We start from the raw sequence: 115,343 nt of genomic DNA on the forward strand, positions 1-115,343 counted from the left end.
TTTCGCACAACCGGTGCCGGAGGATGCGTACTTCATGCCGTCGGCGTTGCGGCAGCGTGGGACGCGGTAAGTGATTGCGCTGGCTGTTCTTGGGTGGATGGATGTTAGTCTCGATCAATGATTTTTGCTTGATAGCAGGAGGCATCATGGCCAGCATCACAATTCGAAATGTTGATGGTCCGCTCATGGATCAGTTACGGATTAACGCGGCACAGAATGGAAACTCCATCGAGGAAGAAGCTCGCATGATTCTGGGGCGAGCATTGATTAGAAGGGATAGCGCTGGAGGCTTGGGTAGCCGGATTCGCCAGCGCTTTTCCTCGGTCGGAGGGATCGACCTTGGTTTGCCTTCACGGCAGGAAAAAGCCAGGGTTATGGATTTTCCAGATTGCTGATGCTCGAAATGCGCACGCGCTGAAGAATACCTTTATGTAGGAGCTGCCGAAGGCTGCGATCTTTTGATCTGGCTTCTGATTTGTTCAAAAGCGAAGATCAAAAGATCGCAGCCTGCGGCAGCTCCTACATTAGGCGGAGTTTTTTCCGGGACATCGGGGTGATGGGGCGGACGCAATCGCGAGCAGGCGAAGGCCTACAGGGGATTGGCGTCGTTCACATAATCTGTGATCAACACCATTTTTTGTAGGCCTTCGCCTGCTCGCGATGCGGTTGTAGCTTCAGCGCGAAATCAAGATCAAACGCGGAAGTGGCTGACCATCTGCTGCAACTGACCACCCAGACGCGCCAGTTCAACACTCGATGCAGCTGTTTCATCACTCGCGGCAGCGGTCTGTTCCGACACATCGCGCACGTTGATGATGCTGCGGCTGATCTCTTCAGCCACTGCACTTTGCTGTTCAGCCGCTGCAGCGATCTGCTGGTTCATCGACTGAATGTTCGACACCGTGCGGGTGATGTTTTCCAGCGATGCGCCGGCCTTGCGCGTCAGAGCCACGCTGCTGTCAGTCAGGGCGCGGCTGTTGCTCATCACCGCCGAGACTTGCTGGGTGCCGTTCTGCAGACCGGCGACCAGGCCTTCGATTTCTTCGGTGGATTTCTGTGTGCGCTGAGCCAGGCCACGAACTTCATCGGCGACCACGGCAAAACCACGACCGGCTTCACCGGCACGCGCGGCTTCGATCGCAGCGTTGAGGGCCAGCAGGTTGGTCTGTTCAGCAACAGCCTTGATCACGTCCATGACGCTGCCGATCTTGTCGCTTTCCTGTTGCAGCACGCTCATGGCTTCGGTGGAGCGCACCACTTCGCTGGCCAGACGCTCGATCTGCGCGATGGCTTCGTTTACGACTTTGTCGCCTTCACGGGCTTCGCCGTCAGCGGCGGCAGCGGCTTGCGAAGCTTCTTCGGCGTTGCGCGCGACTTCCTGCACGGTGGCGGTCATCTCGTGCATCGCGGTGGCGACCTGATCGGTCTCGACCTTCTGGCTATTCACACCGGCGCTGGTCTGCTCGGTCACGGCGGACAGTTCTTCAGCGGCGCTGGCGATCTGGGTGACGCCGTCGCGGATGCCGCTGATCAAGTCACGCAGGGTCACGCCCATGCGCGCGATGCCTTGTTGCAGCACGCCGAGTTCGTCGCGGCGGGTGACCGTGACGTTCTGGGTCAGGTCGCCGCTGGCGATGCGCTCGACCACAGCCAGGGTTTCTTGCAGCGGACGGGTGATCTGACGGGTGATGATCACCGCAGCAATCACGCCGACCAACAGCGCCAGCAGGGTGCTGATCAACTGGAAGGTGCGCGCCTGGGCACTTTCGATGTCGCGACGGTCGAGCTGGATCTGATACAGCTGCTCGCTGGTGGTGACGATGGCGGCGCCTTGATCAGTCATTTCCTTACGCGCCTGCACCGCATCGGTGTTGGCATTTTTATACGCCATCAATGCGCTGCGATAGTTGACCAGTGCGGTTTCCAACTGACGCAGGGCATCTTGCTGAGAATCAGCGAAATGCACGTTCAGTTGCTTGAGGCTGGCGATCGCGACATCCACCTGGCCGACGGCTTTCTGCTCGGTGTCGGCGTTGGTGGTGGCGGTGTAACCGCGAACTTCGTAGCGCGCGAGGATGAACGCTTCCTTGGCGGCGGTGATCGCCTGGAACTGTTCGAAACGCTGCTCGCTCATGTCCATCTGCTGTACGCGCTTGCTGATCGATTCGATCTGGTTGTACGCGGTCTCGGCACTCACGCTCATGCTGTCGCGGGCGCTGTTGCCGGTGCGATAGGCGTTGCGCATTTTGTTCAGCGACGTCTGGTATTCAGCGATGGTCGCGGCCTGCTCCTTGAGCAGTTTGACGTTTTCCGGGCTCTTGAAGCTGTTGATCAGCTTCTGTTGCTGCGCGGCGAAGCTTTCCAGGGTGGTCTGCACATTCTGCGCGGCGGTTTCATCGCCATTGGTCAGCATGTATTGCAGGCGCACCACACGCAGTTTGGTCAGGCCGGCGTTGAGCTGGGTGATGTCGCTCATCCAGTTGCTGCGGTCGATCAGGCCACCGAGGCTGGTCCAGCCTGTCAGGGCCAGCACGCAGGTCAGGGCCAGCACCAGGCCGAAGCCCAGGCCCAATTTCATGTTCACGCTGATGTTGCCGAACCAGCTATTCATCAAAAATCCTCCAGAAACGTTGGGTTTCTTGTCGTCGGTTAGGCTGGAAGATTGTTGTTTTTTTGAGCCAGCAAGGGTGTTAGCAGGTCTGTATCGGCCGCATTTCCCAGAGCTGAAAGGATTTTGTCCTACGGAATTTGTAACGGCCCCGCTGAGGCTCTTTTTCATCGCGGGTTCAGGGGCGTGCGTGCACGAGATGATCGTGTAGCGGCTACCTCAATAACTGACGAAGTAATAAGCCTGCCGACCGACTCTCAGGGTCTTGAGCACTTTCAACGGTGCGACAGGTTCGCGGTCTGCCGCCATGACGGCGACGTGGGATGGCGAGGCTGCGAGGAAGTCTCGCAGTTGCGCGTCGGTATCCAGGCCTTTCAGCACCTGCCGGGTGTAAAAAACGCTGGCGCCGCCGACGCGTTCATTGGCTTGAAACAACGCAACTTGTCGACCTTCGGCTTGCAGCATTTGAATGTGTTCGCTCAACGGCAGGAACGATAGCTTTTTGTCGGCGTGGGGCAGCGCCCATTGCGCGGCCGCGAGATAACTGCCGATCACCAGCGTGAGTACGCCGACTGCCAGTTTCTGACGCTGCCGGGCGATTCGGCCTACGAATCCATTGCCTGATTCGTACTGTTTCAAGCGCTCGAACAGCACGCCCGCATACTCCGCTGCGATCACCGCAGCGGCCGGTGTCATCGACATCAGATACACCGTGCGCTTGCTCGACGCCAATGTCAGCATGATGAACTGCGCAATGATCCACAGGCTGAAAAACAACAGGTAACGGTTGGCCTTCAGTTGTTTGCGGAAATGCCAGAGTCCCAGGTACACCAGAATGTTCCAGGGCAGAAAGGCTTCCGGCAGTTTGGCGAGGTAGTAATAGAACGGTTCGTAGTGTCCGGCTTCGACGAACGATCCGTTGAAGCGCCCGACGCTGTTGGTCAACAGCACTTCTCTGACGGCTTGTGCGCCGCCGTGCTGAAAGAGGATGACGAGCCAGATCAGCAGCGGAATCAAACCGACCAGGGTCAGTAAGCCCGGTCGCAGCCAGTCAACGATTTTCAGGCGCTTGTCCATCAGGTTGTCGGCCAGAAGGTAAGCAAAAATCACCACCCCCGGCATGGCCAGCCCCAGCACACCTTTGCTCAACGTGGCGATGGCAATCCCGACAATAAACAACAGCGAACTGCCGACACTCGGTGCCCGTTGCGCTTGATAAAAGGCGAGCAGGGCCGTGGTCACGCCGAGAGCGAGCAACGCATCCTCACCGACGCCGCGCACATTGCTCCAGTAACTGGCCATGGTCGCGAGCAGAATGCCTGCCGTCCAGGCGACCATTTTCGGTCGTCCAAACCGGCGCAACATGCCGTACAGCAGCATCACACTGATTAAACCGGCCACCGCCGACGCCAGCCGCACCGCCCACGGTGAAACGCCAAACACGCGCATGGCGCCGGCATCCAGCCACAGGCTCAGTGGTGGTTTTTCCAGAAACGGCTCGCCAAACAGCCGAGGCGTCACCCAGTCGTTATCAAGGTGCATCTCCATGGCGATGCCGGCGACGCGAGCCTCGGTGGAGCCTTGCAATTGATGGCCGTCCAAGGCGAAGAAAAACAGCAGGGCAGCAAGCAGAAACAGCGAAGTGACGGCACGCGACATAGGTTTCAGGCAACCGGAAGGGGCGGGAGGCCTGAGCATACGACGGCAATCCTTAACGAATTGTGAAACTCACGCCAAAGGTTTCGACCAGCGCTTTTCTGGTGTTTCGAATCTCGAATTGACCAGCGCCGTCAGCACGTGGTCCTGCCAGCGCCCGGCAATGTTCAGATACGCCTTGGCGTAACCCTCGCGTTCGAAGCCCAACCGCTCAAGCAAGCGCTCACTGCGCTCGTTGCCGGGAATGTAGTTGGCCATGATCCGGTGCAGGTTCTGGATATCGAACATGTAGTCGATGCCAGCCTTCAGCGCTTCGTGCATCAAACCCTGTCCCTGTTGGGCTTCATCAATGTGATAACCCAGATAACACGCCTGAAAGGCCCCGCGAATAATGCCGCTGAAGTTGCAGGCGCCGATCATTTGCTGGCCATCCGGGGTCAACAGCGCGAAGTGCATGGCCAGCCCGGCCTCGAAGGCGCTGGCCTGTATTTCAAGGCGCCGGCGAATCTGCTCGGTGGAAAAATATTCAGTGGTGCGGATGGGCGACCATGGTGCGAGGTGGCGCTGGTTGCGTCGGTAGAACTCGCTTTCAAGTTCGGACTGGTCCGGAGCCAGTATCGCGAGCGTCAGGCGTTGGCAGGGCAGGGTCAACAGCGGCATCGGATGCTCCGGAGTGGGGGATCTTCCGGCAGGTTGGCGCACTCGCCAGTGGGAGAGCAAGCCCTCGCAGGTTGGCGCGATAAATCCGAGGCAAAAAAAAGCCCGCAGGAGCGCGGGCGAACCGTAGTTTCTTGAATGAGCGAGCGGACTGTACAAGGCTTGGCCGCGTAGCTGCAGTGAAGAAAAATTCATCTCGATGGGCGGCTCGGCGTTGTCCGATGCTCACCCGAGCGACGGGGCGACTCTTACAGGTTTCACCCGTCAATGGCGGGTTTCAGGCCCGCAGGTTTGCGGTCCCTGCGGGTCAAGATTGTCCCGCGCCCGGCAGACCAGGATCTCGGCCAGTGCGCTCAGTTGCTTCATTGCCACCGCCACATGGCGTTTCGAGCCGTCGAACTCATCGGCAAAGGTTGCGCTGATGGCCGCGAGGGAATCGAGGATCTCGCTGGCGTGGGTGAGCAGGGTCAGGGTGTCGACATCGTCGCGCACCCTGATGAGTTGATTGAGAGGGACGCTACGCCGCCGACGGGTCGCCTCGGCGCGTGCGGTGGTGTTCGACTGAGGTTGGGTGCTGGAAGCGGGCGCGTCGGAAGGTGCCGAGCCAACCAGCGAAAGCTGTGGGGTTTTTTTCATGACGTAGCTCCGTGGAGTGAACATTCACTGCAGTTGCGGCTGCCAAATCGTCCGTTGGATGGCAGTGGTCGTGGAGGGTAACGTCCTGAGGAACTGTCCACCAGTTCATCAAAGTCGACGCGTGTTGCGGGAATTTTCCTAGGACGTTCGGTGTGGGAAGGAGGGCATGGCGACAAAACCAGACGGCAGTCGCGGTGATCACGGAAAGCCATCTCAAGCATGTAGTCAGCGGGCGGAACGGTTCACACAATTCTCACCTGAGTTTTGCGATGATTGTTGCCGGTATTTCATCGGCCCGAGCGAGTGATTCCTTCATGAATGTGAGCATCCTCTACGCTTTGGTTGCGGCAGCGTTGTTTGGTGCCAGTACGCCACTCGCCAAGCTCCTAGGCGTACAGACTTCACCGATTCTATTGGCCGGGTTGCTCTATCTGGGCAGCGGTCTGGGTTTGACCGTCCTGCGTTTCGCCCGCGATCGAGGCTGGCAACGTTCCGGACTCGGCACCGGCGAATGGCCGTGGCTGGTCGGAGCCATCGGCTTCGGCGGCGTGCTGGCACCGGTGGCGTTGATGTTCGGTTTGACCCGAACGTCCGGCGCGAGCGCGTCACTGATGCTCAATCTGGAATCAGTGCTCACGGCGCTGCTGGCGTGGATAGTGTTCAAGGAAAACGCCGATCGGCGAATCGTGATCGGCATGCTCGCCATCGTGGCTGGCGGTGTCGTGTTGTCCTGGCCGCAAGAAGCCGTGTCGGCGCAAGACTGGACAGGGCCGCTGGCCGTCGCGTTCGCCTGCTTTTGCTGGGCCATCGATAACAACCTGACGCGTAAGGTCTCTGCCTCGGATGCACTGTTTATCGCGGGCAGCAAAGGTCTTGTGGCGGGAGTGGTCAACTGCGGCCTGGCCTTGTTAATCGGCAAACAACTGCCCGCAACCGCCTCGCTGGTGCCCATCCTGCTGGTCGGGTTTCTCGGTTACGGGGTCAGCCTGGTGATGTTCGTCCTCGCCCTGCGTGGGCTGGGCAGTGCACGCACCGGCGCGTACTTTTCCACCGCGCCGTTTCTGGGCGCAGCTATCTCGATTCTGCTGCTGGGCGAGTCGGTGTCGCTGATGTTCCTGCTCGCTGCGGCGTTAATGGCCGTGGGGGTATGGATTCACTTGATGGAGAACCATATTCATGAGCATCAGCACGAACGGCTCGAGCATGATCATCGCCACACACACGACGAGCATCACCAGCATACGCACGGGTTTGACTGGGATGGAACGGAGCCGCACAGCCATCCGCATGTGCATACGCCGATGCGTCACCGGCATGCACATTTTCCGGATATTCATCACCGGCATGAGCACTGATTGAATGTCGAAAGTCTGTCAATTGATATCACTGTGATATCATTTTTTGCCAGTTTCTTCAGTCTTTCATTCGAGTCATTCCATGAAACCCTTTTTCCTGCTGCCCCTTGTGACCCTCTTTTCGACTGTCAGCGTTGCCGCTGCACCCTCACCAGTGGCGTCATTTGCCGCTTGTGACGATCACTCACTGGCCGTTGTGCAATCACCATTGATCAAGGATCTGGTGCCGAACTCTGTCGAAAATGGCCAGATCAAATTGTCCGGCGGTACCAAGAGCGACATGGGGCAGCGCTGGATGTTCGCCAAGCCGGTCGAGATCGATGGCATGTCGTTGACCGGCTTCTACGCCGAAGATATGGACCTGATGGGCACGCGCATCATCAGTTGGGGCTTCTACGCCAAACAGACGCCGAATGAACTCCACACTCAGCTGGAAAAAGCGGGCGGACCACGCATGGAGATGTCGCAGGGACTCTACGCTCGTGCGGAAATCTGGTCTCATGGCAAATCCAGCTGGCAGCCGGAAGATCCTGCCGCTACTGCCGGTAAGCTGGTGGTCGACAGTGCTGAGCGGGTGTTCTTGATCGAACCGGCTCCGGAAGAGCTGAGTGCTGGGAGTAAGGGGATGTTTACTTGCTCGATTCAAGGCAAAGTTAATGAAGCGATGCTCAAATCCAGCCGTCCGGATTTGGTTAGTGTTGCTCATTGATGGGGCATGAGTGCAGGTAGGAAAAAGGACGACATTGTGTCGTCCTTTTTTGTAGGTTGGCGGAGCATCGCCGGGGTTATCGAGCCTGAACGATTGCAGGCTGCGGTCGTGGATCCCCGGTTTGGCTGATGTCCAGATGCAACAAAGCCCGCACTTGGCGGGCCTTGTTGTTGAGAGTTGGTGGGCCGGGGTAATCTGAACTTGGTCTTTAACATATTGATTTATAGCGATTATTTTCGGTTAATATTTTCTTTGGAATACCATTTGGAATACCGTCCGCGGATATACTTAGATTCCCGCCTTACGTCGATCAGAGCTGAATACCATAGCTGTATTTCGGATCTCGCTTTTGAGCTCAACCAATGGCTTCTGAGAGCCAACACTGGCGCTCGTTCATACCTTCACTCGCTCTGGCGAGTCAGCACATGCCTGATTGCCGTCGCGTACGGCAAATGCGCAGTGTCGCGCACTTCCCGTTCCAACTCCTCTACCCAACTATCGTCATCGGGATAAGCCTCGGCGTAATCAGCAAAGGTCTCCATGGTCTGGATATAGCCGCAGAGCTGAGCGCGACGAATTTGATTTAAGGCACCGTCCAACACAAGAATGCGGATGGTTTCAGTGGCACGAAGACGGTTGTTTGCCGTAAGACCCGCGCGTGGCCGCACGGTGCCGCCGGGCGTGAAGAGCAAGAATACGTCGGGATCTTCGATATCAGGCTTGATCAGCGTCTCTGGGGGATAGGCTCCGCATTGGTCCTTGGCCTTTCCGCAAGTCCCGGAACGGTTGCAGGAGCCAAATAGATTGCTCCAGTCAAACGTACCTTGGGGGTACCTCCCGCGTTGGCGGAAATGTTCTATATGACGATTTCCCTCACCCATTGGCCCCTCACAGTATGCACATCGAGGCCCTTGCATTAAGTCAAGCGACAGCCAGAGATCCAGGCGCTCTTGGGGCGTCATGGCACTCCAGGCGTCCCGACCATGGCGGTAACGTCTCAGGCCCGCCGGTGGTTCGTCTTGCCTATCCAGACGCCGCACCTCAACGCTCCCTTTTGACAAGTTCGCGCGGCAGGCGCTGCTTGATTCTCTGCAAACGAACCAATCGATCAAATTCGTGCATAACTGGATGTTCAGCCCCAAAATGGGCTTCCAGCTTATCTCTCAATACACGCCCTTCAGGCTGCTCATGAAGGTTCTGCTGAATTAGCGCCTGGTAATCAGAAACCCAGATGGCCTCAGGCACATGAGGTACCGGATCGACGCCCATGATACGGGCCAGCAGATCGGAACTGGCGACGCCGCGGGTTTGCCATTGTGGCTCGCTGACGGTGGTGACCCGGCTGGTGGTCTCGGGATCGATTTCGCAGCGCAGGATTCGAACACAGTCCGAGGAGACCGTACTCAACACCTGAGGACTATGAGTTGTCACGATAAGCTGCATGGCCGGGAACGCCTGGGCCAAGTTGAGCAGCACCACTTGCTGCCATTCCGGATGCAGATGCATGTCGACTTCGTCGATCAGCAGCAGGCCTGGTGTCTCTTGCGCCGCCTGCGCACCAAGGTGGCCGTTGAGTTTGGTTGCGCGAAATGCGATATCGGCAACCATGCCGATCATGTTGCGAATACCGTCGCTGAGCCACTCGACTGGCAGTTCACCTAATTGCTCATGGCGGGCAACAAGCGTGTCGCGGGTGAAGGAGTACTCTATACCGCTCCAGCCTGCCGGTTGAATGCAAACGTTCACGGCGCGACTCACTGACTGGATGTAGGTGTCGAATTCAGTTTTGGCGATGCTGACCCCTGCTTCAAGCGCCTTGAGTTGGGCTTCTTTGGCATTCAGGCTCCAGTAGCGAAACCATTGCACGAACGATTTATAGCTGGAGGCCGGATCGAGGCAGTCGGTGTAGCCGACGGTTCTTGAGGTGCGTTGGATGTTCTTCGCATCTGTCAGTTTTTTTTGCTGCCAAAGACGTCCAGTGCCGTAGTACGCGATCAGTGGCAATACGACCTCCATGTTCGTTGTCCGCGATCAGTGGCAATACGACCTCCATGTTCGTTGTCCGCGAGGCTTCTTGCATGCGCTTGCCGTAGCTCACCAATTCCTTCGCGTCTTTGACCGAGGTCTTTGTCTTTGTCGTGCTGGCAAGATGACGACGCCAAATGGTAGGCAACTTATCATCGGACAGCTGATCGAGCAGGCTGCCGGGAATAAAGCCAGTAGCTTCGAGCCTAGCCCCCTGGGGGGCGTATTCCATTTCGTTTGTAGCGGTTTGCCTGGCTCGAAACTGGCGAATATCACTCGGCTCAAAATGCTTGCCCACAGCCTCGTCAAACGCACCTACATACGGACCGAAGGCGATGGCAATGGCGTCGAGAATGGACGTTTTACCCGTACCATTGGCCGCAACCAGCACTGTCAACTGCGGGTGGAAGTCGATATCGATCGATTCAAAGCAGCGGAAATCACGCAGCCGCAACCGGGAAAGCCGTAGCGAATTTCTTCCGGCACTCAACATGTTTTCCTGCGTGCCCATGGGAAACTCCAGCCGACGCTTAAAACGCTAGTCTACCTGTTGACCTGCTCTCAGCGCAGCATCTTGGAGGGGTTGAAAAAGCCGTCCTAATCTTGACAGAGTGGCTCCTGTTCTCCCCTTCAAGTTTCGTGTCTAGTGAGAAGGGGGGGGGCCGGGAATTACATATGGCCTTAATCTAGTAATCATGGAGCGATCACTGTTGAATAGTTCTACCTGCTCTCAATCAGAAGAAGCTCGTCATGATCTATATATACTTAGACCGCTTCCGCAAAGCTAGATCAAAAAAGTTGTTGTCGCTAGTAATGCGTCTTACTACATTTTTCTGAAAAATTACTAAGTGGTAAATCGAAAAGCTCTATCTAAACTACCGCTTCTAAGGTGGAGCCTCCCCAGTCGATGGCGAGTTTGATTGGCTTTGGCGCTATTTTGATTTATGGGGTTTTAAGCAATTGTAATGTTCTAATTTTTTCAGGTATGTGGTCATTCTTTTCTGCTTCCATTTCTATCAATATCTCTAAGAGCCTTGCTCGGCTAATTTCATATTGAGTTGCCAGTTTTTCGAGGCTTGCAATTGCCTTGTCTGAAAGGACGAAGTTGTACTGAGCCTTTCCTTGTAGATTTTCTCTGTATTTTCTTTGAGTCCATCCTTTTTTGATTTTTCCTATATAAAGCTCTTTTTGTTCTTGTGAGTAGTTTGCTTTGTCAAAAAAAATCAAAAGGTCTTCGAATTTTTCGAATGGTGTGGATCCAAGTGTGGTGACGAAGAAGTTTTTTGTTAGCCAGTCCCAAGCGAATTGGCTTTTCTGGTCGTCACCTTTAAACCAGGCATACATTTTGTCGTTTGTTTTGTGGCTTTTCCATCTTTGTTCAAGATGTCTTAGTAATGTTGTTTTCTGAGTTATATCTTTTTGCCATACATCGAGGATCGCTATAGGGAGGTCTTTCCCAGAGAGATCAAAGTAGTAATTGAGTTGGCTGTGTTCGGTTGAGATTTGAATTTCTCTTGTCGCCCACTCTGTTGCGCGACGGTCTTCTGTTATCCATTCAATATCTTTTTTGTGGACGAGTTGCTTGCGTCTTTCTTTCAGTAATTCGTCGACTCTCCATGGTCTGGTCTTTAAATATCTGGCCATTTTGTCTCTCATGCCAGTATCGAAGTAGTCATTTGGATTAAATGTGGTTTCGTAGAATGAAAGTGTGTACCACAGCCATATGTCGTGGCGTTCGTTGTATTCCGTCTCGCCAAGAATCTGGGAAAAATCGTCTCCGATTTGTAGTGCCACTGTAGGGTCCTTTTATCGAAATTTAAGTAAAAAACTAGATGTATTCTATCATTATCCATGTGTCATTCAAGATAAACTCTAGTAGATGTATTCTCTGCTTTCCTCAGTGTTTACTCGAGAGATAGTACGGTTGAGGCAGCGATATGGCGAGATGAGTTCGCCTCGTTTTACAGGAAAATTTTGCGTTTGCTTTGTGCGCTGGACTGCCGCGGTACGTCGCCAGGCTCCTCTTGGATGAGCGGTAGAGTCGTTAACACGTTAATTTTTACCGGGCTTGCCAATCCTCTGGACGAATACAGGAGCTACGTTCATGAGGATAATTCGGTTGAAAGAGGTCATGGATCTCACTGGTCTTGCTAGATCTACGATATACAAATTTGTTTCGGTGGACTTGTTCCCAAAGCCTATTTCCTTGGGAGACCGTTGCGTAGGTTGGCTGGAAAGTGAAGTTCACGATTGGATACTAATTAAAATTAAAGAGCGGGATCAGTTGGTGAAGAAGGGTGCTTGAGGTACTGCTGCGTTTGGTTTTGAAATTTTGATTGGTTCGGCTCTAGTTACACCATGAAGGAGAAGTTCCTTCATGGTGTTTTTCCAGAGTTGTTGTGGTCTCTGTAATGTTGTGTTTAAACAGGGTTTGTGGGTGTTTTATCTCGGGTTGTGTCGTCAGAGTGTTTCGGTATTGGTACTATGCTTATACAGCATCTCAGTTATGAATGTGGCTTGTCTTTAGTGTTAGGTATGAGGGGTGTGTTGGACGGAAGGTAATCTCTCTCAGCGGAGCACTACATTGCTCCGCATTCTCATGTGTGAGGTAAAAATGTACTCGGGGTTCTGACTATATGAAACTCAATACTCGGAGCTCCATCATGGTTAGACATCCAGGCAACACGAACTTAACCCTTCATTGTGAAGATACTTATCAAGGCTGGGCCGTACAAGTTGATAAGGGGCCGTTCATTCAAGAGTATCTAAACCGTCTTCATCAGACGGTGTCTCGAGCGCTTAATCAGTACTCTCGTGTATTTGCATTCAGGTTTGACCTACGGCTACCAGCTGACATTCAATTGCCCGATTACGCTTTTACGAACGAAGTTGTTGACCGTTTCATCGAATCCTTTAAAGCCAAGATCAAGCACAATCGCCAAATGGCGAAACTTGTGAATAAGTACGCACACGACACCAAGGTGCGTTACGTCTGGGCTAGGGAGCAAGGGCAGCACGGTCGACCACATCATCACTTTGCGATATTTCTGAACTACGATGCCTTCAATGCGTTGGGTAAGCTCGAATCAGGCAGAGACAACATGTTTAATCGCTTGGAAGGAGCGTGGGCAAGTGCTTTAGGGTTGTCAGTAGAGGCTGTCAGGGGGTTGGTCGAGATTCCACAAAATCCTTACTATCACTTGTATCGCGACGAGATAGCCGGACAGGCAACCTTTTTCCATCGTGCGAGCTATCTCTGTAAGTCGAGCACGAAGGTTTTTGGGGATGGTTCCCATGGTTTCGGATGCAGTAGAAGCTGAGCACAACGCTGAATCACGACAAAAAAATAAAAGGGCACCGTGCCGATGACCACCCTGGCAACGCCAAGGGCGGTCCATCGGATGGTGTGAACATTGGAGTTAAAGGTAACCTCGTTCAGCCAGCGATACGCAGCCTTCATGACCTACAACGATGTGATCCAACGTTTGGGTACCAATCATGCTGAGGGCATTCTTGATCTCCACCGAGCAGTAGTAGCGCAAAGACGTGGTGTCTCAGCCGCTGACGGGGGTCATGCGTTCGAAGACGCTTTCACAGCCTTGGGTAAGTTCGAGACTGGCAGGGACAACATGTTCAATCGGCTGAGGGGGCATGGGCCAGCACCTTGGGATTACCTGTAGAGGCAGTCAAAGGCTTGGTCGAGATTCCCCAGAACCCGTCCTATTTCCTGATTGCTGGTGAGCTGGAAGGACAGGGTACGTTCTTTCAGTCTATGCAAGGCTCAACCAAAGTCTATGGGGATGACAGTCATGGATTTGGGTTCAGTAGGCTGTAAAGCCTAGCTTAAGAGCTAGATATTCTTAGTTGGCTGCCCCCCCAATTTTCCCCTATTCTCTCACTCTTCAAGACTGGGGTACATGAGATGCCTGAAGAGATGATGACCCTTAAGGAAGTGGCCGAGTACCTCAAGCTCGCGGAAAAGACGGCCTACCGCCTTGCTGCTGAAGGAAAAATTCCTGGCTTCAAGGTTGGGGGCAGTTGGCGGTTCCGAAAGGTCGCCATCGAAGATTGGATCGACCAGCAAACAACCAAAAATCGCACTTGAGTTGGGGTGGACAAGCTTTGTTATTGGACAACAGAAATAACGGCCATGTAGGGAACACGCTGCGGGAACACCTGGCCGCAGGATCGAAGCTATCCGTACTTTCAGGCCTGTTCACCATCTATGGCTTCTCAGCACTCAGGAAGGAGCTTTCCCGCATCGACGGCGCAAGGCTGCTGCTGTCCGCCTGGGAGAACTCACCTCTCCAGGCGCTCATCGGGTCGGATGCCGACCTGCGACTCGTGAACCAGCTCGACCAGAAGCGCATCGCCAGGGAATGCGCCAAATGGCTCGCCAGCAAGGCCGAGGTACGGTCAGCCAACGCGGCCCAGAATATGTTCCTTGTTGAAGACGGCAGCCAGGGCAGTTTTGCCGTTCACGGCAGCTCTGCTTTCACCCCCGCCGGGCTGGGAGAGGTGCAGTCCGATACCCCGCTGATGAATACCGGTATCAACGAGCCAGAAACGACCAAGCAGCTACTGTCCTGGTTTAACTCTGTCTGGGCAGATGCCCCTGAAGCCCGAGACATCAAGGACGAGCTCCTTGAGAAACTGGAGTTCATTGCCGCCGACCAGCCGGGCGACTTCATTTATTTCCTGACGCTCTACAACATTTTTAAAGACTTCCTCGATGACATCGACGAAGACAGCATCATTAAGACAAAGACAGGGTTCAAGGACACCCTTGTCTGGAACAAGCTTTACAAGTTCCAGAAGGACGGTGTACTGGGCGCTATCGACAAGCTCGAAAAGCACAACGGCTGCATCATCGCCGACAGCGTCGGTCTGGGTAAGACCTTTGAAGCGTTGGCCGTCATCAAATACTACGAGCTGCGCAATGATCGCGTGCTGGTGCTCTGCCCGAAGAAGCTCCGGGATAACTGGACGATCTACACCGTCAACGACAAGCGTAACCTACTTGCGCAAGACCGCTTCAACTATGACGTCCTGAACCATACTGACCTGTCACGCACGAAAGGCAGTTCGGGCGAGATCAATCTCGAAACCCTGAACTGGGGAAATTACGACCTTATCGTCATCGATGAGTCGCACAATTTTCGCAACAACAATCCCACGAAAGGCACCAAAAACCGTTATCGCCGCCTGATGGAGGACATCATCCAGTCGGGCGTGAAAACGAAGGTGCTGATGCTCTCCGCAACGCCGGTGAACAACCGCATGAACGACCTGAAAAATCAGGTCGCCTTCATCACTGAGGGGAGCGACGACGCCTTTAGCGATGTTGGCATCAAGAATGTGGAAACCACGCTGCGCCTGGCCCAGAAGCAGTTCAATCAATGGGTCAAGCAACCGCCTGAAAACCGTAGTGTGGCTTCCTTGCTAGATATGATGAGCTTCGACTATTTCAAGCTGCTCGACATCGTCACCATCGCGCGCTCTCGCAAGCATATTCAGAAATACTACGGCACGGCAGATATCGGCGAGTTTCCTGTGCGACTGCCACCACAGAACATCTATTCCGATCTCGATTCTACCCACAAATTTCCGCCGCTGAAGGAAGTGAATAAGACGATCCGCAGGCTCTCACTGGCGGGATACTCGCCCATGAAATTCGTCCGGACGGATAAGAAGGATGAGTATGCCCGGCGCTATGACAACGCCGTTGGCGACGGCAAGAGCGTCTTCAAACAGGTTGACCGAGAAGAGAGCCTGATCCACCTGATGCGGGTGAATCTGCTCAAGCGCATGGAAAGCTCGATCAACTCCTTCACGCTGACCTCGCAGAAGCTCCTGTCGCAGGTCGAAGTGTTGCTAGAGAAGATTGACGCCCACGAAAGCGGCGACATCGAAGCCCTGAATATCGAGGATATTCAGGACTTTGAAATGGACTCGCCCGAGCTTGAGCCTTTTATGATTGGCAACAAAACCCGCGTCCTGCTCCAGGACATGGATCTCATCCGGTTCAGGCAAGAGTTGGAGGCGGATAGGGTCTTCCTGACCTCTATCGTCGAATCCGCGCAAACCGTGGACGTACAGCGCGATGCCAAGCTCGAAAAGCTAAAAGAGGTCATCGCCAAAAAAGTCCGGGAGCCACTCAACCCCGGAAACAAGAAGGTCATCGTCTTCACGGCCTTCGCCGATACCGCGAAGTATCTCTATGCCCATCTTGTCGATTGGGCTCGGGACGAGCTTGGAATCCACAGCGCACTCATTACCGGCGGTGGCACCAACAAAACGACCTTGGCCGGTGCAGGCTCGGATCTGAACAATCTTCTGACGGCTTTCTCTCCTGTGTCGAAGGAGCGCGGAAAGATCGACCCCGACGCGAAGGCTGAGATCGACCTGCTGATTGCCACCGACTGCATCAGCGAGGGACAGAACCTTCAAGACTGCGACACTCTCGTCAACTATGACATTCACTGGAACCCCGTACGGATCATTCAACGCTTTGGCCGTGTTGACCGTCTGGGCTCGAAAAACACGAAAATCCAGCTCATAAACTTCTGGCCGAATATGGAGCTGGACGAGTACATCAACCTTGAAGCCAGGGTGGCGGGTCGCATGATGCTTCTGGACGTATCGGCCACAGGCGAGGAAAACGTCATCGACGCCAATGCCCAGGAAATGAACGATCTCGAATATCGACGCACACAGCTTCAGCAGCTCAAAGATGCTGTGGTCGATCTTGAAGACATGGCTGGTGGTGTCTCTATCACGGACTTAACCCTGAACGACTTCCGGATGGATCTTTCAGGCTACATGAAGAAAGGTTTGCACCTGCTGGCGCAGGCTCCAAACGGCCTTTATGCCGCTGTCACCATTGATGCTGACCTCAAGGCCGATGGCCTCAAGCCCGGCGTCATCTTCTGCTTGAAGAGCATTAGGAATGATCATCGTTCTGTCCAGGTGGATGAGAACTATCCCCTCGCGCCGTATTTCCTGGTTTACGTCACGGATGAAGCGGTCGTCGAACTCAACTTCACCCAAAGCAAGAAGGTGCTCGACCTTCTGAAAAAACATGGCCTCTCGGCAACATCCATTGATAGAGAGGCTGCCGGGCAGGTAAACGACCGCACAAGGAATGGTTCCGACATGGAACAGTTCCAGCAGCTGCTGGCCGTCGCGGTGGACAGCATTGCAGGCAAGAGCGAAGAGAAAGGCGTACAGAGCCTCTTCACCAGAGGAGGCACAGTGCTGACTGCGACCAGCAGTCAGGGCATTGAGGATTTCGCCGTTGTAACCTACCTCATCATCACGGACGCTCCGTAGGGCAGGGAAATGCTATGACGCCAGGTACACTGGAAGCCTTCATTGACCATCTTTCAATTCCCAGATCCTGTGAATTGAACAAGCCCGTTTTCAAGAAGCACTTTCTTGAAAACGGGGTGCTGGACATCGCCGATAAAACGGCCCTGAAAGACGATGTTGATAAGATACGCTGGCTGTATACCCTGAAGCCTTCCACGATCAACGTCGCTGCCTATGTTGATAGCGAGCGCGACTTCTCTGAAATCGCGGTTCTCCAGGTAGAGCTCACATCCGCCAAGCGGCTGAAGCGCATCGCGACTTTTATGCAACGGTCAATTCCGTACCCGCTGATCCTGCTGTTTTCCCAGGAAAACCAGGTCTGCCTCAGCGTCTCTGACAAGCGCATCAATCAGGCGGATAAGGAAAAATGGGTCGTAGAGGATATTCTCTTCACAGATTGGATAGACCTGACCGCACCAACGCTTGCGCAGGCTGCTTTTCTGGAAGACTGCAATATCAACAGCTTTTCCTTCGCCAATTTCTTTAGTTTCTATAAAAGCCTGACTGAACGTGTCATAGCTATTAGTTGCGCTGCTCATAGCGGACGTTATGAGCGGGAGGCAGCAGAAGGCGAAGGCACGAAACCACGCGAGGGCCGATTAGATCGGCTCCGTGAACTTGAAAAGCTCACCCTGCAAAAGACAGAGATCGCCAATAAGCTGAAGAAAGAAAAGCAGATGGGGCGGCAGGTTGAACTGAATACCAAGATTAAACAGATCAATGACGTAATTGAAAAAATTAGAGAGAGCATTTAATGAACAAGCCCGCTATTAATTTAGTTACGCTACAGGACGGTGGAACTGCGAACATCGTCAATGAGAATGTTGAGCAGCTCAAAAGCATATTTCCTGAGGCGTTCGGGGAAGGTGGGATCAACTTTGAAACGCTGCGTCAACTTCTGGGTGATGCCGGAGTTATCGACGAAGGCGAAGAAAAATACGGTCTGAACTGGCATGGAAAAAAGAAGGCGCGCCAGATCGCATTGACCCCCTCGACTGGGACCCTACTGCCTTGTGTGGAAGAAAGTGTCGATTGGGATGCAACTCAAAATCTGTTTATCGAAGGCGATAATCTTGAAGTTTTGAAGCTTCTCCAGAAAAGCTATGCAGGTAAAGTAAAACTTATTTACATTGATCCTCCTTATAATACCGGTAAAGAATTTGTTTATCCTGATAATTATCAGGACAACCTTGATACATACCTTAAATACAGCGGTCAGGTGAATGAAGAGGGGGTGAAGTTCTCCAGTAACACAGAAAGCTCAGGAAGGTTTCACACTAACTGGCTAAGCATGATGTATCCACGGATTCATCTCGCAAGAAACTTGCTTTCCAAGGATGGTGTGATTCTCGTAAGCATTGACGAGCACGAGATTGTAAATCTACGACGGTTAATGGACGAAATTTTTGGGGAAGAGAATTTCCTTTCATGTTTGATATGGGAGAAGGGTCGCAAAAATGATGCGAAATTCTTTTCTAATGGCCATGAGTATGTAGTGGTTTACGCAAAGTCCCAATCGCATTTGCGTGAAAATAAAACGATGTGGCGGGAGGAAAAACCGGGAGCTCGTGATATTTGGGAACAGTACTTGTCTTTGCGTAAAACTCATGGGAAAAATGACTCTTCAATAGAAATTGATTTGCAGGCTTGGTATTCTTCACTGCCCAAAAGCCATCCTGCTAAAAAGTGGAGTCGTTACAAACGAATTGATGCTAATGGCCCTTGGCGCGACCGTGATATTTCGTGGCCAGGCGGCGGCGGTCCTCGTTACGATGTCCCTCATCCGCAGACACATCTGCCTTGTAAGGTACCTGAGCGTGGCTGGATCTACTCTACTCCTGAAGAGATGCAGCGCCATATTAGCTTAGGTCTCGTTGAGTTTCGTGCAGACCATACAGAGCCACCATTCCGAAAAGCGCACATCCGCCCAATCCAACAAGAACTTGATACGCTGGAAGACAGCGAAGTTGACGATGGTAGCGATTCCGAAGACGACGAAGAGTTTGCTACGCAAGTACGCAGCAGTTACTTCTACAAGCAGTCGCAAGTTTCTGTTAAATACTTAAGGAATCTTTTCGGGAAAAAAGTATTTAATAACCCAAAAGACGTCGATGAGATTGCCCGGCTGGTGCGCTACACTACGTCCGACGACCCGAACGCTATAATCATGGACTTTTTTGCTGGCAGCGGTACAACCGGTGAAGCAGTAATGCGCCTTAACTCTGAAGACGAAGGTGCAAGACGATTCATTCTTGTTCAACTTCCAGAGCCTCTTGATTCTTCAAATAAAGAGCAAAAGGTATCTGCAAAATTCTGTGAGGAGAATAATATTCCTCGCAATATTGCTGCGTTATCTCGCGAGCGATTGAGAAGAGCTGCTAAGCAAATTAAGAGTCAAAGCGACGGCAAACAATTCGACGCCGGGTTTAAGTTTTTTAGCTTGGCTTCATCAAACATTAAGGTTTGGAACCCAGATAAGCGCGATCTTGAGCAGACATTGCTATCTCATCAAGAGCATTTGGTCGAAGATCGCTCCGAACAGGATGTTCTCTATGAACTTCTAATCAAGCGGGGCATCGACCTCGCTGTGCCTATCGAAAGCAGGAATATATCTGGGAAAAATATTTACAGCATTGGTTTCGGTGTATTGTTTGCGTGCCTGGATGATTCTATCGTCCACGCAGATGTTGAATCTATCGCCCAAGGGGTTCTTAGCTGGTATCACGAGCTTAGCCCTTCCTCAGATACGCATGTCTTTTTCCGTGACAGTGCATTCAGTGATGACATAGCAAAGACCAACATGGCAGCCATTCTGGAACAGAACGGCATCACCCATGTTCGCAGCTTGTAAGGAGTGTCACTGATGAAGCTGCATTTTGAGGACAATCTTGACTTTCAGAGGGCTGCGATTGAGTCTGTCGTCAGCCTTTTTAAAGGGCAGGAAATCTCGCGCTCCGAGTTCACCGTAACCTATCGTCCTAAAGTCGGGCCGCAGGCTTCACTTGATCTGGCGGAAAATGAACTTGGTATTGGTAACCGCCTGCAACTGGTTGATGAGGAAATTCTCGACAACTTGCATGCTATCCAGCTCGACAATGGTCTACGACCTGCTGGAAACCTCGCTAGCGGCGACTTTACGGTGGAAATGGAAACGGGTACAGGTAAAACCTATGTCTATCTGCGCACGATATTTGAGCTGAATAAGAATTACGGATTTACAAAATTCGTAATTGTCGTGCCTTCTGTTGCCATTAAAGAAGGCACGAAGAAGACGCTTGAAATTACCCGTGACCATTTCGAGAACCTGTACCCTAAAGCGAAAGGCTACGAGTACTTTCTCTACGACTCAGCCAATCCTGGACAAGTGCGCAGTTTTGCCACCAGCTCCAATATTCAGATCATGGTGACGACTGTTGGCGCTATCAACAAAAAAGACGTCAACAATCTTTATAAGGAGAATGAAAAGACGGGCGGCGAAAAACCTATCGACCTGATAAAGGCTACCAGCCCGATCATTATCGTGGACGAGCCACAAAGCGTGGATGGCGGTCTGCAAGGACAGGGCAAAAAGGCTCTGGATGCCATGAACCCGCTCTGTACCCTGCGTTATTCAGCGACACACGTCGATAGGCACCACATGGTTTATCGACTTAATGCAGTTGACGCCTATGACCAAGGCTTGGTCAAACAGATCGAGGTTGCTTCCCTCCAGATCGAGGGCGGTAACAACAAGCCTTATATAAAGCTTGAATCCACTCACAACCGTAAAGGCTCGATCACCGCAAAAATCGAGATCGATGTGCAGCGTGGAAAGAACATCAAGCGCGAGACACTGACGGTTGAAGATGGCGACGATCTGGAGCAAATCGCTAATCGTGCCATTTACGAAAACATGCAGATCGGCACAATCACTTGCGGCAAGAACAACGAATCCATTCAGATCAAGGGGCCGGGAATCGACGAGACGTTGCGCCCCGGCGAGGCCATTGGCGGCGTTAGCCCTGATGAAATCAAGCGCTTGATGATCCGCCGGACGATCAAAGAGCATCTCGATAAAGAGAAAACCTTTGCTGCCAACAAGCAGCCTATCAAGGTCTTAAGCCTTTTCTTTATCGATAGTGTTGAGCATTATCGCCAGTACGACGCAGGTGGCAATGCGGTCAAAGGCAAATATGCCACGATGTTTGAAGAGGAATATACCAAACTCGCCAAGTCCAGCGACTACCAAAGCCTCTTCAATGAAATTGACCTGGAAACAAACGCCTCCGAAGTTCATAACGGCTATTTTTCCATTGATAAGACGGAAAGACTCGTCGATACAGCGGAAACTAACCAGGCTGGCCGCGACAACTCCGAGCGCGCTTATAACCTGATTATGCGGGAAAAGGAGAAATTGCTGAGCTTTGATACAAAGCTCAAATTCATTTTCTCCCACTCTGCACTGAAAGAAGGCTGGGATAATCCGAACGTCTTCCAGATTTGCGCATTGCGCGATATGGGATCAGAGCGAGAGCGTCGCCAGACCATCGGGCGTGGCTTGCGTCTTTGCGTCAATCAAGAGGGGCAGCGCTTACGCGGGTCTGACATCAACACGCTGACGGTCATTGCCACCGAGAGCTATGAAGAGTTTGCCGAAAATCTTCAAAAAGAAATTGAGGAAGATACCGGCATTCGTTTCGGCATCGTTGAGTCTCACCAGTTCGCGACGGTGTTAATCGTCAATGAACAGGGCGAGGCCGCGCCGCTTGGCGTAGAGCAATCCGATAAAATCTGGAAATTCCTGAAATCCGAAGGTTTTGTGGACGCCAAGGGCAAAGTCCAGGACAGCCTTCGTACTGCTCTGAAAGATGGCAGTTTCAAGCTGCCGGAAGAGATCAAAACTGAGCTGGGCAGCAAAGCTGATGTAGCCGAAGTGGACATCCAGGGCATTCTCAAAAAGCTTGCTGGCAAGCTCGATATCAAGAATGCGGATGACCGGCGGATCATCCGCACCCGCGAGGCCGTTCTTCAGAGCGAAGAATTCAAAGCCCTCTGGGAGCGTATCAAGTACAAGACAACCTACCGGGTTGATTTCGACAACGACAAGCTCATTGCCAATTGTGCCAAAGCTATTCTGGATTGCCCGCCAATCACGAAAACCAGAGCGCAATTTCGGAAAGCCGACATTGCTATCGGTAAAGGTGGCGTGACGGCGGAAAAAACTTCTGAGTCCCTTTTTACAACGATCCATGAGGATGACATCGAGCTCCCTGACATCATCACGGATTTGCAGGACAAGACGCAGCTGACCCGTAGCAGCATCGTTAAAATCCTCACCGAGAGCCGTCGTCTCCAAGATTTTGCCCGCAATCCGCAGCAGTTTATCGACTTAGCGGCTGAAGCTATCAACCGCACCAAGCGGTTGGCTTTGGTCGATGGTATTAAGTACAGCAGAATCGGTGACGAGCACTTCTACGCGCAGGAGCTCTTCCAGCAGGAAGAACTGAAGGGCTATTTGAAAAACACCCTCGAAACGCAGAAATCAGTCTATACGCATGTCGTCTATGACTCGGCGGGCGTGGAGCAAAATTTTGCTAAAGATCTGGAAACTAACGAAGCCGTAAAGGTGTACGCGAAGCTGCCGTCCTGGTTCAAAGTCCCAACACCCCTGGGCACCTATAACCCGGACTGGGCGGTGGTCGTAGATGATGAAGGCAAGGAAAAACTGTACTTCGTGGTGGAAACAAAAGGAAGCACTTGGTGGGGCGATTTGCGACACGTTGAAGGTGCAAAAATCCTCTGTGGTGAAAAACACTTTGAGGAAGTCGCTAATGACGACAATCCGGCACGGTACATACGTGCGGTCGATGTCAATGGCATGATGTCGCACATCAATCAGGACTAATCTTCAGAAAAGCCTACTGAAATTGCTCATGCAAACACCTCAATCGAAGCATTTCGATTGAGGTGTTTTTCTGAACCACTTGCGGTTGACTGATCTACCTGCGAAAAGTCCCCATTGGAGGTTTGCCCCTGATTCACCCGAGGCAAACCATTTCATGCGGATGAGGCAGGCTACAGGTAACCCAACTCTGCCAGTGATACACAGCCCTCACAGGCCACGACGATATGATCCAGCGTCCGTGTGCCAACCATATTGAGGGCATCTTTTAACTTGATGGTCAGCTCGCGGTCTGCCCGGCTGGGTTCTGGATTTCCTGAGGGATGGTTGTGGATCAATATTACGGCTGCTGCGTTGTGCTCTAAGGCCGTCTTGACAACCTCTCTTGGGTACACGCTGGCGCTGTCCAGGGTGCCTCGAAAAAGCTCCCTAAAGGCAATTACTCGGTGCTGGGTATCGAGCAGTAGCAAAGCAAAGACTTCGTAGTCATGGTATTGCAGTAGTGTTTGAAGATGACCAAATACGTGTCTGGGTTCAGTCAACGCTCGGCCTTTAGAAAGACGACTCATAGCGAGTTGTTGAGCCATCTGCAGAATATCAGCTTCGGTAACTGGTGAATCCATGACGTAAGTACCGGATTTTTCTCCGGCCCTGAGTTTATGGTATTTCATTAATAAGCTCCTGGTTGCAGGTGCATGGAGTGAATCAGCACGTATAAAAAACTTGTAGTAATGAAGGTGCGGATTCATCCGGAAGTTGGTCTGTTTCTAGTTGCGAAAACTGAATGTGTATCCGCAATGTAAGCACTGGTGGTTATCTAGAAATTTCTCATCAATTTGTTCTCCGATCGCTGCTCCAGCAATACCTCCTGCCGCGCCTCCAAACAGTCCGCCGAGAATTGCTCCAGCAATGCTGCCGACAGCAATACCTACAGGACCTCCGACGACCCCGATTGCAGCACCTACTTCTGCTCCAGATAAGGCGCCAGCAGCACCACTGGCTGCACCGCCTACAGAGCCGATAACACCACCAGTTTTTCTTCCAGCGTTTATTGTTGCTACTCGATTGGATTTACAATTTGGACATTGGGTATACATTCAAAAATCCTCACTATTACACGCGTTAGGGGTTAATGGAGCGCTCTCGTTGAGCGTTCATTTACGTGATATAGGTTTGAAATTTTTTTGAATGAGGTTCAGAGCGGATTTGCTGGGTGTTTTTATATAAAAAAAGATCGAGGAGCTGCTTACTTAGCTATTTCATAGGGCGAATGTCGTTGTTGATGGTCGCGTTGAGCATCAGGCCGTGACCTGTCTATAAACAGCACAGGTTTTTACGTGTTTTGCTACTTTTTAGCTGCTTTATCAGTACAAATGGCTAGGTATGTGCCTGAGAAGTTGTCCTGTGCAAACAACCAGCATTTTCTAGCAATATTGAGCAGCCTATCCTCCGCTCCCATGGATGGTGGTGCAGACCTTCGTAGAGGTGGTGACGCATAGCCATATCGGATTAAAGTGATGGCCTTTTGCTGCTCTATATCGCAGAGCTGAGCGTTCAGACCTGAGGGAATCGTTTATGCAGGATGCGGACTCGTTGAAGCCCGGCTTCATGATTATTCACGGCAATCGCTTGGACGATTTGCGTGAGCTAGCGGTAAGCTGGATGCAGCGCTACCCGTTGGCCCCGTTGGAAAATGAAGTCGTGCTGGTGCACAGCAACGGCATTGCTCAATGGTTGAAGCTGGCGCTGGCTGAAGATCCTAATAATGGTGGCTGCGGTATCGCCGCAGCGTTGGATGTGCAACTTCCTGCGCGTTTCCTTTGGCAAGCCTACAGGTCTGTATTGGGGGCTGAGACGACTCCAGAGTCCTCCCCGCTGGACAAGGCGGCACTGAGTTGGCGACTCATGCGCTTGCTGCCTCAATTACTAAGTAAAACCAATTTCAGCAGTTTGCGGCGATTCCTTCAGGAGGATGACGATCAGCGCAAACTCTACCAACTCTCCGAGCGGCTGGCGGACCTGTTTGATCAGTATCAGGTCTATCGTGCCGATTGGCTGGAGGATTGGGCGGCCGGGCGTGATCAGCTAAAGCACATCAAAGGCGGTGTGAAACCGCTGGATCCCGATAACCTGTGGCAAGCGGAGCTGTGGCGGGAAGTATTGGCGGATGTTGGCGAGGGCGCTCTTGAGCAGAGCCGCGCCGGTGTTCACAAGCGCTTTGTCACACACCTGCGTGAAGCAGGGCAGGCCCCGACTGGGTTGCCTCGGCGTGTGGTGGTGTTCGGTATTTCGTCTATGCCGGCACAGGTTCTCGAAGCTCTGGCCATACTCTCGCGCTACAGCCAGGTGTTGCTGTGTGTGCACAACCCTTGTCGCCACCATTGGGGCGATATCGTCGCTGACAAAGACTTGCTGGGCCATGCCTATCGCCGCCAGCCAAACAGAAGCACATCTATAGCGGCGAGCCAACATGGCCAGCCATTGCTCGCCGCTTGGGGTAAGCAAGGTCGCGACTACATCAATTTGCTCGACCACTATGACGAGCCGACTAGTTATCGACACCTGTTCGAGGGCCTGAACGGCGGACGTATCGACCTGTTCAATGACGAGCCACCTTCAAGCCTCCTAGGTCAATTGCAAAGCGACATTCTTGAATTGCGTCCTTTGGCTGAAACCCGCGAAGTATGGGGCCCTGTCGATGTTGCACAGGATCGTTCGGTACGCTTTCACGTGGTCCACAGTGCGCAACGTGAAGTGGAAGTGCTGCACGATCAGTTGCTTGCTCGCTTCAGTGCCAATTCTGAGCTAAGCCCGCGTGATGTGATTGTGATGGTGCCGGACATCAATGCGTATGCACCGCATATCGAGGCCGTGTTCGGTCAGGTGCCGCGTCATGACCCTCGTTATCTGCCCTTTACCCTGGCCGACCAGGGGCAGCGTGGCCGCCAGCCATTGCTGATCGCCCTCGAACACTTGCTCAAACTGCCCCATAGCCGCTTCGCCGTCAGCGATATTCTCGACCTGCTGGATGTGCCGGCGCTGCGGGCGCGCTTCGGCATCAAGGAAGCGGATGTGCCGATCCTGCAGCGCTGGATCGATGGTGCCGGTGTGCGCTGGGGACTCAATGCGCAACAGCGCGAGAGCCTGGACATGCCCGCAGGCCTTGAGCAAAACACCTGGCGTTTCGGGATGCGCCGCATGCTGCTGGGCTACGCAGCCGGCCAAGGGCCCGAGCTGAATGGCATCGAGCCTTACGATGAAGTGTCCGGGCTGGAGGCGGCATTGGCAGGGCCTTTGTTGACCCTGCTCGATCACCTGGAAGTCGCCCGCGAAGACCTGCAGCAGCCAGCGACACCGGTGCTCTGGGTCGAGCGCCTGCAATCGCTGTTGAAGGTGTTCTTCCGTCCGGTGGGGGATGGCGAAGAATTACTGGTCAACCAGTTGCTCAAACTGCTCGATGACTGGCTGCGCACCTGTGAGTCCGCGCAATTCAACGAGCCTTTGCCGCTGAGCGTGATGCATGAAACCTGGCTATCCGGCATCGAGGATGGCGGCTTGTCGCAACGTTTTCTCGCCGGTGCGGTGAACTTCTGCACGTTGATGCCGATGCGTGCGATCCCTTTCAAAGTGGTGTGCCTGCTGGGCATGAACGATGGCGATTATCCGCGCCAACAGTCGCCAGTCGATTTCGATCTGATGCGCAACGATTACCGTCCCGGCGATCGCTCGCGCCGCGAGGATGATCGCTACCTGTTACTGGAGGCCTTGTTGTCGGCCCGGGAACAGCTGTATGTCAGTTGGGTTGGCCGCAACATCCGCGACAACAGTGAGCGCGTACCTTCGGTACTGATCGGGCAACTGCGTGATCACCTGTCCAGCGGCTGGCGCTTGGCGCAGCCTGGCAAATTGCTGCATGCCTTGACCCAGGAACACCCGCTACAGCCTTTCAGCGCCGCCTACTTTGCCGACAAGCCGGGGCCGGACGGGCTGTTCACTTACTCTCACGAATGGCGTGAGGTGCATGATTCGCCAGATCAGCAGCCATCGGAAAACCTGTTGCCAGCACTCGCCCAAGACACGCCTTTAACCCTGCGCCAACTGGCCGGGTTTGTGCGCGATCCCGTCGGGGCGTTCTTCCAGCAACGGCTCAAGGTCAACTTCGACAATGACGAATTGACCAGCCGCGACGACGAAACCTTTCAGCTCGACGGCCTTGAGAACTGGCAGCACCAGGACCGGCTCAGCCAGGCGCTCAAGCGTTGGGTTGAAGAGGATTATCAGCCTGAAGGCGCCGGGGCTGAGCTTGATCTGCAGCTTCAGCGTTTGCAGCGCGAAGGCAAGTTGCCGTTGGGTGGCTTCGGCACGTTGAGCGCATCGGCCCTGGCCGAGCCGCTGCCGGATATGCTCGAGCGTTACCACGTGCAGTTGCAGGCGTGGCCGGAGGTCGAGGAGGGCCAAACCGCCGCAACGATCGCCGCTCATGAATCGGCCCCGGGATTGAGTGACTGGCTGGGCGGTATTCGCCGCAATGCCCAAGGTGAGCGTGCCTACTTGCAGCTGGACAGCAAGAAGCTGTGCAACGACGACAGTTGGCGCTGGCACAACCTGGTTCGTCCCTGGGTGCGCCATCTGGCGTTGCAGCTGAGTGAGCCGGGCTGCACCTCGATTCTGGTCAGTTTGAATGGGGACGTGGTGTTCCGGCCAATGGCCCCGCAAGAGGCGCAGACGCAGTTGAAATCGCTGCTCGAGGCCTGGGTGGCGGGCATGCGTGAACCGCTGCCGATCGCCTGTAAAAGCGCATTCGCCTGGCTCGAAGAAGCGAAGGAGGGCGGGGAAGACAGCGACTCGGCGTCCGAAAAGGCCCGCGAGACGTTCGAGGGCGGGTACATGCGCTCTGGCGAGGCAGACAGCTCCTTCGCCTTGCGCCGTGCGTACGCGGATTTCGACCAACTGTGCGCCTCCGGTCATTTCACCTCATGGGCCAAGCGCCTGTATGGCGGCCTGTTCAATCATCTTTCTTCGAGCCGCGCAGGGAGCGACCAATGAATCCGCTGAATCTGAACCCCCTCGACTTTCCTTTGCATGGCAGCCGACTGATCGAAGCGAGTGCCGGTACCGGCAAAACCTTCACCATCGCCTTGTTGTACGTGCGCCTTGTGCTGGGTCATGGAGGCGAGGCCGCCTTCAAGGATCAGCTGACACCTCCGCAGATTCTGGTCGTAACCTTTACTGATGCCGCGACCCAGGAACTGCGCGACCGTATTCGTGCGCGCTTGACCGAAGCGGCGCTGTGCTTCCTTGAGCCTGATCACGAACACGACAATTTGCTGGAGCAACTGCGTGCCGATTACCCGCCGCAGGAATGGCCCAATTGCGCGCGCCGGTTGCAACTGGCAGGTGAGTGGATGGACGAGGCGGCGGTCTCGACCATTCATGGCTGGTGCTATCGGATGTTGCGTGAGCACGCCTTCGACAGTGGCAGCCTGTTTACTCAAACACTGGAAACCGACCAGAGCGAGCTGCTGGCGGAGGTGGTCAGGGATTATTGGCGTCGGCATTTCTATGCCTTGTCACCGGCGCTCTCCAAGGTGGTGGCCGATTGCTTCAAAACCCCGACTGATCTACAGAAGGCGCTCAGTCCTCTGCTATCGCGGGCAGACGCGGAGTTCCGGCAGGCAGGGGCATCGATCAGCGCTCCGGCACGATTGGATGCGCTTCTGCAGTCCCCTATCGATTGGGAGCAGCGATGTGTTGCGCTTGAGGACCGTGCCAGAGCTGAGTGGTCGCGAGATGTCGCCGGGATAAATACGCTGCTGCGTGATGTACGAACGAAGTTGAGCGGAAAATCCTATCCAACCAAGACTCCCGAAACTTTCGAGCAGATGCTTGGTGAAATCGCGAAATGGAGCCTGGGAGACGAAGCCTGTGCTCATGTTCGCAAGTGTGGGCAAACCCGGTTCAGTGTGAACAAAGGCGGCGTTGTCAGCGTGCACCCCGCTTTTCAGGCCATCGATACGTGGGTCGATCATCTGGAGTCAAAAACCGAGGTGCGCGCGCAACTGCTGCTGCATGCACTGCGTGAGGTGCAATGTTCGTTCAATGCCGAGAAAGTGCGCAGGGCGCAAATCGGTTTCGACGACCTGCTCAATCGCCTTGACCAGGCCTTGCAAGGCCCATCGGGCCCGCGTCTGGCCGAGACCATTCGCAAGCAGTATCCGGTCGCCCTGATCGATGAATTCCAGGACACCGACCCGGTTCAGTACCGGATTTTCGAAACCATTTACCGCATTCCCGACAACCTGGGTGACTGCGGCCTGTTCATGATTGGCGACCCGAAACAGGCGATCTATTCCTTTCGCGGTGCGGATATTTACACCTACCTCCAGGCGCGAAAAGCCACGGCTGGCCGTCACTACACACTGGGGACCAACTATCGTTCCACCGAGGCGATGGTCGAGGCGGCCAACCATTGCTTCCGCTACGCCGAAGCCCAGCCTCGGGGCGCGTTTCGGTTTGCCACGCAAGATCAGGACAACCCGGTACCGTTCATCAGCGTCCATGCCAATGGGCGCGACGATGTGCTGCAGGTCATCGGTACGAATCAACAGGCCCTCACGTTCTGGCAGCTGAAAACCGAGGGTGTGATCAATAACGCCACCTACTTGCGTAAAGCCGCTGAAGCTTCGGCGTCGGCGATTCAGGCCTGGCTTGATCCCGCTGCAACCCAGCGTTCCGGTTTACTGAAGGGCAACGGTGAATTCGTTGCTCTGCGGCCCGCCGATATCGCCATTCTGGTGCGCAATCGCAAGGAGGCCGAAGCCATCCGTAAAGCCCTGGCCCATCGGCAACTGGCCAGCGTCTATCTCTCCGACAGAGACTCGGTCTTTGAAAGCGAAGAGGCCAAGGACCTTTTGTATATCTTGCGTGCGTGCGCTCAACCCACCAGCGATCGGTTGCTGCGAGCGGCAATGGCGACCCGCAGCGTCGGGCTGACATGGCAGACCCTGGAGCAATTGAATCAGGATGAGCTGTTCTGGGAACAACAGGTTCTGCTGTTCAGGGATTTTCGCGTGTTGTGGCAGCAACAGGGCGTGCTGCCGATGCTGCGAAAACTGCTTGCCACGTTCAAGGTCCCGGCCCGTTTGCTTCTGGAAGACCAGGGGGAGCGTCGCCTGACCAACCTGTTGCACCTGGCCGAGTGGTTGCAGCGCAGCGCCGCCGAACTCGATGGCGAGCATGCGCTGATCCGTCATCTGGCCGAGCAGGTGGATGGCCAGAGCGAAGAAGAAATTCTGCGCCTGGAAAGCGATTCGGACCTGATCAAGGTCATCACCGTGCACAAATCCAAAGGCCTGGAATACCCCTTGGTGCTGCTGCCGTTCGCCTGTAGCGCAAGGGAGATCGATGGCAAAAGCACAACACCGCCGATGTTTCACGACAACATGGATCTGGTCATCGAGCTGGCCAAAGGTAAACAGGCCGAGACGGCACAAGGGTGTGCCAACGATGAGCGCATAGGCGAAGAAATGCGCCTGCTTTACGTTGCCTTGACCCGAGCCCGTTACGCCACCTGGATCTGCGTAGCGCCCAAGGGATTTAAGACCGGAGGAAAATCGACAGATCTGCATAAGGCAGGCCTGGGTTACATGCTGGCGGGTGAGAAGCCGATAGCCCCAGAGAGTCTGCCCGGCGTGGTCGAGGCACTGGCCTGTGGCTGCCCGGACATTGAGGTGTGCGCAGCGCCAGCACCATCGGAAAATGTCCACACGGCACCCACTCCACCACCGGTGGGCCCAGCCTTGCGGCCCTTGCACAAGCTCGCGGCAAATTGGTGGATTGCCAGTTACTCGGCCTTGGCCATTGCCGACGGATATGTCCTGATGGGGGCGGAGCCGGGTATCAGCCTGGAGCCGGCGACCGCGCTGGAAGCCAACTTGCAGGAGGAGGACGAAGCTGAAGCCTTGCCGGCAGGGGCCGGGATTCACGGTTTCCCTCGGGGCGCAGGACCTGGCACCTTTCTCCATGGACTGTTCGAATGGGCCGGTCGCGAAGGTTTTGCCAAGACCGCTGGAGATCCGATCACCCTCCATAACACCGTTGCCCGACGCTGCAACCTGCGCGACTGGGAAACCTGGATCGAGCCACTGTCCGCCTGGCTGGGCAGCTATCTGAATGCACCGCTGCGGTTCAACGGTACCCAATGCAAACTCTCGACCCTGAGCACCTATCAGGTGGAGATGGAGTTCTGGTTTTCCAGCCGGTCGGTGAACGTTCAGCGCCTCGATGCACTGGTGCGTCAATACACGTTGGGTGGTGCACCGCGCCCAGTACTGGCTGCCAACGAGTTGAACGGCATGTTCAAAGGCTTCATCGACCTGACGTTTGAACATCAGGGTCGCTACTACGTGGCGGACTACAAATCCAACTGGCTGGGCGGCAACGACCAGGCCTACGACGCCGAGGCGATGGCCGAGACCATGCTGGACAAGCGTTATGACCTGCAGCTGTGTCTGTACCTGCTGGCCTTGCATCGCCAGCTCAAGCTGCGCCTTGCCGGGTATGACTACGAACAGCACATGGGCGGGGCGGTGTACCTGTTCGTCCGTGGACACCAAGCGCCCACCCATGGTGTGCATTTCGAACGACCGCCACGGCAGTTGATTGAACAACTGGACCAACTCTTCATGGGCCAACACGCGGAGGTCAGCGCATGAGCCAGACCCTTAAGCAGCTGAGTAACAGCCAGCGCAACGTTGATCACCCGCTGTTGTTCGTTGGCGATGCCGACAGCAGCGAGCTGCTGCATCAACTCGACAATTGGGTGAACCGAGGCTGGTTGCGCGCACTGGATCGCTCATTCGCCACCTTCATACTTGAACAGGATCCCCAGGCCCAGGCCAGTGTGTTGCTGGCCGCCGCGATGACCAGTCATCAACTGGGTCGCGGGCATTCCTGCCTGGATCTGGTCGCTACCCTGCAAGCGCCTGACTTTGTGTTGTCGTTACCTCCTGAAGGGGAGGAGGGCGGCCAATTACCGTCGCAATGGTTGCTGGGCCTGGATGTCGCGCAATGGCGCCGGGCGTTGTGCTTGAGCACGATGGTGGAGGATCGGGACGAGCCGCAGCGATTCCCGGAGCGGCCGCTGGTGTTGACCGGACAGCGTCTGTACCTGCGTCGTTACTGGAACTATGAGCGCAGCATTGCCCAGGCGCTGAGCGCCCGTTTGAGCGTGGACGCGGTAACACCGGAGAAACTTTCCAGTCGGCTCGATGCCTTGTTCCCTGACACCTTCGAAGTTAACGGTGAAGTCCGTAGCGACTGGCAAAAAATTGCCTGTGCGCTGGCGGCACGAGGTAACTTCAGTGTCATCACCGGCGGCCCCGGCACCGGCAAGACCACCTCGGTCGTGCGCTTGCTGGGGCTGTTGCAAACACCGGCCGTGGAGGAAGGGAAGCCGCTGCGAATTCGTCTCGCCGCCCCCACCGGCAAGGCAGCAGCACGCTTGTCCGAGTCCATTGGCAAGGCCGTCCGTGAGCTGCCGGTCAGCGCCCCGGTGCAGGAGGCGATCCCGACGGATGTTTCCACATTGCACCGTCTGTTGGGCAGCCGACCGGATTCGCGCAACTTCATTCACCACCGGGATAAGCCACTGGAGCTGGATGTATTGGTGGTCGATGAAGCGTCGATGATTGACCTGGAAATGATGGCTTGCTTGCTCGATGCCTTGCCTCGGCAGGCGCGCTTGATTCTGTTGGGTGACAAGGATCAGCTGGCATCGGTGGATGCAGGCTCCGTGTTGGGCGACCTTTGTCGCAACGCTGAAGCCGGCGGCTATAGCGAGCAAACAGTGGCCTGGCTGGAAGCCCACAGTGGCGAGTCGGTCAGCGCTCCGGGGTTGCAAACGGCAGTCGGTGCTGGCGATCCGCTGGCCCAGCAAACCGTCATGCTGCGCTACTCCCGACGCTTCGACGCCCAGCAGGGCATTGGGCGTCTGGCCAAACTGGTCAATGAGAAAAATGCCGCCGAAGCACGAAGCCTGCTTGATCAGCAATTGCCTCAGCTGTTCAACCTCAAGTTGCGAGGCGAGCATGATGCCGCACTCACCGAGTTGATTATCAACGGCAAAGGCGATGCTCCTGGTTATCGCCATTACCTTGAGCAGCTACGAGACCAGCGTCCTGCGAAAGACACTCCCTGGGACAGTGCCCTCTGGGCCGGTTGGGCTGGCAAAGTATTGGGCGCGTTTGATGAGTTCCGTCTGCTCTGTGCGCTGCGTCGCGGGCCTTGGGGTGTCGAGGGACTGAATCAACGAGTGGCCGCCGAACTGCGCCGCTGTGAGTTGTTGTCGGGGGACCAGGGTTGGTACGAAGGGCGACCGGTACTGGTCACCCGCAATGATTACAGCCTGAGCTTGATGAATGGTGACATCGGCATTGCTCTCTGGGTGCCGGGTCCCTCCGCAGAACGGGTTCTACGTGTGGCCTTCCCGCGAAACGATGGCAGCGGCGGCGTACGTTTCGTGATGCCGAGTCGGCTGGTGGAGGTTGAGACCGTTTTCGCCATGACGGTGCACAAGTCCCAGGGGTCGGAGTTCAACCATACGGCTCTGGTATTGCCCGATGCGCTGAACCCTGTGCTGACCAAGGAGCTGTTGTACACCGCCATCACCCGTGCCAAGCAATGGTTCAGCCTGGTCGAAGCCAGTCCGGGCGTATTTGAGGGGGCGGTGAGTCGCAATGTGCAGCGAACCAGTGGGCTGTCGCTGCAACTGCAAGATGAGCTGGCAAAACTTCAACGCACCTGTGTGGGTGCGTTCAGGCATTTGTAGCCTGGGTACTGGGCTTCAGCGGTGACCTTTGCCATGGCAGAGGTCACCGCTTGAACCGTGATGGTGAAGTTGGCTTGGGGGCCGGCGGTGGCAACCACACGTTGCATGAAGGCTTTGTAGGTTTTCATGGCGCTGTCCTCGATGGCGATGGGATTACGCTGCTTCACCGTTGCCGCGCTTGCTGGTGATCTTTACCGCTCGACCGAGCGCGAAGAGCACCATGTCGATGTTCACCACGAATCCAGGTTCGGCATCCTGACGCTCTTTGAAGTGCTCGCAGAGCCAGCGTTTGTAGCGTTCGATGCAGGCGACATCCTTGTCCCAGTTGATCTTCTTGCGAATGGTCTTGATCTCGGAAAAGTCTGGGTCGTTGATCTGCTCATAGAGTTCGAAGGCACGAAGCACGTGCTGATCGACAATGGATTCCGAGCGATCAGCCAGGTGCCGACCGAACTGTCTGAATACCTGGCCTGGGCCGTTAGTCAGCGATGTTGGTCTGACATCGGCTGCACCTTTGATGATGTGCGCCACCTTTTGCAGGTCGCCGTTTTTCCAGACCAGGGCGTAGAGCAGCTTTTCCAGAGGAGTTTCCAGTTTGGCGCTGAGGTCCGCATGCAAGCGAAGATCGTTGCCAACCTTAGTCATGAGGGAACTGATGTCGTGGTCCGTCAACTTCAACTGCAATTCTGGGTACTTGTTGCGGTCCATCTGCCATTTTTCCAGCAGGGGATCGGACGTCAGTATCTTTTTCAGGTCGGACACTTTGTCGGCGTTCAGTATCTCGGTGAACGTGGTTTCCACCAGCTTCAGGGCTTCCAGATTATTCAATATCGCGTTCTCTCGTGGGGTCTGATACAGAGCTTGATTCACTCGTGCGACAGATCATGTCGCACTGCGTCAGGGCTCGGTATTTTTTGGAGTCGAGTGCCAGCGGCAAGGTTGTCGCGAACAGGGCAGTCGAAAGGGACCGGTATCAGTCATACAGCCAGGGTTTCAACTCCTTTAGGTTCCCCACCACGATCTGTTGCGCCTCTGGTTTCGGGTCCATGTTCTTTGGATCAATCTGATAGCGCTGCAACACATACTTGACCAACGCCTGGCGACAGGGAATCTGTAGTCGCCCATCGACCATCCCGAAATCCTCCTGGATTATCGCTTTTTGCATCACCGTCAGACGCTCATCGGGTTTGATGATGACGTTGACTTCGCTATTCCACTGGTCGTCGTCCGAGAGGCCATTCTCGGTCTCGCCGTCCATCAGTTCAGGAACCCCACGCAGTCGGCTCAGTACAAAGTCCCGGTACTCGCGGTTTTTTTCGCAGTAGGCGCGCACATGCCAGCGCATGCCTGTGTAAACCAGCGTATGCGGTGCGATGGTTCGCCCTTCAGGCTCGGGGCTGTTGAGCGAAACGTAGTCGATGTCTAGGCGTAGATGCTCCCGGCAAGCCTTGAGCAGTGGGCGCAGTATCTCGACCTTGATCGAGCGATCCGGCACCTCCAGCACTTTGGTATGGGCGTAGGCCAACGCCAGCCCCTCAACGTGTGGCGCTCGGGCATTGTTCTGGTAAAGCAGGTGCAGGTAGGCGCTGGCACTGTCGTCGATGAACAGGGGCTTGAACTGTTTGCCCGGCACGTACCCCTTGATGTGTCGATCATATGTAAGGTTTTTGGGCGCATGCTCGGTGATGTAGGTATTGATGTCCTTTGACGCCTGCTGGCGGCTGATGCCGAAGCTCTGCATCAAGTGCACCGTGGTCAGTCGGCCTTCCCACCAGGCGACGGTTTCAATCAGTCGATAGCGAAGGGCGAGGTCCCAACGGACCTGCGCGATGGTTTGCTTGCGTTTCATGTCGCCTCCATGTGAGTGAATACTTTACCTGTATAAGTCTACATTCTGGACGTGTCGTTTAACACTACATATCGTGACTCTGGCAAGTTTGGAGTTGACGAGATGAGGGACATGTTTATGGATGGATTGGATTGGATAGCGTTGGTAGCGATGCTGATGCTGTTGATGATCCTGCTGATGCTTCTGGTGCAGTATCTGCAGACTAACAAAGCCTGGAGATTGCTTGAGCATTGGCATGCGACGACGAAGGAGCGTCAGGCGCGGCTGAACTGGCACGCCGAAGAAAATCGCGAGTTGAAATCGGCGCTGCGGGCAGAGAAGGCTCATGTGGAGCAGCTGCAGCGCAAGGTGGAAATTCTGCAGGCATTGTTGCCGTAAGTGTGAAGTGGGAGGCCTTGATTCAAGGTCCTCGTGAGTGGCGCCGATACGGTATGAACATCAGGAGGAATGCATGCTCGATTCGCTGGATATTTGCAGGCTTCTGGAAGGCCATGGTTGCAGCTTGAAGTACAAAGGGAAGGCCTACGCTAGAGGCTATGTGCACCCGGCGCTTGAGTACCCGCTATTCGTCAAGCATAAAGCTACCGGCACCGTAGGACTCCAGCCATTGGTTTTGCACCCGGCATACCGCAAGTCAGTGCATTGGGAGCAAATCAAGGCATTTACGCAGGGCGCTCCCAATGAGACCTATAAAAGCACCAGCCTGGAAGTATTTCCGCTCGCGCTGGGCTCAACCAGCAATACCGGTATTGCGGTCAATTTGGAGAATGATGAAGACTTGCGCAGCCTGTTCGCAGTGCTTACCGGCGAATCGACGGCCATCGAGCAGCGATTGGAAGATGAATTCAGCCTGATTGAGTTATTCGAGCAATCATCATTTGTGCAGCAAATTGAGAGTACCGAGCGCGAAGCCATTATTCGAGCGCGAGTGGGACAAGGCGTTTATCGCCACGCTCTGCTCAAGCATTGGCAAGGTTGCGCCGTCAGCGGTATAGCGCTCGCTTCCATGCTGCGCGCTTCTCACATCAAGCCTTGGCGTGACGCGACGCATCCGGAGCGCCTCGATCCCTTTAACGGACTGCTTCTGACGCCCAACCTGGATCAAGCCTTTGACCAGGGGCTGATCAGCTTCACCGACGAGGGCGATATTGTTATTGCGCAAACCTTGACGACTGAACTGCAACTGGCACTTGGGATTAACCCGCAATGCCGATTGCGTAGCCTTCATGACCGTCATTTGAACTACTTGGCTTGGCATCGTGAGCACGTATTCAGTGGCTAGTCGCTCATGTTAATCGTTTGCCCGAAAGATGATGGGTCAGGAGCCCGTGTCACAGGCTGGATTCTCCTGGGGTTGGTGTAACTTCGCATGCAAATATATAGCAAAGACGGTATTGGGCGCGGTCGCCCAACAGGACAATAAGGAGCATGGCTTGTGGCGGTAGATCTGAAGGATGACGCAAATCTCAAGGCAGCCTGTGAAGCAGTGTTGGCTCAGCATCGTGAGTTGTCGTGGTATCAAAACTGGTTGAAAAAGCTGTCGGAGTTCCTGCGCAAGGTTCAGGACGCCGATCAAGACGAGTTTTGCAGCCCCGCGTTTCAGGAGCAGCTATGGGAAAGTGAGGTCATCACTAAAACGGGCATGGGAACGGTCAAGGTGTCCGAGGTAATCGCCGACCCTCTCGTCGCCAAATGCCTTTGGAGTATTCGGGCATCGCTTAAAACGGGTGATGCTCACCTTCATGATCAAGTGCTCAAGGAAGGCTGGCGCGAGTTGAATCAACTAGTGGCCCCACCCCTTGTACGGCGCAACCCTCGGCTTAAAAAATATCGTCTGTTCGCCGCGCTGTGCCCAACTGAACTGACCACGCTTGCGCACTATCCGAAATTGCGTACTTTGGCGTCGTTGATAGGTGTGGGAGGCGCAGAGCGTGAGCTTTCTCTGCATCAGAGTGTGCTTGAGCGCCTGGACGATGTTTTGGGTAAGCGGGAAAAAGGACTGTCAACGCCGTCGCTGGAGCGCATGACTCTGCCTTGGCTGCTCTACAGGAAATTCGTACAGGAGCAGGAAGCCGAAGCCACGGAAATCGCTGACCCCACAACAGGCCAGGAGCGCTTGAATCCATTACCTGCTGAGCGTCGCCGCCGAGGCATGCTCGCCATTGGTGGTGGTATTGCGACCATCAGGGCGATCATTGAGTTCGCCAAAGAAGGGTGCAAACGAGAAGACCTGGTGGAGCACATGCGCTCGATCAACCCAAGTCACGCGACGTCGAGTATCCGAACGCAACTCAACTCACTCATTGCCGAATGGGGTGTTCTGCGTGCTCAAGGCGACGAGATCCATCTGACGCCGCGAGGTGAGGGACTGCTGGAGACTGGCGAGCCTGATGAAGTATCGGACTGGCTGCTGACCCGCGTTCTTGGGTTTGATCACATGCTCTATGCATTGCACAGCGGTCCAATGTCCGTCAGTGCGTTGAATGAAGCGTTGAGAAAGGTAAACACCGGGTGGACCAGCGATCGGGCATTGACCAGTCTGACCTTTTGGCTGCGTGCGCTGCAATTGGTCGAAACCCGTGCAGACAAACTGCAGCACCTGACCGAGCTCGGTGAGGCCTGGGCAGCGCAAATCCACTGGGAACCCCAATCACTTACTCCAGACCCTGGGGCTGTTTCAACCAGCGTGGTGCCATCCATTGGCGAGGCTGTGCCGTTCGAGCGCCCCTCGCTGGAAACCATCCTGCGTAGTTTTCCCGAAGATATCGCCTTTCCGATCAGCCTGGTGGCTCGTCTTGATGCAGGACTCTGGAGTCATCCGCGCCGCCATTTTGCTGTCCTTACCGGGCTCAGTGGCGCCGGTAAAACGGTACTGGCTCGGGGTTATGCGCTGGCGTTGCACGAGGGGCAAAGCCAGCCATCAGAGGGACTGCTTACAGTCCCTGTCCAGCCTGGCTGGCATGATCCCTCTTGCCTGCTGGGTTACGTCAATCCATTGAATAGCGAGAGCTACGTACGCACGGCATTCGTCGATTTCCTGCTTAGGGCCAGTGCCGACTCCGAACGTCCATATACGGTTGTGCTGGACGAAATGAACCTGTCGCACCCGGAGCAATATCTGGCACCGCTGCTTTCGGCCATGGAGACAGGTGGCCACATTGAGCTCCATGCTCAGGATAACGACATCAGCGGCGTGCCGGCGACCATCACGTACCCGAGTAACCTGGTGATCATTGGTACCGTGAATATGGATGAAACGACACACGGCCTGAGCGACAAGGTGCTCGACCGGGCGGCAGTGATTGAGTTCTGGGAGATCGACGTTGAAGCGTTCCCCGGCTGGAAAACCAGTGCTTTGCCTGAGGCGAAAATTACCAAAGTCCGTGATACGCTCAAGGGGCTGGTCAAGGCCTTGCGCCCGGCACGCCTGCATTTCGGCTGGCGCACCATCCACGATGTCATTGGTTACATCGAGCAGGCCGGACGCGGCGGTGTGATTGATTTTGATGCGGCACTGGATCAAGCCATCTACGCCAAAGTCCTGCCCAAACTGCGCGGTGAAGACACACCTCGGGTTCAGGCTGCCTTCGCAGACAGCCGTACCTTGTTGCGGGATATGAAGCTGGAGGATTCGGCAACCAAAGTCGGCGAGTTGCTGGATGATTTGCGTTCTTTGGGTTCCGCCCGGTTCTGGCGCTGAAACATGGCGATTATCCGATGCGTTGACAAACAAGGCAGCATGTTTACCGTCAGCCCCGAAGCTTTGGCTTCGGGGTTCATGGAGCGCGGCACTTACTATTTCGAGATTGTCCCCGAGTCCCGCTTGTTTGTTGATGATGAACCGTTGGAGAGCTCGCGCCATGAGGCATTTGATGCATGGCGATGGGAGCCGGGTTTTTATGCGGGCAAAGTCGTCGCTGAGTTGATTGATACTGACGGCAAGGTTTTAGCGACCTACCACTTTGATGTGGCTCCGGATCAAAACAAGCTCGGCGAGACTTCGTTTGCCGCGATGTTCGACGAGCTCCTTGCCTTCGATATACGTTTGCTGATGGGCAACGAATACGCCCGGTTGGAGGTGGGTCGTGAAGGTCTGACCAGCAACCCGCACCTGCAATATGCCCGACTGAAACGTTATGGCCCGGCGTTGTTGTCAGCGTTTACCGAAGTCTTGCGCAAGCCGCTGACACGGCTGCACCGAGAGCGAACATTACGGCCAGCGCATCAATTGCGTCGTATTGATCGCCAGACCCTGCGACGCGCCTTGCAAGACCCTGCGGCGACGGCGTTGCTCTATAACCTCGAACAGGCCAATACCAGCGGTGAGGTGTTGCACTTTGATGTGCCCACTGTGTTCGAGGACCTTGATAATCCGGCCAATCAGGCGTTGGCTGTTGTCCTTGGCGAAACCCTGCGACGCAGCCGTTACGTCATTGCCGCCTTGCAAAAGATCATTGATGGGGAGGGCGATACGGGGGCTCGCTCCGCGTTGACTCCTCGGCTTGGACGGCGGATTGAGTTCCTCGAAGGCTTGCACAGTGACCTTCGTAGAATTCAACGCAGGGAGCCGTTCTGCTCTCTGCGCCAGCCTCGAATTTCCGCTGCCGGGCTCAACGCGGTTTCCGCTCATCCTGCTTACGCTCGGGCCTATCGTCATGGATGGTACGTGCTGCGTCCTGGTATTGACGGCAGTAGCGAGGGAGAGCGCTTATGGATCAGCCCGACATGGGAGATATACGAGCGTTGGTGCTACCTCCAGGTGGTGGCCATGATGAAGTCGATCTATCCCGACCTGCAGTGGCGTGATCGTTGGCCCGGCACGAGTCTAGACTACATACGTTGTACCGGGCGAGGTATCGATACACAGGTCGATGTCTGGCTGCAGGTACACTGTCCAGCGTTCGACCAGCCAGCTAGTCACGGATTTTCCAGCATTTCCGGGGCGCGTTACCCCGACATTGTTGTCACCGTGGAAAGCCCGGCGGGGAGCTCGTTCCTTGTGATGGACGCCAAGTACCGGGTTGAGCGCAAGTGGGTGCTGGAGGGCATGGTGTCTGCGCATTTGTACCGGGACTGCTTGCGCTGGAAGGGCCGCAAGCCGGATTTATCGATATTGCTGGTGCCTCGTGCAGGAGGTGCTCCCTTGTTGGAGACGATGACGTACCAGAAAGCCAATGGGGTTGGCGTCGCGGTGCTGAGCGTTGAACACAACGGATTGCAAGCGGTGTTAAAACCCTTTGCAAGGGGCTGCACAGATTCAGAATCAGCGGAGCTTCCTAGGGCTGCAACTCCTTTGCCACTGAACTGAAACTTACGTAACGCTCAAAAAGGAAGCGCAATGACAACAATAATTACAAAGGCCCAAGCCGAGTTGGAGCTTGCACTCATGCAAGCCGAAAGTGATTCCATGGCCAGCAGCGATCTTTATATCTGGTTGCGCGAATGCGGACTGTCGCCCGAAATCGCCGTACGAGTCAAAGAGCTGGTCAACGTGACTCAGCGCATCGGTAACAAGGTTGTCTCCATCGGCAAGCTGATCGTAATGAAGTTGCGCGACTTCATCACGGCGCATAAGAACCTGGCCATTGGCACCGTATTGGGTGCCGCTATCGTTTCGCTGATCGCTGCGATGCCGTTGCTCGGTTCGCTATTGGCGCCCTTGGGGGCACTGCTTGGCGTGACGGTCGCGGCCACCGGTCATCAACGCGACAAGCATCCTGACGGGAACGGCAAAGGGGTAAGCCTGGAGGAGCTTCCGCAGCACCTGATCGAAATGGCCCGGACGTACTTTGACCTGTTCATTGAGGCGTTCCAGATCATCATGGCTGAATTCTCATCGGCGAAAACATCATGAGTCGGCCACCGAAGGTCAGCAAAAAGCAGCTGCTCAAGGTCATCGATGAGCTTGAACGAGCCCCCCAAGACCGTGTTCGCATCCTGGGGGAGGTGGGCATCAGCACGCTCGGTATCGGCCTCGGTGCCGCCGCAGCTGGCACTGTGGCGGGTATCGCGGGTGCGACCAGTATTCCGGTCCTCACGACGGCCGCCGGTTGGGTCGGTGTTACTGCCGTGGCGGCGACGCCACTAGGCTGGGCTCTCGGCGTTGCGGCGGCCGGTGGTGTTCTGGCCTACGGCGTCTCGCGCTGGATTTGCGGCGGTGCGATGTCAGAGGGGCGCAAGCAGGAATTGTTGTTGGTCTACCAGGAGCGGTTGGCCGAGATGGAGGCCAAGGAGCGCATGGGGGCGGTCACGCTGTTGGACAAGTCCGGTTTTATTTCGTCACTTCGTGAGGTGATCGAGAAAGATGTCATCAGTGCCGATAAGGCGCTACGGCTGATCGAGGCGGTGGAAGGCGGAAAGTTGGCGTTGCCTGAGGCTTATCGATTGGTCAATGGGCTCTTGCTGGAGTAGTGCGCGCAGGGTGCAGTCCTCAGCAAAGCGCCGATGAGTCATCCGATCACGACACGTCTTGTCGCGCTTCGCCCTCATGCTCGCCTCATCAGCAGGACGAATGGTTTACACCGAACCGAACCGCTTGAGTCAGGCAACCATAAGGGACCGCAGCATGAAAAATCTGTTCGCAATTATTGGCGTCATCGTCGTTGTAAAAAAAGGCTACGAGTTCTTCCGTGAATACAACGAGATGAAACAGGAACTGGACAAACGCGCCGGTGATTCGGCCTGACGCCGTGCAGCGTCGACGATTTCATTTTTCTACGACTGACGGGTTATCTCCATGCCTTGGCCGCCCCATCCCTTCACATTCACCTGTCCCCAATGCCACTGGAAAAAAACAACGGTGCCGCCCAGCGATGCGCTGCGTGAGGGGATCGACTGGTTTTCCATTTGCCCCTCATGCCGACACACTGCATTGGATGTACGGCCGGCTTCTCGGCTGGAAATTTTCAAGGCCAGGCTGGCGCGACCGTTTCGCTAGAACCCGCAAAGTGCATTGATCCGCCAGTCTGGAGCCCTCCTGGCGAGTTACACCAGGCTCGCCTTGCCTACCTCATGTTCATACGCTGCAGCCGCCCTCCGCAATGTGTCTCCCATTTGCTGGCGCAACTCCGGCGGTTCCCGCACGACCAACGAATCACCCAAAGACAAAATCCACCAGTGCAGCTGCCAGGTATTGTTGACGGTCGCCTGCACCTGAAAACCATCCGACAGCGCCTCCAGCACCATGTCCGTGCTCAAGGGCGTTTCACGAATCATCCTTGCCTGGTGTTCGCTCACCCAGGCCTTGAGCCGGATCTTCTCCGGTTTGCCAAACTGCAAGGCGTCGGTGGCCAGGTAGGTTTGCAGTTCGAACGTCTCCAGCCCTTGGCACGGAGTTTCGAGTACCGTTACCGCGCGAAAGCGATGCACCGCGAACTGACGGACATCGGTATAGGGCGCAGCGGTGGCGATGAGATAGGTGATCAGCCCACGCTGGACAATCGCCAGGGGGTTGAGAGTCAGTTCACTAAGTTTGTCGGTGTGTGCCGAATAGTACTGACAATGGACTTGCTGTTCGCTGATCAGGGCGTGTTGCAGTGCTTCCAGCGTTTCTGCCTGGATTTCCGGCGCTCGAAGATTGAAATCCGGTCGAACGCTCGCCACTTTGTCGGGCCAGCGGGCAGCGGGGTTGCCGTCTTCGAGGCCTTTGAGTTTTTGCCGGGCATGTTCGAAACGCGGTTCCAGCACGCTCAACATGCTGCCCGGAAGGAGCGGGCGCACGGCATCTTCGACCAGCGCCAGACTTACGGCTTCAGTCAAGGTGATGCCCTGCAACTCGACGCTCACGCCCGGCTTCCAATACCAACCGAAGGGCGTTCCTCCATCGTTGCACTGCAACGGAAACACCAGGGACAGGTCACGCAGGTCGCGCTCGATGCTGCGGCGGCTGATGGAGTAGCCTGCGGTCGTCAGGCGGGTCAGCAACTCACTCACTGTGATACCAGGGGCGCGTTTGGGAAGCTGTTGCAACAACTCCCATTGACGACTCAACGCGGTATGGGTCTTGGCTGATGGCAAGAGAAATCATCCTTGTAATATTGAAGCTGGCCTGTGGCTAGCGAATTTGCCGGGTTGTCTGCCTATCGGCGACAACCCGGCAACCTTTAGTCTGGTTAATGTATGAAACCGATTGGGCGCTGTTGCCCGGCGGATTTGAGTCGGCACTCGGCCAGCAACGCCCCCGCCAGCTCGTCGGCACTGGCGAATGGCTTGAAACGCCCACGGCGCGCCACTGCCGCAAAGTCACCCGGGGTCAGATGCGCCTCACCTCGCAAGCGATTGGCTGCGCTGTGCTGCGGGTCTTTCAAGGCCAGCGCTTTCAAGTGTGCGGCAAACAACGCCTGGGCCTGGGCGGTGACCAGGTAACCGAAATGTACCTTCAGATCGAAGCGCCGCAAGGAAGCCTCGTCCAGGTCTCGGATCAGGTTGGTCGAGGCAATGAACAGCCCTTGATAGCTCTCCATTTGCGTGAGCATTTCATTGACCGCGGTCACCTCCCAGCTCTGCCGCGCCTTGCGTCGGTCCTGCAAAAAACTGTCAACCTCATCGAGCAGCAGCACTGCGTCTTCCAGTTGCGCGCGCTCGAAGGCGCCCGCCAGATTCTGCTCCGTCATTCCGACATAGGGTGAAACCAGGTCGGAGACGCGCTTGACCATCAACGGCTTGCCCAACTCTTGCGCCAGCCATTGGCCAAAGGCAGTTTTACCGGTGCCTGGCGGGCCGTAGAAGCACAGGCGTGCCTGGGGATGGACGCGCAGTCCGTCAACCAGACCGTCAAGAGCGTGGTCGGCGTTGATCCATTGCGGTGAGTAGAAGGTGGGCAAGCTGCTACCACCGTCTTGTTGCAGCTTCTCGAGGCCCTGTGCTTTCAGCGTGCCGTCGACGATGCAACGGATCGTCGTGTCCAGCGTCTTGCTGGCACGGTTTCCTACGCTGCGGCCTACTCGTACGGCTCGCTCCAGCACCGCCGGTGTCACCTGTTCATGGGCACTGAGATGCTCTATCAACTGATCACTCAACTTGCCCCCGCCACACTCACGGAGCATCTGCTTGCGCTGCGCCAAGGGCGGGTTGGGGATCTCGATCACCAGATCGAAGCGACGTATATGTGCAGCGTCGATAGCCTCAATGCTATTGCTCAACCAGAAACACGGCAGCGCATTCTCCTCCAGCATGCGATTGATCCAACCCTTCTGCGAGCGACTATGAGCGTCGGTGCTGGCGGTTTGAAAGATGTCTTCGATCTCATCCAGTACGAGCAGGGCCCGTTGCGAGCGCAGCACGCTATTGGCCGCGCGCAGGGAGCACAGACGCTGTTTTGCATGCACGGGGTCGCCATCGCTGTCCGTGCAGGCCACTTCATAAAGCGCGCTGCTCAGGCTCTTTGCGAGCAGTCGACTGAGCTGAGTCTTGCCGGTGCCTGGCGGACCATAAAGCAGAATGTTCACGCCTTGACGGCCCTGTGCCAAGGCTTTGGCCAAGTAGCGTTCGGCGATGTTCAGTGGCTGTTTGATGTGTCGGTAGTGCTCCAGGCTCAGGCTGCCTGGCGGACTCAGGCGGAAGGCATAAGCAAACAAATCCAGTGATGTGCCTTTGCTGAATCGCAGCAGGCCGGGAAGCTCCTGATTACTCACCGATAACATCGAACTCAGTGCTGTTGAGGCGCGGGAATTGCTCCCCACCTCCAGCAAGCCCGCCCGGATCAGGGGGCTATTACTCGCCAGGCAGGCCTCGACCTCGGGGAGTTGCAGGCCCAACAATACCGCGAGGACTTTCATGGCACGGTTGAATCCCACCATGCCCAACTGATCGGTAGCATCACAGAGCACCGGGTCGATATGCATCAGTACGCAGAAACCCAGTACCCGCAACTCTGCCTCTTCCAGTCCCAACAATGTCCCCAATGCCTCCAGATTGCTCCCCAGGCGATCCGGGTAAGGTGTATCCGGATTGCTTGCCTCGAAAGCGCGAGCGGCTCGACGCAGGGCCGACAAGGCTTGCGGTGGGCTGTACTCGTCTCGGTCTACCCATTTGGTCAGGCCAACCTCACGGGCCAGATCATCATCGTTGAACCCGTGTCGACTGATTAAATTCCGATGCCCCCCCAGGTCCAGCAGCAGTTGGAAACTCCACTTCAGCGAGAGTGCACAAGTGTCGGCAGCGCGGCGGCTGTCGTGGGCGAAGGGGGTGAGTCGGGTACCCATGCTGAATCTCCTGATGCTGTGGAGGAGGCAGGATGGGATGAGGGCTGGTCAGAATGTGTCGTGGTAACAGTGGTCAGTGAGTGTTCAGGCTCGACACAATCTGTCGTGCCTGACTCTTAGTCTGGAATCCACAAAATGGACCAGAGAGGGATGAGCAATGCTGAAGAACGTGCTGGCAACAGTGGGTCTGGTCGTGGTGCTCAAAAAGAGCTTTGATCTGTACCAGAAGTACAAGCAAATGGAACGAGAGAACGATATTTGGCGTAAGGCAGCCACTGGCGGGGATTGATTCCCTTTCCACTCAAGCCTGCACGACCGGATAGCATGCGTCCCCCCAGAGCGTGTCGGGATTTTCCAGCATCAGATGGATGATTAACGGCACCAACTTGCCAAGCAGCTTCCCGCAATCGCGCAATTGTGGTCGGTTGATACTGCTATCCCAGGTCGCACCGCCGTGCATGATCTGATTGCGCAAGGTGTAGATGCGATTGAACAGCACCGCGAGTACATCGGCAGTATCGCGTTGTGCCAGAGCGGACTGTGCTCTGCGTCGGCCGTCGGCGAAACGTTCGCTCCATTGTTGCTCGGTGATCTTGCCATTCTGGTGATCCCAGAAGCTCTGAAAAACGTATGGGTTATCCAGCAGCACACGGATGCTTCCGGAAAACTCGGACCATACCAGCGTCTCTATCTGCCGCTCGCGATCTAGATCGCAAAGCTTGCGCAGAAAGGCACGGAAGGTTTCCTGTTCGGATAACCGATAGTTCTCGTCGATGTCAGTTGCGTAGGCGGCGTTGAAGGCAATCCACAGGAAAACGAAACGACCGTCGGGATCATCAGCTTGTTCGGCGCGTTGCAACCAGCTCAAGGACCGATGCACACGCAATGTCAGGTTGACGTGATGGTTGTCGCGTTCAAGTCGGTGGCGCGCCTTGAGGGTTTGGTAATCCATGAGATTGACTCTTCAGGAGAGATTGAATGGGGTGTGTCATGGTTTGTGGCCATGCCATGACGCTGACGGTTGCACCTGTTTATGCTGAAGCCTTACCCCAAGCGGGACCTGTAGTAAGGCTTCCCGGTCAGATCAGGAAAACCACTGCTTCAGTGTTTCCTTCGCCTTGGTCACGTGTTCTGCCTTGATATGAGTAGCGGTCGCTGCCAACGCTGCGCACAACACGCCGATGTCGTCGGTGTAGCCCACGATTGGCGTGATGTCGGGGATGACGTCGATCGGAGAGATGAAATAGCCGAGCGCACCATAAATGGTGGTTTTTGCCCAGGTGGGCGTGTCTGAGTCGGTTGCGGCGTAGTACATCTTCAGTGCGGGTTCTAGTGCCGCCTCGCCAGCGGATTTCGCATAGTTTTTAACTTTGTCCCAGAACGAGTCGTCTGAGTAATCCTTTTCAAATGCGTTGTCTGACATGGGTTTCTCTCTACGGTCATTGGTTTTGACGAGGGTTGTGTGATCAAGATGGACGGTGAAGTGGTTTTCGCCAAACCCGCCTCTATACCTCTGTTTCGGGCACTTCCGCAGTCAGCCGGACGGCATCGCTGAAGTCCTCGAACAGACGTCGTGACTCCTTGAACCAGCGCTCCAATGGTGCTGTATCCAGTTTGCTGTCGAGTTTGTCGATGGGGCCGAGCATTCGCTCATAAACATCCTTGCCACCGATTTCCAGGCTGTCGAGTCGTAGTCCGTTGATGGCGGTTTTTTGTGCACGCATCGCGCTGATATCTGCCTGAATGGCATCGTCATACATCGAGAAAACTTCGCGCAGTCGCCCATCGAGGTGTTGCCGCGCATCACCTTGTAGGTTGATCCGGGAGAAATACTCCAGAAGTGGCACGTCTCGATAAGCCACTTCGTTGCGCAGGGTGGAGCTGTACGCACTGATCCCGACAACCGCAATTCCCTCGGATTGCAGGATGTCCTGGACCTCATCCATGACGTACTCGATGTCGTCTTCGGACTTGAGGTCGGCCTTGGTCAGAACGACATAGACCGACCGCTGCTCGACGCCAATCTGTTGGATAAAGTCCAGGTCTGAGTCAGGCACCGTGCCGTTGGAGTCGAGGCCGATCAGCCAGATGATCGCGTCGGACTGCTGCGCAAACTGGATGGCAGTGCGTTTGTCACCCTGACTGTGTTCGGCCGCCGTCGCCGGTGGGTTGTAGCCGGGTGTGTCGATGAAGCAAATGTTGCTGAAGTAGTCAGGGTTCATCTGAACACCCACGCACATGAACGGCATCAGGCTCTTCAAGTCGAAACTGAACGAGTTGATGAAGGCATGGGAGATGCTTTTGTAGAAGTCCACATCCAGTTTGATATGGCCACCGTTCGCGGAGTACCCGCGAATCATCCGTTCATCAGTCGCCAGCACGTAGCTGGGGATAGCGGTGACTGGCTGCATACCGACCGCCAGGCGCACCTCGGGGTCACGGATGAAACTGTTGATGAACTCGGACTTGCCGCTGCTGAAGCCACCGACAATGCCGACGATGGTGCGCTCATGAACGTCTGGAAAGCCTACGAGCAAGGCCAGTTCCTGCTGGATCGACTGCAACATTGTGAGGGCCTTGGCTTCGGCGGCCAGGGACGATTCATTGTCTGCGAACACCATGTAATCGTTCGCCAACAACTCTCTGAAACGGGCCAGGCCAGCGCTTTCCCGAGGGCGAGCCGCGAGCAGCCGGGAGATGAGCTGGAAGCGCGTCCAGGTGTCCCCGTGGCGTTGATTCAACGCCTGAAATTCGTTTGCCAACTGAACGTGCTGTTGTTGTTCCTCTTCATGGATCTGTTGTAGTGTTTCGTGCGCCTTGACGCTGGCGTGCAGTTCCAGGCTCGTCTGTTCCAGCGTCTGCTCAAGAGCCTGGCGTTGCGACTCTACACTGTTGCGTTCCTGTTCCAGTCGGGCATGTTGCATCGACAGGCTGTCGAAGTGCTCGCGCGCCTGTTCCTGGTCGCGTTGATGCTGGTCGATGGCCTTTTCCAGCGACTGCTGCACACCTTCGAGTGTCTGTCGGGTGTTGGTCAGCTCGGCAGCGGTGCTGGTCTGGCGCTCGGTCAGTTGTCCATGTTCCGCTGTCAGTGTTTTAAGGCGCTCCAGGGTGTTCTGCTGCTCTTGGGTCAGTGCCTCGTGACGCTGATCTGCCGCCTTGAGCGCTTCGGCACCGGCTTGCAGTTCAAGGCGCGCTTGCTCGAGGTTTTGTTCGAGGACCTGGCGAGCGTCCTCAATGCTGTTACGTTCCTGCACCAGTTGCGCATGCCGCGTCGACAAGGTGTCGAAGCGCAGCCGCGCCGTCTGCAGCGCGTGCATATGCTGAGTATTGGCCTGCGCCAGCGACTGCTGCACCCCGTGCAAGGCTTGCCGGGTGTCGGTCAGCTCGGCGGCGGTGCTGGCCTGGCGCTCGGTCAGTTGCCCATGGTCGGCAGTCAGTGCCTCAAGACGCGCCACTGTGCCCTGATATTCGCGGGTCAACGCATCGTGTTGATCATCCGCAACCTTGAGTGTTTCGACCACACCGTCGCGCAGCAGCTTGCGACGCCGGATGAACAATTGGCCGAGTTTATCAAGTTGGGTCATCAGCACAGGAGGAAACAGTTCAGTCTTCATACCGCCTCCAGTTCCTTGGCCATGCGTTGCAGGCGGTCGAGGGTCAGAAGTGCATTGCCGACCTGTTCTTCCAGCTGTTCCATACGTGCCTGCATATCCTGGAAGAATGCGTTGCCGTAGGAGGGTGAAAGCTTTTCAGTCACGTCATCCGTCAAATGACGGATTTGCTTTTTGGCCTGTCCCTTGAGGTCATCCAGAAGATGCCGGGCAGTGTGTAGGAATTCTCGTGCTTCATCGTCCAGCAGGTAACTGCCGGTGCCTTTGAGTTTGCTCAGTTCCTGGCTGCTGAGCTCAAAGACGGGGACTTTGAGACCGGCAGCCAGACCTTGGTTGGTTCGAATGATCAACGCCGTGTCCAGGTCATCGCCAAGGTGACGCCTGGCGACCGCGGTCGATTCCTTGACCAGGTTGTCGCGAAACTTTTTAGTCAGGGCATCGCTTGTGCTCTTCAGGGTGCCTGTCAAACCTTCGGCAAACTCCTCCAGCTCATTGCAGACCTGGCGCCAGAACAACTTGAATACGGTGTAGTGGTGGGTTTCCTTGCCGCCACCCCAACCCCAGTTGGCAAATTTTGCAACGATGCTGTCGCGCACCACCTCTCTGGATTTCGACTCTTCACTAGCTGATGCACCGACCTCCTTAAGCGTGGAGCGATAGGCCGATTCAAGTTCCTTTGTGAGATCCTTTTTCAGATCCTCGCAAAACTCTTTTGCGCAATTGGTCAATACGCTATCGAGCTCGTAGGTGCCCACTACCATCAGGCTGTCCAGCTTGCGCCGCTGAGCCTTCAGGTCCTCAATGTCGGCATTGCGGACTTCCTGATACTTGGCCTGGGTAAAGTTCAGCAAGTCGGCCCGGAACGCTTCCAGTGCCGAGGACTTGGCGCGGATCAGATCTTCGCGCCGATCTTCGATAATGCGGTCCTTCTGCGCGCGGACACTGTCCAGCACCGCCCGCAGCGCTTCGGTGTTAGCCAGCAGGTCGAGATTGCCTCGGCAGCGTTCGGCATGCTCTGGCGTAAAGAAGTCAGGGTAATTCGCTTGAAGATTTTCCCACGCCTTCTGCTCGCCACTGTCCCATTCGTTCTGTTGGTCAAAACGTACCGAAAGGCTGTGGCACATGCCTGAGGTATGCAGGACCTTGCCGGCGCCTTTATCAATTAAGTTGTCGAAAGTCGCACCGATCTCCGGATGCTGAACCTTCAAGCGTTGCAGGGTATCGACCATGTGCACGCTGAGCGTCTGGGTGATCTTGTCCAGCGCCCCCTGAAGCGTGGGTTGGCGGGTGTCGCTGCCATACAGCTGGTTGTCGACCTGGCTGGCGATCAACACCAGTTCCTGGACACCCTCTTTCTGGGTGATCCGGCTCATCATCTCGATGTCCTGCTCACTGAGAAACTGACCGGCAGGGCTGACGATAAAGACCACATCGCAATTCTTGAGCAGGGCTGTCGTGCGTTCCTCGCGAGACTGCACAGGGTCGTTCAAGCCCGGGGTGTCAATGATGCGCACGTTACGCAATGAGTCCAGCGGCAGGAAGATATCGACGCTTTTGGTCAACGGCATGTAGTTGCCGCCGACGCCGACATAGTCCAGCAACTTGTCGGCTAATGACAGAGCATCAGTTGCCTGCAGGCGGCCCAGACTGTCGAGGGATTTGAAATCTACATTGGAGCTGCGAATGCTCTGCCACTGGTCATGGGCAGCCGCCAGCGCATGTTCGCCTTGCAGGGCTCGCCGGGCAGTTTTCTCGACGTCGGCATGGAACTGCTCGTCTTCTACGTGTCGGCCACTGCGCTGACGACGCTGGCTTAGCGTTTCGTAGGCGCGAGACTTTTCTTCGCGAAGTCGTTGCTCGTAACGCAGGGCGTTTTGCTCGATATTTTCCCGGTCAGCCGCGCTGTAGAACTGAACCTCGGCACCAAAGGTGTCGCCATGGGTCAGGGTGGTCAGCGCAGCGGTCATCGGGGTGGCAGCCCTGGGCAGAATCGCATGACCGTCGAAGATCAGGGCGTTGAGCAATGAAGACTTGCCGGCCTTGACTCGACCCACGACGCCGATCTGCAGCAAACGATTCTCTTCGGCCAGTTTGCTGAAGGCCTTATTCAGGTCCTCGGTCCGGTCGATGGCATGCTTGCGTAGCCATTGAGCGATGTCTTTTTCCAGCTCCGGGTTGTACTTTTCCATCCATTGATGGAGGCGTTGGTTCAGATCCAGGACGTGCTGTGCGTTCATTTCTGCGACTCGTAGAGGGCTTGTTTGGCGAGTTGTTGCAGTTGTTCTCTGGCGCGGGTCAGCAGCGCGATCTGATGCTCGGCCGCCTCGGCATCGTGATTGCGGCTGGCGACCAGTTCATCAATGAGCTTCTGCTTTTCACCGATTTCGCGCTCGAACTCCACGCTGACTTGGGTTACCAGCACTTCCATCTGTTCGGCGAGCAGGACCGGCAGTCGATCCCGCAACTCGCGTTTAACCGAAGGAATGATTTCATTGGTCACTTTCTGGCGGAGTTGGTCACGCTGACGCCCCTCATTAAGGAAGGACAGAATCTGCGGAAGAAAGATGATGGCCAGTTCGATCAGTGGATTGACTACCGACGTAGTGACTGCCAGCACGGTGGCCAGGCCTTGATAGCTCACTTTGGGTAGCGGGTTTCCGTCCTTCCAGCCACTTTCTTGTTTCAGTCTTTCCAGTTCGTTTGTATTGCGCGTGGCCAGCGATTCGCTCCAGTTGCCCAGGGCCTCTCCGGTTTTTTGCAGGGTGCGGTTGATCCTGTCGGTGATCTGGTCCAGCCAGTTGGGATCATTGCTGAACTGGCCCATGCTCTTGCCAAGGTCACCCACGGCTTGCGCAAAGTCGGTGACAACGGAGCGACTGAGAATGTCCATCTGCTCCTTAATGGTGCGGGTCATCGAGCTTCGGACCACTTCGGATACGATCCGCGAAAAAGCTTCCTGATTACCCGACAGACCGGCGCTGACCAGCTCCGACTGTGCGTTATCAAGTTCACGGCCGACCGCGTTGAGGCAGCTGTCGACGGCGCGGTCCAGTTGCTTGTCGCGCAGGTCTTCAAGAATACCGTCGCGTTTGCGCTCGATCTGCCGAATGCCATTGGCCAGTTCGCTCAAGGCATATTCATTTTCGGCTTGGTTCTTTTTCAGCGAGGTTAGCGCAAGGTTGATCTGGTTAAGCAGTGAATGGGTCAGGTCCTTCAGTCGATCCTCAAACACCTGGCGAACGATTTGTTCGGGTTGCAGACGAGCAAGCACTTCGCCCAATTGGACATCACCGTCGAGTCCCACCTTGACCAGGGGACGCGTGTCGACAAAGTTGATCCGGATCTGCTCGTCGACCAGTTCCGCCACTTCCTGTACTTGCTCGTCCGAGCGCAAGTTGACCTTGTTCAGCAGGAAGGTGAAATCACGCCCATAGGTCTGCAGGTCATCCAGTTGACGCAACATCGACTGAGTGATGTTGCCGTCTTCCACGCTAGTTACCACGATGAAGTGCACGCCACGGGGCAGGTAATACGCGATCGCTTTGTTGTGGTTGGCCAATGAGGAGCCGAACCCCGGCATGTCAACCAGCACCAGCGAGGGCGAAGCTTTGAGTCGCGGATTATCCAGGTACAACTGAAGGTGAGTGAATTCGTTGGCGCGAGTCTTGATACCGGCAAGAGCGCTGACGTCCAGGCGTTCACTGCTGCCATCCAGGCGAATGGCCAGGAGATGCGGGTCATTGCTGTAGCGCAACTCAGTGGCCAACTCAGTTTCGGGAGTCAGGCCTATACCCAGGACGTTTTCGCCAAGGAAAGCATTCAGCAAGCTGCTCTTGCCAGCGCTGAACGCACCAATGACGGGGACGAGCAGTTCGGTATGTTCGATATCGTTCTGCAGCCGCGTCACCTCATCGGGCTGGATCGAGGTTTCTACAATGAGCGGCAGAATGGATTTCAGATAGTTGAGGTAAGTGCTTTGGGTTTTCAACATGATCAGTACGAATCCTTGCGTATATCAAAAACGTTTATGGGCATCGTTGTAGGGGAGGGGCTCCAGTCGTTTCACAACTTGAGCTCCCTCCATTCATAGCCGTTATATTTCTCCCAGACTGCGCCGTTCTCAAAGTGCAGGTACACCCGCCACTCATCCGGATTGACCTGGATTTCTCCACCAATACGGGCGCAGTTACCGAACTCTGAGCGTAGAAAGCTCTCTAGTTGCTGAAAAAACGCATCGGGCAACCTAGAACTGCCGGAGACGTAGCAAGACGATCCATTGGCGAAAAGGCTGCAGGGTTGAACACTTGACCATAGCGTTGCTGGTGCCTGGTCCGGATGTTTCTTGCTCCAGTCCAGAGCAAATCTGTGAAGTAGGACATGCCAGTTTCCGTCGGCGTACTCACCTTCAATCCCCCACATGTCGATGGCCAGGAACAAGGTGGGCTGCTTCGAGCGTTTCTGCGACGGATAGAAGGACTCATGCATGGGGATATCTCTCGCTGGTTCAGATGTAAATCAAGATGAGTAAATGTCGAACATACCCACGACATATTGTGTCGTGCGCGACATCTGGATCGCATGAATAGCGGTGTGCAGCACTCACTGTGATGTCAGCCGAATCGTGGCCAGTCGTTCAGCGGCAGGGCGGCGGGGTACAGGAAGAGAGATGAGGCGTAGATAAATCAGAATGGCCACAGACATTCGCAACTTCCTTGTGCATGTAGGCGTGAGTGCCTGCGAGAGAGCTCCACTGCACGATATCGGCATGGGGCAGACAAGCTTTAGTTGGGACTTGTAATGTCGATCATGGAGATCCCTCCGAAGCGACATGGACGAGATTGTGGCATTTTGCTACCGTCGTTGGCGATGCGCCAGCTCAAATGCTGACTCGCTGCAAACGCAAAGGAAGCCTTTTATGAGCATGACCTGGGGACTCTCTGGTCCTGAACAATTGGACGGCGAGAGACGCACCCGCACGCTTGATATTGGCGCCGCAGTGCGTGAGTACAACGAGCGCGCTGTCCCTGGCATGGGCGGCGTGTGGTACGCCAAACAGCTGTTTTTGGCGATGCTGGGTATCGCGCTCGCGCAGAAGTTGCGCGAGCGCAAGTCGAATGTCTCGAACATTAACGCGGCCAACGCCATTGAAGCGTTGGGCTGCTACTACGCGCTCAAACAGAACAAAGGCCAGGGTGATGCCCGGGTGCGGGGTTCGGAGAAACTGCGCGGCAAGGCGAATTTCGACTTCAAGACCCTGTGCAAGCCAGGGTTCTATGTCAGCCAACCGATGCGAATGGGGACCGGCCAGGCATTGTTGGCCCTGGGTCTGGTGCGCGCGCAGGGTGAACGATTCAATGCCTTTACCTGCACGGCCTTTGGTCATGAATTCGTTAACGCCTGCTGTGGGGATGACGGAGCGCTGTTAGAGGAGTTGGTGCAGTGGGCACAACGAGGCGATTCTGTAGATAGGTTGAAAGGCCCCGTTTCCGGGCTGCTCTCGCCTCTGCAAGTATTACCCGCACAGGCTCGTGCGCTGTTGTCTCGCCGTATCGATGCGGAACTCTCGCCAGCCAGCGGTGGCTTGCGACGTGCAGCCATACGTGGCTGGGTACGGGCTCGTCACGCCAAGCCGGAAGCCGTGTTCGATTGGGCCGAGCGACCCGATGAAATCGACCCCGAACACTGGAACGACTTGCATTATGGCGCTCTGTTTTTTCAAGTGCAGGATGCCGCCTACGACGTGCTGAACGCGGTGGAGCAACACATGGCGGTGTTGAGCACGCAGCGGTTCGAGTTAGGGAGTGTCCTGCCCGAACGCATCTCGACGCACATCACTCATTTGCGCGAAATGGCCCGATTGTTCCTGGATAACCCTCAGCGGCAGCGAACCGATCCTGTCGCCTCGACCTTCTGCCATGAGTGTATAGATCCTGATAGTTCGAGCCTGTTGGCCAGTCTGGTGAGCCGCGACGGTCGGGTTCTGCGCCTGCAAGGCAAGGACATTCTGCCTGGCGGTGCGTTCCAGCATCAGGTTTTGGAGGTCGATACTGGCCAGGTTGTTATCGAGGCCCAAGCCGCTCTGCCAGCCTGGATTTCCCATCGCGTAGGTCGCTTGCATCGACTGGACCTGGATCTCCAGGGCCAATTGAGCGCCTGGCTCACCCCTGCTCCAGCAGTAGCCATTGAAGAGGTAAGTCTATGAGTCATGCTCCTGCCTCTCTGGCCCAACACTTCGAAACGCCGGACGGTTTTACTGGCCACTTCGGTTGGCTGTGCGGCTTCTCGGCTGACGACAGGTTTCTCAACGATGCGCTTGAGCGTTTCAGCCACCAGCAAGCCAATCAGCGTGCCTATGCCGGGGAAACGCTATTGGCACTGATGCTGGACCCGCGCGCGATCCAGATTACCCCGGTCGAAGTGCCGGGCCTGTTGCATTTACCTTGGGCGAAAGCCGATTTGCCATTCAACCTGATGCACGCCAAGGTCGCGGTGCTGGGTTACCGCAGCACTGACAAGAGCGACGCCTGGTGTTTGCGTTTGCTTGTGTCCACCGGCAACTGGACCCGGCAGACATTAGAGCAGAGCCTTGACCTGATCTGGCGCCTGGACCTGTGCAGCGACGAACTGGTAGTACCCACCGAGGCAACGCAGCAGGTCCGGACAGATATCTGCAGCGCCTGGAGTTTACTGCTGTGGCTACGTGAGCATTACGACGACCGTGCGCTGCTCGCCAACCCGCTGACAGCCAAGGCCGTGGCGGATATGGATGCGATCCTGCTCAAACAGGTCAAGCCGAAGGCTTCCGGATTGAACGCGCGTTTCTTCGATAACCGAAAAGCGTCGCTGCTCGCCCAACTGCCAGCCAGAGTCGTTTATGCCTCGGGTCGAGAAACGGCGCGTAACTACTTGGCCATGGGCTCGGGTTTTTATGAGTCTTCAATGCCCGGTGAGCATGCATCGGTCCCGTTGAGCATCATCAGGCGCTTGCGCGGTGAAGAAGGAGGGCCGCGTCTGCTGACGGCGACCAGCACTGTAGATCTGTTTGTCAACGAGGCGAGCTGCCAGGGCATTGCAACGGCAGCCGCGAACTTGACGGCTGCCAGCTTCAGCGTACGACCTGCGGCTCAGCCGGCCTACTTTCCTGACGTGCAAAAACGCACCTTGCATGCCAAGTTCATTTTCAGCGCCAGCGAGACCGGGCATTCGGAAAAAACAGCCAGCCCATGGCTGTACCTTGGCTCGGGCAATCTTACCCGGCAAGGCTTCACCCTGAAGATGGGGCGATCGACGGGCAACCTTGAGGCCGGGGTGGTATTCGCTCCGACGCCTTTGAACTGGTACCCGGCAAAATCGGGGGGAGCTGATCCCGAATCGATTGGCTATTACCTGCCGATTCAGTGGGAGCAGGAATGCGTCCCTGAGACGCTGCAGCAAGGCAAGGATCTTGAGGTGGGGAGCGAGGTGTTCAGTGCAGCGCCCGTGGCTTACTTGATGTGGCGGGACACGGATACACCAGAGCAAGGCTGGTTGAGCGCGGATGATCGCTCGCGGGGCGATTACTCAGTGCTGGATACGTCGCGACAGCCTTGTGCATATGTTGAGGGTCAAGGCTTCGCCTGGTGCGGACCACGACCGCGGCAGGTGGTTGTCAGTTGGCAAGAGGCGGGTGCAACGCATGTCATGACGGTGCCAGTGCTGGATGGGTTTGGCCGATTGGCGGCCACCGAGCTGCCAGAAATCAGCCTGGAGGATGCGTGGATGCAACTCGACAGTTTTCCACAGTCGCCCAGTGAAGAAGAACTGCCCGACGCGTTCGACGATAGCAAGCGCTCTGCCGACAAACAGGGAACCATTGCGCCAGGAAAAGAAGCGGCGCGTTACCCGATCCGGCAAATGATGGAACTGATCGAAGGCATCGCAGCGAAACAAACTGCGCTGGAGCCTCGGGATTGGCCGGTGTGGTGTGCCCGACTGGAGCAATCACTTATTCAGGCCGCCGGTTGCGGGTTGTTGCAGCAGTTTCTGACACTCGAAATCAACCCCATCCATGCCTTGCGCCAACCTGCGTTCAGGCCTTGTTTTGCCGAGACAGCGGACCATCCGGAAGGGCACCGTTACGAAACCGCACTGAGCAATATCGAGGCCCACTGGAAACTCGACACCTCACATCCCCTGGGAGTCCTGCCATGAAGCGAATAGCCTTCAGTTGGGCAACCGTTGCGGCTTCACTGCGCGAACGGGCGATGCAACAGCAACAACTTGCAGATGACGCAGGTGAGGTGGCTGCGCACCTGAATCCAGGCCAGCGAGCCAGCCTGCATGCGTTGGCCGACCGTATTGGCGAACACGGGGTAGTGCTGGCCGACGAAGTGGGTATGGGCAAGACTCGTATCGCTGTCGAGCTGATTCGCGCAGTCAAGGACGCTGGCGGTCGAGCCGCCGTCATCGCCCCGCCAGGGCTGGGCTATCAGTGGCAGGTAGAGTTGGAGCTGGGAGGCGTCGCAACTCCCGCGATGTTGCGTGGTCTGCTCGGCTACTTTGATGCCTGGAGTGCCGAAGAGGTCCTTGATCAAAAGCCATGGTTTCAGGAGCCAACCCTGGTGCTGTCCCATACCTTTGCCAACTGGCGTATGGGCGAGAACGCAACGCCCTGGCGCAGAGAGTTGGTGCCGGAAGTCTTCGCACGCTGGCGCAAGGAGGCAGGTTTCAAGTATCCAAATGGCTATCACCTGTCAGGCTCTGATGATGAAAGGGTCAAGCGAGCCGCCGCCAGTATTGTGGGGCGTATCAGCGAAGACGCCGCGCAACCCGCTTACACCTGGTTGACTGAAGTCACGACCGGGCATGCCTGGCCAAATCCCGATAATCACGCCGATTACCGCCGCGGTACTCCTCATCGGGGTTGGCTTGAACAGGTGGTCGGGCTTGGCCTGGGCTCCTTCGACCTGCTGGTGATCGATGAAGCCCACAAAAGTCGCGGCACCGACAGCGGCCTGAGCCGGTTGCTCGGGAGCCTGGTGCAGGGAACTCAGCACAGCCGTCGCTTGTGCATGACAGCGACTCCTGTGGAGCTGGATGTCGAGCAATGGCGGCAAACCTTCGAACGGCTTGGTCTCGACGAAAAAGTGCGCGATCAACTTCAGCCTGTGATCAACGACTTTGCGCAGGCCATCCGTCATCTACGCGTTCATTGGCGTTCCAGCGACACGGCCCGTCAACAATATCAGGCTGCAGCCAGGGCCTTTCAATCGACGTTGAGCCCCTATCTGCTGCGCCGGGATAAACGTGAAGACGCCGACGTTTCACGCTTCTCCCAAGAAACTCAGGGGGAAAGCTATCGCAACACCCAAAAGCCCGTCAGTGTGGATGTAGGCACGCTGAAGTTACCTTGGCGACAGGCTGTGTGCGCAACCGAGGCGCTGTCCGTGGCCTCGCGACTGGACGAAAACTCAACGGCCAAACGCTTGCGATTGACCCTGGCCAATGGGCATGGCATCGCTGACCTCCTGGCGCAAATTAATGAACCAGCGGAGCCGTCTGCCCTGCCGGATGACGGACAATCCAGCGCGGTCGATGACAAGCGCCAGCAACGCGTGCAGTGGTGGTTGAAGACGGCTGCGCAGGCGTTTCAGAATCCCCACCACTTGTTTGAGCACCCGGCAATCCTGGCCACCATCACGGCCATCGAAGCCGCACACGAGCAAGAAGAAAAGGTGCTGGTGTTCGGCCGTTTCACCGCACCCATGCGGGCCTTGGTCCGGCTGCTGAACGCACGTGAAATGCTACGTAGCCTTGAGGTCGGCCGTTACTGGCCGCAGAGCGTAATCCAGGCTCGTGCCGACGAGCCCGATGACCATTCGGAATGGGCAGCAGTGGAGATTGCGCACCGTCAGCTGAATTGCCGGCTGAAACTCAACTCCATCTCTGAGCTGCTGGCCAATCAATACAGCACCCACAGCACACGTCGGGAGCAGCTACGCCGGCGTCTGCTCGGCTGGCTGGATGCGGGACTGCCCAAACATGAGCAGGTACCCCGCGCGATGTTCAAACACCTTCAGGAGGCCGAGCTCAACAAGGATCTGGTGGGCACCGCCGAGAAACATCCCGTGGCGCTGTTTACCCGGGCGATCCTCGACTTCACTGGCGGGGACGTCGAACATCTGACGCCCGAGCAAGCGTGCACCGCCTTTTGCCAACTGCTGAGCGCTGCCGGCGACCAGCACACGGACGACAATTCCCACACACCGGATACCGGCGAAATTGCGTTGCAATGGGAACTGCTACTCGCCCGTCTGCAGCCTGAGTTTGCCCACCAGGAGGGTGGTTTCGCTCGCCTGATGTACGGCGGCACTGAACAATCTACCCGCCGCTTGTTGCAACTGGCCTTCAACCGCCCGAACAGCTTTCCCCGTGTTCTCGTGGCCCAATCCACTGTCGGCCGCGAAGGCCTCAACCTGCATCAGGCATGCAAGACAGTCATCCTCATGCACCCGGAGTGGAACCCAGGGGTAGTCGAACAACAGATCGGCCGAGTCGATCGAGTGGGCAGTCATTGGAGTCGCCGGCTGGGCGAAGCGCTGGCGCGGGGGAGTCCAGCGGCAGAGTTACCGCGCATTGATGTGCATCCAGTGATCTTTCGAGGGACTTACGACGAGCATAACTGGCAGGTCCTGTTGGAGCGTTGGGATGACCTGCGTGCTCAGCTACATGGAGAAGTGATTCCTGCTCGAGAGGCAGAGGGAGATTTGGAGTACGAGGAGGTGTTGGCGCAATTGCAGAAAAGTGCGCCTTGTTTTTCGCCGTTGGGGCGAAATATTTAAATCGGTCTCAGCTCTCCACGGGGTAGTTGCGCTGACTTGACCACCCATTTGCATCGGAATTGACCAGCACGCTTCGTAGTCTTCACCGTCAGAGAGCTACCCATTACGGACGGGGCGAGAAATCAAATAGGTCTTCTCTTTCTGGCCCAATCCAACTGTCCGCTTCAGTCACAAAATTGTTCATCCTTAACTAGGTGCCGCATGCACAGTGATAACAGATACATCTGTGCAGCGGCCTTTCAACTTTGGAGCAAAGAATGTCAGGAGATGTAATCCACCGTACCGGCCGCGATGCTTGGAATGCGCTGGCACAATGCGGCCTTGAACCAGAAGGACGTGATTCAGATTTTGTGGAGGCCTTGCGTCAAACCTTGGACGCTGAAGCGAGCAATCTTGAGATTGCACTTGAGAGATGCACCACAGAACAGTTCATACGGGCTTTTATTGCGACTGCCGGACCTTACGTTGAAATGCTCAAAGGCATTTTGCGAATGTTTGAGTGTGCTGGAGTAACACAAGGTGCAGCGCACTGGAAAATTTCGTTTGATGACTATGAGGAGTCCGTTGAACACTTCAAGCAATGGGAGAAGATTTTCAGAAATATCGGGGTTGAAGTAGAGTGTCCCGTTCTAACATTAGGTGAATGGAATGAACTAGCGAGTGCGCTTCGAATTCAACCTATAGCTGTGCGAAAAGGAGACTCACATAGCTATTGGGATACCAATAAGCCTTGGGCATCCCTCCATGCGCCGGGAGTGGATGGCGAACCTTGGATGCATGACCTTTGGGCAATACTCTTGCGAGCGCAGAAGATCTTTGCCGACGCCGGTTTTAATCTGATCACTGCTCGTAAAAATCTGACTTGGTCAAATAATAATCAAGAAAATGAGCCTGAACTCGACGGCCTCCGCCGTTTTCAGCACGATTATCAACTATCCCAATTAATTGCAGCATATGAAGTCCTGTGGGCAGACAGGGATACACAACAAAAAGTTGGTTCCCATATATCAACGCTCCTGAAATCATGTCCACGGATTAGATTCCGAGCTCAAGCGACGATTGATGAGCTCAGACCGTTTCTCGACCTCCCTGTATGGACTAGGCGCCATGAATTTTATGCCGCGTGGGTTGCGGCGGAGCAGATTGACGTATTCAGAGAAGCGGGCATCTCGGTTCATAGCCAAAACGGCGAGATTACTTTTCCTTTTCGAGAAACAAGAGTCGCTACGCTTGCAGATTCAAGTTGGACGTTGGTCTCTGAGCGTCGCACTTTCCTTGCCAATCCTGTAGGGAAGGGGCGCTTGGCTGGCGTGCAACCGGATTATAGTTGGTGGCGGGAGCATGAGAGTGGCTCAGAAGTCTGTGGTCTCGTCGTCGAAGTAAAACACTACAAGAAGGCTGCACGTGGACCTTGGGTTGATGTTCTTACCGATTACGCTAAGGCCCACCCTAGCGCTAATATTTTACTGGTAAACTACGGACCCGCCGGAAAAGCGGATACACATATTTTAGAGGAACTGCGGGGGCGTTGCCATGTAATTGGTGAGCTCCGCCCAGGCTCCACTGCTGCTCTCGAATACTTTAGACAAATCGTTACTGGCCTAGCGGGTTCTCGTCGGGGAGTGCATCGGGTAATTGTTCTCGATATGTCTTCTTCGATGGAACTTAGAAGTCGACAGATAGCAAGTTCGCTCAAGGATCTAGCGAGTGCATTTGATTGCAAACAAGTCTGGGCGGTAGATGACGAAATAATAGAAAAATTAGAAGCGGTCACGCTTTCAGACATCGCTATAACTCAGCTTTTACGGGGCCGTGTCGAAATGTTGGCAAGTCCCTTGATGACAGCTCTCGCTACCCATGAGTCAGTTTTACTAGTAAGTGATGAATCTGGCTCACGAAGCATCTTGGGCGATGAACGCTTCACAACGTCTAGTGTGGACTTTGGGGGGGACGCCAATTTAAAAGTGCTTGAGGTTCGAAAAGCATAGTCCGTTGTTTTTTTCAAGCTGGACTTTGTGTACACCTGACCATTTTAGATAGGGGGCATTGCGGCTCACGATGTCAGCTTTAACCTTGAAGGGATATATATAAGGGGCTGCTTTTGCCGGTTGTTGTCTGTCGCAACCGGTAGCAAAGCGCAAATCTTATGCTGATCATGGTAACGAAGCGTGCTGTTCAAATCCGATGCACTCGGTGGTCAGGTCGAATGCAAGCGGGTGGTCATGAGAACTGCAGTTTCGCACTCCGCCGGCCCCTGAAGGTAATTTGCATGGGGTTGGCGAGAGCATGATCATGCCTTGGCCTGCGGGTTGAGCGTTTTGAGTCCGGGTTTACAGTGCGCTGCGATTATTTTTATCTGTCCACAGGGCGCGAACGCTATGAGTTTTTCAGCATTGAACACCATCTCGGCAATCCGGCCGTTGATTAGCGGCTTGACTGAGTTGAACTCGCCCGCTAGTCAAACCTCATGGCCGCCTGCGATGTATTTGGGACGCCAGCCCCAATGAGGAGTAGCTAACTGTACGTGAGTATCATCTCTTTTGTCCTGCTGACTATACGAGTGCTAGCCTACCTCTTTTATGGGCTTGCATTGCGGACAGTGAAAGGCTCCCCATTCCTGCTTGCTGTATATGCTCGCTCCACCAAGTCATCATAGGGCGTCTTCTCTCAATGTAATCCGCACGATTGTACGCGCTGCGCACCTCGTCTTTGTCCACGTGTGCAAGTGCGACCTCGATCAGCTCGGGGTCCCATCCCTGTTCGTTCAGGATGGTGCTGGCCATGGAGCGCATGCCATGACTCACCAATCGGCCTTCAAAGCCCATTCGCTTCAGAGCCATGTTTGCTGTCTGGCTGTTGCAGTGAGTCCGCGGGTCTCTATCGGCGGGGAACACATACTCTCTGTGGCCGCTGTAGGGTTTGATCGTCTCAAGTAGAGCCAGTGCGTGTTCGGTGAGTGGTATGACGTGAGCGCGTCGTTTCTTCATCCGCTCCGCTGGGATCGTCCAAGTTTTCTTGTCTAGATCGATGTCAGCCCAAGAGGTCGTGGCGGCTTCCGCAGGACGGGTCATGGTATGGAGTTGCCATTCAATCAGGCAGCGTGTAGTTCTTTTTATGCTCGCATTGGCGATGGCGACCATTAGCTCTGGCAGCTCTTCGGGGCGGAGGGCAGCCATGTTTTGCTTTTTCGGCTTTTTGAACACAGCCCGAATGCCGCTGAGCGGGTTGGCAAAGATCATTCCCGAGTTCGCGCCGTAGGTCATGATCTCGTTGAGCCGTTGGGTCAGTCGCTTCACTGTCTCCAGGCTGCCTTTGGTTTCAAGAGGGCGCAGCAGTTCGATGACCGTTGGGGCACTGATCTGCGAGATAGGTGTTGTTCCTAGCGTGGGAAAAACATGCAGCGTGAGCGAGCGCCAGATGTCCTCGGCATAAGCCTGAGTTACAGAATCCTTTTTCAGTTCAAACCAGGCAGACGCCACGTTCTCGAATGTGTGCTCGGTTGCCTGCCTTTTTGTCTGCGCCAGCTCGCTACGTTGTTCTTTCGGGTCGATGCCCTGAGCGAGAAGTTCTCTGGCTTCGACCGTTTTCTTCCTGGCTTGAGCGAGCGAGAGTGCTGGGTAGGTGCCGAGGCCCATATTGATGCGGTTTTTGGTAATCGGCTGCCGGTAGTTGAAGTTCCATAGCGTAGAGCCATTGACCCTCACACGCAGCTGTAGACCGTCTCCATCACTGAGGACGTAGTCCTTGTCTTTCGGCTTTACCGCTTTGAGTTGGCGGTCAGAGAGGCGGGTGGCTTGGGCGCACATGAGGTGTTCCATGACATCAATTGGTATTCCAGAAATTACCACTGAAGGGCTTGGAATACCATCTGGAATACCCGATGTCGTGGATTGTGCCGGACGTCCATGGACGCCGGTAGACCCTAAGGCCTTGATTTTGCTAGGCTTCAGGCACAAAAAAAGACGTCCGTGGACGTCTTTAGATGTAAAGTTGGTGGAGCCGGGGGGATTTGAACCCCCGTCCGCCAGTACTCCGCTGTCGGTACTACATGCGTAGCCGTTTCTATTAAGTTAACCCTCAGCGACCCGAAGGGCAGGGTGCTTTGGGCGAGTTGTGTAAGTTTTAGCCGCTTCGTCCACAACGTACTGCACGGCGATTCTGTTCTATATGACAATCATTTTGGGTTTACAGACATCCCCTGATGATTGCTGGACCCGAAGGTACCAGGAGCATTGTCAGCTGCAATTAAGCAGCGAGAGCAACACCGTATTGGTCGTCATTGGCAACTATAAGTAGTTGCAACAGTGGATTTACGACTTCTGTTACCAAGTCGGCATGCACCTAGAGTTTCGCAACCGGCGTCGAATCCTAAACGGCCCCGAACTCATTGCTCAGTACATCTGTTTGAGCAACAAGCGTGTGCAGTGTACGCCAATCGGCCCACAAGGCCAACCCGAAGGTTGGCCCAGGCTTCGATCAGTTATTGGAGCCGCCGGTAGCTTTTCGCAGTTCCACGATGGTCTGTGAAGTTTCCGCAATGCAGTCGTCGATCTTGCCTTGGGCCTTCAGCGCCTGAGCCTTGCTCACGCTGGTTTCAGCGCGCTGGTTCAATTCGGGCTTGGCTGCTAGCTGCCCCTTGGCATTGTTGATGGTCTGAATATTGGCATCACACAGGTCCGCAGGCTTGCCATCAGCAAACGAAGTGGACGCCATCATCGATGCAGTAACGAACAGACCTAACAGTACAGAACGTTTCATGTGTATCTCCTTGAACCGAGTGGGTCCAGACTTCGCTGGCCGTCAGGACGGGCAACCGTATGGAAGAAAAACCCCGATCAGTCGGGGTTAATCTGTGGACTACAGTCGAACTCAAGGGTTCTATTTTTCTTCAGCAGGCCTTCGCTCGGGTCACGCGATCCACCAGATAGACCAGCCCGTGGTAGTCGATTCCGCCGTGTTGCGTCAGGCCGATCTCACAGGTGCGGCTGGTGGAAATTCCCTCACTGCAATGCTGCACCGCATCCTTGAGCGTGCGCAGCGAGTGGCTGTTCAGCTCAGGTGTGGTGAAGCCTTTGTCGCCAGCAAATCCGCAGCAATGAATACCTTCCGGGATCACCACGTTGTTGCTGCATCTGCGCGCCAGATCAATCAACGCCTGACTTTCGCCCAGATGTTGCGTGCTGCACGTCACGTGCACAGCAATCGGCGCGTCTTGCGGGGTGAAGTCGAGTCGTTCGAGCAGGTGCGTACGGATGAAGCGCACCGGGTCGTACAGATCCAGACGGGTTTCTCCTACGTCCTGAACCAGACGCAACGTGCACGGACTGGTGTCGCAGTAGATCGGGTCGAGACCGCCGCGACTGGCATGCAGCAGTGCGCTGATCAGCTCCTGACGCTTGTGTTCGGCTTGTTCGGCGTAGCCTTTGGAGGCGAAGGGCTGACCGCAGCATAGGTTGTCCTGATTGTCCGGGAAGACCACTTGGTAGCCGGCCTTTTCCAGCAGCCCACGGGTTTTGTCGTACAGCGACATCTGCTCTTTGTCACCTGCCGCCGGGCCCATGACTCGTGACACGCAAGCAGCCAGATAGACCACGCGCGGGCGTTCATCTGACGCGCTCGGGCTGAAGCGAATGGCTTTCTCCGGTTGCGGCATCGCATTCGTCCACAGCGGCACCTGACCTTTGGACAGCCGCGTAATGGTTGCCGAAAGTTTCGCCAGACGCGGCGCCCCGAGCAGCATCCGCGCACCGTTGGCCACGTGCAGAGTGAGGCGTGCGCCTTGCAGGGTCTTGGCGAAATTTCCTTCGATCCAGTCGGCGGTTTTCTGATGCGTCGCGTGCCGGGCTCGGAGTTTTTTCACCAGCTCACCGGTATTGATGCCTACAGGGCAACGTTGCGCGCACAGACCAGTGGCGGCGCAGGTTTCGATGCCTTGGTACTCGTAGGCTTTTTCCAGTTCGGTGGTGTCGACGCCGGCTCGTTTTTTCGCCTGAATATCGCGCCAGATCACGATGCGCTGGCGCGGGCTCAGGGTCAGTCCTTTCGATGGGCAGACCGGCTCGCAGAAACCGCACTCGATGCACTTATCCACAATCTCATCCGCCGCCGGCAGCGGTTTCAGATGCTTGAGGTGGATCTGTGGATCCTCGCTGAGCACCACGTCCGGGTTGAGAATGCCGTTAGGGTCGAGCAGGCGTTTGAGCTGCCACATCAACTGATAGGCGTCGCTGCCCCATTCCAGTTCCACGAATGGCGCCATGTTACGCCCGGTGCCATGTTCAGCCTTCAACGAGCCGCCGAACTCCACCGCCACCAATTGCGCGACGTCGTCCATGAACGCTTGATAGCGTGCGACTTCTTCCGGGTTGTTGAAGCCTTGGGTGAAGACGAAGTGCAGATTGCCTTCCAGCGCGTGTCCGAAAAGGATCGCTTCGTCGTAGGCATGTTTGTCGAACAACTCGATCAAGCGATTGACGCCGATGGCCAGTTGTTCGACCGGGAAAGTCACATCTTCGATGATCACCGTGGTGCCGGTTTTGCGCACCGCGCCGACGGCGGGGAAGGTGTCCTTGCGGATCGCCCATAGCTTGGCGTTTTCGGCAGGGTCTTCGGTGAAGTCGACCTGCTTTTCCACCGGGAAACCACTGAGCGACGCCATGATCTGCGCCAGTTGTTCCTGCAGCAAAGTGGAAGAGGCAGCGCGGGATTCGATCAGCAGTGCGCAGGCATTGTTCGACAGCTGTTGTACGAAAGCGGGCATGCCCGGTTTGTACTGAACCGAACGCAGACTGCGACGATCCAACAGTTCCACGGCGGACACCGGTTGGCTTTTCAGCACGGTGACCGCGTTGCAGCAGGTCTCCACATCCGGGAACACGATCAGCGCCGAGGCCTTGTTCGGGTGATCGATCACGGTGTCGTAAGTCACCGCGCTGATGAAGCCGAGGGTGCCTTCGGAACCGACCAGCAAGTGGCTCAAGATATCCACAGGCTCATCGAAATCCACCAAGGCATTCAGGGACAGACCGGTGGTATTTTTCAGACGGTATTTGTGGCGGATTCGTGCAGCGAGTTCGGCGTTGGCGCGGGTCTCGCGGCCTAACGTCGCCAAGCGCTCTAGCAGATCGCCGTGGCTTACGCGGAATGCCGCGACACTTGCAGCGTCTTCGGTATCCAGACGTGTGCCATCGGCCAGCACCAGGCGAATCCCGGCCAGCGTGTGGTAGGTGTTTTGCGCGGTGCCGCAGCACATGCCGCTGGCGTTGTTGGCGACGATCCCGCCGATCTTGCAGGCGTTGATCGACGCCGGATCCGGGCCGATCTTGCGCCCGAACGGTGCCAGCCACGCGTTGGCCTGTGCGCCGATCACTCCCGGTTGCAGGCGGATTTGCGTGCCTTGGCCACGAATCTCGCGCGCGTTCCAGTTATCCCCAAGCACGATCAAAACGGAATCGCTGATCGCCTGGCCGGAGAGGCTGGTGCCGGCCGCGCGGAACGTCACCGGAACGTGGTCACGCTGAGCCAGTTTCAACAGCGCCACAACTTCATCTTCGGATTCGACGCGAATCACCAGTTGCGGAATCAGCCGATAAAAACTGGCATCGGTGCCGAAGGCCAGAGTCGATAAAGGATCATCAAAGCGGCGCTCGGCCGGAATCAGTTGTTGCGCATCACGCAGGAAATTCGCTGGAAGCGTCATTGGTCCTCCAGGATCAGAACCACCAGGTCTTTCGGGCCGTGGGCGCCGTAAGCCAGTACTTGCTCGATGTCAGCGGTTTTCGAAGGGCCGGACACCAGCAACGCGTTGGTCGGCATGCCTTGCGCCCATTCGAATTCCTGTTGCACTTGATAGAAGTTGTCGCGGATTTCGCTGGCCTTGAGCAGGGCGAAATGCACTGGTGGCACCAGGCTCATCAGCCGTGGTTCTTCACGGGTTGGCCAGAGAATCAGGCTGCCAGTGGCTGCGATCGCACCGAGTGTGCCGGTGAGACTGGCCGGGGTGTCGTTGAACAACTCGGCTTTCCACTCTTCCATCGGCCGGTCGTAGGACTTCAGCGCTGGCAGATCAGGATTGTTCGCCCAATGCTGTGTGATGCGTTGCCCGTGCGCTGTCGTCGGCGCGATCAACAGGCTCGGCAACTGGCGATCACGCAGCAATTGCGCAAGCAGCGCCGGCCATTCTGCGTCCGAGGTCAGGTGGGTTTCGGTGTGCACCGCTTCCATCAATTTGCGCAGTTGCGGAATGCGCTGTTCGGCAGTGTAGGTGTAAGGCTGCGTCACCAGATCGACATCGAAGTTGTCGGCAATCGGCGTGGTGCCGGTCAGACTTTTCCGCAGCTTGCCGAGGATATTTTGCTTGGCGCTCATCAGCGGTCTCCCTGTTTGGCCAGATGCTCGCGGGCCATGTCATGCAGTGAGCGGGCGGCGGGTTTCGGCGCGCTGTGGTTTTGGGTCCACGGACCGACGTTACTCGGAGTCAGGGCACGCAGGCGCGTGGCGAAGAAACTGAACAAACGATACAAAGTCGGAGAGCTGTTGAGCCTGGCCCAGGCGTTCCAGATAAAGCGTTCCTTGCGCGAATACTTGCTGCCCTGACCGCGCATCACTTGATTCGGGCTGTCAGGGGCTTTGACGTTTTCTTCGCGCAGGCGCCGCAGGATCGCCGGGATAGGAATTTTTACCGGGCAGACTTCACCGCAGGCACCGCACAACGACGAAGCGCTCGGATGATCCGGGACTTTCGCCAGGCCAACCATGTGCGGGGTGATGATTTTGCCGATCGGCCCCGGATACACCTCGCCATAAGTGTGGCCGCCGACGCGGGTATAGACCGGGCAATGATTCATGCAGGCGCCGCAGCGAATGCAGTTCAAGGTCTGACGCAATTCACTGTCGGCGAAAGCCTGACTGCGACCGTTGTCGAGCAACACCAGATGCACTTCCTGCGGGCCGTCGAGTTCGTGTTCCTTGCGCGGGCCGGAAATCATGTTGACGTAAGTGGTGATCGGAATGCCCAGCGCCGAGCGGGTCAGCAGTGACAGCAACGGCACCACGTCACGCAGGTTTTCCACGACTTTTTCGATGCCGGTGACGGCGATGTGCACGGGGGGCACGGTGGTGGTCATGCGCCCGTTGCCTTCGTTTTCCACCAGCAGCAGGGTGCCGGTTTCGGCCACGGCGAAGTTGACACCGGAGACGCCGATGTCCGCTTCGAAGAATTTCTGCCGCAGGACTCTGCGACCGATCTGAATGAGTTGGTCAACGTCCTTGGTGTATTCCACGCCAAGTTTGTCGTGGAACAAGGACGCGACCTGACCGGCATTCTTGTGGATCGCCGGCATAATGATGTGTGAAGGCTTCTCGTGGTCGAGCTGGACGATGTACTCCCCCATATCGGACTCCAGACATTCAATGTCCCGAGCCTCGAGGAAATGGTTCATCTCCATCTCTTCGCTGACCATCGATTTGCCCTTGATCACTTGCCGCGCCTCGTGAGCGCGGATGATCGATAAGACGATGCCATTGGCCTCGTCCACCGTTTCCGCCCAGTGCACTGTCACACCGTTGCGGGTCAGGTTCTGTTCCAGTTGCTCGAGCAGGTCGGGCAACTTGGAGAGCGCGCGGGCTTTGATCGAATTGCCCAGTGCGCGCAAATGTTCTCTTTCATGGGCATCACTGAAAGCGGCTGCCCGCTTGGCCATCAGTGAGTCCATCGCAGTGCGGAAGTTGTTCCGTAGCTGCTGATCACCCAAGGCATTGTGTGCCCGGGTGCGGAAATCTTCTTCTACGGCGACCGTAGGAATAATCGCGGAAGTGCTCATTGCGCACCCCCGGTTCGTTGCCACAAGAAGCTGGCGAGATGTTGCCCGCGCAGCGCTTCTTTTTGTTTCTCCAATGCGCCGTTGATGTTCATCAAACAGCCACAGTCGGCGCTCAACACCTTGTGCGCCCCGGAATCCTTCAACGCTTTGGTCTTGTCAGCCACCATCGCGCCGGAAATGTCTGGCATACGGACGCTGAATGTTCCGCCGAAGCCACAGCATTCGCTTTCGTGGTCATGGTTGACCCGTTCCACGTTGCTCAACTGCGCCAACAACTCGCGGCCGTGCAGGTGGGTGTTCATTTCGCGGCGTGCCGAACACGAGGTGTGCAGCGCGACTTTGACCGGCTCGCCGCTGTCCTTGAGCTGCACTTTGCAGACGAACAGCAGAAACTCGGCCAGTTCATAGGTGCGGGCTGCGAGGGCCTGAACCTGTTTCAGCGTTTCCGGCTCATCCTTGAACAAGTCGGCGTAATGCTCGCGCAGCATGCCGGCGCAGGAACCCGACGGCACCACCACCGGATAATCCCCGGCAAACAGCGCCAGTTGCGAGCGCGCCACGGTCCGCGCCTGCTCGGTGTAACCCGAGGTGTAGGCCGGTTGGCCGCAGCAACTCTGCCCTTGCGGATACTCGACCCGAATCCCTTCGCGCTCCAGCAAGTGGATCGCGTCCATCCCGGCTTCGGGGTAGAACAGGTCGACCACGCAGGTGCCGAACAGGTAGACCCGCGACGGTTTCTCGCTGGGGTATTGCCGAGGTTCGGGCAGTGGCGGTGCCACACGGGTCGCGTTCGGCACGGCGTTGTAAAAAAGCTCGCTCATCAGGCGTGTCTCCGGGTGGGCCCGGTTATCCGTCTGTGGCGGCTGCTGAATATAGAGAGCGTTGCTTTCAGCAGCCTTACAGACCGGGTTGTGAATTGCTGACGCCGGCATCACGGACCGGCGTCGGTTTTTTCCATGCTTCTTGTAAGCGTCTTGTAGGTTTAGTGCACGAGCATGCCGGTGAACCAGTAGGCCTGAGCCAGGGTGATCAGACCGACAATCGTTGCAAAGAATAGGCTGTGCTTGAGGGTGAAGCGGAACAGATCCGATTCCTTGCCCACCAGGCCGGTCGCGGCGCAGGCCACTGCGATCGATTGTGGCGAGATCATCTTGCCGGTCACGCCGCCGCTGGTATTGGCTGCCACTAGCAGGGTGTCATTGACGCCGATCTGGTGCGCAGTGGTCGCCTGCAGCGAACTGAACAGCGCGTTGGACGAAGTATCCGAACCAGTGAGGAACACGCCGAGCCAGCCGAGGAACGGCGAGAAGAACGGGAATGCCGCGCCGGTTCCGGCCAATACCAGCGCCATGGTCGAAGACATGCCGGAGTAGTTGGTGACGAAGGCGAAGGCCAGCACCATACCGATCGACAGGATTGGCCAGCGCAGTTCATAGAAGGTCTCTTTCAAAGTGGTCAGACCAGTTTTGAAATTGATCTTCAGCACCAGCATCGAGATCAGCGCGGAGAAGAAAATCGCCGTGCCGGTCGCGGAAATCGGGTCGAGTTTGAACACCGCCGGGATTGCTGTTGGAGCGGCCACAATCGGTGCGGTCTTGATCACCAGTTGATCAAGGTGCGGAATCGCGAAGTTGAACACCCAGCTGTACATCGAACCGCCAGCGGCAAACATCGCCTTGAAAGGTTTCAGCGTCCAGATCGTTACCAGCACGGTGAGGATCAGGAACGGCGACCACGCTTTGAAAATTTCCCCGAGGCTGTAAGGCGAAGCCACGGTGCTGCGCTTTTGACCGAAACCGCCGACGCTGGCGGTCACCACCGAGGCGGAAACGGCACCGGCGATGTGTTGGCCGGCGGCGCGTTTTGGCTGCCAGACTTTCAGGAACAGGGTCAGGGAAATCAGGCTGGCCAAGGCCGAGGTGATGTCTGGCAGCTCCGGGCCGATGAAGTTGGAAGTGAAGTATTGGGTGACGGCGAAGCTCAAGCCTGCAACCAGTGCAGCCGGCCAGGTTTCACGCACGCCGCGCAGGCCGTCCATCATGAACACCAGCCAGAACGGCACGAACAACGACAGCAGCGGCAGTTGGCGACCGGTCATGGCGCCGATCTTGAACGCGTCGATGCCGGTGACTTGGCCGGCAACAATGATCGGAATCCCCAATGCGCCAAACGCAACCGGTGCGGTGTTGGCGATCAGGCACAGGCCGGCGGCGTACAGCGGGTTGAAGCCCAGTCCGACCAGAAGTGCGGCAGTAATCGCCACCGGCGCACCGAAACCGGCGGCACCTTCCAGGAAAGCACCGAAGCAGAAACCGATCAGCAGCACTTGCAGGCGCTGGTCGTCAGTAATCGATAACACCGAACTGCGAATGACCTCGAACTGACCACTTTTCACCGTCAGTTTGTAGAGGAACACCGCCGCGACAATGATCCAGGCAATCGGCCACAGACCGTAGGCGAAGCCATACCCGGCGGCGGCGAAGGCCATATCGACCGGCATCTGGAATGCGAAGATCGCCACGGCAATCGACAGCGCGAGGGTGATGCTCCCGGCCACATGGCCTTTGAGGCGGAACACCGCTAATGCGAGGAAAAAGAACACGATGGGGATGACGGCCGCGAGTGCGGACACGCCGAGACTGCCGAGCGGGCTGTAGAGCTGTTGCCAGGTTTGCATATGGGGTGGCCCCTAATTGTTGTTGGTCAGGCACTGTCAGCGTTCTTGGATAATTGGTAAGACCAATTTACAATCGCTGTTGGCTAGGGTAAAAGCCTTGATGTCGGTGTGTCAATTTGTCGCCCTGAAACTTTTGTCGAACAAGCGGTGCAGATCGCATCTGATCCGGTTTCGGCAAGTGGCGTCTGGTAGGTGTCGACACGGCGCCGATAGGCCAGAATAGAGAGCCCGGCGAGCGGTCGGGATCGTGGAGAAATGAGTTATGGGGTTTGATCAGATTCGGCAGCGCCGTTTGTCTGACGATATTGTCGAGCGACTCGAGGGGATGATCCTTGAGGGCACGCTGAAGTCCGGTGAGCGGTTGCCGGCGGAGCGCACGCTGGCCGAACAATTTGGCGTATCACGGCCGTCGCTGCGTGAAGCGATTCAGAAACTGGCGGCGAAAGGGCTGCTGGTCAGTCGCCAAGGTGGCGGCAATTATGTGGTCGAGAGCCTGGGCTCAACGTTCAGTGATCCGCTGCTGCAATTGCTCGAAAGCAATCCCGAGGCGCAGCGCGATCTACTGGAATTTCGCCACACTCTGGAGGCATCGTGCGCCTATTACGCAGCATTGCGCGCTACGGATGTGGATCGCGAGCGGTTGACTGCAGCGTTCGAAGAGCTCCAGGACTGCTATTCGCGCCACGATGAAGTAAGCCGGGCGGAGGAGGGCGCAGCGGATGCGAAATTTCATCTGGCGATTGCTGAAGCCAGCCATAACGCAGTGTTGCTGCACACCATTCGCGGGCTGTTCGATCTGCTTAAGCGCAACGTCGTCACCAATATCGGCGGCATGTACAAGCAGCGCACGGAAACCCGCGACATGCTGATCACCCAGCACCGGGAATTGTATCTGGCGATTATTGAAGGGCGCGCGGAGCAGGCGCGGGAAGTCTCCAGTCGACACATTTTGTATGTGCAGGAAGTGCTGGAAGAGGTGCGGCAGGAGGTTCAGCGCATGGCCCGGGCGGAGCGGCGCAAGGGGATGTGATCAGTTGTTTTTGTGTTGATGCTGCAATAGCTTTCGCGAGCAGGCTCGCTCCCACATTGAAATGCACTCCAAATGTGGGAGCGAGCCTGCTCGCGAATACACTTTAAAGGCAGAAGAAATTAATCTTCCTTGCCCTTGTTGCGCACGGCACGCTGCAGCTCACGACCGGCATCGCGTTCGCGCTCGGTGTCACGCTTGTCGTATTCCTTCTTGCCCTTGCCCAGAGCAATTTCGCACTTGACCATGTGCTTGCTCCAGTACCAGGACAGGCAGACGCAGGCGTAACCCTTTTGCTGCACCATCGCGGCAAGCTTTTCCAGCTCGCGGCGGTTGAGCAGCAATTTGCGTGTGCGCACCGGGTCAGCGATGACGTGGGTGCTTGCGGTCATCAGAGGCGTGATGTGGCTGCCGAGCAACCACGCTTCGCCATCCTTGAGCAGGACGTAGCTGTCGACCAGCTGTAGCTTGCTTGCCCGCAGACTTTTTACTTCCCAGCCGGCCAGGACCAGACCAGCCTCGAACTTGTGCTCGATGAAGTAATCGTGTCGCGCCTTTTTGTTCTGCGCGATGGTCCCTGTTGGGTGTTTCTTCTGTTTAGCCATAGGGGCGGCATTATATGGAGATAAACGGCTGTCGGCTACGGTGATGCTGCGTGCTTGAGCAGGTTGAGTGAATCCCGGACAATGCGGCCTCTTTTTCTAACGCTTGGGCGTGATAAACGATGTCGACAGACAAGGTTTCTGTCCACGGCAGTTGGGCTAGCCGCTGGGTATTCATACTCGCCGCGACCGGTTCGGCCGTGGGACTGGGTAGTATCTGGAAGTTCCCCTACATGGTCGGGGTCTACGGCGGCGGTGCGTTTGTACTGATGTTTCTGGCGTGCATCGCGCTGATCGGCATCCCGGTCATGCTCGCTGAAACCCTGATCGGCCGGCGCGCCCGGCAAAGTCCGGCGAACGCCTTGAAGGTGCTGGCGCTGGAAGCCGGGCACTCGGGCAAATGGTCGTGGGGAGCGTTTGCCGGGATGATCACGGCCTTGCTGATCCTGTCTTTCTATAGTGTGGTGGGCGGTTGGTCGCTGGACTACATCGTCGATATGGGCCGCGGTGACTTCCAGGGCGCGACGGCCGATCAGGTCGGCGCTTATTTCGGCAATGTCATCTCCAATCCATGGCGCCTGACACTTTGGCACACGATTTTCATGCTGCTGTCAGCCTATGTGATCGCCAAAGGCGTGGTTGCCGGACTTGAGCGCAGCTTGCGCATCATGATGCCGCTGCTGTTCGTGATGATCCTGGTATTGCTGGGTTACAGCATGACCACCGGGCATTTCATGGAAGGCGTGCATTTCATGTTCGACTTCCACCCGGAAAAAGTCCTCGACGGCTTGTTGCCGGCGATGGGCCACGCGTTCTTCTCGCTGAGCGTCGGTGTCGGCTCGATCATGATCTACGGCGCTTACATGCCGAAGAGTTCGTCGCTGTCCGGCACGGTTGTCGGCGTGGCGCTGCTCGATACCTTTGTGTCGCTGGTCGCCGGTCTGGCCTTGTTCCCGATTGTGTTTGCCGGGGGGCTGAACCCTAGCGAAGGACCAGGCTTGATGTTCGTCAGCCTGCCATTTGCCTTTGGTAATGTGGCTTTTGGTCAATTGATGGGCGTGGTGTTCTTTGTGCTGGTGGCGATTGCGGCCTGGAGTTCGGCGATTTCGCTTCTGGAACCGATGGTTGCCTATCTGGTTGAGCGCACGAAAGTCAGTCGCGCGTGGGTGACTTTCTGGCTGGCGTTCATCTGCTGGTTCGTCGGTCTGGGCACGGTGTTCTCCTTCAATATCTGGAAGGAAGCCAAATTTTTCGTGAACGAAGGCGGGATGTTCCACCTCTACCAATGGGGAGCGCAGAGCGGTCTGGACTTCTTTGGCGTGATCGATTTCTTCACCTCGCGGATCATGTTGCCGCTCGGTGGCCTGTGTTTCGTGCTGTTTGCTGGATGGGTGATGGGGCGTGAAGCGGTACGCGACGAGTTGTCGATCCGCAACCCGGTACTGTTCGCCCTGTCTTTGTTCTTGATGCGCTACGTGGCGCCCATCGGCATTCTTGTAGTGTTTGCCGCTCAGCTCTGGAAGTAACGCTCACATGACGACACATATTCAACGATCGGCATTGCTGCCGTACCCGGCGCAATTTCTCTACGACCTGGTGAATGACGTGGCACGCTACCCGGAATTTCTGCCGTGGTGCTCGTCGGCCGAGGTACTGGAAAGCTCGCCGGAGCATATGCGCGCCAGTGTTGGCGTAGCGAAGGGTGGTCTCAGCCAGCATTTCGTGACGCGTAATACGCTGGTGCCAGGGCAGTCGATCGAGATGAACCTTGAAGAGGGGCCGTTCAATCAGTTGCACGGTGTCTGGGTGTTCAAGGTGTTGAACGAGAAGGCCTGCAAGATCAGTCTGGATCTGTCTTTCGACTATGCCGGGCCGCTGGTGCGCGCGACGTTGGGGCCGCTGTTCAATCAGGCCGCCAATACGCTGGTGGACGCGTTTTGCCAGCGCGCCAAGCAGATGCATGGTTGAGCCGGTGATCGAGATAGAGGTGGTGTACGCGGCCGTGGATCGTCAGGTTTTGCGCTCGGTTAGCATAAATGACGGCGCAACGGTGCGGGCTGCGGTGCTTGCGTCGGGTATCGGTGGCGAGTTCCCTGAGCTGAATCTGGCGGAATGTCCATTGGGCATTTTTGGCAAAGTGGTTACTGACCCGGATTCGCGGCTGATTCAGGCAGGGGAGCGCATCGAGATTTACCGACCATTGCTGGCCGATCCGAAAGAGGTACGGCGGTTGCGTGCGGCCAAGGCTGCCGAAGCCAAGGCCCGAAACGCGTAAAAACCCAATCGCAGACAATAAAAAACCCGGAGTTTCCGGGTTTTTTATTGTCTCGCCAATTATTGCGGCGAGGTGTCCAGCGGCTCTGGTGTCGGAACCGGAACGGTTTCTACACCATCGACGTCCTTCTGGATCTGATCCAGCAAGGAACCTGGCTTCACCGGTTTTTCCGGTGTTGGCTTCTCGGCGTTTTCAGCAGGAGCGGTCACCGTAGTGCCACTGTCCTTGCCGAGAATGGCTTCGTCACGGCTTACGCCCGGCATAAAGTCACCGGACAGGCTGACAAGCTGGTCGTTTGAGTTGAAAATAACGCTGATGCGTTCCTGTTGGCGTTCACCGCCACCCGGTTGCAGGCTGTACAGATAATCCCAGCGATCGGCATGGAACGTGTCGACAAGCAGAGGGTTACCCATGATAAACCGTACTTGCGGCCGGGTCATTCCCGGGCGTAACTGGTCTATCATGTCCTGCGTGACGACATTGCCCTGCTGGATGTCGATTTTGTAAACCCCGGGGAATGAACAACCGGCGAGTGCGAGCAGTCCCACAAAGGTGAAACTGGTTAGCAAGAGCTTGGTGTTTTGCATCGGTGGGCGACTTCCACTATCTTGGCTGGGACAACGTAAACGCCGATCATACCCGCATTAAGAGAAGCTGCGAAGCAGCATCGCGAGAAAGCTGACCATGGTTGAAAATAGCGAACTACGCAAAGCCGGCCTTAAAGTGACCCTGCCACGGGTCAAGATCCTGCAAATGCTCGACTCCACCGAGCAGCGTCACATGAGTGCCGAGGACGTCTACAAGGCGTTGATGGAAGCTGGCGAGGACGTCGGTCTGGCCACGGTTTACCGTGTTCTGACCCAGTTCGAAGCGGCTGGCCTCGTGGTCCGTCACAACTTCGACGGTGGCCATGCGGTTTTCGAGTTGGCCGACAGTGGTCACCACGACCACATGGTTAACGTGGAAACCGGTGAGGTTGTCGAATTCGTCAGCCCGGAAATCGAAAAGCTTCAGAAGGCAATTGCCGAGGAGCACGGTGTCGAGTTGGTGGATCACAACCTGGTGCTGTACATCCGCAAGAAAAAGTAAGCATGTCGCGCGAATTTCATATTCGCGAAACGAACGAAGGCGACCCAAGGGTCGCCTTCGTGCTTTCTGTCGTTGTCAAACCTTGGCGGTCACAACCATTTTTTTCGCGTGGGCCAGGGATTCCTTGGTCAGATCGATGCCGCCGAGCATCCGCGCCACTTCTTCTATGCGCTCGTTCTTGCTCAGTTTGGAGACGGCGGTGTGCGTCGCCTGTTCGCCCCGCACCTTGTGCACGAACAGATGCTGATGACCCTGCGCTGCCACCTGAGGCAAGTGCGTCACGGTCAGTACCTGGCCGCGATCCCCGAGACGGCGCAGCAGCTGGCCGACAATTTCAGCGGTAGGGCCACCAATGCCGACGTCCACTTCGTCGAACACCAGCGTCGGAACACGGGATGTCTGTGCGGTGATGACCTGAATCGCCAGGCTGATCCGTGACAGTTCGCCACCAGAAGCGACTTTTGCCAGCGCCTTCAGTGGTTGGCCCGGGTTGGCGCTGACCAGCAATTCGACCTGTTCCAGCCCGTTGGGCAGCAATTCGTCGCTGCTATTGGCCTTTAATTCAATGGTGAATCGACCTCCGGGCATGCCCAGACGCTGAATTTCCTGTTCAACCGCGCTGGCGAGACTGCTGGCAGCCTGATGACGCAAATCGCTCAGCTCCCGCGCCTTCTCTTGATAGTGGCGCGCGTAGGAAGCCAGTTCTTCTCCCAGGCGCTCGATGGACTCGTCATTGGCGTTGAGGGTTTCTATCTCATCCAGCAACTTCTGCTGCATTTCCCCGACCTCGGTCGGCTGAATCCGGTGTTTGCGCGCCAGCGTGTAGATCGCGTCGAGACGCTCTTCCAGATATTGCAGGCGCGCCGGATCGGCATCGAAGTTGTCGAGGAAGCGGTTGAGTTCGCCGACGGCCTCTTCGACCTGGATCTGCGCGCTGGTCAGTAGGCTGCTGGCTTCGCCCAATGCGCCGACGGAGTTATTCACGCTCGACAGGCGATTGAGGCTGGCGGTCAGTGCGTTCAACACATTGCCGGAATCGCTTTCGCTGCATTGCTCGACCACTTGCCGACAAATGCCCAGCAGCGTCTCGGCGTTGGTCAGGTTTTTGTGTTCCTGCTCCAGTTGCTCAAGTTCGTTCTCGCCGAGACCGAGGTTTTCCAGTTCTTCGAGTTGATAGCTCAGCAATTGATGGCGCGCGCGTTGTTCGTCGCCGGAGTTGGAGAGGCGCTCCAGTTCCTGGCGAGTCTGGCGCCAGCGCTGGGCGGCGAGCTGAACCTGGCGCGCCAGATCGGTGGCGCCGGCGTACTCGTCCAGCAAACGGCGATGGGTATCAGTTTTCAGCAGGGACTGGTGTTCATGCTGGCTGTGGATATCGATCAACAACTCGCCCAGCGACTTGAGATCGCCCAGTGGGCAAGGGGTGCCGTTGATGTAGCCGCGCGAGCGACCCTCCGACGTGATTACCCGGCGCAGAATGCACGGGCCATCCGTCTCCAGATCGCGCTCGGCCAGCCACGTGCTGGCTTCAGGGATGTCGGCCAGATCGAAGGTCGCAAGGATATCGGCCTTGTCGGCACCGGGGCGAACCACGCCGCTGTCGGCACGATCACCAAGGGTCAGGCCCAGGGCGTCGAGCATGATCGACTTGCCGGCGCCGGTTTCCCCTGTGATCACGCTCATCCCGCGATCGAGTTCGAGATCGAGGTGTTCAACGATGGCGTAGTTATGTACGGACAGGTGCACCAGCATAAAGGCCGCTCCCAGGCTTTAGGTCTGGTTATTTATACAGTGTTTTGTTTCGGGCTGACAATGCCCTCCCTTAGCTCGATTCGCTTGAACATAAAAACTGCTTAGCGCATTCAGGAATGAGAATGTGGCACTTTTTTGTAGGGTTAATGGTTGAAAGCCCTTGAAGCCTGATTTTGCGGCCCCATATATCGGGGCAGAAGCGCGAGTCAGGCTCGCGGACGAAATTGAAAGGAGAATTCTATGGCTGACGAACAGACAGTAGATACGCAAAACCCAGAAGCCAATCAGGCGCCCGAAGGTTCGGGTGATGACCTGGCGACCCGTGTACAAGTGCTCGAAGAGCAATTGGCCGCCGCGCAGGATCAGTCTCTGCGTGTTGCTGCCGATCTGCAGAACGTCCGTCGCCGTGCCGAGCAGGATGTCGAGAAGGCGCACAAGTTTGCCCTGGAAAAATTCGCCGGCGACCTGTTGCCGATCGTCGACAGTCTGGAGCGCGGCCTTGAGCTGTCGAACCCGGACGACGAAAGCATCCGTCCGATGCGCGAAGGCATCGAGCTGACGCTGAAAATGTTCCACGACACCCTCAAGCGTTATCAGCTGGAAGCGATCGACCCGCATGGCGAGCCGTTCAACGCCGTTCAGCATCAGGCGATGGCCATGCAGGAAAGCGCCGACGTAGAACCGAACAGCGTTCTGAAGGTGTTCCAGAAGGGCTACCAGCTCAACGGTCGCCTGTTGCGCCCGGCCATGGTTGTGGTCAGCAAGGCGCCTGCGCCAATTTCGCCTTCGATCGACGAGAAGGCTTGAAATTAGCCGCAAGGCCCCCATTTAGAAGTCAAGCGTTTAAGTATTACCGCAGTTAGCCACCACTGCTGCGGCAACAAAATCCAAAGTTTCGGGAGAGTTAACATGGGCAAAATTATCGGTATCGACCTGGGGACCACCAACTCCTGCGTCTCCGTGCTGGAAAACGGCAAAGCAAAAGTTATCGAAAACGCTGAAGGCGCGCGTACCACGCCGTCGATCATCGCTTACGCCAACGATGGCGAAATCCTTGTAGGTCAGTCGGCCAAGCGTCAGGCTGTGACCAACCCGCACAACACTCTGTACGCGGTAAAGCGTCTGATCGGTCGTCGTTTCGACGAAGAAGTTGTGCAGAAAGACATCCAGATGGTCCCTTACAAGATCGTCAAGGCTGACAACAACGACGCTTGGGTTGAAGTGAACGGCCAGAAAATGGCGCCGCCACAAATCTCGGCTGAAATCCTGAAAAAGATGAAGAAGACCGCCGAAGACTACCTCGGCGAGACCGTGACCGAAGCGGTGATCACCGTTCCGGCCTACTTCAACGACAGCCAGCGTCAGGCGACCAAAGACGCCGGCCGCATCGCCGGTCTGGACGTAAAACGTATCATCAACGAACCAACCGCAGCCGCTCTGGCTTACGGTATGGACAAGGCCAAGGGCGATCACACCGTGATCGTTTATGACCTGGGTGGTGGTACCTTCGACGTTTCCGTGATCGAGATCGCTGAAGTTGATGGCGAGCACCAGTTCGAAGTTCTGGCCACCAACGGTGACACGTTCCTCGGCGGTGAAGACTTTGACATTCGTCTGATCGACTACCTCGTTGACGAATTCAAGAAAGAAAGCGGCATGAACCTCAAGGGTGACCCGCTGGCCATGCAGCGCCTGAAAGAAGCCGCTGAGAAAGCCAAGATCGAGCTGTCGTCCGCTCAGTCGACCGACGTCAACCTGCCGTACATCACTGCAGATGCCACCGGTCCTAAGCACCTCAACGTGAAGATCTCGCGTGCCAAGCTCGAAGCACTGGTTGAAGACCTGGTTCAGCGCACCATCGAGCCTTGCCGCATCGCCATGAAAGACGCTGGTCTGGACGTTGGCGCGATCAACGACGTGATCCTGGTCGGTGGTCAGACCCGTATGCCGCTGGTGCAGAAGCTGGTTACTGATTTCTTCGGTAAAGAAGCTCGCAAAGACGTTAACCCGGACGAAGCTGTTGCCATGGGTGCTGCGATTCAGGGCGCTGTTCTGGCTGGTGACGTCAAAGACGTTTTGCTGCTCGACGTCAGCCCGCTGACTCTGGGTATCGAAACCATGGGTGGCGTGATGACCGCGCTGATCGAGAAAAACACCACGATTCCTACCAAGAAATCGCAAGTGTTCTCGACTGCCGACGACAACCAGGGCGCTGTGACCATTCACGTGCTGCAGGGCGAGCGTAAGCAAGCCACTCAGAACAAGTCCCTGGGCAAGTTCGACCTGGCCGACATTCCACCTGCTCCACGTGGCGTGCCGCAGATCGAAGTGACCTTCGACATCGACGCTAACGGCATCCTGCACGTTGGTGCGAAAGACAAGGCAACCGGCAAGACCCAGTCGATCGTGATCAAGGCCAACTCCGGTCTGTCCGACGAAGAAATCGAGCGCATGGTGCGTGACGCCGAAGCGAATGCTGAGGAAGACCGCAAGTTCGAAGAACTGGCCGCTGCCCGTAACCAGGGTGACGCACTGGTTCACTCGACTCGCAAGATGATTGCTGACGCGGGCGACAAAGTCACCGCTGAAGAGAAGACTGCGATCGAAGCTGCTGTGGTTGCTCTGGAAGCCGCTGTCAAAGGCGACGACAAGGCTGCTATCGAAGCGAAGGTTGAAGAGCTGTCGAAAGTCTCCGCTCCGGTTGCTCAGAAGATGTACGCCGAACAGGCTCAGCCAGCTGATGGCGCAGCCCCGCAAGGCGAATCGGCTGAGAAGGCTGACGACGTTGTCGATGCAGAGTTCGAAGAAGTCAAAGACCACAAGTAAGTTGTTGGTCGGCCGGTTGACTGCCTTTAGGCAGTGACTGGTAGGATGTCGCCGCGCGGGAGCTAGCTCCCGCGTTGGCGTATCTGGAATACGCGAATTTTTACAGCATGCGACAAGCCTCGTGTGTTGCTGGTATGGCCGGGAATGCTCCTGCTTTTCGTGCCGCAAGTACCACAAGAAACAAAGACCAGGATCGTTGAATTGACGTGAGTTGGGTCCGGGCCTGTATTGGGGCTCAACGAGTTTGACGATCCTCAGGAGGGGTTTGTCGGACGTCCTCAAGAGTGCAGAAGACTTATGGCAAAGCGTGACTATTACGAAGTGTTGGGTGTTGAGCGCGGCTCAAGCGATGCGGACCTGAAGAAGGCTTACCGTCGTCTGGCGATGAAGCATCACCCGGACCGTAATCCCGATGACAAAGCGTCGGAAGAAATGTTCAAAGAGGCCAACGAGGCCTATGAAGTGCTGTCCGACTCGAGCAAGCGCGCGGCGTACGACCAGTACGGTCATGCCGGTGTCGACCCGAGCATGGGTGGCGGTGGCGCCGGTTTCGGCGGTCAGAATTTCTCGGACATCTTTGGTGATGTCTTCAGTGATTTCTTCGGTGGCGGTCGCGGCGGTTCCCGTGGCGGCGCTCAGCGTGGCAGCGACTTGCGCTACACCCTGGAGCTGAATCTGGAAGAAGCGGTGCGCGGCACGACCGTGAATATCCGTGTTCCGACACTGGTCAACTGCAAGCCGTGCGACGGTTCGGGCGCGAAGAAAGGTTCGTCGCCATCGACGTGCCCGACTTGCGGCGGCATCGGTCAGGTGCGCATGCAGCAGGGCTTCTTCTCGGTGCAGCAGACCTGCCCGCGTTGCCATGGCCAAGGCAAGATCATTTCCGATCCTTGCGACTCCTGCCACGGTGATGGTCGCGTCGAAGAGTACAAAACCTTGTCGGTCAAAGTGCCGGCCGGCGTTGATACCGGCGACCGCATTCGTCTGTCTGGCGAAGGCGAGGCGGGCACGCAGGGCGGCCCGACGGGCGACCTGTACGTGGTTATCAATGTCCGCGAGCACGACATCTTCCAGCGCGATGGCAAGCATCTGTTCTGCGAAGTGCCGATCAGCTTCGTCGATGCGGCGCTGGGCGGCGAGCTGGAAATTCCGACCCTCGACGGTCGCGTCAAACTGAAAATCCCCGAAGGTACTCAGACCGGCAAGCAGTTCCGCGTACGCGGTAAAGGCGTGGCGCCGGTGCGTGGCGGCGGTGCGGGCGACTTGATGTGTCGTGTGGCCGTCGAGACCCCGGTCAACCTGAACCGTCGTCAGCGCGAATTGCTGGAAGAGTTCCGCAGTTCGCTGGCGGACGACAACAGCCATTCACCGAAAACCACCGGTTGGTTTGACGGTGTGAAGCGCTTCTTCGGCGATCTGTAAGGAGTCGGCATGCGACGTATAGCTGTGATGGGCGCTGCTGGGCGCATGGGCAAGATTCTGGTCGAAGCCGTGCAGCAGCGCGCGCCGCTGACCGGGTTGACCGCTGCTGTGGTTCGTCCTGGCAGCACGCTGATCGGCGTCGATGCCGGCGAGCTGGCGTCGCTGGGTCGCATCGGTGTGCCGTTGTCCGGGCATATCGAGGCTGTGGCTGAAGAGTTCGATGTGTTGATCGACTTCACCCTGCCGGAAGTGATGCTGAAAAACCTCGCGTTCTGCCGCAAGGCAGGCAAGGCCATGGTTATCGGCACTACCGGGCTGGACGCGGCGCAGAAGCAGTTGCTGGTCGAGGCGGGCAAGGATATTCCGATCGTGTTCGCGGCCAACTTCAGTGTTGGCGTCAATCTGTCGCTGAAGCTGCTGGATATGGCAGCGCGCGTGCTGGGCGATGATGCTGATATCGAAATCATCGAAGCTCATCACCGTCACAAGATCGATGCGCCGTCGGGTACGGCGTTGCGCATGGGTGAAGTGATCGCCAGTGCGCTGGACCGTGATTTGCAGAAAGTCGCGGTGTACGGTCGCGAAGGTCATACCGGTGCTCGCGAGCGTGAAACCATCGGTTTTGCCACCGTGCGCGGCGGTGACGTGGTGGGTGACCACACCGTGCTGTTCGCCTGCGAAGGTGAGCGTCTGGAGATCACGCACAAGGCGTCGAGCCGTATGACTTTTGCCAAGGGCGCGGTGCGTGCGGCGTTGTGGCTGGACGGTCGCGAGCCGGGTCTGTACGACATGCAAGACGTGCTCGACCTGCGTTGATACACTGCTGAACCCAGCGCAAACGCCCTGTTTGCGCTGGTTTTTCTCCGCTTGGCGACGACCTGTCGCATTCTCCGGCCTTTTCGGCTCTTTAGCGGTGGACCAAAAAAGCCTTTTTCTGTAAGCTACAGCTTTAGTGTGTCCACTAAAAGCGCGCAGAATAATTCAGTGAAGAAGCGGGGTGACGTGTCCATACGTCACTCCGCTTTTTTACAACCTGCGATCGCCCTTTCATGCGTTATTTACGGGAGGTCTTCTTGACTAAGCCAGCCATACTTGCCCTTGCTGATGGCAGCATTTTTCGCGGCGAAGCCATTGGTGCCGACGGTCAAACCGTTGGTGAGGTGGTGTTCAACACCGCAATGACCGGCTATCAGGAAATCCTTACCGATCCTTCCTACGCCCAACAGATCGTTACCCTGACTTACCCGCACATCGGCAACACCGGCACCACGCCGGAAGATGCCGAGTCCGATCGCGTCTGGTCCGCTGGCCTGGTCATCCGTGACCTGCCGCTGGTAGCGAGCAACTGGCGTAACACGATGTCCCTGTCCGACTACCTGAAAGCCAACAACGTTGTGGCCATCGCCGGTATCGACACCCGTCGCCTGACCCGCATCCTGCGTGAAAAAGGCGCACAGAACGGCTGCATCATGGCTGGTGACAACATCTCCGAAGAAGCGGCCATCGCCGCGGCGCAAGGCTTCCCGGGCCTGAAGGGCATGGATCTGGCGAAAGTCGTCAGCACCAAGACTCAATACGAGTGGCGCTCGACTGTCTGGGATCTGAAAACCGACAGCCACGCGACCATCGAAGCCTCCGAGCTGCCCTACCACGTGGTTGCCTACGATTACGGCGTCAAGGTCAACATCCTGCGCATGCTGGTCGAGCGCGGCTGCCGCGTCACCGTGGTGCCGGCTCAGACCCCAGCCGCTGATGTGCTGGCACTGAAGCCGGACGGCGTGTTCCTGTCCAACGGCCCTGGTGATCCGGAGCCATGCGATTACGCGATCAAGGCGATCAAGGAAGTCCTGGAAACCGAAATTCCGGTATTCGGCATCTGCCTCGGTCACCAACTGTTGGCACTGGCCTCCGGCGCCAAGACCCTGAAAATGGGCCACGGCCACCACGGTGCCAACCACCCGGTGCAGGATCTGGATACTGGCGTTGTGATGATCACCAGCCAGAACCACGGTTTCGCGGTAGACGAAGAAACCCTGCCAGCCAACGTGCGCGCGATCCACAAATCGCTGTTCGATGGAACCCTGCAAGGCATCGAACGCACCGACAAGAGCGCGTTCAGCTTCCAGGGTCACCCTGAAGCGAGCCCGGGCCCGAACGATGTCGCGCCACTGTTCGACCGCTTCATCAACGAGATGGCCAAGCGACGCTAAGCGTTCGCCTTGAGACTGTAGAGAGAAGCCCTTCGAGGGTGGCCCCGATCCCGGCGGCCCCTTCGAGACTTCAGAAATCGATCAAGACGGCTTGCCGACTGACCTGCGGATTTGAGTGACAAACCCATGCCAAAACGTACAGACATTAAAAGCATCCTGATTCTCGGCGCTGGCCCGATCGTTATCGGCCAGGCCTGCGAATTCGACTACTCCGGCGCCCAGGCCTGCAAAGCCCTGCGCGAAGAGGGTTACCGCGTCATCCTGGTGAACTCCAACCCGGCCACCATCATGACCGACCCGGACATGGCCGACGCCACCTACATCGAGCCGATCAAGTGGCAGACCGTTGCCAAGATCATCGAGAAAGAACGTCCGGACGCGGTGCTGCCAACCATGGGCGGCCAGACTGCTCTGAACTGCGCCCTGGACCTGGAGCGCGAAGGCGTTCTGGAGAAGTTCGGTGTAGAAATGATCGGTGCCAACGCCGACACCATCGACAAGGCTGAAGACCGTTCGCGTTTCGACAAGGCGATGAAATCCATCGGCCTGGCGTGCCCGCGTTCCGGTATCGCCCACAGCATGGAAGAAGCCAACGCGGTTCTCGAAACCCTGGGCTTCCCGTGCATCATCCGTCCGTCCTTCACCATGGGCGGCACCGGTGGTGGTATCGCTTACAACCGTGAAGAGTTCGAAGAAATCTGCGCCCGCGGTCTGGACCTGTCGCCGACCAAAGAGCTGCTGATCGACGAATCGCTGATCGGCTGGAAAGAATATGAGATGGAAGTTGTCCGCGACAAAAAGGACAACTGCATCATCGTCTGCTCGATCGAAAACTTCGACCCGATGGGCGTGCACACCGGTGACTCGATCACCGTGGCTCCAGCACAAACCCTGACCGACAAGGAATACCAGATCCTGCGTAACGCCTCCTTGGCGGTACTGCGCGAGATCGGCGTCGAGACGGGCGGTTCCAACGTTCAATTCGGTATCTGCCCGAACACTGGCCGCATGGTCGTGATCGAAATGAACCCGCGTGTATCGCGTTCCTCGGCACTGGCCTCGAAAGCCACCGGTTTCCCGATCGCCAAAGTCGCGGCCAAACTGGCTGTGGGCTACACCCTCGACGAACTGTCGAACGACATCACCGGCGGCAAGACCCCGGCGTCCTTCGAGCCGTCGATCGACTATGTCGTGACCAAGCTGCCGCGTTTCGCCTTCGAGAAATTCGCCAAGGCTGACGCGCGCCTGACCACTCAGATGAAGTCGGTTGGTGAAGTCATGGCCATCGGTCGTACTTTCCAGGAATCCCTGCAGAAAGCTCTGCGCGGTCTGGAAGTGGGCGTTTGCGGTCTGGACGAGAAGCTCGACCTGAGCAACCCGGAAAGCATGAGCGTGCTCAAGCGCGAACTGACCGTGCCGGGCGCCGAGCGTATCTGGTACGTGGCGGACGCTTTCCGCGCTGGCCTGACCGTCGAAGACATCTTCGGCATGAACATGATCGATCCGTGGTTCTTGGTGCAGATCGAAGATCTGATCAAGGAAGAAGAGAAGGTCAAGACCCTCGGTCTGTCCGCTATCGACCGCGATCTGATGTTCAAGCTCAAGCGCAAAGGCTTCTCCGATCAGCGCCTGGCCAAGCTGCTGGGTGTGACCGAGAAGAACCTGCGTACCCACCGTCAAAAGCTCGAAGTGTTCCCGGTCTACAAGCGCGTTGACACCTGCGCCGCCGAGTTTGCCACTGATACCGCTTACCTCTACTCGACGTACGAGGAAGAGTGCGAAGCCGCGCCGTCGGGCCGCGACAAGATCATGATTCTGGGTGGCGGTCCGAACCGTATTGGCCAGGGCATCGAGTTTGACTACTGCTGCGTTCACGCCGCCCTCGCTCTGCGCGAAGATGGCTACGAAACCATCATGGTCAACTGCAACCCGGAAACCGTTTCCACCGACTACGACACTTCCGACCGTCTGTACTTCGAGCCGGTGACCCTGGAAGACGTACTGGAAATCTGCCGTGTCGAGAAGCCGAAAGGCGTGATCGTCCAGTACGGCGGCCAGACCCCGCTGAAACTGGCTCGTGCCCTGGAAGCCGCCGGTGTGCCAATCATCGGCACCAGCCCAGACGCCATCGACCGCGCTGAAGACCGTGAGCGCTTCCAGCAAATGGTTGAGCGCCTGAATCTGCGTCAGCCGCCAAACGCCACCGTACGCAGCGAAGATGAAGCTGTTCGTGCTGCTGCGAAAATCGGTTATCCGCTGGTGGTGCGCCCGTCCTATGTACTGGGCGGCCGTGCGATGGAAATCGTTTATAAAGAAGACGAGCTCAAGCGTTACCTGCGTGACGCGGTGCAAGTGTCCAACGACAGCCCGGTGCTGCTCGACCACTTCCTCAACTGCGCCATCGAAATGGACGTGGATGCGGTCTGCGACGGCAAAGACGTGGTGATCGGCGCGATCATGCAGCACATCGAACAGGCTGGTGTTCACTCCGGTGACTCCGCGTGCTCGCTGCCGCCGTACTCGCTGCCGGCGCACATCCAGGACGAGATGCGCGAACAGGTCAAGAAAATGGCCTTGGAACTGGGCGTTGTCGGCCTGATGAACGTGCAGTTGGCTTTGCAGGGCGAAGACATCTACGTCATCGAAGTCAACCCGCGCGCTTCCCGCACCGTACCGTTCGTGTCGAAGTGCATCGGTGTCTCCCTGGCGATGATCGCTGCCCGCGTGATGGCCGGTAAGACCCTGAAAGAAATCGGCTTCACCAAAGAAATCATCCCGAACTTCTACAGCGTGAAAGAGGCGGTGTTCCCGTTCGCCAAATTCCCTGGCGTTGACCCGATCCTCGGCCCAGAGATGAAGTCGACCGGTGAAGTGATGGGCGTCGGTGACACCTTCGGTGAAGCATTCGCCAAAGCCCAGATGGGCGCCAGTGAAGTGCTGCCGACCGGCGGTACTGCGTTCATCAGCGTGCGCGACGACGACAAGCCATTGGTTGCAGGCGTGGCCCGTGATCTGATCAACTTGGGCTTCGAAGTGGTTGCCACTGCCGGTACTGCCAAGCTGATCGAAGCCGCAGGCCTGAAAGTGCGCCGTGTGAACAAGGTGACCGAGGGGCGTCCGCACGTGGTCGACATGATCAAGAATGACGAAGTCACGCTGATCATCAACACCACCGAAGGTCGTCAGTCGATCGCTGATTCCTACTCCATTCGTCGTAATGCCTTGCAGCACAAGATCTATTGCACCACCACCATTGCTGCTGGCGAAGCTATCTGTGAAGCGCTGAAGTTCGGTCCGGAAAAGACCGTGCGCCGCTTGCAGGATCTACACGCAGGATTGAAGGCATGATCAAATACCCAATGACCGTCCAGGGCGCTAAAGCCCTGGAAGAAGAACACGCTCACCTGACCAAGGTCGTTCGTCCGAAGCTCAGCCAGGACATCGGTACGGCCCGCGAGTTGGGAGACTTGAAAGAAAACGCTGAATACCATGCCGCCCGCGAACAGCAAGGCATGGTTGAGGCGCGGATTCGTGACATCGAAGGCCGGATTCAGAATCAGGTCATCATCGACGTCACGACCATTGCTCATACCGGCAAGGTGATTTTTGGCACTACCGTCGAAATCGCCAACGTCGAGACCGATGAAAGCGTCACTTACCACATCGTGGGTGAGGATGAGGCTGACTTCAAACTCGGCAAGATTTCCGTCGGCTCGCCTTTGGCCCGTGCCTTGATCGGCAAGGAAGAGGGCGATGTGGTCGCCGTGAAAACGCCGAGCGGCGTGATCGAGTACGAGATTGTCGAAGTCCGTCACATCTGAAAAAGGGCGCCCGCTGCATGCGGGCGCCATGCTTTGGCAGCTGACCCAGATGCTTTGGGTCGGCGGTCTATGGCTGATACATCTCGGTTTGCAGCCGGCGCTGGGCAAGATTGGCCTGGCACCGCTGCTGATCGATGAAGTCGCCAGTGCATTTGAAGTGCTGGTGGTGGGGTTTGCCGCCGCATGCGTTATTTTTCAGGCTTTGGTGCTGGTACAGGCCGAGGGCCTTTCCAGTCTATGGCGGGATTTTCGTGGGCAGGTGCTGTTGATGGCGTTGTATGCGTGTGCGATGTATGTCGCAGTGCGTGTCGGCTGGCCGGATGCGCAGCGCTTGCAGGTGTTCAGTTATCTGGTTTTGGGCTTTTCCGGGCTGGTGCTGGTGATGCAGCCGGTGCCGGGATGGAGTGGCAGGGTGCGCGAAGCACACCCTTGACCCTTTTCATCACTTGAAGCGATGAACGTTCGACAGCTGCTTGTTGACGCTGAAGTTCTTGCGGTAAACCAGTGCCATCTTGCCGATGACCTGTACCAGGTCTGCTTTGCCAACCTTGCACAGCTCTGCGATGTGCGCCAGGCGCGACTCGCGATCGAGGATGTTGAGCTTGATCTTGATCAGCTCGTGATCCGCCAGGGCGCGTTCAAGTTCGGCTAAAACACCTTCAGTCAAACCGTTGTCAGCCACCGTCAAAACCGGCTTCAGGTGGTGGCCAATGGATTTGTACTGTTTCTTCTGCTCTGGAGTGAGCGGCATAATCTGACCCTTTCGTCTGGATTCTGTAAAATGGCGGCCATTTTACCCGAGGGTTCGTGGATCCGCCCAATTAATCACGACCCTTATCATCGAGGTGCCCAATGGCGCGTTCCAAGACAAGCCTTGGTTGGCTGAAACGACATGTCAACGATCCCTATGTGAAGCAAGCGCAGAAGGATGGCTACCGCTCGCGTGCGAGTTACAAGCTTCTGGAAGTCCAGGAGAAATACAAGCTGATCCGTCCTGGCATGAGCGTTGTCGACCTGGGTGCAGCGCCCGGTGGCTGGTCGCAGGTGACTAGCCGGCTGATCGGTGGTCAGGGGCGTTTGATCGCTTCGGACATTCTGGAAATGGACAGCATCCCTGACGTGACCTTTATTCAGGGTGACTTCACCGAGGACGCAGTGCTCGCGCAGATTCTTGAAGCTGTGGGTAATTCGCAGGTGGACCTTGTGATTTCCGATATGGCCCCCAATATGAGTGGTACGCCCGAAGTGGATATGCCCAAAGCCATGTTTCTCTGCGAGCTGGCGCTTGATCTGGCGGAGCGGATACTCAAGCCGGGTGGCAATTTTGTGATCAAGATTTTTCAGGGCGAAGGATTTGATGTTTACCTGAAGGACGCTCGCAAAAAGTTCGACAAGATCCAGATGATCAAGCCGGACTCCTCCCGTGGCAGCTCACGCGAGCAATACATGCTGGCTTGGGGTTACCGCGGACGTAGTGAGTAAAACGAGGTTTTTGTGCGGGGTGATAGGTTTTTAGTATTTCGCCCGGCTAGCATTAACGAATATTGTGTAGAAAGTGTTTCACAAAGGGTTACAGACGGCGCCTGCCAGAGCCGTAGGTAATGTAGTAAGTTAGGCCGGTGAATATCATGCGAAGCGCGCGCCAGTAGCGGAGCTTGCTTCAGAGGGTAGTTAATTGAACGATATGGCAAAGAATCTGATCCTGTGGTTGATCATCGCGGCTGTCCTGGTGACGGTGATGAACAACTTCTCCAGCCCTAACGAGCCGCAGACCCTCAACTATTCCGACTTCATCCAGCAGGTCAAGGATGGCAAGGTCGAGCGCGTAGCCGTTGATGGTTATGTGATTACCGGCAAGCGCAATGATGGCGATAGCTTCAAGACCATTCGTCCGGCAATCCAGGACAATGGCCTGATCGGCGATCTGGTCGACAACCACGTTGTGGTTGAAGGCAAGCAGCCTGAACAGCAAAGCATCTGGACCCAGTTGCTGGTAGCCAGCTTCCCGATCCTGGTGATCATCGCGGTGTTCATGTTCTTCATGCGCCAGATGCAGGGTGGTGCCGGCGGTAAGGGCGGGCCGATGAGCTTCGGCAAGAGCAAGGCGCGCCTGCTCTCCGAAGATCAGGTGAAAACCACATTGGCTGACGTTGCCGGTTGCGACGAAGCCAAGGAAGAAGTCGGCGAACTTGTTGAGTTCCTCCGTGATCCGGGCAAGTTCCAGCGCCTGGGCGGTCGTATTCCTCGCGGTGTGCTGATGGTCGGTCCTCCGGGTACCGGTAAAACCTTGCTGGCCAAGGCAATTGCCGGCGAAGCCAAGGTTCCGTTCTTCACCATCTCCGGTTCCGACTTCGTTGAAATGTTTGTCGGTGTCGGTGCGAGCCGTGTTCGCGACATGTTCGAGCAGGCGAAGAAGCACGCGCCGTGCATTATCTTCATCGACGAAATCGACGCCGTCGGTCGCCATCGTGGCGCTGGCATGGGTGGCGGTCACGATGAGCGTGAGCAGACTCTCAACCAGTTGCTGGTTGAGATGGACGGCTTCGAAATGAACGACGGCATCATTGTTATCGCTGCAACCAACCGTCCTGACGTACTTGACCCTGCGCTGCTGCGTCCGGGCCGTTTCGACCGTCAGGTTGTCGTCGGTCTGCCGGATATCCGTGGTCGCGAACAGATTCTCAAGGTTCACATGCGCAAAGTGCCAATGGGTGACGACGTCGCTCCGGCCGTTATCGCGCGTGGTACTCCAGGCTTCTCCGGTGCTGATCTGGCAAACCTGGTCAACGAAGCGTCGCTGTTCGCTGCGCGCAGCGGCAAGCGCATCGTTGAAATGAAAGAGTTCGAACTGGCCAAAGACAAGATCATGATGGGCGCCGAGCGCAAATCGATGGTCATGTCCGAGAAAGAGAAGCAGAACACCGCTTATCACGAAGCTGGCCACGCCATTGTCGGTCGCGTCGTGCCTGAGCATGATCCGGTCTACAAAGTGTCGATCATTCCGCGCGGCCGTGCGCTGGGTGTGACCATGTTCCTGCCGGAAGAAGATCGCTACAGTCTGTCCAAGCGCGCGCTGATCAGCCAGATCTGCTCGCTGTATGGCGGCCGTATCGCTGAAGAAATGACCCTGGGCTTTGACGGTGTGACCACCGGTGCTTCCAACGACATCATGCGTGCTAGCCAGATTGCGCGGAACATGGTGACCAAGTGGGGTCTGTCGGAAAAACTCGGTCCTTTGATGTATGCCGAAGAAGAGGGTGAAGTATTCCTCGGCCGCGGCGGTGGCGGTCAGGCTGCCAGTTTCTCTGGCGAGACAGCCAAGCTGATCGACTCCGAAGTGCGCAGTATCATTGACCAGTGCTACGGCACCGCCAAGCAGATCCTCACGGACAACCGTGACAAGCTCGATGCCATGGCCGATGCCCTGATGAAGTACGAAACGATCGATGCTGAACAGATCGACGACATCATGGCCGGTCGTACACCTCGCGAGCCTCGTGACTGGTCGGGTGGCACGGGTACACCACCACCTCCAGTGGTTCAGGACGAGCGTCCGGAAACACCGATTGGCGGTCCGGCTGCTGACGTTTAAGGTTTGAAATGACTTCTGTACAGTCCCTGACCCGGTTGCCTTGCGGCAACCGGGTTCTTGATTTGGCCCAGACGCATGTCATGGGCATTCTCAATGTCACCCCTGATTCTTTCTCTGATGGCGGCCAATACAGCCAGCTTGACGCTGCCTTGCGCCATGCAGAAGCGATGGTTGCGGCGGGTGCGACGCTGATTGATGTCGGTGGCGAGTCCACCCGGCCTGGCGCGCGAGCGGTTTCTCCGCTCGAAGAGCTTGAGCGCGTGGCGCCGATTGTCGAGCTGATCAATCGCGAGCTTGATGTGATCATTTCGGTGGATACGTCTACGCCTGCGGTGATGCGCGAAACCGCACGGTTGGGTGCCGGGTTGATCAATGATGTGCGATCGCTACAGCGCGATGGTGCGTTGGATGCAGCGGCGGCGACAGGCTTGCCGGTATGTCTGATGCATATGCTCGGTGAGCCAGGCGATATGCAGGACAATCCGCAGTATCACGATGTCACTCGCGAGGTTGGCGAGTTTCTCGCGCAGCGGATGTCGGTGTGTGCATCAGCAGGTATTCCTGCCGAGCGGATCATTCTTGATCCGGGCTTCGGTTTCGCCAAAACCCTGCAGCACAATCTAAGCTTGTTCAAGCACATGGAAGCCCTGCATGCGTTGGGCAGGCCCTTGCTGGTTGGTGTTTCCCGAAAGAGCATGATCGGGCACGCCTTGAATCGTCCTGTTGGCGAGCGGCTGCATGGCGGATTGGCGCTGGCGGCGCTGGCGTCGGTGAAAGGTGCGCGTATATTGCGCGTCCATGATGTGGCGGAAACAGTAGACGTGGTGCGGATGATCGCGGCCGTGGAATCAGCCGAATAAGAATGATGGAGCGCTTATGAGCAAGAAATATTTTGGTACTGACGGCATTCGTGGTCGCGTTGGTGAATACCCGATTACTCCTGACTTCATGCTCAAGCTCGGCTGGGCTGCTGGCATGGCGTTCCGCAAGATGGGCGCCTGCAAGGTGCTGGTCGGCAAAGACACGCGAATTTCCGGTTATATGTTCGAGTCGGCGCTTGAGGCCGGTCTGACATCGGCGGGTGCCGATGTGATGCTGCTGGGTCCTATGCCGACGCCGGCCATCGCCTACTTGTCGCGCACGTTCCAGGCTGAGGCCGGTATCGTGATCAGTGCTTCGCACAATCCGCACGACGATAACGGCATCAAGTTTTTCTCCGGTAAAGGCACCAAGCTGCCCGATGAGCTGGAGCTGATGATCGAAGAGTTGCTCGATACGCCGATGACCGTGGTCGAATCGAGCAAGATCGGCAAGGTCTCGCGGATCAACGATGCGTCAGGTCGTTATATCGAGTTCTGCAAGAGCAGCGTGCCAACGGGCACCAGTTTCTCTGGACTCAAGATCGTTATCGACTGTGCGCATGGTGCGACCTACAAGGTGGCTCCGAGTGTCTTCCGGGAGCTGGGTGCGGAAGTTGTCGTGCTGTCAGCCCAGCCTAACGGTCTGAACATCAATGAGAATTGCGGCTCGACCCATATGGGGCAGCTGCAGGCTGCGGTACTGGCGGAGCATGCCGACCTGGGTATCGCTTTTGATGGCGATGGCGATCGGGTTCTGATGGTTGACCACACTGGCGCCATTGTTGATGGCGACGAGTTGTTGTTCATTATTGCTCGCGATCTGCATGAACGTGGCAAGTTGCAGGGCGGCGTGGTTGGCACCCTGATGAGTAATCTGGGTCTGGAGCTCGCGCTTGCAGAGCTTTCGATTCCGTTCATTCGTGCCAATGTCGGCGACCGCTACGTGATCGCTGAGTTGCTTGAGCGCAATTGGCTGGTCGGTGGCGAAAATTCAGGGCATATCGTTTGCTTCAATCACACCACGACCGGTGATGCGATCATCGCGGCTTTGCAAGTGCTGATGGCCTTGAAGACCCGTAATGAAGGGTTGGCGCAAACGCGTCAGGCATTGCGCAAGTGCCCTCAGGTGCTGATCAATGTGCGTTTTGGTGGTGGCGAAAGTCCGCTGGAACACCCGGCTGTCAAGGAAGCCAGTGCGCGTGTTACCCAGGCAATGGCGGGGCGCGGACGCGTGCTTTTGCGCAAGTCCGGGACAGAGCCTCTGGTGCGCGTAATGGTCGAAGGCGAGGACGAAACCCAGGTTCGCAACTACGCCGAAGAGCTGGCAAAACTGGTAACTGAAGTTTCTGCCTGATACGGCTTGCAAGCCATGATTGTGTTGGGTAACATCTGCGCCCACTTTGACCGACGAGGTACAGCATGCGTCGCCCTATGGTAGCTGGTAACTGGAAGATGCACGGTACCCGCGCCAGCGTCGCTGAGCTGATCAACGGCCTTCGTCATCTGGCCTTGCCAAGCGGTGTTGATGTCGCGGTATTCCCGCCTTGCTTGTATATCAATCAAGTGATTGATGGCTTGAAAGGCAAGTCGATTTCGGTCGGCGCGCAGAATTCTGCGGTGGAATCCATGCAAGGTGCATTGACCGGTGAGATTGCGCCGAGTCAGTTGGTGGATGCAGGTTGTTCCCTGGTGCTTGTCGGGCACTCCGAGCGTCGCCAGATAATGGGCGAGCGGGATGGGATGCTGAATCGCAAGTTTGCAGCTGCGCAGGCATGTGGCTTGATTCCGGTGTTGTGTATAGGGGAAACCCTCGAGCAACGCGAAGCCGGAAAAACTCTTGAGGTTGTCGGGCGTCAGCTGGGCAGCATCATCGAGGAGCTGGGTGTCGGTGCTTTTGCCAAGGCAGTCATTGCTTACGAGCCGGTCTGGGCTATTGGTACCGGACTGACTGCGACGCCGCAGCAAGCTCAGGATGTGCATAAAGCCATTCGCGAGCAGCTGGCGGCAGAGAATTCTGAAGTGGCACGAGGTGTGCGACTTCTATACGGCGGCAGCGTGAAGGCGGCCAATGCGGTCGAACTGTTCGGCATGCCGGATATCGATGGGGGGCTCATTGGTGGAGCCTCCCTGAATGCAGATGAGTTCGGTGCGATTTGTCGCGCCGCGGGAAACTGAAAAAATGCTGGAAACAGTCGTAGTCGTTTTTCATCTGCTGGGTGCATTGGGCGTAGTTGCTCTGGTTTTGCTGCAGCAGGGTAAGGGTGCGGACGCTGGCGCGTCTTTCGGAGCAGGTGCTTCAAATACTGTGTTCGGAAGCCAAGGTTCCTCTACCTTTCTTAGTAAGTTTACTGCTATACTTGCCGCCGGTTTCTTCATAACCAGCTTGGGGTTAGGTTACTTTGCTAAAGAGAAGGCTCACCAGCTGACTCAGGCAGGTCTCCCAAATCCAGCAGTGTTGGAAGTACCTAAGCAACAACAACCGGCTTCTGATGATGTACCGGTGCTTCAAGAGCAAAAGTCGGCTACTCCAGCGACTGACGTACCTCCAGCTCAAGAGCAGAAGTAAGAAGGGTTTCAAACGTAGTTTTGCCGAGGTGGTGGAATTGGTAGACACGCAACCTTGAGGTGGTTGTGCCCATAGGGTGTAGGGGTTCGAGTCCCCTTCTCGGTACCAATTAGTCAGGAGAGCCCGCTGTTGCGGGCTTTCTTGCAGGTGGAAGGTTACATTGACCCTATAAGGGATCGGTCGTATACTTCCGCCCCAGCTTTGTCGCGGGGTGGAGCAGTCTGGTAGCTCGTCGGGCTCATAACCCGAAGGTCGTCGGTTCAAATCCGGCCCCCGCAACCAGTTTAAGGAGCCCCTTTTAAGGGGCTTTTTGTTAGCTGGACACTTTCAACGCCGCTGTTCGACGGCGTTTCAAGGATGGGCGTTAAGCCCATTTTTTTATTTTGCAAAGCATGCACATATCATGCACTAGGGGGTTCAGGTGTCGAGCAAGCTAGAAGAGTTGCAGGCCTTGCTGGCCCCGGTGGTCGTGGCCCTGGGCTATGAATGCTGGGGTATCGAGTTTTCGGCTCAGGGTCGTCATTCGATGTTGCGCGTTTATATCGATAAAGAGGGTGGCGTGCTGGTGGACGATTGCGCCATTGTCAGCCGTCAGATCAGCGGTGTGCTGGATGTTGAAGATCCGATCTCCGTTGAATACACCCTCGAAGTTTCCTCGCCTGGCATGGAGCGCCCACTGTTCACTCTTGAGCAGTTTGCAAAGTTTGCCGGTGAACAAGTGAAGATCAAGCTGCGCTCGCCTTTTGAAGGGCGACGCAACTTTCAGGGCCTTCTGCGCGGTGTAGAAGAACAGGATGTCGTGGTGCAGGTAGACGACCATGAGTTCCTGTTGCCGATCGATATGATCGACAAGGCCAACATTATTCCCAGTTTTGACTGAGACGCGGATCCCGCGGATCCAATGGCTTGCGAAAGGCGAGGCGTACGATGAGCAAAGAAGTACTGCTGGTTGTTGAGTCGGTATCCAATGAAAAGGGCGTACCGGCAAGCGTAATTTTTGAAGCGCTGGAGCTGGCTCTGGCCACTGCTACCAAAAAGCGTTTTGAGGACGAAGTTGACCTGCGTGTGGAAATTAACCGCCACACCGGGGCATACGAAACTTTCCGTCGCTGGACGGTCGTCGAAGAGAATGATCTCGACGATCCGGCCATCGAAACCTGGCCAAGCAAGGTTGCCGAAACGCATCCTGGTGCCAAGGTTGGCGACGTCGTCGAAGAAAAGATCGAATCCATCGAGTTCGGCCGCATCGCTGCACAGACTGCCAAGCAGGTCATCGTGCAGAAAGTTCGCGAAGCCGAGCGCGCTCAAGTGGTCGACGCCTATCGCGAGCGCCTGGGAGAAATCATCTCCGGCACCGTGAAAAAAGTCACCCGCGACAACGTGATCGTCGATCTGGGCAACAACGCTGAAGCGTTGCTGGCCCGTGAAGACATCATTTCTCGCGAAACCTTCCGTGTCGGCGTGCGCTTGCGTGCGCTGCTCAAGGAAATCCGCACCGAGAACCGCGGCCCGCAGCTGATCCTGTCGCGTACCGCGCCGGAAATGCTGATCGAGCTGTTCCGTATCGAAGTGCCGGAAATTGCCGAAGGCCTGATCGAAGTAATGGCTGCATCCCGTGATCCGGGTTCGCGCGCCAAGATCGCCGTCCGCTCGAAAGACAAACGCATCGACCCACAGGGCGCTTGCATCGGTATGCGCGGTTCGCGCGTCCAGGCAGTGTCGGGTGAGTTGGGCGGTGAGCGTGTTGATATCGTCCTGTGGGACGACAACCCGGCTCAGTTCGTGATCAACGCCATGTCCCCGGCTGAGGTTGCGGCAATTATCGTTGACGAAGATGCCCACGCAATGGACATCGCCGTTGGCGCAGACAATCTGGCTCAGGCCATCGGTCGTGGTGGTCAGAACGTGCGTCTGGCGAGCCAGTTGACTGGCTGGACCCTGAACGTGATGACCGAATCGGACATCCAGGCTAAGCAGCAAGCAGAAACCGGCGACATCCTGCGCAACTTCATCGACGAGCTGGAAGTCGACGAAGAACTGGCTCAGGTGCTGGTTGATGAAGGCTTCACCAGCCTGGAAGAGATTGCCTACGTACCGTTGGAAGAAATGCTCAACATCGACGGCTTTGACGAAGATATCGTCAACGAGCTTCGCGCTCGTGCCAAGGATCGTTTGTTGACCAAAGCCATCGCTACTGAGGAAAAGCTGGCAGACGCCCATCCGGCCGAAGACCTGCTCTCGCTTGAGGGTATGGACAAGGATTTGGCGATGGAACTGGCGGTGCGCGGCGTAATTACCCGCGAAGACCTGGCCGAGCAGTCTATTGACGACCTGCTCGACATCGACGGCATTGACGATGATCGTGCCGGCAAGTTGATCATGGCCGCCCGAGCCCACTGGTTCGAGTAATTAGGCGCGGCCTGAGGAGAGAAGTGCATGACGCAAGTCACGGTGAAACAACTGGCCGATGAGGTCAAAACACCGGTAGAGCGCCTGTTGCAGCAGATGCGTGAGGCAGGTCTGCCGCACACCGCCGCCGAAGAAAATGTGACTGACAGTGAGAAGCAGTCTCTGCTGACTCACTTGAAAAGCAGCCACAAGGCGAAAGTGGAAGAACCACGCAAGATCACGCTGCAGCGTAAAACCACCAGCACCCTGCGTGTGGCTGGTAGCAAAAGCATCAGCGTAGAAGTTCGCAAAAAGAAAGTTTTCGTACAGCGCAGCCCGGAAGAAATCGAAGCCGAGCGCAAGCGTGAACTGGATGAGCGTCGCGCAGTAGAAAATGCTGCTCGTCAGAAGGCTGAAGAAGAAGCCAAGCAACGCGCCGAAGTAGAAGCGCGTAATCAGCCTGCTGCTGCGCAGACCGCTGCCAGCGACGCCGTTGCGGCGCCGGCTGCAGCTGCCGAACCTGTTCGCGAAAGCGCACCGGTAGTGGCCGCTGCTCCAGCTCCGTCTGCCGAAGTTCGCAACAAGCAGAACGAACAGCGCCGTCCGGACAAACCACGTGCCGACGACAACAATCGTCGCAGCGGTGGTGGTGATGGCGAGCGCAAAAACGCTCCGCATCGCGCCTCGGTCAAAGAAAAAGCGCCGGCTCCACGTGTGGCGCCACGCACTACCGACGAAGAAAGCGATGGCTTCCGTCGTGGTGGTCGCGGCAAGGCCAAGCTGAAGAAGCGCAACGCTCACGGTTTCCAGAGCCCAACCGGCCCTGTCGTGCGTGATGTGCAGATCGGCGAGACCATCACTGTTGGCGATCTCGCCAATCAGATGTCGGTCAAGGCTGCTGAAATCATCAAGTTCATGTTCAAACTGGGTACTCCAGCGACCATCAACCAGGTGCTTGATCAGGAAACTGCTCAACTGGTAGCCGAAGAACTGGGCCACAAAGTGACCCTGGTCAGCGACACCGCCCTGGAAGATTCCCTGGCCGAGTCCCTGAAGTTTGAAGGTGAGTCGTTCTCCCGTGCGCCAGTCGTGACCGTAATGGGCCACGTTGACCACGGTAAAACTTCCCTGCTCGACTATATCCGTCGTGCCAAGGTAGCTGCTGGCGAAGCCGGCGGTATCACCCAGCACATCGGTGCGTACCACGTTGAAACCGAACGCGGCATGGTCACCTTCCTCGATACCCCGGGTCACGCCGCGTTTACCGCAATGCGTGCTCGTGGTGCCAAGGCGACCGACATCGTGATTCTGGTGGTTGCAGCGGACGACGGCGTGATGCCGCAGACCATTGAAGCTGTTCAGCACGCTGTAGCGGCTGGCGTTCCACTGGTTGTTGCAGTGAACAAAATCGACAAGCCGGGCGCCGATCTCGATCGCATCCGTAGCGAACTGTCGGTTCACGGCGTGACTTCCGAAGAGTGGGGCGGTGATACGCCGTTCGTTCCGGTTTCGGCGAAAGTCGGTACTGGCGTGGACGAGTTGCTTGAAGCCGTTCTGCTGCAAGCTGAAGTTCTCGAACTGAAAGCAACTCCATCGGCTCCTGGTCGTGGTGTTGTGGTTGAATCGCGTCTCGACAAAGGTCGCGGCCCGGTGGCAACCGTTCTGGTTCAAGACGGTACCCTGCGCCAAGGCGACATGGTCCTGGTCGGTTCGAACTATGGTCGCGTTCGCGCCATGCTCGACGAGAACGGCAAGCCAATCAAAGAAGCCGGTCCTTCCATCCCTGTCGAGATCCTCGGCCTGGACGGTACCCCGGACGCTGGCGACGAGATGAGCGTGGTTGCTGACGAGAAGAAAGCCCGTGAAGTGGCTCTGTTCCGTCAAGGCAAGTTCCGCGAAGTCAAACTGGCTCGCGCTCACGCCGGCAAGCTGGAAAACATCTTCGAAAACATGGGTCAGGCCGAGAAGAAGACGCTCAACATCGTCCTCAAATCCGATGTCCGTGGTTCGCTGGAAGCGTTGAACGGAGCCTTGAATGGCCTGGGCAACGACGAAGTTCAAGTGCGCGTAGTCGGCGGCGGTGTCGGTGGTATCACCGAATCCGATGCTAACCTGGCACTGGCTTCCAACGCTGTACTGTTCGGCTTCAACGTGCGTGCCGATGCTGGCGCACGGAAGATCGTCGAGCAGGAAGGTCTGGACATGCGTTACTACAACGTGATCTACGACATCATCGAAGACGTCAAGAAAGCCCTGACCGGCATGCTCGGCAGCGATGTTCGCGAGAACATCCTGGGTGTGGCCGAAGTGCGTGACGTGTTCCGTTCGCCGAAGTTTGGCGCGATCGCTGGCTGCATGGTGATCGAAGGTGTTGTACACCGTAACCGTCCGATCCGTGTACTGCGTGAAGACATCGTTATCTTCGAAGGCGAGCTGGAATCCCTGCGCCGCTTCAAGGATGACGCTTCCGAAGTACGTGCCGGCATGGAATGCGGTATCGGCGTGAAGAGCTACAACGACGTCAAAGTCGGCGACAAGATCGAAGTCTTCGAGAAGGTTCAGGTTGCTCGCAGCCTCTAACTCGCGCACTTCAGGAGCCGTGATGGCCGGCCGCACTCAACAGTGTGGCGCATCACCCGGACTCTAAACGCAACGCCCGGTCTGGCTTTTGTCAGGCCGGGCGTTTGCCGCTTTCAGACCTGGCGGGTTTCACCGCCGGGCAGTAACAGGTAACAAAATCATGGCAAAAGAATACAGCCGTACCCAACGTATCGGCGATCAGATGCAGCGCGAGCTGGCCCAGCTGATCCGTCGTGAAGTCAAGGATCCACGCGTGGGTCTGGTCACCATTACCGCAGTGGAAGTCAGCCGTGACGTCGGTCACGCGAAGATTTTCATCACCGTGATGGGGCAGGACAACGCTGAAGACATCGCACAAAGCATCAAGGTGCTCAATTCCGCCGCAGGTTTCCTGCGCATGCAATTGGCCCGTGAAATGAAGCTGCGCAGCGTGCCGCAACTGCACTTCCACTACGACGAGTCCGTCGTGCGTGGCGCGCACCTGTCGGCGCTGATCGAGCGTGCGGTGGCTGAAGACAATCAGCATCCGGTCGTTGCTGAACCTGAAGACACCAAGGAGTAACTCGGTGGCTCAGGTCAAACGTATCCGTCGTAACGTCAGCGGCATCATCCTGCTCGACAAGCCGTTGGGATTCACGTCCAACGCCGCGTTGCAGAAGGTTCGCTGGTTGCTCAACGCCGAGAAGGCCGGTCACACCGGCAGCCTCGACCCTCTGGCCACGGGCGTCTTGCCGTTGTGCTTTGGCGAAGCGACCAAGTTCTCGCAGTACCTGCTCGATTCCGACAAGGCTTATGAAACCCTCGCGCAATTGGGTAAGACCACCACCACGGCCGATGCCGAAGGTGAGGTTTTGCAGGAGCGCCCGGTGACCGTTGGTCGCGCCGATGTCGAAGCGGCATTGCCGAAATTTCGTGGGCAAATCAGTCAGATACCGCCGATGTACTCGGCGCTAAAGCGTGATGGCCAGCCGCTCTACAAGTTGGCTCGTGCAGGCGAAGTAGTGGAGCGTGAACCGCGTTCTGTTACTATTGCGCGCTTGGAATTACTGGCCTTCGAAGGCGATACTGCACGACTTGCGGTGGATTGCAGCAAAGGCACCTATATTCGCACCCTCGTGGAGGATATCGGTGAGCAACTCGGTTGTGGTGCGTACGTCGCGGAATTGCGCCGTACCCAGGCCGGGCCTTTCACCCTGGCGCAGACCGTGACCCTCGAAGAGCTTGAAGCGGTACATGCCGAGGGCGGCAACGAAGCGGTGGATCGCTTCCTGATGCCATCGGACAGCGGCCTGCAGGATTGGCCGTTGCTGCACTTCTCGGAAGCGAGTGCGTTCTACTGGCTCAACGGCCAGCCGGTGCGTGCCCCGGATGCTCCGAAGTTCGGCATGGTGCGGGTACAGGATCACAATGGTCGCTTCATCGGTATCGGTGAAGTGAGCGAAGACGGGCGCATTGCGCCACGTCGACTGATTCGGTCGGAATGACCGAAACCGGTCTGTGTCAAAGCAGGCTGGCGAGGGTGGCTGTTAACAGGCACGGTCACTACTCATTTATAGATACAGGGATTTGTCCCTGGCCTGTTGAAGCTGTTTCTTTGAAACAGTTTCCTGATAAAAGGATTGCCTCATGGCTCTCGACGTTCAAGAAAAAGCTCAAATCGTTGCTGACTACCAGCAAGCTGTTGGTGACACTGGTTCGCCAGAAGTGCAAGTTGCACTGCTGACCCACAACATCAACAAGCTGCAAGGTCACTTCAAGGCCAACGGTAAAGATCACCACTCCCGTCGTGGTCTGATCCGCATGGTAAACCAGCGTCGCAAGCTGCTGGACTACCTGAAAGGCAAGGATCTGGGTCGTTATCAGACTCTGATCGGTCGCCTGGGTCTGCGTCGCTAATCAGCGATTGCGCTATGAGGTTGGTTGTCTGTCGGACGTCAGCGGTTTACCGCCGGCGTCTTGCAGGCTCCCAGCCTCAAGTTTTATCTGGATACACGTTTTACCCTGGACAGGCGTTGGGCCGATTCCCGACATTGCCCAAGAATTCGCAAGAAACCAGTTCCCCCAAGAGCCACAAAGAAGGTAGGACACCGTGAACCCGGTAATCAAAAAATTCCAGTTCGGTCAATCGACCGTTACCCTCGAGACTGGCCGTATCGCCCGTCAGGCCTCCGGCGCAGTATTGGTCACCGTTGACGACGACGTCAGCGTGTTGGTGACTGTAGTCGGTGCAAAACAAGCTGATCCAGGCAAGGGCTTCTTCCCTCTGTCGGTTCACTACCAGGAAAAGACTTACGCTGCCGGTAAGATCCCTGGCGGTTTCTTCAAGCGTGAAGGCCGTCCTTCCGAAAAAGAAACCCTGACTTCCCGACTGATCGACCGTCCGATCCGTCCGCTGTTCCCTGAAGGTTTCATGAACGAAGTGCAGGTTGTCTGCACCGTCGTTTCCACCAGCAAGAAGACCGATCCGGACATCGCAGCGATGATCGGTACCTCGGCTGCCCTGGCTATCTCGGGTATCCCGTTCGACGGCCCGATCGGCGCCGCTCGCGTTGCCTTCCACGAAAGCACCGGCTACCTGCTGAACCCGACTTACGAGCAGCAAGCGGCTTCGAGCCTGGACATGGTCGTTGCCGGTACTTCCGACGCCGTACTGATGGTTGAATCGGAAGCCAAAGAGCTGACCGAAGACCAGATGCTGGGCGCGGTACTGTTTGCTCACGACGAATTCCAGGTTGTGATCAACGCCGTTAAAGAACTGGCCGCTGAAGCTGCCAAGCCAACCTGGACCTGGGCTCCTGCGCCAGAAGCCACCGAACTGCTGGGCGCTATCCGTGCCGAGTTCGGCGAAGCGATCTCCCAGGCTTACACCATCACCGTCAAGGCCGACCGTTATGCGCGTCTGGGCGAGCTGAAGGATCAAGTCGTTGCCAAGCTGTCCGGTGAAGAAGGTCAGCCTTCGTCCAGCGAAGTCAAAGCCGCTTTCGGCGAAATCGAATACCGCACCGTTCGCGAAAACATCGTCAATGGCAAGCCACGTATCGACGGTCGCGACACCAAAACCGTACGTCCGCTGAACATCGAAGTCGGCGTTCTGCCGAAGACTCACGGTTCGGCGCTGTTCACTCGTGGTGAAACCCAGGCGCTGGTCGTTGCAACACTGGGCACCGCCCGTGACGCACAACTGCTGGACACCCTGGAAGGCGAGAAAAAAGACCCGTTCATGCTGCACTACAACTTCCCTCCGTTCTCGGTGGGCGAGTGTGGTCGCATGGGTGGTGCTGGTCGTCGTGAAATCGGTCACGGCCGTCTGGCCCGTCGTTCGGTTTCGGCCATGCTGCCAGCCGCTGACGTGTTCCCGTACACCATCCGTGTGGTTTCGGAAATCACCGAATCCAACGGTTCGAGCTCGATGGCTTCCGTTTGCGGCGCTTCCCTGGCCCTGATGGACGCTGGTGTGCCGATGAAGGCGCCGGTTGCCGGTATCGCCATGGGTCTGGTCAAGGAAGGCGAGAAGTTCGCAGTTCTGACCGACATCCTCGGTGACGAAGACCACCTGGGCGACATGGACTTCAAAGTAGCCGGTACCGCCAAAGGCGTTACTGCGCTGCAGATGGACATCAAGATCAAAGGCATCACCGAAGAAATCATGGAGATCGCTCTGGGCCAAGCCTTGGAAGCGCGCCTGAACATCCTCGGTCAGATGAACCAGATCATCGGCCAGTCGCGTACCGAACTGTCGGCCAACGCTCCGACCATGATCGCGATGAAAATCGACACCGACAAGATCCGTGATGTTATCGGTAAAGGTGGCGCGACCATCCGTGCGATCTGCGAAGAAACCAAGGCTTCGATCGACATCGAAGACGACGGTTCGATCAAGATCTTCGGCGAAACCAAGGAAGCTGCTGAAGCTGCACGTCAGCGCGTTCTGGGTATCACCGCTGAAGCCGAGATCGGCAAGATCTATGTGGGTAAAGTTGAGCGCATCGTCGACTTCGGCGCATTCGTCAACATCCTGCCGGGCAAGGACGGTCTGGTGCATATCTCGATGCTGAGCGACGCTCGCGTAGAGAAAGTGACCGACATCCTGAAAGAAGGCCAGGAAGTGGAAGTGCTGGTACTGGACGTGGACAACCGCGGCCGTATCAAGCTGTCCATCAAAGACGTGGCTGCTGCCAAGGCTTCGGGCGTTTAATCACCCCAAAGCGTTAGCGCAATAAAAATGCCCCGCCGTGAAAACGGCGGGGCATTTTTTTGTCTGCGAAATATCGGGACATTCTGTGAAGTTGCCGGACTTCAAGACCGGTGCTAGGTTTAGCCCACCGCCCGTGTAGCTCAGCCGGTAGAGCAGCGCACTCGTAACGCGTAGGTTACGTGCTAGTTTTCCTTTATGCGTAAAAAAATATCTAGATAAATCAATCTCTTGTCTTGAGGTAGGGTTGCGCATTTTTCAGTTTTTCTGCGTTGCCGATCTCTCGATTAGCACTTACGTGCTTCTGCTCATTTTCTCCTCTCTTGATTTAGAACCGTGCAGTCGAAGCGCTAGACGCGCAAAGCTTATGCTGACCGGTAGCCGGCCGCTTCTTGTTTTGCTCCCTCAATTGAGGGAGAATAACCGGAAGTCAGCTCCTAGAGGGATACGCGTATGCAGGCTTGTCAGATATTCAATGATCTTGAAGACGTTGCCTATCGCCTTGGGCAGCTGAGGATGACTCCGGAGGCCGTTCGCGAGGCGGTCTATCAGGGCCATTTGCATCGTGTAAGGTTGACTCCAAATCACCCTACTATCTTCCCTGGAATGGAAATGTGGGGGTGGATTGTTGGTTCTCTTCGAGACCAGCTGCGGGCACTTGGGTGGGCTGCCCATGAAAAAGCTAACTACCCTGTTACGGTTCACCCGGACCTTAAGCTCGCTATTGCTGTGGCGTCTGCGGACGCTGGTGTGGGCAATCCATTTTGCATTCCAACTAACCGCTCCAAAAAAGGGAAGAATACGGTTGATGCTATTGAGCAGAACTGTCAGCTCGACATGTTCGCCGATCTGATACCTGAGCCTACTAGTTTCGCTGAGTATGATGGTTACGAAACCTGGATTTTGCTCCATTACACTGATCATGCGAACAATGAGATTCGGCTAGAGCTTTCACGGCCATCAGGCATTGATCAGAGCGGCAAGATCAATGCTTGGTCTGAGCGCATTCTCCTTGGCACTATCGATTTAGATGACGATTTTGCTGCGATTACTTCCGATAGCGGCCCCGACATAGATATCGACATTCGTCGTAAGAACGCATGATTTTATATGTTTAACTCATTACGATTCGCGCTTGCCAGAAGACGGCGTGGAATGAAAAAGAGGGAGCTGGCGACATTGATCGGGGTTACCGAGCGCTCCGTATCTGGGTATGAAAGCGGTACGCAAGAGCCTGAGTTAGGGACTCTCAGTAAGATTGCTGGTGCACTTCGATTTCCCGAAGCCTTTTTCTTTGGGGATGATCCTGAGGTTCCGACTCCGGATGTTGCTAGCTTTCGTTCACTTTCGAAGATGACTGCATCCCTCAGAGACAGTGCCCTAGGAGCTGGCGCAATAGCATTGCTGCTGAATGATTGGCTTGAGTCTCGCTTTGATCTTCCTGTCGCTGACGTTCCGGATTTGGGGAGTGAGCGTGATTCGTTCGCATCCAACGGCCAGTTTGAGGCTTTAAGCAACTTTCCCATGAGCCAAGGGCCAGAAGTCGTAGCGGAGATGCTACGCGCCCACTGGGGGCTCGGTGAGCACCCTATAAAAAATATGATTCTGCTCTTGGAGTCAAAAGGGATTCGAGTCTATTCGTTAGCTATCGATGCAAAAGAAGTGGATGCTTTTTCCATGTGGAGTGGAGGGCGTCCGTTTATGTTTCTCAACACATTCAAATCAGCCGAGCGCTGCCGTTTTGATGCCGCGCATGAACTGGGTCACCTCGTAATGCATCAGCACGGGCACCCTCAGGGGCCAGATCTTGAGCGAGAGGCAAATGCTTTTGCTTCGGCTTTTCTGATGCCGAGAGCCAGTATTTTGGCCATGGCCCCACGCTCGGTCACTCTTAATAGTCTTATAAAATTCAAGAAGATATGGGCGGTCTCTGTCGCGGCGTTGAACTATAGACTGCATAGTTTAGGGCTTGCTACAGATTGGACCTATAGGACTTTATGCATCCAGATTGCGCAAGAGGGGTATCGAGTTAACGAGCCCGCTCCTATCAATCATGAGCGTTCTGTCGTTTTGGAAAAGATATTTGCTGCCCTTCGAGCAGAAGGTCTCACGAAGTCTGATGTTGCAGATCAGTTAGCTATATCCCCTGATGAGATCAACGAACTGACATTTGGTCTCATGCTCAATGTCCTAAGGGGGAAAGGAGAGGAAAATTCAGGTGGTAAGACTTCTTCACCCGCTAAACTACGCTTGGTTAAGGGGTGATGAGGCAGCCCTTAAGTTTGATCCGATGCTCCATGAGTAACGTCGAGTCGTTAGACACTATGGCTCAGCAATAATTGTTGATGGGCCATAGTCGTAGTTTGGTTGGCGGGGCAAGCGTCTTTTAAAGTTTTCGGTGTGGTAATTACTGAGCTGTTCCTAAATTACAGACAGGCTTGCCATTCTCTGTGATCACAGACGATCCATATTGTTCACGGGCCTTAGAAGGCGACGCCGAGCCTGGCTCATGCAGATCATCTAAACATGGCCCCCTCTGAACAAAAGCCGACGAAGGGGCCCTGCTATTTTAGACCCGAATAAGAGTCGCTCGGGCGGTTTTTGGCAATAGGAGAACAGTCTCTTCTTACTTAAGGTTATACCTAAGCTCCCGCTTCAAGAATGCCTCGTCACCACCCTCTAGAACCCGACGGACCGCTTTATTGGTTGCCACTGCCTCCAAGCTGCCTGAAGTGTATTTCAGCACTCCATTTACGTTCTCCGCAACGACCACTTGTTCGGCGTCCGCGTTGACTACTAGGTTTGCGTTATGTGTCACGAGAATGACCTGTCGAAACTGTTTTATGCCGCGAAAAATCTCGACCAGTTCCTCTATGATGAACTCATTATCGAGGTCGTCTTCTGGCTGATCAAAAATCAACGGCTGAGTAAACGCTTGGGTCGCGAGTTTCAAGCATAAGTAGACAGTTCCCTTCTGCCCAACCGACAGACGTTCGAGAGGACGACCTCCATACGAAATCACAGGTTCAACACGGAGAAATGCTGACCGCTGAGCAACGTTGTAAAACAGGTATGCAAGGTTGCCCGAAATATAGCCGTCTTCCTCAATAGGATGGAGACGTTGCTGCATAAAATTAAAGAACGAAGTCGCGTCAGTGATCGGAAAGACCTCCCGAATTCTATCCTCGGTGGAAAATTCGGCAGTGGCACGAAACGATCTTAAATTCAGGACTTCCTTTAGCTTCGCGAGGAACAACGCCTGATCGAAAATAATACGGCCTTCAAGGGTGATCTGCCGGTCTGATAGAATTCTCTTCATCAGATCTTTCTGTTCCAGGGTCCAATCAGGGTGGCCTTGCTGTACAGCCTTCCATCTAGCTTCAATTGCATCTTTCTGACGGATTATCTCTCCCTCAATCAACGCAGGTATTGTCGCTCTTTTAAGGATTGCCTCGTCGAGTTCCCTTTGTTTCTCTTGGATCGCTGCGAGCTTAGACCTCAAAGCCTCGATGGTACTTCGGTAAGATTCCGCATTCTGTAGCAACCCAGAAAGATCTCCGGTGTAAACCAGTGCAAAATCAGCGCGAATTCTCTCATTGTCTTCTTCGCACGCCTTAATCTCTGTCGTTGCCTGTTCTCTTAGCAGACGAATAACGTCCAATTGCGCGGTGATTTCAAGCAGCGGAATACTCGGATCGATGGTGGTCGCCTTCGGATCAAATCCCGTTTTGAACGTTTCCAGCTCCTCTTTCAACAGAGCGAGACGTCGTATCTTTTCTTGGGCTCCCGATACCTTCGACACATTGGCCGTGAAACGCTCAAGCTTTTCTTTATTTGTTTCAGTCGTAATCGAATCAAGCAGGCTCTGGTTTCTGGAGATTTGAGATTCAATGCTTATCCGATCATAAATTACCTCACCTTTTTCGTCCGTCTGTTTGAACCATTCCTTATGTTTTTCCACTACAGACAGGATTTCGTGGGACTTGGCATCCACCTCACTGTCAAACGACAGACCCTGAATGCCGAGCATCTGCTTGATCTCTTCTCCGACAGTTCCCATCGTCACCTTCGTCTTTACCTCATTCTGTGAGATATAGACAAAGGGAAGCTCAGCGCCTTCTTTTGCATGATGCGTCGCCGTGCTGGTGAGATCTTTGTTGAAAACGACGGAGAAGTGCTCACTTAAAACATACGGCGAGGTTTTGGTGGCTGAGCCGAATGCCTTACCCAGATAGTCCACCAAACAACTCTTACCTGTACCACGCCCACCAATCAGACAGACAAGATCACTATTCATGGCAAGCTCAGGCTCGACGCCAAAACGAGGGTTTTCATACAGCGGATTATCGGGAAATGGTGAAAGCTCCTGAGCGATTGAAACCGAACTCACAAAGGGCTTTATGTAGCTTTCAGCTGGATTCGATTCTTGCACTCGCACCCGAGCGGTCGGTTCAAAGATGATCTGCCGAAGGCCGTCAAAAGTTGGATCAGCCTTGATCCATGTCTTCTTGAGTTTCGTTTCAGCACGCCACGTCTTGAAAGATGCAATAGAATGTCCGTCACTACCTGAGACGCAAGGCTTCGGTCGGCCTCCGATGGTTGCCACGAAATTATCAATGAACGTTTCATTCGCCGGTGTCTTTCGGCAGGCGAACAAGTCTATGTTTTCTTGATCACGTTCCTCAACAATGTCCACCAGCTGCATGAAATAGATATCTTCAGACGGCTGAACCTTCCAATCAATCTTTTCCATCCCGCCGTAACAGTCATAGGGAACCATAACCAGGCGGAGATCTTCGGGAATGGTTTTCAGTGCAGCTTCGAACGACGCCTTGGTTATCTCAGCCGTTTCCGCCCCGATGCGCGCAAGCGCAACTGGATCGTCCAAGTAGCCGTCTTTGGCACCGTGCTTCTTCGCTTTTACCGCATCCAACCGGCGAGCATACTCAATCAGAGCCTCGTCCGAGAGTGGGCGGTCTATTAGCCGAAGACGGAGTTGGCCCTTGAAATCATTTAGCTGCTGGTCTGTCAGTTTATCAGAGCAAAGAACATGAATATTTAGGCGATGTTTCGTTGCTGATTCGATTCGAAGCTCAATCGCTGGAAAGACTGTTTTGTGTATTACTTCACCAGCCTTATGCGCCTTGCGAAGCTCAAGATAGCCGTCGAAAGTCCAGTAGTCGTTGATGGCATATACTGCTACATCGCTTTCATTGATATTGGAAACGATTTTAGTAATTGCAGCAGCTTTTTCTTCCGGCGACATACTTGAAAAACTTCCCCCTTTATAGCTGTAGGAGGCAGGGGTATGGATGTGGAGATCCCATAGTCGCCATTCTGATCCTTTTGGAAAGGTGCGCACTCTTCGACTTCCTCGTCTTTGATTTTTTAGCACCTCGCAGGTGCTGGGTTCTCATGCCGGTACTGGCATCCTGAAGCTTGGTTATATACCTGCATGCTAGCTCTAATAGCCTGGTACTCAGCATACCTGAGCAGCGTCTTTAGTTGGGGCTTCTGAAAGGGTTTGCGAACACCTTGCGGCTAGGGGTGAGCCTACCGGCGGCGATTGCTCTCCGGCTGAGCACCGGGCTGTCGCAACAGGTGTTGCTGCGGGGTGGATTGATGGTTTTTCGTGTGCCTGTGAGTTCGTCGCTCCTCAGCTATCTGATCGCGTCCTATGCCAAGGAAGAAGGAGTGTCGCTGGATGTAGTCTTTTGTTACATGTCAAACGACATAGGGCGATTGATAGGTACGGCGCTCTCCAGATGTGTTTATCAGGTTTATGGGGTGGGTGTGATTGCGGATATCGAGCGCTTTCGTTGTGCTCGCTGTATTAACTTCTATTGCGTTACCGGGACATGCTGAGGTGTTTTAATCCCTCCAAAAAGGCGTCTTGGCATCGCACACTATGTAAGAATGTCATTGGTCCCAAAGAAGGATGCCACTTTCATGGCGAAGCTGCCGATCCCAGCAAAGCGTTTCGACGAAGGCTTGACGGAAATTCAACGCATTATTCGACGCTACGATCCGCTCAGCTTATTGGGCGCGGCGTTGAGGTATCTATACGCTCCTACCAAGGATCGCTTTGAGCAGGCATCCAAGCAGCCATGGTTGATCATGTTGTTTATAAAATGGACTTTTCTGGACCCATTAGTAAATAGCCCATTGAGGCGTCCCTCTATCTCTCAGAATGAAATTCTTGAGTTGCTACAAAAGGTCCTTGACCTAACGGAAACCGGTAGCCTGCCCGATGAGTACGAAGACGTGCGGCTTTTTTTCCGGGCGGTGGCCTACCAGCAGTTTTTTCATCAGACAGAGAGCGGCTTGGTTGATATTGCTCGTCAGGAGCTTTTGTTCGCAAAAGTCCCGGAAAATCATTACTTCAAAACTCGATTCCTGAAGGGCACCGGTGTTTCTATACAGGACTTTCTGCGTCTTTCTTTTGCGATTCTTGCTAGTACGAAGAGAAGCGGCCCTGTGCTTCAGCGAGAAACTCTTTTTGGCCTCTGTCCCGCATTTACGCCGATGGCCGTAGACGCCTATCTACGTACCATTTCTGTCGAAGTTGGCGATTTGCATCGCACCTTAGAAGAGGTAGACAAGGACGGACGCCATCCGAACGAGTATTTGGAGCAAACGCCCTTCCTAAAACACCCACTCATCAAGGTTCGCTCCGAATATTGGTGTGTGTCCCCTCATGTTCTTGAGCGATCCTTGGGACACTTCATCTACGACTACCTCAAGCGAGCGGACGTCGAAGGGTTCAATAACGCTTTCGGTAAGTCGTTTGAAAAGTATGTAGGTGATTGGTTGAGCAAGTCAGGGTTGCCGACAGCCAATGAGAGCGAATTGAATCTGATCCTCCCGGGTCAAGGGAAAGTCGTCGATTTCTTTGTGGCTGATGGTGATTCGAATGTGCTGATCGATGCGAAAGGTGTGGAAATGGCGCAGCGGGGTAGGGTTGCGTTTCAACGGGGGGATGTTCGTCGAGCGACACAAACGTCCTTGATTAAAGCTTTCGAACAAGGGCATGAGGTTGCTGCTCGAATCGCTTCGTTGGGCGGTGATCATCCCGTGATTCGTCAGCGTCCCACTACCTACCTGCTCGCTGTTACATACAAAGAGCTGTACATCGGGAACGGAGTCACTTTCGCAGCCGTTGTAGGAGATGCAGTGCTCGAAAAAATACGATCCAAGTATGCTGAGCAATATTTGATCCCCGTCGAGAATATTTACTTCCTCACGATTCATGAATTTGAAGAGCTGATGTGTCTGGTAGCAAGCGAAAAAATTGGTTTAGTAGAAGCCCTGGAGAAGGCTAAACAAGCTGATTCTGAGCGGATGACCCAAAAATTCAATTTCGAGCTTCATATCAATGAGTGGTCGAAGCAACTGGGCAGAGAGCAACCGTTACGAGAGATCCTCAAATCGATGGTGGATGAAATGCGCGTTGCATTTCCTGCTCAGCCTGAGACTGCTCCGCAAAAATAGACCTGGAAGCAGCTCTGAAGCTGATCGTCTTTTTGAACTCCACCAGCTTGCCAATGCGGCGGATAATGTTCCTCGTATCCTTCCAGCAGATAAGCCGCCCTAGGGCTGCTCTATGGTTCCCGCATATGGATAGCCGCACCCCCCAGAAACCGTATGAAATGCTGGTCCTTGCTATCGATAAGCGGAGAAGGAAACGCAAGATACGAAAGATTGACACGCATGTACCTCTGCGTTCGGAGGGGCGAGATACCGATCACTGTGAGATTTATTCCATAGTCGGCATGCTCAATACACTTCCCCCTAACGAGTTGAATTATCCCGTCCAGGTGGTTCACCGTGATCGTCCAGACTTTCTCCTGATAATGGCGACTCATCAGGTCGGAGTCGAAGTGACCGAGGCAGTTTCAGAAAATACCGCCAGCATGGACAAATTGCGGGAGTCGGAACCAGACCTGACTGATTCGAAAGATGATGAGGCGCAATTCTTTTTCTCCCGGAAGGCCGTCCTGGGTGAAGAGAAAATCTATCCAGCAGTTCTCAGGGACATGATTCGAGCCAATAATCCCGGCGGCGGTTGGGTTGGTAACGGTGCGAAGGAATGGGCGGAAGCGTTGGCTCACGTTGTAACGAGCAAAGTGGAGAAGGCCAACAAGCCCGGCTTCAATAGCTTCACGCAGAACTGGCTGCTGATCTACGATAATTGGGATGAGCCTGCTCGTAGGCGAGATCTCGCTGACGAATACCTCCTCCATATGTTGCGTGAGAAAAGCACTTTCCAAACGTTTGACCGAGTGCTTGTTTTGGATGGTCGCGAGTTGGCCAGCTTCACCGTGGAGGGAGCCGCGAGACGGAAAATCCCGCGTCACACCTTCTGATGCTTGCTCGATTGTTGCTTTCTGTCTATGTCACGATGACCTAGGCTTTCCTTTTACAGAAAAAGCCCCACAGCCTTTCGAAGGCATTTTCGCCAGCTGTGCCCCCTCAATTGTCATTTGCGCGGTGGTTGATGCCGCGTTGCGAAGAGGGTACTCAGCTCAATTTTTTTGCGCCAATACACTGACGGCGGATATAGACCTAAAGGCATGGCGCGACCGAACGTCGTAGTGGCACACTGTCGTCATGTCGCAGGATCGCTTGGAGGGGATATGGAAATATGGGAAGCGGACAAACTGGTACTTTTTATTGCTTTTGTGATACCTGGCTTCATAAGCATAAAATGTTATCAGTTGTTCTATCCGGGTGTGCAGCGAAATGCATCTGATCAACTTATTGATGCAGTGGCATATAGCTGTATAAATTATGCATTGCTTCTCTGGCCTATTATGGCTATTGAACATAGCGTCCTTCGTACAGTGCATCCGATGTTGTACTGCATGTTCTACGTCCTAGTTCTATTCGTGGCCCCGATTTTCTGGGTGGTGCTGTGGAAATGGATGCGAACTTGGAATATTTTTCAGAAAAACGCACCTCACCCTGTGGCGAAATCTTGGGATTTTGTTTTTCAGCAGCGGAAACAGTATTGGATTATCGTCCATTTCAAAAGCGGCGAAAAAATCGGCGGTAGATACGGGACTAAGTCTTTTGCATCAAGCGCACCGGCTGTTGAACAGATTTACCTGGAAGAAGAATGGTTGGTCGAAAACGGAGTTTTACAGCGAGCGGTCAAGGAGAGCGCAGGGGTTCTCATTGGGGCAACCGAGATATCTCACATCGAGTTTCTGAACTATAACGCCTAGGAATAAGAAATGAGCAAAGATAATGATCGACCTGTTTTTGTAAATAACGGCTATCAACCAGAGCGGCTGGAGAAGGGCTATCAACCTGTCGAAAGTGTTCCTATCAGCCGCCCTGAACCTGGGGCTGGTTACCAACCTACTAGCCATGGTGATAGCCCGACGAACGTACCCTCTCCGCCGAAGGAGCGTTGATATGTATAAGACCAGCATA

The 115,343-nt window shown here is 55.9% G+C and carries 91 protein-coding genes, 2 tRNA genes, 1 other RNA gene and 3 pseudogenes (1 of these 97 cut by a window edge); 60 read left to right on the top strand and 37 right to left on the bottom strand.

Annotation, left to right across the window (positions count from 1 at the left end; genetic code table 11):
* Together QOM10_RS03705 and QOM10_RS03710 are read left to right on the top strand one after the other, a co-directional pair.
* Window positions 1–70, top strand: the 3' end of a protein-coding gene (locus tag QOM10_RS03705) for a DUF1329 domain-containing protein (protein WP_316917599.1). It extends 1,304 nt beyond the left edge of the window; only the last 70 of its 1,374 coding nucleotides appear in the window; the start codon falls outside the window, past its left edge; its stop codon occupies window positions 68–70.
* A 76-nt stretch (window positions 71–146) separates the two neighbouring features.
* Entirely contained in the window at window positions 147–395 is a 249-nt protein-coding gene (locus QOM10_RS03710) for a FitA-like ribbon-helix-helix domain-containing protein (RefSeq protein ID WP_316917600.1), read from the top strand.
* 296 nt (window positions 396–691) lie between these two features.
* Here QOM10_RS03710 and QOM10_RS31225 read toward each other — a convergent pair whose 3' ends face one another.
* From QOM10_RS31225 to QOM10_RS03730, 5 genes and pseudogenes are all read right to left on the bottom strand, one after another.
* Window positions 692–1,555 (bottom strand): methyl-accepting chemotaxis protein, encoded by an 864-nt coding sequence (locus QOM10_RS31225; RefSeq protein WP_371748303.1) that lies wholly within the window; start codon window positions 1,553–1,555, stop codon window positions 692–694.
* Window positions 1,550–2,779, bottom strand: a pseudogene (locus tag QOM10_RS31230) (methyl-accepting chemotaxis protein); the annotation flags it as partial. The gene QOM10_RS31225 and the pseudogene QOM10_RS31230, both read right to left, overlap by 6 nt.
* Window positions 2,780–2,827: 48 nt before the next feature.
* Window positions 2,828–4,306 (bottom strand): ArnT family glycosyltransferase, encoded by a 1,479-nt coding sequence (locus QOM10_RS03720; protein WP_316917601.1) that lies wholly within the window; start codon window positions 4,304–4,306, stop codon window positions 2,828–2,830.
* 30 nt (window positions 4,307–4,336) lie between these two features.
* Window positions 4,337–4,924: a ribosomal protein S5-alanine N-acetyltransferase gene (rimJ, locus tag QOM10_RS03725; RefSeq protein ID WP_316917602.1), complete on the bottom strand. Its 588-nt coding sequence runs from the start codon at window positions 4,922–4,924 to the stop codon at window positions 4,337–4,339.
* Window positions 4,925–5,185: 261 nt separating this feature from the next.
* Window positions 5,186–5,557: a DUF6124 family protein gene (locus tag QOM10_RS03730; protein WP_316917603.1), complete on the bottom strand. Its 372-nt coding sequence runs from the start codon at window positions 5,555–5,557 to the stop codon at window positions 5,186–5,188.
* Window positions 5,558–5,871: 314 nt separating this feature from the next.
* On the opposite strand from QOM10_RS03730, the gene QOM10_RS03735 reads away from it, so the two are divergent.
* Both QOM10_RS03735 and QOM10_RS03740 read left to right on the top strand, forming a co-directional pair.
* Window positions 5,872–6,912, top strand: coding sequence for a DMT family transporter (locus tag QOM10_RS03735; RefSeq protein WP_316917604.1), 1,041 nt, complete (start codon window positions 5,872–5,874; stop codon window positions 6,910–6,912).
* Window positions 6,913–6,994: 82 nt separating this feature from the next.
* Window positions 6,995–7,621: a hypothetical protein gene (locus tag QOM10_RS03740; RefSeq protein ID WP_160038251.1), complete on the top strand. Its 627-nt coding sequence runs from the start codon at window positions 6,995–6,997 to the stop codon at window positions 7,619–7,621.
* A 401-nt stretch (window positions 7,622–8,022) separates the two neighbouring features.
* Here QOM10_RS03740 and ptuB read toward each other — a convergent pair whose 3' ends face one another.
* The 4 genes from ptuB to QOM10_RS03760 all read right to left on the bottom strand — a co-directional run bounded on the left by ptuB (window position 8,023) and on the right by QOM10_RS03760 (window position 11,440).
* On the bottom strand, window positions 8,023–8,661 hold the full coding sequence (ptuB, locus tag QOM10_RS03745) for a retron Ec78 anti-phage system effector HNH endonuclease PtuB (protein ID WP_316917605.1): 639 nt from the start codon (window positions 8,659–8,661) through the stop codon (window positions 8,023–8,025).
* A gap of 1 nt (window position 8,662) precedes the next feature.
* Window positions 8,663–9,487, bottom strand: a complete 825-nt coding sequence (locus QOM10_RS03750) for an AAA family ATPase (RefSeq protein ID WP_316918360.1) — start codon at window positions 9,485–9,487, stop codon at window positions 8,663–8,665.
* Window positions 9,488–9,494: 7 nt separating this feature from the next.
* Window positions 9,495–10,157: an ATP-binding protein gene (locus QOM10_RS03755; protein WP_316917606.1), complete on the bottom strand. Its 663-nt coding sequence runs from the start codon at window positions 10,155–10,157 to the stop codon at window positions 9,495–9,497.
* A 431-nt stretch (window positions 10,158–10,588) separates the two neighbouring features.
* Window positions 10,589–11,440, bottom strand: coding sequence for a hypothetical protein (locus QOM10_RS03760; protein WP_316917607.1), 852 nt, complete (start codon window positions 11,438–11,440; stop codon window positions 10,589–10,591).
* A 310-nt stretch (window positions 11,441–11,750) separates the two neighbouring features.
* On the opposite strand from QOM10_RS03760, the gene QOM10_RS03765 reads away from it, so the two are divergent.
* Together QOM10_RS03765 and QOM10_RS03770 are read left to right on the top strand one after the other, a co-directional pair.
* On the top strand, window positions 11,751–11,951 hold the full coding sequence (locus QOM10_RS03765; RefSeq protein WP_316917608.1) for an AlpA family transcriptional regulator: 201 nt from the start codon (window positions 11,751–11,753) through the stop codon (window positions 11,949–11,951).
* A gap of 358 nt (window positions 11,952–12,309) precedes the next feature.
* A complete protein-coding gene (locus QOM10_RS03770; protein WP_316917609.1) occupies window positions 12,310–12,966 on the top strand; it encodes an inovirus Gp2 family protein in 657 nt (218 codons plus the stop codon).
* A 99-nt stretch (window positions 12,967–13,065) separates the two neighbouring features.
* Here QOM10_RS03770 and QOM10_RS03775 read toward each other — a convergent pair.
* Window positions 13,066–13,161, bottom strand: a pseudogene (locus QOM10_RS03775) (JAB domain-containing protein); the annotation flags it as partial.
* A 407-nt stretch (window positions 13,162–13,568) separates the two neighbouring features.
* Between QOM10_RS03775 and mads1 the strand changes: the two are divergent.
* The 5 genes from mads1 to QOM10_RS03800 are packed head-to-tail and all read left to right on the top strand — an operon-like array spanning window position 13,569 to window position 22,901.
* A complete protein-coding gene (mads1, locus tag QOM10_RS03780; protein WP_316917610.1) occupies window positions 13,569–13,751 on the top strand; it encodes a methylation-associated defense system helix-turn-helix domain-containing protein MAD1 in 183 nt (60 codons plus the stop codon).
* Between the two features lie 23 nt (window positions 13,752–13,774).
* The gene (locus QOM10_RS03785) at window positions 13,775–16,978 is read left to right on the top strand and encodes a helicase-related protein (RefSeq protein WP_316917611.1); all 3,204 of its coding nucleotides are present in this window, start codon (window positions 13,775–13,777) and stop codon (window positions 16,976–16,978) included.
* Between the two features lie 14 nt (window positions 16,979–16,992).
* Complete coding sequence (locus QOM10_RS03790; protein WP_316917612.1) at window positions 16,993–17,772, top strand: DUF4391 domain-containing protein; 780 nt, start codon at window positions 16,993–16,995, stop codon at window positions 17,770–17,772.
* Window positions 17,772–19,868 carry a site-specific DNA-methyltransferase gene (locus tag QOM10_RS03795; protein WP_316917613.1) on the top strand — a complete coding sequence of 699 codons (2,097 nt, stop codon included), beginning with the start codon at window positions 17,772–17,774 and terminating at the stop codon, window positions 19,866–19,868. The genes QOM10_RS03790 and QOM10_RS03795 overlap by 1 nt, the downstream gene beginning before the upstream one ends.
* 12 nt (window positions 19,869–19,880) lie before the next feature.
* Window positions 19,881–22,901: a type III restriction-modification system endonuclease gene (locus tag QOM10_RS03800; RefSeq protein ID WP_316917614.1), complete on the top strand. Its 3,021-nt coding sequence runs from the start codon at window positions 19,881–19,883 to the stop codon at window positions 22,899–22,901.
* A gap of 170 nt (window positions 22,902–23,071) precedes the next feature.
* Here QOM10_RS03800 and radC read toward each other — a convergent pair whose 3' ends face one another.
* Window positions 23,072–23,569, bottom strand: a complete 498-nt coding sequence (radC, locus tag QOM10_RS03805; RefSeq protein WP_316917615.1) for a RadC family protein — start codon at window positions 23,567–23,569, stop codon at window positions 23,072–23,074.
* A 96-nt stretch (window positions 23,570–23,665) separates the two neighbouring features.
* Entirely contained in the window at window positions 23,666–23,995 is a 330-nt protein-coding gene (locus tag QOM10_RS03810; RefSeq protein WP_316917616.1) for a hypothetical protein, read from the bottom strand.
* Window positions 23,996–24,473: 478 nt separating this feature from the next.
* Between QOM10_RS03810 and recC the strand changes: the two genes are divergently transcribed.
* Genes recC through recD form a run of 3 tightly spaced genes read left to right on the top strand, consistent with a single transcriptional unit; the run spans window position 24,474 to window position 33,726 of the window.
* Window positions 24,474–27,944, top strand: a complete 3,471-nt coding sequence (gene recC, locus QOM10_RS03815) for an exodeoxyribonuclease V subunit gamma (protein ID WP_316917617.1) — start codon at window positions 24,474–24,476, stop codon at window positions 27,942–27,944.
* Window positions 27,941–31,612, top strand: a complete 3,672-nt coding sequence (gene recB / locus QOM10_RS03820; protein ID WP_316917618.1) for an exodeoxyribonuclease V subunit beta — start codon at window positions 27,941–27,943, stop codon at window positions 31,610–31,612. Before recC ends, recB begins: the two co-directional genes overlap by 4 nt.
* Window positions 31,609–33,726: an exodeoxyribonuclease V subunit alpha gene (gene recD / locus QOM10_RS03825; protein WP_316917619.1), complete on the top strand. Its 2,118-nt coding sequence runs from the start codon at window positions 31,609–31,611 to the stop codon at window positions 33,724–33,726. The genes recB and recD overlap by 4 nt, the downstream gene beginning before the upstream one ends.
* On the opposite strand, the gene QOM10_RS03830 is transcribed toward recD, so the two are convergent.
* From QOM10_RS03830 to QOM10_RS03840, 3 genes are all read right to left on the bottom strand, one after another.
* On the bottom strand, window positions 33,690–33,854 hold the full coding sequence (locus QOM10_RS03830) for a hypothetical protein (RefSeq protein WP_017528830.1): 165 nt from the start codon (window positions 33,852–33,854) through the stop codon (window positions 33,690–33,692). The two genes, recD and QOM10_RS03830, sit on opposite strands and share 37 nt — an antisense overlap.
* Before the next feature lie 25 nt (window positions 33,855–33,879).
* Window positions 33,880–34,554, bottom strand: a complete 675-nt coding sequence (locus QOM10_RS03835; RefSeq protein ID WP_316917620.1) for a hypothetical protein — start codon at window positions 34,552–34,554, stop codon at window positions 33,880–33,882.
* 145 nt (window positions 34,555–34,699) lie between these two features.
* Complete coding sequence (locus QOM10_RS03840) at window positions 34,700–35,575, bottom strand: helix-turn-helix transcriptional regulator (RefSeq protein WP_316917621.1); 876 nt, start codon at window positions 35,573–35,575, stop codon at window positions 34,700–34,702.
* A gap of 117 nt (window positions 35,576–35,692) precedes the next feature.
* On the opposite strand from QOM10_RS03840, the gene QOM10_RS03845 reads away from it, so the two are divergent.
* The 6 genes from QOM10_RS03845 (at window position 35,693) to QOM10_RS03870 (ending at window position 41,986) form a co-directional block, all read left to right on the top strand.
* Window positions 35,693–35,953, top strand: a complete 261-nt coding sequence (locus QOM10_RS03845) for a hypothetical protein (RefSeq protein ID WP_316917622.1) — start codon at window positions 35,693–35,695, stop codon at window positions 35,951–35,953.
* Window positions 35,954–36,026: 73 nt separating this feature from the next.
* Window positions 36,027–36,857 carry an HNH endonuclease gene (locus QOM10_RS03850; protein ID WP_316917623.1) on the top strand — a complete coding sequence of 277 codons (831 nt, stop codon included), beginning with the start codon at window positions 36,027–36,029 and terminating at the stop codon, window positions 36,855–36,857.
* Window positions 36,858–37,010: 153 nt separating this feature from the next.
* A complete protein-coding gene (locus QOM10_RS03855) occupies window positions 37,011–39,275 on the top strand; it encodes a hypothetical protein (protein ID WP_316917624.1) in 2,265 nt (754 codons plus the stop codon).
* 3 nt (window positions 39,276–39,278) lie between these two features.
* Window positions 39,279–40,883 carry a DUF2357 domain-containing protein gene (locus QOM10_RS03860; RefSeq protein ID WP_316917625.1) on the top strand — a complete coding sequence of 535 codons (1,605 nt, stop codon included), beginning with the start codon at window positions 39,279–39,281 and terminating at the stop codon, window positions 40,881–40,883.
* A 99-nt stretch (window positions 40,884–40,982) separates the two neighbouring features.
* On the top strand, window positions 40,983–41,429 hold the full coding sequence (locus QOM10_RS03865; protein ID WP_316917626.1) for a hypothetical protein: 447 nt from the start codon (window positions 40,983–40,985) through the stop codon (window positions 41,427–41,429).
* The gene (locus QOM10_RS03870) at window positions 41,426–41,986 is read left to right on the top strand and encodes a hypothetical protein (protein WP_316917627.1); all 561 of its coding nucleotides are present in this window, start codon (window positions 41,426–41,428) and stop codon (window positions 41,984–41,986) included. The genes QOM10_RS03865 and QOM10_RS03870 overlap by 4 nt, the downstream gene beginning before the upstream one ends.
* A gap of 573 nt (window positions 41,987–42,559) precedes the next feature.
* On the opposite strand, the gene QOM10_RS03875 is transcribed toward QOM10_RS03870, so the two are convergent.
* Both QOM10_RS03875 and QOM10_RS03880 read right to left on the bottom strand, forming a co-directional pair.
* Window positions 42,560–43,591 carry a WYL domain-containing protein gene (locus QOM10_RS03875; RefSeq protein ID WP_316917628.1) on the bottom strand — a complete coding sequence of 344 codons (1,032 nt, stop codon included), beginning with the start codon at window positions 43,589–43,591 and terminating at the stop codon, window positions 42,560–42,562.
* Window positions 43,592–43,686: 95 nt separating this feature from the next.
* Window positions 43,687–45,777: an AAA family ATPase gene (locus QOM10_RS03880; protein ID WP_316917629.1), complete on the bottom strand. Its 2,091-nt coding sequence runs from the start codon at window positions 45,775–45,777 to the stop codon at window positions 43,687–43,689.
* A 157-nt stretch (window positions 45,778–45,934) separates the two neighbouring features.
* Between QOM10_RS03880 and QOM10_RS03885 the strand changes: the two genes are divergently transcribed.
* A complete protein-coding gene (locus tag QOM10_RS03885; RefSeq protein WP_265068627.1) occupies window positions 45,935–46,066 on the top strand; it encodes a hypothetical protein in 132 nt (43 codons plus the stop codon).
* Between the two features lie 12 nt (window positions 46,067–46,078).
* Here the strand turns inward: QOM10_RS03885 and QOM10_RS03890 are convergent, their stop codons facing one another.
* The 6 genes from QOM10_RS03890 to QOM10_RS03915 all read right to left on the bottom strand — a co-directional run bounded on the left by QOM10_RS03890 (window position 46,079) and on the right by QOM10_RS03915 (window position 53,873).
* On the bottom strand, window positions 46,079–46,729 hold the full coding sequence (locus QOM10_RS03890) for a HEPN domain-containing protein (RefSeq protein ID WP_080520242.1): 651 nt from the start codon (window positions 46,727–46,729) through the stop codon (window positions 46,079–46,081).
* 132 nt (window positions 46,730–46,861) lie between these two features.
* Window positions 46,862–47,200, bottom strand: a complete 339-nt coding sequence (locus QOM10_RS03895; RefSeq protein WP_130910758.1) for a YkvA family protein — start codon at window positions 47,198–47,200, stop codon at window positions 46,862–46,864.
* Window positions 47,201–47,282: 82 nt separating this feature from the next.
* Complete coding sequence (locus QOM10_RS03900; protein WP_316917630.1) at window positions 47,283–49,391, bottom strand: dynamin family protein; 2,109 nt, start codon at window positions 49,389–49,391, stop codon at window positions 47,283–47,285.
* Complete coding sequence (locus tag QOM10_RS03905) at window positions 49,388–51,625, bottom strand: dynamin family protein (protein ID WP_316917631.1); 2,238 nt, start codon at window positions 51,623–51,625, stop codon at window positions 49,388–49,390. The genes QOM10_RS03900 and QOM10_RS03905 overlap by 4 nt, the downstream gene beginning before the upstream one ends.
* On the bottom strand, window positions 51,622–53,379 hold the full coding sequence (locus QOM10_RS03910) for a dynamin family protein (protein WP_316917632.1): 1,758 nt from the start codon (window positions 53,377–53,379) through the stop codon (window positions 51,622–51,624). Before QOM10_RS03910 ends, QOM10_RS03905 begins: the two co-directional genes overlap by 4 nt.
* 71 nt (window positions 53,380–53,450) lie before the next feature.
* Window positions 53,451–53,873, bottom strand: a complete 423-nt coding sequence (locus QOM10_RS03915; protein WP_316917633.1) for a hypothetical protein — start codon at window positions 53,871–53,873, stop codon at window positions 53,451–53,453.
* 430 nt (window positions 53,874–54,303) lie between these two features.
* On the opposite strand from QOM10_RS03915, the gene QOM10_RS03920 reads away from it, so the two are divergent.
* Window positions 54,304–55,590 carry a hypothetical protein gene (locus QOM10_RS03920; RefSeq protein ID WP_316917634.1) on the top strand — a complete coding sequence of 429 codons (1,287 nt, stop codon included), beginning with the start codon at window positions 54,304–54,306 and terminating at the stop codon, window positions 55,588–55,590.
* Between the two features lie 167 nt (window positions 55,591–55,757).
* Window positions 55,758–57,578 (top strand): hypothetical protein, encoded by a 1,821-nt coding sequence (locus QOM10_RS03925; RefSeq protein ID WP_316917635.1) that lies wholly within the window; start codon window positions 55,758–55,760, stop codon window positions 57,576–57,578.
* Window positions 57,579–57,613: 35 nt separating this feature from the next.
* On the opposite strand, the gene QOM10_RS03930 is transcribed toward QOM10_RS03925, so the two are convergent.
* Window positions 57,614–57,736 (bottom strand): hypothetical protein, encoded by a 123-nt coding sequence (locus tag QOM10_RS03930; RefSeq protein WP_268873482.1) that lies wholly within the window; start codon window positions 57,734–57,736, stop codon window positions 57,614–57,616.
* Between the two features lie 6 nt (window positions 57,737–57,742).
* Here QOM10_RS03930 and QOM10_RS03935 point away from each other — a divergent pair, with 6 nt between their 5' ends.
* Together QOM10_RS03935 and QOM10_RS03940 are read left to right on the top strand one after the other, a co-directional pair.
* Complete coding sequence (locus QOM10_RS03935) at window positions 57,743–60,208, top strand: DEAD/DEAH box helicase (RefSeq protein ID WP_316917636.1); 2,466 nt, start codon at window positions 57,743–57,745, stop codon at window positions 60,206–60,208.
* A gap of 257 nt (window positions 60,209–60,465) precedes the next feature.
* The gene (locus QOM10_RS03940; protein ID WP_316917637.1) at window positions 60,466–62,196 is read left to right on the top strand and encodes a hypothetical protein; all 1,731 of its coding nucleotides are present in this window, start codon (window positions 60,466–60,468) and stop codon (window positions 62,194–62,196) included.
* A gap of 564 nt (window positions 62,197–62,760) precedes the next feature.
* On the opposite strand, the gene QOM10_RS03945 is transcribed toward QOM10_RS03940, so the two are convergent.
* The 8 genes from QOM10_RS03945 to QOM10_RS03980 all read right to left on the bottom strand — a co-directional run bounded on the left by QOM10_RS03945 (window position 62,761) and on the right by QOM10_RS03980 (window position 72,706).
* Complete coding sequence (locus QOM10_RS03945) at window positions 62,761–64,014, bottom strand: integrase domain-containing protein (RefSeq protein WP_316917638.1); 1,254 nt, start codon at window positions 64,012–64,014, stop codon at window positions 62,761–62,763.
* A gap of 185 nt (window positions 64,015–64,199) precedes the next feature.
* Window positions 64,200–64,588: a transfer-messenger RNA gene (ssrA, locus tag QOM10_RS03950) on the bottom strand.
* A gap of 96 nt (window positions 64,589–64,684) precedes the next feature.
* Complete coding sequence (locus tag QOM10_RS03955; RefSeq protein ID WP_316917639.1) at window positions 64,685–64,966, bottom strand: hypothetical protein; 282 nt, start codon at window positions 64,964–64,966, stop codon at window positions 64,685–64,687.
* A 130-nt stretch (window positions 64,967–65,096) separates the two neighbouring features.
* The gene (locus QOM10_RS03960; protein ID WP_316917640.1) at window positions 65,097–67,907 is read right to left on the bottom strand and encodes an FAD-binding and (Fe-S)-binding domain-containing protein; all 2,811 of its coding nucleotides are present in this window, start codon (window positions 67,905–67,907) and stop codon (window positions 65,097–65,099) included.
* Window positions 67,904–68,575: a lactate utilization protein C gene (locus QOM10_RS03965; protein ID WP_127925778.1), complete on the bottom strand. Its 672-nt coding sequence runs from the start codon at window positions 68,573–68,575 to the stop codon at window positions 67,904–67,906. Before QOM10_RS03965 ends, QOM10_RS03960 begins: the two co-directional genes overlap by 4 nt.
* A complete protein-coding gene (locus QOM10_RS03970) occupies window positions 68,575–70,029 on the bottom strand; it encodes a LutB/LldF family L-lactate oxidation iron-sulfur protein (RefSeq protein ID WP_316917641.1) in 1,455 nt (484 codons plus the stop codon). Before QOM10_RS03970 ends, QOM10_RS03965 begins: the two co-directional genes overlap by 1 nt.
* Window positions 70,026–70,850 carry a (Fe-S)-binding protein gene (locus tag QOM10_RS03975; RefSeq protein WP_007915202.1) on the bottom strand — a complete coding sequence of 275 codons (825 nt, stop codon included), beginning with the start codon at window positions 70,848–70,850 and terminating at the stop codon, window positions 70,026–70,028. The genes QOM10_RS03970 and QOM10_RS03975 overlap by 4 nt, the downstream gene beginning before the upstream one ends.
* Window positions 70,851–71,011: 161 nt before the next feature.
* The gene (locus tag QOM10_RS03980) at window positions 71,012–72,706 is read right to left on the bottom strand and encodes a lactate permease LctP family transporter (RefSeq protein WP_316917642.1); all 1,695 of its coding nucleotides are present in this window, start codon (window positions 72,704–72,706) and stop codon (window positions 71,012–71,014) included.
* Window positions 72,707–72,968: 262 nt separating this feature from the next.
* Between QOM10_RS03980 and QOM10_RS03985 the strand changes: the two genes are divergently transcribed.
* Window positions 72,969–73,736, top strand: coding sequence for an FCD domain-containing protein (locus QOM10_RS03985; RefSeq protein WP_007915207.1), 768 nt, complete (start codon window positions 72,969–72,971; stop codon window positions 73,734–73,736).
* Between the two features lie 119 nt (window positions 73,737–73,855).
* Here the strand turns inward: QOM10_RS03985 and smpB are convergent, their stop codons facing one another.
* The gene (gene smpB / locus QOM10_RS03990) at window positions 73,856–74,338 is read right to left on the bottom strand and encodes an SsrA-binding protein SmpB (protein WP_008088297.1); all 483 of its coding nucleotides are present in this window, start codon (window positions 74,336–74,338) and stop codon (window positions 73,856–73,858) included.
* Between the two features lie 119 nt (window positions 74,339–74,457).
* Between smpB and QOM10_RS03995 the strand changes: the two genes are divergently transcribed.
* The 3 genes from QOM10_RS03995 to QOM10_RS04005 are packed head-to-tail and all read left to right on the top strand — an operon-like array spanning window position 74,458 to window position 76,610.
* Window positions 74,458–75,861 carry a sodium-dependent transporter gene (locus QOM10_RS03995; RefSeq protein WP_150749595.1) on the top strand — a complete coding sequence of 468 codons (1,404 nt, stop codon included), beginning with the start codon at window positions 74,458–74,460 and terminating at the stop codon, window positions 75,859–75,861.
* 7 nt (window positions 75,862–75,868) lie between these two features.
* The gene (locus QOM10_RS04000) at window positions 75,869–76,303 is read left to right on the top strand and encodes a type II toxin-antitoxin system RatA family toxin (RefSeq protein ID WP_016986510.1); all 435 of its coding nucleotides are present in this window, start codon (window positions 75,869–75,871) and stop codon (window positions 76,301–76,303) included.
* Window positions 76,296–76,610 carry an RnfH family protein gene (locus QOM10_RS04005; protein WP_137219101.1) on the top strand — a complete coding sequence of 105 codons (315 nt, stop codon included), beginning with the start codon at window positions 76,296–76,298 and terminating at the stop codon, window positions 76,608–76,610. The genes QOM10_RS04000 and QOM10_RS04005 overlap by 8 nt, the downstream gene beginning before the upstream one ends.
* Window positions 76,611–76,669: 59 nt before the next feature.
* On the opposite strand, the gene QOM10_RS04010 is transcribed toward QOM10_RS04005, so the two are convergent.
* Window positions 76,670–77,197 (bottom strand): outer membrane protein assembly factor BamE, encoded by a 528-nt coding sequence (locus QOM10_RS04010; protein ID WP_007915215.1) that lies wholly within the window; start codon window positions 77,195–77,197, stop codon window positions 76,670–76,672.
* Window positions 77,198–77,294: 97 nt separating this feature from the next.
* On the opposite strand from QOM10_RS04010, the gene fur reads away from it, so the two are divergent.
* Window positions 77,295–77,699: a ferric iron uptake transcriptional regulator gene (gene fur, locus QOM10_RS04015; protein WP_007915216.1), complete on the top strand. Its 405-nt coding sequence runs from the start codon at window positions 77,295–77,297 to the stop codon at window positions 77,697–77,699.
* 75 nt (window positions 77,700–77,774) lie between these two features.
* On the opposite strand, the gene recN is transcribed toward fur, so the two are convergent.
* On the bottom strand, window positions 77,775–79,448 hold the full coding sequence (gene recN, locus QOM10_RS04020) for a DNA repair protein RecN (RefSeq protein WP_316917643.1): 1,674 nt from the start codon (window positions 79,446–79,448) through the stop codon (window positions 77,775–77,777).
* A gap of 240 nt (window positions 79,449–79,688) precedes the next feature.
* On the opposite strand from recN, the gene grpE reads away from it, so the two are divergent.
* From grpE to QOM10_RS04060, 8 genes are all read left to right on the top strand, one after another.
* The gene (gene grpE / locus QOM10_RS04025; protein ID WP_007915219.1) at window positions 79,689–80,255 is read left to right on the top strand and encodes a nucleotide exchange factor GrpE; all 567 of its coding nucleotides are present in this window, start codon (window positions 79,689–79,691) and stop codon (window positions 80,253–80,255) included.
* Window positions 80,256–80,357: 102 nt separating this feature from the next.
* Entirely contained in the window at window positions 80,358–82,274 is a 1,917-nt protein-coding gene (gene dnaK, locus QOM10_RS04030; RefSeq protein WP_007915221.1) for a molecular chaperone DnaK, read from the top strand.
* Window positions 82,275–82,571: 297 nt separating this feature from the next.
* Window positions 82,572–83,696 (top strand): molecular chaperone DnaJ, encoded by a 1,125-nt coding sequence (gene dnaJ / locus QOM10_RS04035; protein WP_007915222.1) that lies wholly within the window; start codon window positions 82,572–82,574, stop codon window positions 83,694–83,696.
* A gap of 9 nt (window positions 83,697–83,705) precedes the next feature.
* A complete protein-coding gene (dapB, locus tag QOM10_RS04040) occupies window positions 83,706–84,512 on the top strand; it encodes a 4-hydroxy-tetrahydrodipicolinate reductase (protein WP_038357479.1) in 807 nt (268 codons plus the stop codon).
* 257 nt (window positions 84,513–84,769) lie between these two features.
* Window positions 84,770–85,906, top strand: coding sequence for a glutamine-hydrolyzing carbamoyl-phosphate synthase small subunit (carA, locus tag QOM10_RS04045; protein WP_007953761.1), 1,137 nt, complete (start codon window positions 84,770–84,772; stop codon window positions 85,904–85,906).
* 126 nt (window positions 85,907–86,032) lie between these two features.
* A complete protein-coding gene (carB, locus tag QOM10_RS04050) occupies window positions 86,033–89,254 on the top strand; it encodes a carbamoyl-phosphate synthase large subunit (protein WP_110718999.1) in 3,222 nt (1,073 codons plus the stop codon).
* Complete coding sequence (greA, locus tag QOM10_RS04055; protein WP_034154417.1) at window positions 89,251–89,727, top strand: transcription elongation factor GreA; 477 nt, start codon at window positions 89,251–89,253, stop codon at window positions 89,725–89,727. The genes carB and greA overlap by 4 nt, the downstream gene beginning before the upstream one ends.
* A 28-nt stretch (window positions 89,728–89,755) precedes the next feature.
* Entirely contained in the window at window positions 89,756–90,160 is a 405-nt protein-coding gene (locus QOM10_RS04060; protein ID WP_316917644.1) for an MFS transporter, read from the top strand.
* 9 nt (window positions 90,161–90,169) lie between these two features.
* Here the strand turns inward: QOM10_RS04060 and QOM10_RS04065 are convergent, their stop codons facing one another.
* The gene (locus QOM10_RS04065; RefSeq protein ID WP_003221534.1) at window positions 90,170–90,478 is read right to left on the bottom strand and encodes a YhbY family RNA-binding protein; all 309 of its coding nucleotides are present in this window, start codon (window positions 90,476–90,478) and stop codon (window positions 90,170–90,172) included.
* Between the two features lie 101 nt (window positions 90,479–90,579).
* On the opposite strand from QOM10_RS04065, the gene rlmE reads away from it, so the two are divergent.
* The 17 genes from rlmE to QOM10_RS04150 all read left to right on the top strand — a co-directional run bounded on the left by rlmE (window position 90,580) and on the right by QOM10_RS04150 (window position 108,170).
* Entirely contained in the window at window positions 90,580–91,209 is a 630-nt protein-coding gene (gene rlmE / locus QOM10_RS04070; RefSeq protein ID WP_008088328.1) for a 23S rRNA (uridine(2552)-2'-O)-methyltransferase RlmE, read from the top strand.
* Window positions 91,210–91,411: 202 nt separating this feature from the next.
* Window positions 91,412–93,319 (top strand): ATP-dependent zinc metalloprotease FtsH, encoded by a 1,908-nt coding sequence (gene ftsH, locus QOM10_RS04075; protein WP_127925787.1) that lies wholly within the window; start codon window positions 91,412–91,414, stop codon window positions 93,317–93,319.
* A gap of 8 nt (window positions 93,320–93,327) precedes the next feature.
* Window positions 93,328–94,179 carry a dihydropteroate synthase gene (folP, locus tag QOM10_RS04080; protein WP_127925788.1) on the top strand — a complete coding sequence of 284 codons (852 nt, stop codon included), beginning with the start codon at window positions 93,328–93,330 and terminating at the stop codon, window positions 94,177–94,179.
* 16 nt (window positions 94,180–94,195) lie between these two features.
* Entirely contained in the window at window positions 94,196–95,533 is a 1,338-nt protein-coding gene (glmM, locus tag QOM10_RS04085) for a phosphoglucosamine mutase (RefSeq protein WP_122598522.1), read from the top strand.
* A gap of 65 nt (window positions 95,534–95,598) precedes the next feature.
* Window positions 95,599–96,354: a triose-phosphate isomerase gene (gene tpiA / locus QOM10_RS04090; protein ID WP_016986498.1), complete on the top strand. Its 756-nt coding sequence runs from the start codon at window positions 95,599–95,601 to the stop codon at window positions 96,352–96,354.
* Window positions 96,355–96,358: 4 nt separating this feature from the next.
* Entirely contained in the window at window positions 96,359–96,745 is a 387-nt protein-coding gene (gene secG, locus QOM10_RS04095) for a preprotein translocase subunit SecG (protein ID WP_016986497.1), read from the top strand.
* A gap of 22 nt (window positions 96,746–96,767) precedes the next feature.
* Window positions 96,768–96,853: transfer RNA gene (locus QOM10_RS04100), tRNA-Leu, on the top strand.
* Window positions 96,854–96,950: 97 nt separating this feature from the next.
* Window positions 96,951–97,027, top strand: a tRNA-Met gene (locus QOM10_RS04105).
* 139 nt (window positions 97,028–97,166) lie between these two features.
* Complete coding sequence (gene rimP / locus QOM10_RS04110; protein WP_007915250.1) at window positions 97,167–97,625, top strand: ribosome maturation factor RimP; 459 nt, start codon at window positions 97,167–97,169, stop codon at window positions 97,623–97,625.
* Window positions 97,626–97,672: 47 nt separating this feature from the next.
* Window positions 97,673–99,154, top strand: coding sequence for a transcription termination factor NusA (gene nusA, locus QOM10_RS04115; protein WP_127925790.1), 1,482 nt, complete (start codon window positions 97,673–97,675; stop codon window positions 99,152–99,154).
* A gap of 27 nt (window positions 99,155–99,181) precedes the next feature.
* Window positions 99,182–101,713 carry a translation initiation factor IF-2 gene (infB, locus tag QOM10_RS04120; protein ID WP_127925791.1) on the top strand — a complete coding sequence of 844 codons (2,532 nt, stop codon included), beginning with the start codon at window positions 99,182–99,184 and terminating at the stop codon, window positions 101,711–101,713.
* A 160-nt stretch (window positions 101,714–101,873) separates the two neighbouring features.
* Window positions 101,874–102,275: a 30S ribosome-binding factor RbfA gene (rbfA, locus tag QOM10_RS04125; RefSeq protein WP_016986495.1), complete on the top strand. Its 402-nt coding sequence runs from the start codon at window positions 101,874–101,876 to the stop codon at window positions 102,273–102,275.
* Window positions 102,276–102,279: 4 nt separating this feature from the next.
* Window positions 102,280–103,197: a tRNA pseudouridine(55) synthase TruB gene (gene truB, locus QOM10_RS04130; protein WP_008088346.1), complete on the top strand. Its 918-nt coding sequence runs from the start codon at window positions 102,280–102,282 to the stop codon at window positions 103,195–103,197.
* Window positions 103,198–103,339: 142 nt separating this feature from the next.
* Window positions 103,340–103,609, top strand: coding sequence for a 30S ribosomal protein S15 (gene rpsO, locus QOM10_RS04135; protein ID WP_003177875.1), 270 nt, complete (start codon window positions 103,340–103,342; stop codon window positions 103,607–103,609).
* Window positions 103,610–103,802: 193 nt separating this feature from the next.
* A complete protein-coding gene (pnp, locus tag QOM10_RS04140; RefSeq protein ID WP_007915263.1) occupies window positions 103,803–105,908 on the top strand; it encodes a polyribonucleotide nucleotidyltransferase in 2,106 nt (701 codons plus the stop codon).
* Window positions 105,909–106,358: 450 nt separating this feature from the next.
* The gene (locus QOM10_RS04145) at window positions 106,359–107,009 is read left to right on the top strand and encodes a hypothetical protein (protein ID WP_316917645.1); all 651 of its coding nucleotides are present in this window, start codon (window positions 106,359–106,361) and stop codon (window positions 107,007–107,009) included.
* Between the two features lie 6 nt (window positions 107,010–107,015).
* Window positions 107,016–108,170 carry an XRE family transcriptional regulator gene (locus QOM10_RS04150; protein ID WP_316917646.1) on the top strand — a complete coding sequence of 385 codons (1,155 nt, stop codon included), beginning with the start codon at window positions 107,016–107,018 and terminating at the stop codon, window positions 108,168–108,170.
* Between the two features lie 361 nt (window positions 108,171–108,531).
* Here QOM10_RS04150 and QOM10_RS04155 read toward each other — a convergent pair whose 3' ends face one another.
* Window positions 108,532–111,267 carry a TrlF family AAA-like ATPase gene (locus QOM10_RS04155; RefSeq protein ID WP_316917647.1) on the bottom strand — a complete coding sequence of 912 codons (2,736 nt, stop codon included), beginning with the start codon at window positions 111,265–111,267 and terminating at the stop codon, window positions 108,532–108,534.
* 191 nt (window positions 111,268–111,458) lie between these two features.
* Between QOM10_RS04155 and QOM10_RS04160 the strand changes: the two are divergent.
* From QOM10_RS04160 to QOM10_RS04180, 5 genes and pseudogenes are all read left to right on the top strand, one after another.
* Window positions 111,459–111,780, top strand: a pseudogene (locus QOM10_RS04160) (MFS transporter); the annotation flags it as partial.
* A gap of 74 nt (window positions 111,781–111,854) precedes the next feature.
* Window positions 111,855–113,396: a hypothetical protein gene (locus QOM10_RS04165; protein WP_316917648.1), complete on the top strand. Its 1,542-nt coding sequence runs from the start codon at window positions 111,855–111,857 to the stop codon at window positions 113,394–113,396.
* A 125-nt stretch (window positions 113,397–113,521) separates the two neighbouring features.
* Window positions 113,522–114,271, top strand: coding sequence for a hypothetical protein (locus tag QOM10_RS04170; protein WP_316917649.1), 750 nt, complete (start codon window positions 113,522–113,524; stop codon window positions 114,269–114,271).
* A gap of 207 nt (window positions 114,272–114,478) precedes the next feature.
* Window positions 114,479–115,132 carry a DUF6338 family protein gene (locus QOM10_RS04175; RefSeq protein WP_316917650.1) on the top strand — a complete coding sequence of 218 codons (654 nt, stop codon included), beginning with the start codon at window positions 114,479–114,481 and terminating at the stop codon, window positions 115,130–115,132.
* Between the two features lie 9 nt (window positions 115,133–115,141).
* Entirely contained in the window at window positions 115,142–115,324 is a 183-nt protein-coding gene (locus QOM10_RS04180; RefSeq protein WP_316917652.1) for a hypothetical protein, read from the top strand.
* The last annotated feature ends 19 nt before the right edge of the window (window positions 115,325–115,343 follow it).

The organism is Pseudomonas sp. P108 (genome assembly GCF_032613195.1).
Lineage (GTDB): Bacteria > Pseudomonadota > Gammaproteobacteria > Pseudomonadales > Pseudomonadaceae > Aquipseudomonas.

Coding starts and splice junctions, on each gene's coding strand:
- QOM10_RS03900 (WP_316917630.1), bottom strand. CDS start 49,391: ATGAAGACTGAACTGTTTCCTCCTGTGCTGATGACCCAACTTGATAAA.
- radC (WP_316917615.1), bottom strand. CDS start 23,569: ATGAAATACCATAAACTCAGGGCCGGAGAAAAATCCGGTACTTACGTC.
- QOM10_RS03790 (WP_316917612.1), top strand. CDS start 16,993: ATGACGCCAGGTACACTGGAAGCCTTCATTGACCATCTTTCAATTCCC.
- QOM10_RS04180 (WP_316917652.1), top strand. CDS start 115,142: ATGAGCAAAGATAATGATCGACCTGTTTTTGTAAATAACGGCTATCAA.
- grpE (WP_007915219.1), top strand. CDS start 79,689: ATGGCTGACGAACAGACAGTAGATACGCAAAACCCAGAAGCCAATCAG.
- QOM10_RS03765 (WP_316917608.1), top strand. CDS start 11,751: ATGAGGATAATTCGGTTGAAAGAGGTCATGGATCTCACTGGTCTTGCT.
- recD (WP_316917619.1), top strand. CDS start 31,609: ATGAGCCAGACCCTTAAGCAGCTGAGTAACAGCCAGCGCAACGTTGAT.
- QOM10_RS03995 (WP_150749595.1), top strand. CDS start 74,458: ATGTCGACAGACAAGGTTTCTGTCCACGGCAGTTGGGCTAGCCGCTGG.
- QOM10_RS03865 (WP_316917626.1), top strand. CDS start 40,983: ATGGCCAGCAGCGATCTTTATATCTGGTTGCGCGAATGCGGACTGTCG.
- rbfA (WP_016986495.1), top strand. CDS start 101,874: ATGGCAAAAGAATACAGCCGTACCCAACGTATCGGCGATCAGATGCAG.
- QOM10_RS03885 (WP_265068627.1), top strand. CDS start 45,935: ATGCTGAAGAACGTGCTGGCAACAGTGGGTCTGGTCGTGGTGCTCAAA.
- QOM10_RS04175 (WP_316917650.1), top strand. CDS start 114,479: ATGGCGCGACCGAACGTCGTAGTGGCACACTGTCGTCATGTCGCAGGA.
- QOM10_RS04060 (WP_316917644.1), top strand. CDS start 89,756: ATGCTTTGGCAGCTGACCCAGATGCTTTGGGTCGGCGGTCTATGGCTG.
- QOM10_RS03870 (WP_316917627.1), top strand. CDS start 41,426: ATGAGTCGGCCACCGAAGGTCAGCAAAAAGCAGCTGCTCAAGGTCATC.
- secG (WP_016986497.1), top strand. CDS start 96,359: ATGCTGGAAACAGTCGTAGTCGTTTTTCATCTGCTGGGTGCATTGGGC.
- QOM10_RS03845 (WP_316917622.1), top strand. CDS start 35,693: ATGGATGGATTGGATTGGATAGCGTTGGTAGCGATGCTGATGCTGTTG.
- QOM10_RS03970 (WP_316917641.1), bottom strand. CDS start 70,029: ATGAGCACTTCCGCGATTATTCCTACGGTCGCCGTAGAAGAAGATTTC.
- QOM10_RS03940 (WP_316917637.1), top strand. CDS start 60,466: ATGTCAGGAGATGTAATCCACCGTACCGGCCGCGATGCTTGGAATGCG.
- mads1 (WP_316917610.1), top strand. CDS start 13,569: ATGCCTGAAGAGATGATGACCCTTAAGGAAGTGGCCGAGTACCTCAAG.
- QOM10_RS03910 (WP_316917632.1), bottom strand. CDS start 53,379: ATGTTGAAAACCCAAAGCACTTACCTCAACTATCTGAAATCCATTCTG.
- rimJ (WP_316917602.1), bottom strand. CDS start 4,924: ATGCCGCTGTTGACCCTGCCCTGCCAACGCCTGACGCTCGCGATACTG.
- recC (WP_316917617.1), top strand. CDS start 24,474: ATGCAGGATGCGGACTCGTTGAAGCCCGGCTTCATGATTATTCACGGC.
- QOM10_RS03965 (WP_127925778.1), bottom strand. CDS start 68,575: ATGAGCGCCAAGCAAAATATCCTCGGCAAGCTGCGGAAAAGTCTGACC.
- QOM10_RS03735 (WP_316917604.1), top strand. CDS start 5,872: ATGAATGTGAGCATCCTCTACGCTTTGGTTGCGGCAGCGTTGTTTGGT.
- fur (WP_007915216.1), top strand. CDS start 77,295: ATGGTTGAAAATAGCGAACTACGCAAAGCCGGCCTTAAAGTGACCCTG.
- QOM10_RS03810 (WP_316917616.1), bottom strand. CDS start 23,995: ATGTATACCCAATGTCCAAATTGTAAATCCAATCGAGTAGCAACAATA.
- dnaJ (WP_007915222.1), top strand. CDS start 82,572: ATGGCAAAGCGTGACTATTACGAAGTGTTGGGTGTTGAGCGCGGCTCA.
- rlmE (WP_008088328.1), top strand. CDS start 90,580: ATGGCGCGTTCCAAGACAAGCCTTGGTTGGCTGAAACGACATGTCAAC.
- dnaK (WP_007915221.1), top strand. CDS start 80,358: ATGGGCAAAATTATCGGTATCGACCTGGGGACCACCAACTCCTGCGTC.
- smpB (WP_008088297.1), bottom strand. CDS start 74,338: ATGGCTAAACAGAAGAAACACCCAACAGGGACCATCGCGCAGAACAAA.
- QOM10_RS03800 (WP_316917614.1), top strand. CDS start 19,881: ATGAAGCTGCATTTTGAGGACAATCTTGACTTTCAGAGGGCTGCGATT.
- QOM10_RS03730 (WP_316917603.1), bottom strand. CDS start 5,557: ATGAAAAAAACCCCACAGCTTTCGCTGGTTGGCTCGGCACCTTCCGAC.
- QOM10_RS03755 (WP_316917606.1), bottom strand. CDS start 10,157: ATGGGCACGCAGGAAAACATGTTGAGTGCCGGAAGAAATTCGCTACGG.
- dapB (WP_038357479.1), top strand. CDS start 83,706: ATGCGACGTATAGCTGTGATGGGCGCTGCTGGGCGCATGGGCAAGATT.
- QOM10_RS03850 (WP_316917623.1), top strand. CDS start 36,027: ATGCTCGATTCGCTGGATATTTGCAGGCTTCTGGAAGGCCATGGTTGC.
- folP (WP_127925788.1), top strand. CDS start 93,328: ATGACTTCTGTACAGTCCCTGACCCGGTTGCCTTGCGGCAACCGGGTT.
- QOM10_RS03975 (WP_007915202.1), bottom strand. CDS start 70,850: ATGAGCGAGCTTTTTTACAACGCCGTGCCGAACGCGACCCGTGTGGCA.
- QOM10_RS31225 (WP_371748303.1), bottom strand. CDS start 1,555: ATGGGCGTGACCCTGCGTGACTTGATCAGCGGCATCCGCGACGGCGTC.
- nusA (WP_127925790.1), top strand. CDS start 97,673: ATGAGCAAAGAAGTACTGCTGGTTGTTGAGTCGGTATCCAATGAAAAG.
- QOM10_RS04065 (WP_003221534.1), bottom strand. CDS start 90,478: ATGCCGCTCACTCCAGAGCAGAAGAAACAGTACAAATCCATTGGCCAC.
- QOM10_RS03720 (WP_316917601.1), bottom strand. CDS start 4,306: ATGCTCAGGCCTCCCGCCCCTTCCGGTTGCCTGAAACCTATGTCGCGT.
- QOM10_RS03920 (WP_316917634.1), top strand. CDS start 54,304: ATGAGCATGACCTGGGGACTCTCTGGTCCTGAACAATTGGACGGCGAG.
- QOM10_RS04170 (WP_316917649.1), top strand. CDS start 113,522: ATGGATAGCCGCACCCCCCAGAAACCGTATGAAATGCTGGTCCTTGCT.
- QOM10_RS03955 (WP_316917639.1), bottom strand. CDS start 64,966: ATGAAACGTTCTGTACTGTTAGGTCTGTTCGTTACTGCATCGATGATG.
- QOM10_RS03740 (WP_160038251.1), top strand. CDS start 6,995: ATGAAACCCTTTTTCCTGCTGCCCCTTGTGACCCTCTTTTCGACTGTC.
- QOM10_RS03710 (WP_316917600.1), top strand. CDS start 147: ATGGCCAGCATCACAATTCGAAATGTTGATGGTCCGCTCATGGATCAG.
- QOM10_RS03840 (WP_316917621.1), bottom strand. CDS start 35,575: ATGAAACGCAAGCAAACCATCGCGCAGGTCCGTTGGGACCTCGCCCTT.
- QOM10_RS03980 (WP_316917642.1), bottom strand. CDS start 72,706: ATGCAAACCTGGCAACAGCTCTACAGCCCGCTCGGCAGTCTCGGCGTG.
- QOM10_RS03860 (WP_316917625.1), top strand. CDS start 39,279: ATGGCGATTATCCGATGCGTTGACAAACAAGGCAGCATGTTTACCGTC.
- glmM (WP_122598522.1), top strand. CDS start 94,196: ATGAGCAAGAAATATTTTGGTACTGACGGCATTCGTGGTCGCGTTGGT.
- QOM10_RS03915 (WP_316917633.1), bottom strand. CDS start 53,873: ATGCATGAGTCCTTCTATCCGTCGCAGAAACGCTCGAAGCAGCCCACC.
- recN (WP_316917643.1), bottom strand. CDS start 79,448: ATGCTGGTGCACCTGTCCGTACATAACTACGCCATCGTTGAACACCTC.
- QOM10_RS03905 (WP_316917631.1), bottom strand. CDS start 51,625: ATGAACGCACAGCACGTCCTGGATCTGAACCAACGCCTCCATCAATGG.
- greA (WP_034154417.1), top strand. CDS start 89,251: ATGATCAAATACCCAATGACCGTCCAGGGCGCTAAAGCCCTGGAAGAA.
- rpsO (WP_003177875.1), top strand. CDS start 103,340: ATGGCTCTCGACGTTCAAGAAAAAGCTCAAATCGTTGCTGACTACCAG.
- QOM10_RS04145 (WP_316917645.1), top strand. CDS start 106,359: ATGCAGGCTTGTCAGATATTCAATGATCTTGAAGACGTTGCCTATCGC.
- ftsH (WP_127925787.1), top strand. CDS start 91,412: ATGGCAAAGAATCTGATCCTGTGGTTGATCATCGCGGCTGTCCTGGTG.
- QOM10_RS03795 (WP_316917613.1), top strand. CDS start 17,772: ATGAACAAGCCCGCTATTAATTTAGTTACGCTACAGGACGGTGGAACT.
- QOM10_RS03890 (WP_080520242.1), bottom strand. CDS start 46,729: ATGGATTACCAAACCCTCAAGGCGCGCCACCGACTTGAACGCGACAAC.
- QOM10_RS03770 (WP_316917609.1), top strand. CDS start 12,310: ATGGTTAGACATCCAGGCAACACGAACTTAACCCTTCATTGTGAAGAT.
- QOM10_RS04010 (WP_007915215.1), bottom strand. CDS start 77,197: ATGCAAAACACCAAGCTCTTGCTAACCAGTTTCACCTTTGTGGGACTG.
- QOM10_RS03880 (WP_316917629.1), bottom strand. CDS start 45,777: ATGGGTACCCGACTCACCCCCTTCGCCCACGACAGCCGCCGCGCTGCC.
- QOM10_RS03945 (WP_316917638.1), bottom strand. CDS start 64,014: ATGTGCGCCCAAGCCACCCGCCTCTCTGACCGCCAACTCAAAGCGGTA.
- recB (WP_316917618.1), top strand. CDS start 27,941: ATGAATCCGCTGAATCTGAACCCCCTCGACTTTCCTTTGCATGGCAGC.
- QOM10_RS03830 (WP_017528830.1), bottom strand. CDS start 33,854: ATGAAAACCTACAAAGCCTTCATGCAACGTGTGGTTGCCACCGCCGGC.
- QOM10_RS04165 (WP_316917648.1), top strand. CDS start 111,855: ATGGCGAAGCTGCCGATCCCAGCAAAGCGTTTCGACGAAGGCTTGACG.
- infB (WP_127925791.1), top strand. CDS start 99,182: ATGACGCAAGTCACGGTGAAACAACTGGCCGATGAGGTCAAAACACCG.
- QOM10_RS03960 (WP_316917640.1), bottom strand. CDS start 67,907: ATGACGCTTCCAGCGAATTTCCTGCGTGATGCGCAACAACTGATTCCG.
- QOM10_RS04000 (WP_016986510.1), top strand. CDS start 75,869: ATGACGACACATATTCAACGATCGGCATTGCTGCCGTACCCGGCGCAA.
- QOM10_RS04005 (WP_137219101.1), top strand. CDS start 76,296: ATGGTTGAGCCGGTGATCGAGATAGAGGTGGTGTACGCGGCCGTGGAT.
- tpiA (WP_016986498.1), top strand. CDS start 95,599: ATGCGTCGCCCTATGGTAGCTGGTAACTGGAAGATGCACGGTACCCGC.
- carB (WP_110718999.1), top strand. CDS start 86,033: ATGCCAAAACGTACAGACATTAAAAGCATCCTGATTCTCGGCGCTGGC.
- QOM10_RS03895 (WP_130910758.1), bottom strand. CDS start 47,200: ATGTCAGACAACGCATTTGAAAAGGATTACTCAGACGACTCGTTCTGG.
- QOM10_RS04150 (WP_316917646.1), top strand. CDS start 107,016: ATGTTTAACTCATTACGATTCGCGCTTGCCAGAAGACGGCGTGGAATG.
- QOM10_RS03985 (WP_007915207.1), top strand. CDS start 72,969: ATGGGGTTTGATCAGATTCGGCAGCGCCGTTTGTCTGACGATATTGTC.